Source organism: Edaphobacter paludis (assembly GCF_039993895.1).
In the GTDB taxonomy this organism is placed as follows: Bacteria; Acidobacteriota; Terriglobia; order Terriglobales; family Acidobacteriaceae; genus Edaphobacter; species Edaphobacter paludis.
Map to the genome: position 1 here is coordinate 1,146,266 of NZ_CP121194.1, position 115,343 is coordinate 1,261,608.

The following is a 115,343-nucleotide window of genomic DNA, read 5'->3' on the forward strand; positions in this document are numbered from 1 at the left end:
GATTGAGCAGCGCCTTCGCGTTCTGCACGTCGCTGCGGGTGGCGGCCACGGTTTTGGCTGCGGCCTGCGCCTGGATGGTGTTGGCTATGGCGAGCTTGAGAGAGGCATTGGCCGCAGCCACGCTTTGCTTTGCGGAGTCTACGGCAGCTTGCAAGGCGCGCAGGGAGGTGGCAGCTTCTTCGCTCGCCTGCTGGCTCATGACGCCTTGTTTAGCGAGAGCGATGGTGCGATTGCTGTCGGCCTGTTGATGCTCGTATTGAGCCTGCGCTTGCAGAAGTGCGGCCTGCGCTACCTTTAATTGGGCTTCGGCGTTCGTTACCTGACTGGAGGTGCTGCCGCTGGTCTGGCGCTCGGTGTCCTGAGACTCCTGCAGCTTGAAGTGCTGGCTGGATGCTGCGGCCTCGGCAGCGTTGCGGGCGGCGGTTAGGTCGTCGCTTTGGATCGTGGCGATGAGTTCGCCTGCGGTGACGGTGTCGCCTTCGTCGACAGTGAGCTTTTGGATGCGGCCCGGAATGCGGGAGCTGACTACAACTTCGTTGGCATCGACGGTGCCGATTAACTGGAGGTCGGTCGAGCGATTTGTCGAAAACAGATACGAGCAAAGCGAAATGACCAGCAGGATGCCCAACAGGATCAGGATGCGGTTACGGGCGTTCATAGAGTTCTCTCCAGTCGGGAGGGATTGCCGATTGCAGGCATGGGCATTGCTGCGAGGACGCGGCGCGCCAGCTTCGCACCCTGCGCGCGATCGACGAAGAGGGCGTTGCCGAGAAAATTTATGGTGGCCTTACGGCGGGACTCGATGATAGCAGGATCGAAGGGCTCGAAAGACAGCGTGAGTCGCATCATAGGTGCGCTCATGAAATAAAAGACATTTGGGCCGAACGAGGAGTACATCACCTGCATCCAGTCGACCGAACATAGTTCGCCAGAGCGTATGCCCTCCTGTACGGTCGCCTGTATTTTTTTGAGCAGTGGTGAAAAAACTCTGGTCGCGAGCAGGGGCATCGAGGTGGTTTCGCCATGTTGGAAGCGCACCATCTCCTGCTGGATAAGGCTCTGGAACTCGTGTTGAGTAAGGATACGGTCGAAGTGATTGAGCGCGAGTCGCAGCAGGTGTTCGCCAGGTGTGCACTTAGTTTCGAGTACCGCATGAGTGTTCTTCAGAACGCTATCCAATACTTCTTCGAAGGCTGCGGCGTAAAGCGATTCCTTGTTTTTGAAGTAGTAGTAGAGCAGGGCCTTGTTGACCTTTGCGGATTCCGCAATCGCGTCGGTGCGCGCCCCGGCGAGACCATGAGCGCTGAATTCGTGGAGCGCGGCGCGGAGGATTCTCTCTCTTGTCTTGTCAGAGGAATCGGCGGCGGGCTGTTTGGAGGTCTTCATTATTTGATTAACCAGTTAGTCAAATAATACCCCCAATCGCCTACTGAACGAAATGGCAAAGAAATCAGTCGAGCAATGTGTCGATGAAGGTGCCGCTGTCGAAGGGGAGGATGTCTTCCATCTTTTCGCCTACGCCGGCGTAGAGGACGGGGAGCTTGAGTTCGGTGGCGATGGCCAGAACGATGCCGCCCTTGGCAGTGCCGTCGAGTTTGGTGAGGACGATGCCGGTGACGCGGGCAGCTTCGGTAAAGAGGCGGGCTTGCGTCAGGCCATTTTGACCTGTCGTTGCATCCATGACGAGGAGAGTCTGGTGTGGTGCGCCGGGCACAAGCTTTTCGGCGGTGCGGCGCATCTTGTCGAGTTCCTTCATCAGGTCGGTCTTGGTGTGAAGACGGCCTGCGGTATCTACGATGAGGACTTGCGTACCTCGAGCCTTGGCGGCGGAGCAGGCGTCGTAGAGGGCAGCACTCGGGTCTCCGCCCTGCTTTGTTTTGATGATGGGGACATCGGAGCGCTGCGCCCAGACCTCAAGTTGCTCAATGGCGGCGGCGCGGAAGGTATCAGCGGCACAGAGCAGGACAGTGCGGCCCTGCGAACTGAAGAGGGCGGCCAGTTTGCCGGAGGTGGTCGTTTTGCCAGTGCCATTAACGCCAACCATCATGATGACTTCGGGCGGCGTGGAAGGGTGACGGACGGGCTGCGATACGCCGTCGAGAATCTGCTTCAGCTCGGCTTTGAGCAGTTGCTTGAGCTCATTGCCGCCTTGAATGCCGGTGCGAAGGGCGCGCTGGCGTAGGTTTTCGAGGACGAGGGCTGTCGTGGTGCTGCCAATGTCGGCGGCCAGGAGGACGGGTTCGAGGCCGATGAGGGTGGACTCGTCGACCTCGCGGGTGAGCGCGATGACGGAGCCGATGGACTCGGTAAAGGACTCGCGAGTGCGGGTGACCGCCTGCTTCATGCGGTCGAAGAAGCCGCGTTTCTCCACTGGTTCTGGAGTGGACACAGCCGCTGGTGTGGCGGTGGGCTGGTCGGGTTGCTGCTCAGGTTTGTCGCGTTTGCCGAAGAGAGAGAATGCCATGCTGATGCTAGTTTAGCAATGGCTTTGGGGCAGCGGTTTCACGCTGCAGATAGCAGCCGTCAGGATTTGTCTGCTCGCCCGGCAAATTCTCCCGTTTCTGTGGCCACTTTGACCTTTTCTCCTTCTTTGATGAAGGGGGGAACACGGATTTCGAGACCGGTCTCCAACTTGGCCAGCTTGGTTCCGCTGCCGCTTGAGGAGTCGCCACGCGCCGCCGGTTCTGCGTAGGTGACGTTCAGCTCGACGAACATGGGCAGTTGCAGGCCGATGGGGTTGCCGTTGTACTTATGCAACTGGATCAATGCGCCCTCGGTCAGGAAGTCCAATGCATTGCCGATCATGCCCTCGTCGAGTGTGAGGGTCTCGTAGCTCTCCTGATCGAGGAAGTGAGAGCCCTCGCCGTCGCTGTAGAGATAGGAGGCGGGGACTAGCTGGAGGTCCGGCTCCTTGAACTTGTCGCTTGCCTTGAAGGTCTTTTCAAAGACCGCGCTGGTAAGGAGGTTGCGCATCTTCAGGCGCACCAGGGTCTGGCCGCCGCGAGCGGTTGGGGTGGTGATGTCTGAATCCAGACAGGCATAGGGAGCATTGTCAAGCTCGAACAAGGTCTTGCGCTTGATGTTGATCGCTTCAATCAATACGGCCATGAATTCCTCGGGGCAGGTGGCAATGGAAAGCCAGGGCACGCCTGCTTCAATTTCTGAACTTAAGTATAAGGTGCGGATGCCAGTGCGTTCCTGTATGCCGCGCTGCTAGAGTGGAAGATATGTTCGCTCCTGTTGCTCCTTCTGGACATTTCTTGTTTGCGCCTACGCAGCGGATCCACTTTATCGGGATCGGCGGGATTGGGATGAGTGGGATTGCTGAGATCTTGCTGACGATGGGCTATGCGGTCTCGGGCAGCGATCTCCGGCGCAGCGCGGTGACGGAGCGGCTGGTGGGACTTGGAGCAAGAGTATTTGAGGGCCATGCGGCGCTGAATGCGGCGGCCAGCGATGTGGTGGTTACCAGTTCGGCGGTGAGCAAGGACAATCCCGAGGTGGTTGAGGCGCGGGCTCGCAAGATTCCCGTGATTCAGCGGGCGGAGATGCTGGCGGAGTTGATGCGGTTGAAGTATGGGATCGCTGTGGCCGGCATGCATGGAAAAACGACGACGACATCGATGATTGCTGCGGTATTGGCGGGTGGCGGCCTTGATCCTACGGTGGTGGTTGGCGGGCGCGTGGATTCGCTGGGATCGAATGCCCGGCTGGGGAACTCGCATTATTTAGTGGCGGAGGCGGACGAGAGTGACCGGTCGTTCTTGAAGCTGTCGCCGGTGCTGGGCGTGGTGACGAATCTCGACCGCGAGCATATGGATTGCTATTCGGATATGGCGGACGTTGAAAGCGTGTTCGTCGAGTTCATGGATCGTGTGCCGTTTTATGGGGCGACTACGGCATGTATCGACAATGAACTGCTGCGGGCTGTGCTGCCTCGGGTGCGGCGAAAGGTCTATACCTACGGGGCGAGCGAGGACGCGGACTTTCGGTTGGAGAGGATGGAGAAGGAAGACACCTGTCACGCTCGGTTCGAGGTGAACTATAAGGGGCTGGTGATGGGACCGTTCCGGCTGCATGTTCCGGGAAAGCACAATGTGCTGAATGCGACGGCTGCGGTGGCAATTGGGGTGCAGTTGGGAGTGGCCCCGGAGCAGATTGCGGCGGGGTTGGACAGCTTTCGTGGGGTCGACAGGCGGTTTCAGGTGAAGGGCGTGGAGCGTGGAGTGACCGTGGTGGACGATTATGGTCATCATCCGACGGAGATTGTGGCCACCCTGCAGGCGGCGCAGGAGTGCGGGTATGGGCGAGTGCTGGTGCTGTTTCAGCCGCACCGGTTTACGCGAACGCGGGATCTGATGGAGGATTTTGCCGGGGCGTTTGGGGATGCGGACGTTGTGACTGTGCTGGATATCTATGCGGCGAGTGAGGAGCCGATTGCCGGTGTGGATGCCGGAGCGCTGGTGAAAGCGATTGCGGCTGCGGGTTCGGCCAGGGTGGAGTATGCCGCGTCGATTGCGGCGGCTGTAGAGGCTGTGGTGCGCGAGGCCCGGAAGGGGGATGTGGTGCTGACTCTGGGTGCGGGGAGTGTGTCGCAGGCGGGTACGATGATTCTGGAGGGTTTGAGGAATAGTTGATACCGATTTGCACCGATGAAGCATCGATTCGAAGCAGGCAACGGCACAAACTTAGTGCGAATCTGGATGAGTTCCTGAAAGGGTACATACGAAAGAAGATGGGTAAGGATGGGGTGGGGACGGGTTATATTCGGGGTGGCGATTCTCGCGGCCTTGCTCAGGCTTGCGATATAGCGATGGATCTTCGAAACGCGGTGCAGCGGTGCTAGAAGCGCCCGAGCAAGACTATGCCCGAGAAACGAGGGTGCCAAGACGGAAGTCTCCGGCGCCTGCGAGAAAGCTGCGCCGTGAACTGACCGAGGATTTTGCCGATGACTTTCCTGATGAAAGTGACGCTCCGGCGGGACGGCGGCAGAGGGGCGTGCAGCTACGGTTTCGCTGGGGACTGCCAAAGACGAAGTGGAGCAGGATAGCTGCTGGGGCTGCGCTGGCCCTGCTGGCCGGGCTTTGCTTTGGAGCCTTGCTGCTGGTGAGAGACAGCGTAATGCACGACCCGCGATTTTTTATCCAGTCTGCGTCTTCGATCGAGATTCAAGGCAATGTCCATCTGACGCGCGATGAACTGGTCAATATCTTTGGGGAAGACGTCGAGCGAAATATCTTTTACGTCTCGCTGGCCCAGCGACGCGCCCATTTGCAGCAGTTGCCCTGGGTGGAACATGCGACGGTGATGCGGCTGTTGCCAAACCGGCTGCGGGTGTCGATTGTGGAACGGACACCGGTGGCGTTTGTGCGCCAAGGCAGCCAAATTGGACTGGTCGACGCGAGTGGCGTGTTGCTGGATATGCCGCAGCATGGCGATGCGCACTACTCGTTTCCTGTGGTGACGGGAATTGCGGCGGCCGATCCGCTGTCGACCCGGGCTGCGAGGATGAAGATCTTTGAGCAGTTCACGTCGGATCTGGACAGTTCGGGGGAGAAGATCTCGCAGAAGTTGAGCGAGGTTGACTTATCGAATCCCGAAGATGTGAAGGCGCTGATTCCCGATGACGGGAAGGATGTGCTGGTCCATTTTGGAGACACCGATTTTCTGAACCGCTACCGGAAGTTCGAGGAGCATCTGGCCGAGTGGAGAACGCAGTACCCCACGTTGTCGTCGGTGGACATGCGGTATGAGCGGCAAGTGGTGTTGGAGATGCAACCTGGGACTTCGGGAGCTTCGGCTGCTTCAGTTCCCACGACGCCGGGTGCTGCGAATAGTGCTGACGTGTCGACTCCGACAACTGCTGCGAAGCCGGCGGTGAAGCCGCCCGCAAAAGCCCATATCAAGGCAGCGAAGAAGGCCCCGATTTCGAAGTGGAAGCCAGCGGCGAAGGCTAAGTCTCACAAGGTATCTGCGAAGGCTCACCCGCGAGTGGTACATCACGCAACCCAAGGTTCCCATTATCATTCTTCACAGGTGGTCCATCCGTGAATCAGAAGCAGGAAAACTTAATTACGGTAGTGGATGCGGGCAGCGCCAAGAGCTGCGTACTGGTTGCGGAGCTGCTGGATGGCGTGCTTCGTTACCGCGGACACGGCATTGAGCCGTCGCGTGGGATGCGGAAGGGTTTGATTGCAGAACTGGGTCCGGCAGCGGAGGCGATCAATCGCGCGGCGCTGACGGCGGAGCGCACAGCGAAAGCAGTGATTGAGACCGCAGTTGTAGGCATTGGCGGGACGCATGTTCGCGGGGTGAACTCGCGCGGCGGCATCAGCATGGGCAACCGGATGCGTGAGATTACGCGCGAGGAAGTACGCGCCGCTGTAGATCGCGCTCGAAGTGTGGCGCTGCCTCCTGACCGCGAGGTACTGCATCTGTTGCCGCAGGAGTTCATTCTCGATGATCAGGCGGGAATTCATGATCCGGTCGGAATGGTGGGGAATAAGCTCGAGGTGAATCTGCATCTGTCGACCTGTTCGGGCGGCGTGTCGCAGAGCGTGATTACTTGCGCGAACCGAGCCGGGCTTGAGGTATTGGATACGGTTTATGAGGGCATCGCCGCAGCTGAGTCGGTGCTGAGTGCCGATGAGAGGGAGCTTGGCGTTTGCATCGCTGACATCGGGTCGAGCACGACGGAGCTGGCGGTTTATTTTGAGGGCTCGATCGCGCATACGGCCGTGCTGCCGATTGGCGGCGACCACTTTACGAACGACCTTGCTGTGGGACTGCATGTGACCGTCGAAGAGGCCGAAGAGTTGAAGAAGATTTATGGGCACTGCGTGGTGACGGCGGTGCCGCAGTTGAATGAGATTGAGGTCGGCGGGAATCTGGCCTATTCGGGCGGACAACCGGCGCGGCTGGTGCGGCAGCGGTTTCTGGCGGAGATTCTGGAGCCTCGCGCGCGCGAGTTGTTCACCATGCTGCGCGACAATCTGCGTAACGGCGGCGTGCTCGAAGCGCTTGGCGCGGGCTGTGTGCTGACCGGCGGCGGCGCGAACCTGATCGGCCTGCTGGACAACGCGGAGAGCCTGTTGCGGGTCCCGGCGCGGATCGGGTTTCCGGTACCGCTCTCGCGTATGCCGGATGAACTGGCGAAGCCGGAGTTTGCGGCGGTAATCGGAATGCTGCTCTATACGCATCGGACGCAGGTGCGGAAGGCCAGCGAGGAACAGGGCCTGCGGTCAAAACTGAAGGCCATCTTTGCCGGAAGTTTCTAGCTGCTTCGGTCATGTTGCTTGCTCCTTTTGAGGTACCCCCCCTGTATTAAAAGTCCCAAAGTCTTCGAAACAAAGGATCTAAGTCTGGACTTCGGTATGGACTCCGTGGCAATAGAAAAGCCCCGGAGGTGGCCGGGGCATTCTTCTGCTCTGTCTCAATTATAGCGAATTGGAGAAACTAATTTGCACTGGCTATCTTGCTGAAATACAAAAGGTTATGGTGTTTTGGCGCTTGACAGGGTTTTTGTTGGTGTTTTTTGAGGATAGGTGAGGGTTTGATTGAGTTCACAGGATTTCCTCAGGGGCTAAAGCCCCATTGAGATTAGGCACTTGCGGCACGGCTAAAGCCGTGCCCTTAAGCAAAACAGGACTATTTCAGCGGACTGAAGTCTCGGCCTTTCACAACCAGGACGTAGATGGGATTTGCGGTTGGTGTGGAGGAAGGCAAACGCAGATTCCCTTCGGGAATGACAACCAAAAGGCATGACGGTCTCTGGGCTTCGGGAATGACGACCAAAAGGCATGACGGTCTCTGGGCTTCGGGAATGACGACCAAGAGGCACGACGATCTCTGGGCTTCGGGATGACAAGCAAATGGGCTGCGGGATAATTGCGAGGGTCACCGCAGGTCCTTCGATTGCGTTGCTCAGGATGAGAATTCTTCAGGCGGTGATTGTGTGTTTTTGGGGGGCTGAACCAGCGGTGGTACGTGCGGTGGAAAACGGGGGATGCGGGGTTGCGCTGTTGATGGGAGAATTAACACGTAACTTTGATCCGCCCAGATCCTTCCAGGAGTAACTGCTGCCATGTCCAATCTGCCCGACGACGATATCCGAATTCACTATCACGAAGAGATTCCGCGCGGGGCGAAGATCAAGGTGATTGGCGTGGGCGGCGGCGGCAATAATGCCGTAAACCGCATGATTGCGGCTAATGTCGAGGGTGTCGAATTTATTGCGGCGAATACGGATGTTCAGGCGCTGCAGTCGTCGAATGCAGCGGTGAAGTTGCAGTTGGGCGTGAAGCTGACCAGCGGGTTGGGTGCGGGGTCGAACCCGGATGTGGGGCGGCGGGCGGCGCTGGAGGATTCGGACAAGATCATCGAGTCGCTCGAAGGCGCGGACATGGTTTTCGTCACGGCGGGGCTGGGCGGAGGCACCGGAACAGGCGCTGCTCCGGTGATTGCTTCGCTGGCGAGCGAGATGGGTGCGCTGACGGTTGCCGTGGTGACGCGGCCGTTCGGGTTTGAAGGCAAGCGGCGCATGATGCAGGCTGAGCGCGGGATGCAGGAGCTTCTGGAGTCGGTCGATACGCTGATCGTGATTCCGAATGAGAAGCTGCTGGCAGTCGCGAAAGACGCCGGGTTTTTTGAGAGCTTCAGGATCGCCGACGATGTTTTGCGGCAGGCCGTGCAGGGGATCTCCGACATTATTACGATTCCGGGCGTGATTAATCGCGACTTTGCCGATGTAAAGACTACGATGGCTGGCATGGGTTATGCGGTCATGGGAACGGCGCAGCGAGCGGGCCAGAACCGGGCCATGGAGGCCGCGATGGCCGCGATGGCTTCGCCGCTGTTGGAGGCGGGAGCGATCGATGGAGCGCGAGGAATTTTGATCAACATCACCGGGTCGAGCAGCCTGAAGCTGAGCGAGGTGAATGAGGCATCGGGGATCATCCAGAGCGCGGCGCATGAGGACGCGAACATCATATTTGGCGCGGTGCAGGACGAGACGATGGGCGATGAGGTGAAGATTACGGTGATCGCAACCGGCTTCAAGCAGCAGGAGATGCCGCAGCGGCGGGAGCGGATGCTGGCCGAGGCGACGTTGCCGACGATGCGGTATGACGTGCCGATTCAGCCGCGGGTGTCCACGGTACGGGCGGCCACGTCGCGTTTTGCGAGCGAGGCGGAGTTTGAGGCGGGACCGGACATTGAGCCGGAGGATTCTTCGCGAGCGCAGCGGCCGGTAGCGAGAGTTGAATCGGGAGCGGCGCCGGAACTGGTTCCTGTGCCGGCTTCGGTCTTTGACGATGACTTTTTTCAGGGCGCCGGACATGGAGAGGGTGCCGATGGGGACGAAGTTTCGGAGCGTAGCCGGGAGGCAAGTCACTCTTTCACGCCAGGGCGCGTCCAACAACAGGAGAATGTTCGAGTTGTGATGGCGGAACCGGGAGAGGCAGCGGCGTCGGCGGAGTCGGATGAACTGGATATTCCCGCATTTCTGCGGCGCGGAAACTGACGCTATTTGGTGATATCGATACGAGTGATATTGTCCTAAGGTGTAGTGAGCAGGAATGGCACATTGATTGCAGTTGAAGAAGCAGGGTTGGTTATGTCGAGATTGATAAAGTCGTTTTGCGCTATTCTTTTATGCCTTGGCTTGTGCGCCGGAGCGTATGCGAAGCCGACGACCAGGCTTGCGAAACGTCATAGCGCGGGAACGATCCATACTTCGACCAGAGCAACGCATGCGAGACGCGGTCACGCGACGGCCAGGAATGCGCATGTTCGGACACGGAGCAAAACTCATTCGGTAGCGGCGACGAAAGTTTCGGGGCACACGCGCCGACGCAATGGGCGTACCGTGCTCGCGGTCCGGCGGACGCGGCACAGATCTTACGAACGCTTCACGGCCAGCTCTTATGCGGACAATCTGACTCTGGGGGATGTGACGACGGGCGAGGATCCAGTGGTTCGCGCGGCGGCGATTGAAGCGCTGGGCAATATGAATGGAACTGCGGTGGCGATCAATCCGGACAACGGGCGGATACTTGCCATGGTGAACCAGAAGCTGGCGCTGTCGCGGGGCGCGGAACCGTGCTCTACGATCAAGCTGTCGGTGGCGCTGGCGGCACTGGAGGAAGGCATCATCACCAAGGACACTCCGGTGAACCTTGGGCATGGCTACAAGGTGAATCTGACTTACGCTTTGGCGAAGTCGATCAACCCTTACTTCGAGGTGTTGGGGCGCACGCTCGGTTTCGAGCGGGTCAAGCATTATGCGAACCAGTTTGGGCTGGGCGAACTGGCGGGGTATCACATTCAGGGAGAGCAGTTGGGGGTCTATCCGGACGAGCCGTTGCCGGAGAAGCTGGGAGGCGTAGGCCGGATGTGCTCGTTTGGCGAGAGCATCTCGATGACTCCGTTGCAGCTTGGTGCGATCGTTTCGGCGATTGCGAACGGCGGGACGCTCTACTATTTGCAGCATCCGGAGACGCCGCAAGAGGTGGCGGACTTTACGCCGAAGGTGAAGCGGACGTTGAATATTGCGCCGATTATTCCTGAGATTATTCCGGGGATGGCGGGGGCGGTGGGTAGCTCGTATGGGACCGCAAGGTCGCTACGGACGAGCTTCAGTGAGTTTCCAGTGATGGGAAAGACCGGGACCTGCTCGAACGATGGGACGCGGTTTGGGTGGTTTGCCTCGTACGCGAATACGCCGAACGGACGGATTGTGACGGTCTTCTTTCTGGAGGGCGGTCGTCCTACGTTCGGGCCGAAGGCGGCTGAGCTGACCGGGCAGTTTTACCGGGCGCTTTGGGACAACAGCTACTTTCAGCCGAAGGTTGGAGTGGTGGCCGAAACGAACGGGACGGGCGGGGGGCAGTGACGGAGAGTTCCTCCGCTGCGCAGAATCCTCAGAGCTATCTGGCCGCAGAACGAACCTTTCTGGCCTGGATCAGGACCGGGCTGGCGTTAATGGGCTTCGGGTTTGTGGTGGCGCGGTTTGGGCTGTTTCTGCGGGAGGCGCAGAGATTCATTCATGCAGGGAGCGCCGAGTCATCGGTTTTCTCGTTGTGGAGCGGGACAGGGCTGGTGCTGCTGGGTGTTGTCGTCCTTGTGGTGTCGGTGGTGCGTTATAGGGATAACATTTTGCGACTGCAACGGGGGGATATACCGCAGACCTCTCCATCGCGCGTAGCGATGGGTACAGCGGTTGTGCTGGCAGTTCTGGGATTGGCGATTGCCGGCTATCTGCTGTACTTCCGATAGGTCGAGTTAGCGCTTCGCAGGTACTTCAGATAAAACCGTAGTATGAAGATTTTGACGGCAGCGGCGATGGGGGCGGTCGATCGGCGGACGGTAGAAGAGTTTGGGGTTCCGCTGGAAACCTTGATGGAAGCGGCTGGCAGTGCTGTGGCTGCCTTTTGCCTGCGGCAATATCCGGCGGTGACTCGGATTTCGGTGCTTTGCGGGAGAGGGAATAATGGTGGTGACGGGTTGGTCGCGGCTCGGGTCCTTGCGGCAGCGGGGAAGTCGGTGCGGGTGGTCCTGCTGGGACATCAGGATGAACTGAAAGGTGAGGCTGCGGGTGCTCTTGAGCGGCTGCGGTCGGAAGCGTCTGGGGTTGCGCTCAGAGAAGCAGTGGACGAGGCGGGACTGGCGGAAGCATTCGATGGAGCGGAGTTGTTGATCGATGCTGTTGTAGGGACAGGATTCAAGCCGCCTTTGCGAGGGATCGCGGCTTCGGTGCGGGATTTGGTTGCTGGGTTGAATGTGCCGGTAGTTGCGGTGGATCTGCCTTCGGGGTGGGATGCGGATTCGATGGAGCAGACGGTGGAGGGGGCGTTTCGGGCTGACGCCGTGGTCACATTTACGGCCCCGAAGCTGGCGCATGTGTTCGGCCATATGACGGCTGCGACGTTTGGGCCGGTCGTGGTCGCGGGAATTGGGTCGCCTGATACCGCCGTGCAGTCGGAGACCGGGTTGACCTGGACGGGAAGCTCTAAAACTCTCGCGGAGAAGCCTCGGGGGATGAACTCCAACAAGGGCAAATTTGGACATGTGCTGGTAGTGGGTGGGAGTTGGGGAAAGGCTGGTGCGCCGTCGATGGCTTCACTTGCCGGGCTGCGGGCGGGGGCTGGATTGGTGACGGCAGGAGTGGTGGAGAGCATTGTGGGGATCGTGGCGGGAGTGGCTCCGGAGTTGATGATTTCTCCGTTGATGGAGAAGACTAAATTGCTGGCTAACCTTGAGGGGAAGAAGTTCGAAAGGCTGATGAAGGGGATTACTGTTCTGGCGGTGGGGCCGGGACTGGGAACGGATGGGGATGCTCCGGAGTTTGCGCGGCAGTTGGTGGCGAAGACGACGGTGCCGGTGGTGATCGATGCTGACGGGTTGAATGCGTTTGCGGAAAAGACAGAGTTGCTGAAGGGTGCAGGACGGACGATGGTGTTGACGCCGCACCCGGGGGAGATGGCGCGGCTGGCAGGGATGACGGTGAAGGAGGTCGAAGCGGACCGTGTGGGGCTGGCTCGGCGGTTTGCGACCGAGCACGGAGTGACGCTGGTATTGAAAGGATGGCGGACGCTGGTGGCGCATCCGGATGGAAGCGTAGCGGTGAATACGACCGGGAATCCTTCGATGGCGAAGGGCGGGAGCGGAGATATCCTGACCGGGATTGTGGCAGCGATGCTGGCGCAGTTTCCCGATGACGTGGCGCGGGCGGTGGAGGCGGCGGTTTATCTGCATGGACTGGCAGGCGACTTTGCTGCTCATGCGATGGATGAACATACGGTACTTGCAACTGATACGGTGATTCATCTGTCGGATGCGTTTCGCTATCGGGTGAAGGATGTTGATGGGCTAACGTGGATTTGCGGGTTGAATGAGCAGAAGTATAAAGAGCATGGGATGGCACAATGAACACGACGAAAGAGAAGTTGCGGGAGAAGCGGTTCAGGACGCGGTCGGTGGCGGGTACGCTGGCTCTGGGTGAGACGCTGGCAGAGATGTTGCGGCCTCCGAAGCTGGTGATACTGCGGGGCGAGGTAGGAGCGGGGAAGACGACGCTGGTAAAGGGCATCGCAGCGGCACTGGGCGCGGCGTATGAGGAGGACGTAACCAGTCCGACGTTTACGCTGGTGCACGAGTATGACGGGCCGAAGGTGCACTTATTTCATCTGGACCTGTACCGCCTGGAGACGGAGGAGCAGATCGCAGTGCTGGGGTTGGAAGAGATGATTGCCGAGCCGAATGCGCTGGTATTAGTGGAGTGGGGCGAGCGGTTTGAAAGCGTGGTGAAGCTGGCCGATGGTGAGATCGCCATGGAGCATGGCGAGGGCGATGAACGGGGCTTGATCGTGCGCTGGCGCGAGTAGAGGTAATGTCTGCGATGGTGTGGCACCCCAAACGCAGATTCCTCCGCTTCGCTGCGGAATGACACAAAAAAGGGCTCTACACTGAACTATTGAAAATGCCTTACTGCGATGGCATGTGAAGTCCGAGGGCGGTGACGATTGCGGGATCGGGTGAGGTTGTGCCGTTGGCTTTGGTGACCAGGCCGAAGTTCGTCTGATAGTCCCACATCGCCCAGCCTATGTTGTATTTCTCGAAAGCAACCCGCATGTCGTGGGTCCATTGCGCACGCATGGCGGGAGGCGCGAAGTAGCGGAGGGCGCCAAACTCTCCGCAGTACACGGGCGCATGGTGAAGCTGTGACCAGCGGGCTGCGAAGGCGATCGTGGAGTCGATGCGTGCAGCATCCCATCGGCCCAGGCCATAATCTTCGAGGAATAGCTGGCTGTGGAGATCGGGCTCCTGCTGGAGCAATGGGGCGATGTCTTCGGGGCTGGAAGGATAGGGAATGCCGCGCAGGGGCCGGACTTCGGGAGAGGTCCAGGTTGCTCCCTGATGGGTGAAGGGAAAGGGCTCGTAATCGTGGAAGGTGTAGATGACGTTGGGCTGGGAGATGGGTTGTAACTGCATGAGGTCATCGAGGCCGGAGTAGTGCGCCCCGGCGGCGATGATGGTGTTGTTCGGCGCGACCTGACGGATCGCGGCGGCGACGGTGGACTCGATGCCCTGCCAGCGGAAGGGATCGTCCTGTTCCGGCTCGTTCATGATCTCGAAGAAGACGTGCTCGGGATCGAGATTCGCGTAGTGTGCAGCAAGCGCTCGCCATAAAGAAGTGAACTGTTGCACCGACGCGGTGCCGTGCAGCAAAGGAGCTTTGTAGCTGCTTTCGGGATGGATGTCGATGATGACGGAGAGATGGTGCGCGAGGATGGTGTGAATGGTCTTGTCCAGCTCGGCCATGAAGGGAGTGACGGTGCCGGGTTCACGGAGCCAGGGTAAAAGCGGCTCGGGGTCGATGCTGAGGCGCACATGATCGAGGCCGAGCTTCTCCATGAACGCGATGTCGTTGGCGGTGGTGAAGGTCTCAAGCCGATGGACGGTGTAGTCCTGCGGAGACTGCGCGAACCAGATACTCGCGTTGATGCCACGCTGAAGATTTTTAGCGCGATGGAAGGCGAGGTCTGTGTCTGGCGTCTGTGAAAACGCAGCGGGAAGAATCAGTGTGGCGCAGATGAGGGCCAGCGTGAGGGTAAGGACGAATCGTTGGGGCCAGCGTGGCATGAATCTTTATAACAGCGTCGTGGATGTCAGAGAGCTTCCGCAGCGGTGAAATATTCAACGGCCGGTGTAGCGATAGATGGCGCATTCTTCGTCGCCGGTGGAACCGTACTCTTCCTGCTGGGCGATGGCAGCGAGATCGGCGGCGTGGTCTTCGGGAGACATGGCGACGGGGCCGCTGAAGAGCCGAGTGAAGGCTGGATGCTTGTCGAGAATGGTACGGCACTCGGCGTTGACGTAGAGGATGTCGAGGGTGCCGGGGCGTTTGGCGAACTGGGTTTCGATGCGGCGGAGGAGCTGCTTGAGCACAGGGGCTTCGAAGGGGTGGAAGAGAAAGATCAAACTGGGAGTAGAGGGAAAGTCGAAGGTGAGGGCATCCTGTTCGAGGAGCTGGATCGGGGTGAGGCGGGGAGCAGTGGCGTCGGTTGTGTGGGACTGGTGCCAGTGAGCGAGATTTCGCCGGGCGGCTTCTGCCATGGTCGGGTTGAGTTCGATGCCGATGACCTGACGGAAGGCGAGTTCGCTGGCGACGAGCATCGCTCGACCCTTGCCTGCGCCGATGTCGATGAAGGTGTAGCTGTGGATGGGTTCGGGTGGCGGCGTTTCGCGCCAGAGGTCGATGAGGGTGCGGAGAATACTGGGAGCGACGCCGTAGTAGGCGGTGACGTGCTCGTCGTTGGGGTGTCCGGTGATGAGGTTGGCCGCGGGGACGAGGCCGCTGGTTTCTACTCCGTGGATCTGGTCGAAGGGGTGGATGGGCGTGGAGGTCGCCTTGAGCAGGTCGCGAGGACGGATGGGAGTGGGCTTTTTGCTCATGGCCTAGCGGATCTGGATGAGTTGAGGGTTGCCGTCGAGGCCGAGGGCTTTGCGTCCAGCGGGGGTGATGTTGCCGGGAGTCCACGCAGGGGTGGAGAGGATGGTGATGGTTGTTCGACTGACAGCCTCGAGACCGGCGAGGCGGTTGGCGATTTGCGCGCGGGTCTGGGCTTCGGCGGCTTCGCCTGGATTGGTAAGGATGAGATCGATGTGGACGTGGTGCTTTTGCGGAACGCCGGGAATGCTGGCGCCGGGGGCGTCGTGGTCGGGCGTGATGGTGACGGCGCGGACAAGGCCGAGATCGACGACGTTGCAGGGAAGTTCGGGGTCGTAGCAGTCGCGGAGGGCGGTGATGATTTCGGACTCGGTGAGCATTTAGTGTGTGCGCTCGACCAGGTAGTTGGCGAGTGACTTCAGTGGATTGGCGGCGGGGCCGAAGGGTGCGAGGGCGGCGAAGGCGTCGGCGATGAGCTCGCGGGCGTCGTGGAGGGAGCGCTCGATGCCGTAGATGGCGGGCCATGTGGCCTTGATGCTGGCAGTGTCCTTGCCGGCGGTCTTGCCTAGTTGCGCCGAGTTCTGCGTCATGTCGAGGACGTCGTCGACGATCTGGAAGGCGAGGCCAGCCTTTTCGCCGAAAGTGCGGAGGCGGGTGATGGTGTCGCTGGAGGGTTTGGTTTGGGAGCCGTAGAGGCCACCGGCCACTATGCTGACGGTGATGAGCGCACCGGTTTTGGCGCGGTGAATGGACTCGACCAGCTCGGCGGTGGGAGGCTTGCCCTCGGATTCAATGTCGACGACCTGGCCGCCGATCATGCCTGGGGGGAGCGGGCTGTTCGCTCCTACACCGGTGCCTACGGCGAGAGCGACTTCGCTGAGGATGGCCACGGTGGTGGCAGGCGGCGAGGCGAGCGATGCGATGGTCTGAAAGGCGAGGGTCTGGAGAGCGTCACCGGCGAGAATGGCGATGGCGTCGCCGAAGAGAACGTGGCAGGTGGGCTTGCCGCGGCGAAGGTCGTCGTTGTCGAGGGCGGGGAGGTCGTCGTGGATGAGGGAGTAGGTGTGCAGCATCTCCAGCGCGGCGCCGAGGTCGGCTGCGCCTTCGGGGATGCCGGGTTCGCCGCTGACCATGCGTGCAGCTTCCATGCAGAGGATGGGGCGAAGGCGTTTGCCACCGGCGAAGGTGCTGTGCCGCATGGCGCGATGGATGGAGTGGGGAAGGGTATCGGGCGACGGCAGGAGGCGTTCGAGGGCGGCATCGGTGAGCTCGACGCCGGATTGAAGCAGGGATTGTACCGTGAGGTTCATTGAGGTTTGATGATAAATCAGAGGACAGACTTAGGGATTAGGGCGGCGTTTGCGGCGGAGGATGAGAAGGAGAATGGCAAGCGAGAAGAGGGTGAGGATGTCGCCGACGGTTTGGTCGCGGGTGCGGAGGTAAGTAATGGCGATGTGGTTGAGCCCGGCGGGAATGGGAAGGGCGATGAGGCCGTCGCTGCGATGGAGCCGCGTGGGGAGGATCGTCTGGTTGAGGGTGATGCGCCATGCGGGGTAGTCGCGAAGGTTGAGGACGAGGATCTGGGGGGTGGCGGAGTTCAGCGTAAGGCTGGTGGGGGCTGGGCCGGGAGTGGCGTTGGCTGGGGCGGGGGTGTTGGCGTCGTCCTGGCGGTTTGGAAGCAGCCAGAAGGGTGGATTGGTTTGGTCCAGCGATTGGTTGTCGGCGCCGATAGGAGTGTATTCACCATTTGGCGCGGTCCCGATGTTCGAGCGAAAGAGTGTGAGGGTGGACGGTGCGGTGTCCTCCGGGTAGCAATATTGGTGGAAGAGATGGTAGCCGGTAAAGGCGAGGGCTGCGGCGACGGAAAGGGATAAAGCTGCAGCGGAGATGGTTTTGAGTCTTAGCGGCGGGAGCGCGAGAGCGAGAGCAAGGCCGAGGACTGCCGCGAGGATGGCGAGCAGACGCCAGGGGAACTGTAGAAAGGGAAGTTCGGGAACGTGCTGCCAAATGGGGTTCGAAAGAGGGGTAAGGAGGAAGGCTACAACGATGGTGAGGATGGCGAGTGGAAGGATTGGGATTTGAGGCAAACGGGCTTTTGGGGTTGGGAAAGAAGAGCGGATGGCTGTAATGGTGATAGCAATAGCGGTGATGGCGAGCAGGACCACAGCGATGGTAGAGGCCGTGTTGAGGACGGCGTTGTGGTTGGGGCTGGCGGTGTGGTGGAAGAGAAAGTTGTTCTGGACGTTGGAGCCGGGGGCAAGCGCTGCGGTGATTTGAACGTAGCGGCGTTCGTAGGCGGCGGGGAGGATGTAGAAAGCTGCGAGACCCAGGCCGAGCAGGGTTCCGGCTGTGGTTTTGACGGCGAATTGGAGCGGGGTGTCTGCCTGGGGTTCTGAATTTCTGTGAAAGAGGCGGATAAGGGTGAGCAGCGCAAGAGCGTAGCAGCCCATGACGGCGGCGGGGTCGTTGGTGAGCCAGAGGAGGGCTATGGGAATGGCGATGCCGACGATGGTGATTCTTTTGCGAAGAATGGCGAGAAGCAGAAGCGGAATCCAGGCGGCGGCGAGAAGCTCGGCGTAGGCGGTGCGTTCGTAGGCAGTGAAGAGAGTGTAGGGATTGACGAGATAGAAGGCTGCGGCGAGGAGCGCGGCGTTGCGTGTGGTGAATTCGCGGCCGAGGCAATAGAGGGCAAGACTGGCGGCGGTGAGGCAGAGCCAGGTGTAGACGATGGGGGTCCACGTCCAGGGCATCAGGAGGCCGAGGATGGCTCCGATGGTCCAGGAGAGGGGTGGATAGAAGACGAAGCGCGGCTCTCCGGCGTTGTAGGCGGGGCTGAAGATCCAGTGGGGATGCAGGTTGCCGTGAGTGAACTGGCGAGCGGCCTCCATCCAGTTAAGCAGGTGGAAGTTGAAGTCGTGGCCGCAGGAACAGCCGTTCAGGATGAGGGGAAGGACGGCGATGAAGGCGGCAAGAGGAAGGATGACGAGGTGGATTGAAAATCTGCGATTCCATCTCTTTCCACCCACTGGCGAAGCTGGCGGGGATCCAGGTTTGCGATGAAGCCGCGAACGATGGGGCACCCGGAGATTTCTATTTGGGGGAACGGGCGTCATTGTGGAGTGAGAGTGAGTGTATGCGTTGCGGCGGCGTCTGTGGCGATTTTGCTGAAGGGCAGATTGAAGGTTGTGCCTTTGTACCAGGCAGGCCATTGGTCCATGAACCACGGACTTGTCAGGTTGCCGGATTGGCCGAGAACGATGTTAAGCGTGGAGTCGTCGAAGTTGGAGAGGTCGGCGGTGAAGCGCTCGGACGGCCCGAAGGAGCGGCCTACCTGTTTGATGGTGGTGGTATCTCCGCTTTGCGGTTGCGGTTTGGTTCCGGTTGGGATGCCGACTAGACGCTGTAGCAGCCGGGACTGCGCGAAGATGGGGTGTTCGATATTTACGACGTGAGATTGGCCGTATTGCCATTTGGTCAAGTTGAAGGGAGCGTGGGATTCAATGAGGCCCTGGGCTACGGCTGCGGTGAGAAGCTCATCCCAGTTGGCGTAGGTGGGAGGAAGCCAGCGGGCGGGTGTGTGCATGATGAGCTGCTCTTCGGCGTAGGGCTTTTCGCTCCAGGTGTAGAGCGCTGCGCTGCCGCCGGGGTGGGGGCCGAGGTGGGGATTGAGCAGCAGCGGCCAGAGTGCGGCGCGAGTGGCGTCCACGATGGCAGGCGCGGCGGCGGTGACGTCGACGTTGCCGTTCCATTTACGCAGGATGTCGGCGGCCTGGCGAATGCGTTTGTCTTTGGTTTGCGAATGATCGATGGCGTAGGCCAATCGTTGCGCGATGACATGGTCGAGGTCGGAGTAGACATCGGTTTGCAGGGCGAGCATGTCGGCTGGCGTCAGATGGTCGCGCGAGCTGAGGACCTTCCAGATGCGCTCGTTGCGGTAGGGCGCGGCCCAGTTGAGGGTGATGGGGAAGGGATAGCCGTCGGCGGTGACCCGTGCGTTGGCGGTGGCAAGTACGCCGCCGGGAGGATCGAAGGACTGGGGGAGTTGGTCGAAGGGGATATATCCGGCCCATTCGTGGGTGGGGTCAAGTGCGTCGGTGGGAACGGGACTGAGCGCGGTGGGCTGCGTGAGGCTGCCGCGAATGGGAATCCTGCCAGCAGCGTGGTAGCCGATATTGCCGTGGTCGTCGGCGTAGACGACGTTTTGAGCGGGGCCGCCGAAGGTAGAGAAGGCCGCCGTGAAGGAGGGCCAGTCGATGGCGGAATCGATGCTCAGGAAGGAGGGGGTGATATTGGACGGATCGTAGATGGTCCAACGGAGAGAGAGGGAGCGGGTTTCTCTGGGGAAGAGATTGGAGATGAGGGGAGTGGCTACGCCGCCGTGTTGGGTGGCGGCGACGTCGAGAATGACATCGCTGTGGTGGAGGACGTGGATGACTTCGCGCTGGTGAAGAATGGGATGCCAGTTGCTATCGGACGACTCGTACTCAGCTGCGCTGCCGGTGCCGCGAGTGTGTTCGATGTAGATGTCCTGCACGTCGGCACCGAGGTTGGTGAATCCCCAGGCGATGTGGTCATTGTGGCCGACGATGACGAAGGGGTAGCCGGGGAGGGTGACTCCGGCTACGTGAAAGCTGCCGCTGGCGGATTGGAGATCGGCCTCGTACCAGACGCCGGGAACGCTGTGGTTGAGGTGCATGTCGTTCGAGAGGAGCGGCTTGCCGGAGGCGGTGCGGGTTCCGGAGACGACCCAGTTGTTAGAACCGGCGGTGCAGCCTTCGCAGTGAGAGGCGGCGAGGATTTTTTGCAGGGCCAGGAGATCTCCGGTTGAGGTCGTGCGTTTGGATGAACCCACATCTGGCGATGAGACTGCCAGATATGGGGCACCGGTTTTTGTGGCTGGTTTCGTTGTAGGGATGTTGAGCTTGCTTTGGGATTCGTCGAGCGGGATTTCGTTGAAGTCGGCTGGTGGGTTGGTCAGGTCGAGGACTGGCTGCGTAGGCGGGTGGTCGCGCCAGGAGCCTACGGGGTAGAGATCGCCAAGGAGTTCGGGCGGCAGCTTGGCTGAGAGAGCTTCGCGGTCGAGCTTCTGCGGGAAGGAGTTGGTGAGGTCCTGAAACATTGCCAGACCGACGAGGATGGAGTCGCGCGGCGTCCACTGCGAGGGTTGGTAGCGGAGGATGCGGAATTCGATGGGGAGATGCGGGCGCTGAACCTCGATGGAGTCGTTGACGCCGCGGGCATAGAGCTGAAGCCAGTGGAGTTGATCGGGTGGAAGTGTGGCGATGGCGCGGTCGGCGGCGGCGCGGACCTGGAGGATGCGCTGGGCGCGGTCGTGGGGCACGAGACTGGGGCCGAGGACTTCGGCGAGTTCTCCGGCGGCGTGGCGGCGCAGGATATCCATCTGCCAGAGGCGGTCCTGCGCGGTGACGAAGCCCTGCGCGACGATGAGGTCGTCGAGTGTGGCAGCGTGGATGTGAGGGACGCCATGGGCATCGCGCTGGACGGTGACGGGAGCGGAGAGTCCGGGAATCGAGAGCGTACCGTCGATCTGCGGCAAGGAGGCACGCAGGGCGTGGCGTGTCCAGTAGCGGCCTGCGACGAACGCAGTGGCAGGGAGGATGAGGGCGAGGGCGACGAGGATGGCGATGGTGCGAAGCAGGATGGGGCGGAGGGGGGAGTTGAGGCGGCTCTTTCCGCGGGGGCTCTCGTCTTGATTCTCGATGGGGAAGCGGCGGGCAAGCAGGGTGGGCTCAAATGGATCTGGATCGTAGGAGTTCATGTGCTGATTCAAAGTCTAAATGGAGCGTTAGACGGGGCTGTCGAGCGCAATGAGTCACTGTTATTCTCGGATGTACTTGAGGAGCACGAGGCGGATATTTCACTGAGTTGAGGAAAGGAGATTGGGATGCCGTCAGGGGCGGGACTTCATGCGTTAGAGACGGTGATCCTGCTGCTGCTGATTATGGTGGCGGTGTTTGCGGTGATCGCGCACCGGCTGAAGGTGCCTTATCCGATTGTGCTGGTGCTGGCGGGACTGGCGATCAGTTTTGTTCCGCATATGCCACGGATTCCGCTGGACCCCAGCCTGGTTTTTTTGATCTTTCTGCCGCCGCTGCTCTACTCGGCTGCGTGGACGACCTCGTGGAGGGAGTTTCGCCACAATCTTGTGCTGATTTCGCTGCTGGCGGTGGGACTGGTGGGCTTTACGGTCTGGGGCGTGGCGGTGGTCTCCGAACACTTCATTACGGCGCTGGACTGGAAGGCTGGATTCCTGCTGGGCGCGGTGGTGGCGACGACAGACGCGATTGCGGCGACGTCGATTGCGCGATCGGTTGGGCTGCCGCGAAGGATCGTAGACATTCTGGAGGGCGAGAGCCTGCTGAACGATGCGACGGGCCTGCTGGCGCTGGAACTTGGGCTAAGCATCATCATGCGAGGGCAGACACCGACGATCGGCAGCGGGATACTGCGGCTGCTTTATTTGATCGTGGGTGGTGTTGGGATCGGGCTGCTGATTGGTGTGGTCGTGGGGTGGCTGGAGAATTTTATCGACGACGGCCCGGTGGAGATTGTGGTGAGCCTGGTTGTGCCGTATGCGGCGTATCTGGCTGGAGAGCATGTTCATGCTTCGGGCGTGCTGGCGGTTGTGGCATGTGGGCTTTATCTGAGCCGAAAGAGTGCGACGTTCTTCTCGCCCGGAGTGCGATTGCAGGTCGTGGGAGTATGGGATGCGTTGACCTTTATTCTGAATGGCCTGGTGTTTGTGCTGATCGGGCTGCAACTGCCTTACGTGTTGGCCGGGATTCGCGGAGCCTATGGCCTGACGACGCTGCTGGAGTATGGCGCGGTATTCAGCGTCATACTGATCGCACTGCGAATGATCTGGGTGTTTCCCGCTGTGAAGATGGCATTCCTGCTGCGGCGGTGGACGGGACATGCGGAGAAAAAACCGGGAGCGCGTAACGTTTTTGTGATTGGGTGGACGGGGATGCGGGGCGTCATTGCGCTGGCGGCGGCGATCTCGGTTCCGGAGACGCTGGCGAACGGAACGCAATTCGGGCCGAGAAATCTCATCGTTTTTCTGGCGTTCTGCGTAATTCTGGTGACGTTGGTGCTACAGGGACTGACTCTGCCTTCACTGATCCGTGCGCTTGGATTGGCCGGGGCAACGGGCATGAGCACGGAGGAGCGAGAGGCGCGGAAGGTCGCGCTCGAAGAGGCGATTGCGCATCTGGAAGAGGGACGGAAGAATTGCGGAAGCGCCTACTTTCACGCGTTCGATGATCTCCTTGACCGCTACCAGCACCGGTTGGCGGAGGTTGAGTCGGGTCATCAGGACAACGCCGACGAACATGGCGCCCATACCTACAGGCAGGTCGTTGAAGCAGCCGAAGGCGCGGTGCAGGCAGAGCGGAGGGCGATCATCCGGCTACGGGACGAGGGGCGCATCAGCGACGACGTATTGCGGACGATGGAGCGCGAACTGGACCTGGAGGAGAGCAGGTACCAGGTGGCAAAGCTTTAGCGGGCTAGCAGGTCAACGAATTAGACTTAGAGCTTTACAGGAGATGCTGCTTGAATTGCCGGATTTTTTATCACGATAAATGTTTTGACGGGGCTTGCTCTGCGTCCGTGTTTACACGGTTTCATAAAGAGTGTGTCGGTGGCGTGGATGGGTATGACTATCACGGGCTGATGCATCGGGCGGGGGCGCTGTTCGAGGAGCAGGATTTTATCGATGGCGATAATGCGATTGTCGATTTCAAATATTCGGCTTCGCCCAAGGTGACGTGGTGGTTCGATCACCATCTGAGCGCGTTTTTAACGCCGGAAGACCAGAAGGACTTTGAGCGGGGGCAGGCGGACGGCTCGCAGCGGATGCGAAAGTTTTACGACGCCAACTATGTCTCATGTACCAGCCTGATCGCCGATACCGCGCGGATCAACTTTGGTTTTGATACAGCGCCGCTGATGGAGTTGATCAAGTGGGCGGACATTGTGGATGGAGCGAGGTACGAGAGCGCACAGGCTGCGGTCGAGATGGCTGCTCCGGCGATGAAGCTGACGATGGTGATCGAGAGCTCTGCGGATGACAGCCTGGTGCCGAAGCTGATTCCGCTGCTGACCGAGATGCCACTGCAGGAGGTTCTCGATCAGGCGTTTGTGCAGGAGCTGCTGGGGCCGCTGATGGAGCGGCACAGAGCTGCAATTGAGCTGATTCGCTCGCGGGCGGCGGTGGATCGTGGCGTGATTACGTTTGATATCACCGACCAGCCAACGGAGGGCTACAACAAATTCATTCCCTACTATCTGAATCCCGAGGGGACTTACAACGTGGGGTTGAGTAAGTCATCGTTCAGAACGAAGGTCGCAGTAGGAACGAATCCGTGGACTACACTTCCGGCTGACAAGCTGGTGAATCTCGCGGCGATTTGTGAACGCTATGGCGGCGGCGGCCATGCCCGGGTAGGTGCGATCAGCTTTCCTCCGGACCGGGAGGATGAGGCACGGAAGGCTGCGGGGGAGATTGTGGCGGAGTTGCAGGCTTCGGCATAAAGATGATTCGCGTGAATATTGCGGCTCGCGAGAGCCAGATTGAGGCGATTGATTGGTGGCGAGGAAGAGGACGTGACCAGATCGGCTTATATGGTGCAGTCTTGGGTGCGAAGTGGTGACCCAGGCTCCAAGCGGACGGAGTCCATGTACTCGATGATGAGGGTGGGAACGCCTTCTTTGGCGGATTTGAGAAAAGACCCGTCGTAGTTTCCGGGGCAACCATTAACCCGGAGAGAACCTGCGAACTTTTGCACTCTGGCGGTCACGATTAGGAAATCTTTATCAGTCGTTTGACGGATTGGAGCAAAAAAGCCAATAAAAAATGGGCTTTGCTGCGGTCGTATGGTGCTTCTGGAATTGGTCGTCTGATTGCTTCTCTGTTAGTGGAACATCGGAGCATTGATGTCGGAATCACTTCGGGAAGGATGACATCATGCAACTCCAAGAGGCGGTTATTTTCGGGATAGCCGCGATGGCCCTTCACGAAATGGGTCACGTGGCTGCTGCCCGGGCGCTCAAGGTGAAGGTTCATCAGGTAGGCATTAATTGGAAAGGGCCATACATTCGGCGGGCATGCGGGACAACTACTCAAAATCTTGCCATCACCCTAGCGGGCCCGGGCATGAATCTATGGCTCGCATTTATGTTTTACCGCGTTAGTCCGAATTTTGCCCTTAGCAATCTGCTCATTGGCGTTATCAATTTACTGCCAATTCCTGCGTCGGACGGATCGAGAGTTTTGCAGCTTATGAGGAAATTAATCAGCCTTTCGGACGGGACGGTCGCCACGACTGCGACTCCCATCACCGGCGGTGCTGAGGTGAAATGAACAAAATTGTTGGAGGGCTCAGGCCATGAGGTGGACGGCCTGAGTCTTTGACTATTTGTAGCACTCATCCTAGAGTTCCATGGCGAATTGGTGGGAGGGCTCGTAGGGGGTAGGTTTGGGTTCGGTTGAGAGGTCTAGGATGAGGCGCTCGAGGACCAGCAGTTTGTTGGCGGGGCTACTGCGGAGTTCGAGGTCGGCGCGGGCTACGAGGCGGATGGCGCGGGTGAGGTCGCGGCGGGATTTGTAGCGGCGGGCTTGCTTGATGAGGTCTTCGGCGGCGAAGGGAGGCATGCGGAAGCCCTGCCATAGCGCCTGCCAGATGGCTCGGCTGTCGCGTACGTTCTTCTCCGAGATGATAAGCATCTGGCGGAAGGTGCGGGCCAGCATATAGAGGTGTCCGATGGCTGCGTCTTCGCCGCCGTCGGAGGCGTTGAGCAGGCCGTGGAGCAGGAGGAGGGCGCGGGGGCGGTCCTTGGCGGAGATGGCGTCAGTCAGTTCGTAGAGGCTGCGCTGTTTGGCGGCGAGGACCATCGTTTCTACATCGCCGAGGGTGACTCGGTTTTTGGCTATATCTGAGCCGCGGGCGCTAACGTAGAGGAGAAGCTTTTCGAACTCGCTGGCGATGAGCAGCATGTCGGCGCCGAGGGCGTCGACCAGTTCGCGGGCGGCGTCGGGATCGAACTTTACGCCGCGCGACTCGGCGGTGGTGGTGACCCATTTGATGGCGTCGATATCTTCGACACGGGCCAGTTCGACGAAACCGCACCAGTCGCCGAGGGTCTCGCGGATTTTTTCGTAGCGCTCTTTGTCCTGGTAGTCCATCTTGCGCAGGTCGGTGGGGATGCGGAGATGGTCGGCGACGAAGAGGATGACCGCCGAGGGGTTGGGCGAGCGGAAGTAAGCGTCGATGGCGGCGAACTCTTCTTTTTTGCTGCCGCGTCCGTAGAGAGCCTTGAGGCCGCGGACGAAGAGGACCTGGAAGGGTGCCATGAGCGAGGGGGTCTGGGCGCGGTCGAGGACCTCGAAGATGCTGGTTTCGGCGAGGTCGAGATCGTGGAGGCAGAAGTCGCGGGTCTCTGCGGGCGCGAGGGTCGCGAGAACGGCTTTGCGGCAGCGATCGTAGAGGAAGATCTCGTCCCCGATGAGGACGTAGCCGGGGCGCAGGGTCGCGGGATCGGCGATCTCGGCGATGAAGCGGTCGGTGGAGGCGAAGCTGCGAAGTGAGGTGGGCATCGTTAGGGAAAGACCGACCGCGGATTGCGCGGGTAATACGGATTACTGCAAAGGCCTGACACCGATTTTACCCATCTCAAAAACGATAAGGGCGGGTGAGGCAAAAACAAAGGCAAATGGTGCTGGAAGTACAAGAGGCGATACTAGCAAGTTCGGCTGGCAACGCTGGCTAGAAGGATTCGAGTATGTCGCTGACGAGGGCCTGGGCGAAGTCGCGGGAGACCCGGTTGACGGCGGCGGTGTCCTCCTGGATGAAGCCGTTGAGGTCTTGGGTGGACTGGTACTGCTCGTGGAATGTGACGGCGTCGTTGCGATAGAGGATGCGGCCGTCGTGGGCGGTGAGCAGGACTTTGGCGGTGATGGTGACGAGGTAGCTGGAGGACTCGCCGCTGGTGGCGTCGTATGTGAGAGGGGCGACAGTCTGCGTCAGGATGGTGCCGCGGAGGGTGGCGTCGGCGTCAGGGGAGTCGGTGTTGAGAATGCGGTATCGGGTGCGGGTGTTGAGTTCGCGGATTGTGGCCTGGGTGAAGGCCATTTCGGTGTGGAAGGTCTGCGCGTGGGTAGCGAAGATGGGCACGGCGAGAGTACTGACGTTGCCGGGGATGTGCGTGGCGGAGCCGGCGGTGTGGTAGCCGCATCCGGCGAGAGGGAGGAGGAGGAGCAGCGTGAGGGTGCAGAGGCGCATTCGTCTTTACCTATTGTCGCATTGGCCAAGGTTACTGGACGGCGGGGATACGGCATCGTACAGAGAGTACGCTGCACGCAAATTCAATGAGTATGAGGTTGTACCCTATGTATCACCATATTAAAAAGCTGATGTACACGGTAAATATCGGGGAGCCGGATGTCCGGTTTGGAAACATGTTGCTGGAGCAGTTTGGGGGCGCCAATGGGGAGCTGGCGGCTGCCATGCAGTACACAATTCAGGGATGGAACTGCGTTGACGATCTTGGGCGCCGGGACTTGCTGCTGGATATCGGGACGGAGGAGCTAAGCCATCTGGAGGTGGTGGGCGCGCTGATTCGGATGCATTTGGCACCCCTCAAGACGAACCGTGAGGCGGCCGACGCCGAACCGCTGGTGACGATTGCTGGTGGTGGCGGGGTGAATCTGTGCGACTCGATGGGCAATGCGTGGACTTCGACTTACCTGAAGATTACAGGCGAGCTGGATGTGGACTTACGCAGCAATATTGCAGCGGAGGCGCGGGCCAAGATTGTGTATGAACGGCTGATCGACCATACCGACGATCCGGGATCGATCGATACGCTTCAGTTCCTGATGACGCGGGAGATTACGCACATGAAGGCGTTTCAGGCGGCGCTGGAGAGTCTGGAGAAGAAGCCATTCTCGATTGGAATGCTCAAACCCACGCCGGGAATCGTGGATGAATATTTCAATGGTTCTACCGGCGATGGCGACGAAGGCGATACGGACATGCGTGGACCGTGGACGTCTTCCTACGGGCTGCATCTGGTCGATTCGAAACTGAATGGCGGCAAGGGGCTTTCGGTCGGGGACGTCAATGGAAAGATCGAGGGCGAGGACCGCGGGAAGCAGGACGAGGCTCAGAAGGCGACCACTTCCCCGGGAAATGAGGCAATTGGGAAGAAGTCTTCGGGTAAGACAAAGGATAAGAGCGGAAAAGGAAAGCATATGGCGTAATTGATGTGGGATAGCTCTATGAAGAGGCAGCCCTTGATGGGCTGCCCCTTCATTGGAAGCTGCGGGAGGTTTCAGATGTGCTGGAGGTGTGTGTCTTTGAAGAAGGTGGGATATTTGAGACCGTAGCCGAGAAGACGATCGAAGGTGATGTGGGCGATCCAGATGAGAGCCACGGCAGGGACTGTAGGCGAGTGCAGGAGATAACCGGCGAACAGAAGGGCGATAGGGAGCCAGAGCGTATGGACGAGGTTATACATTGCTGAGCCGAGGTGCAGGTTGATCAGGTAGCCGACCATGAATAGGTCGGGGACGAGGAAGAGGATTGCGAAGAGCAACCAGCTAAAGTGCCGGTAATGGTAGAGGAACACGACGGCGGCGAGAAGGAAGGCTTCTTCGATGCGGAGCAAGATAGATAGACTGGTAAGCATGGGGGTGGCCCTGATTCTAGCGTGGGGGCAAAAGAAAAGGGCAGCCTGATCAGGCTGCCCTTTCTTTGTTTGGTTTGAGGCTATGCCGGTGAGGTATGGCCCTCGCCAAAGCCGGGCTTGCGTCCGGACTCGGGCTTGAGCACCTTCTGGGCCTCGCCGCCGTTGCCGGGGTCTACGCCGGAGAGCGCAGAGCGGACGGCGGGGAGTTCCTTGCCTTCGATGATGAGTTTGATCTCGGCTGCGTCCAGAGTCTCACGCTCGAGCAGGGCGGTGGCCATGCGGTGCATGATGTCCTGATTGGAATCGAGGATGGTGTAGGCGGATTTATAGCCAGCGTCCACGAAGCTGCGGACTTCTGCGTCGATCTGCTTGGCGGTGTCGTCGGAGAAGTCGCGGGACTGGCCGATCTCGCGGCCAAGGAAGACTTCCTGCTCCTTCTTGCCGAAGGTCATCGGGCCCATGCGGGACATGCCAAACTCGCAGACCATCTTGCGCGCGAGTTCCGTTGCGCGCTCGATGTCGTTGCCGGCCCCGGTGGTCATCTGCTTGAGGAAGATCTCTTCGGCGCAGCGTCCGCCCATGAGGGTGGCCATGCGGGTTTCAAGATAGTCCTTGGTGACGGTGTGCTGGTCCTCTTCGGGCAGATAAACCGTGACACCGAGAGCCATGCCACGGGGAATGATGGTGACCTTGTGCAGCGGGTCGGAGTGCTCGCGCAGGGCGGAGACCAAGGTGTGACCGGCCTCGTGGTAGGCGGTGACACGCTTTTCTTCGTCGGTGAGGAGCATGGACTTGCGCTCGGCACCCATCATGACCTTATCCTTGGCCACTTCGAAGTCGTACATGTGAACCGACTTGCGATTGAAGCGGGCGGCGGTGAGAGCGGCCTCGTTGACCATGTTGGCGAGGTCAGCACCGGAGAAGCCTGGGGTTCCGCGAGCCAGGATGTTGAGGTTGACATCCTCAGCCATGGGAACCTTGCGGGAGTGGACCTTGAGGATCTCTTCGCGGCCGCGGATGTCGGGACGATCAACGATGACACGGCGATCGAAGCGGCCGGGGCGGAGAAGTGCGGGGTCGAGAACGTCGGGACGGTTAGTGGCCGCGACCAGGATGACGCCGTCGTTGGCCTCGAAGCCGTCCATCTCGACGAGAAGCTGATTAAGGGTCTGTTCGCGCTCGTCGTGTCCGCCGCCGAGGCCTGCGCCGCGGTGACGGCCTACAGCGTCGATTTCGTCGATGAAGATGATGCACGGGGCGTTCTTCTTGCCTTGCTCGAAGAGGTCGCGGACTCGTGAGGCGCCGACGCCGACAAACATCTCAACGAAGTCCGAACCAGAGATGGAGAAGAAGGGAACGTTGGCTTCGCCGGCTACTGCGCGGGCAAGCAGGGTCTTGCCGGTGCCCGGAGGCCCGACGAGCAGGACGCCCTTGGGAATGCGGCCGCCGAGGCGCTGGAACTTCTGCGACTCGCGGAGGAACTCGATGATCTCCTTGAGTTCTTCCTTGGCTTCATCTACCCCAGCTACGTCCTTGAACGTGATCTTTTTCTGTTGCATGGAGAGCAGGCGCGCTTTGCTCTTCCCAAAGCTCATGGCCTTGTTACCGCCGGACTGCATCTGGCGAATCATGAAGAACCAGAGGCCGAGCAGCAGGGCGAACGGGGCCAGATTGATGAGGAGGCTTAGCCAGGTATTGCCGCTGGTGTCCTTGACCGTGATGTTGACGCCGTGGTCGCGCAGCGTCTTGTACATGTCAGGATAGTTGCCCGGAATGACGGTGTGGAACTGGTTCTTCGCGTCGTCGCGATAGTGGCCGATCACCTCGGAACCGTTGACCGAGACATCGGCGATCTTGCCTGCGTCGGCGTCGTTGAGAAGTTGAGTGAGGCTGATGCTCTTGTCCTGACCCGCGCCTGTGTTTTTGACGACGAACTGCCAGACGAAGATCAGGCAGGTGATCATGAAGACCCAGATCAGAATTTGTTTGACAGTCGAGTTCAAGGCGAATTTCCTCATTTTCCGGTCTTTGCAGCAACCTTGGGACGCGCTGGCGCTTGCTGGACCCGGCTGCCGGGACGGAAAATAGCCCCGAGAGCCCACATCGTTAGACGACAACGGCAGGGGAAAGTGCTGGAGGGAGGAGGTAAGGCCCAGCCCTCGGTTACCGTCCTACCGAGTCAAGTAGTTAGATTCTACTCTTTGGTTGAGGATTCGGGGGTGTTGAATTCGGAATGTTATGTGACCAAAGAGATGTAGAGAAATGTTGGCGGGATCAGCTTATTTCTGGAGGAAGAGGCGAAGTTCGCGGTGGGAACGCTCGGCGCGGAGCTGGTTGGAGAGGTGGAGGGTGGCGCCGGTGCGGGCGGCAACGGTGGGCAGCGTGAGAAATCCACAGAGCGCGAGCAGGCGGGAGGTCTCATCGAAGCTGAGCCGGGCGCCTAACTGGCGGGCAGCGGCGCGGAGGACCCGGCGGCGAAGAGCGGGATCGAGGGCGCGGAGGCGGTCAAGCTCGATGGCCAGGGCGGACTGGCCGGGAGCGGTGCTGACGGAGCGGCCTCCGCCGCGAACGGGCTTGCCGGGGAGGAGGATCTGGGGCAGGAGACGGCTCAGTTCGAGCTGCCAGCGGGCCTCTTCCTCACGGGCGAGTTCGGCGAGGTTGCTGAGGGTCTGGTCGAGGCTGGGGTTGTATTCGCGGAGCTGGGGAAGGAGCTCGTGACGGATGCGGTTGCGGGTGTAGGCGGTGTCGGTGTTGGTGGAGTCTTCACGCCAGGGCTGGTTGATTTGGTTGAGAAAGTCTTCGATCTCGGCGCGGCGGGTGTTCAGGAAGGGGCGAAGAATCTTTCCGGTGCGGGTTGGAGTATTGACGAGCACTACAGGGTGAATGGCGCTGAGGCCCTCGGTCCAGGCCCCGCGGAGGAGCTTCATGAGGACGGTTTCGGCTTGGTCATCGAGGGTGTGGGCGGTGAGGATGGCGTCGGCTTCGTTAGCGGCGATAAGCGAGCGGAAGAAGTCGTAGCGCACGGCGCGGGCGGCCTCTTCGATGGTTTCGCCGGTTTGCGCGACGCGCTCGGGGATGCTGGTGTGATGGAGATGGAGCGGAATGTCAAGGCGGGCGCAGAGGGCTTCGACAAACTGCTGGTCGGCGTCAGACTCTTCGCCTGGGCGGATGCCGTGGTGGACGTGGGCGGCGCTGAGGCCGATGCCGAGAGCGTCGCGCTTTACGGTATTGGCGGCGTGGAGGGTGAGCAGCAGGGCTACAGAGTCTGCTCCGCCGGAGATGGCAACACAGATGCGGTCGCCGGGCTTGATGTTGGTACGGTCGAAGGAAAGTGCTGGAGGCGGCATCAGGTTCATGTTAACTGCTGCTACTTATACTGAATTAATGTTTGAGACCAGATTAGCTACAGCGGCGGATGCGGAGTTGATTGGGCAGCAGCGGAACATGATGTTTATCGACGCGGGGCAGGCTGACGAGGTGCTGACGCAGAAGGTATTTGCGAAGTTTGTTCCGTGGGTGCGCCCGAAGCTGGAGGACGGGAGCTATGTGGGCTGGCTGGTCTCGAAGGATGGTGTTGTGGTGGCGGGCGCGGGAATGCTGCTGATGGATTTTCCGCCGCACTGGATGGATCCCGAGCCTGTGCGTGCGTATCTGCTGAATTTCTATGTCAATCCTGAATTTCGTGGGCATGGACTGGCGTATCGACTGCTAAAGATTGCGGTCGCAGAGGCGCGACGGCGAGGGATCAAGGTAATTTCGCTGCATGCATCGAAGTTCGGCAAGCCACTGTATGAGCGCAACGGATTCAAGGCGACGAATGAGATGTTTCTGGTGGAGTAAAGAAGATGTGGCGGAGGCCGGGTATTCCGCCACATCGGCTTTGCCGCTATTGTTCGGGGGCGCTGCGGCGGCGGCGTCCGCTGATGAGGTAGACGGCGGCGCGCAGCTCGAGCAGGGGGTCGTCTGATGGTTCGATTCCATCCACCCGCGGGATGGGATCGAAGATGATGTGCTGCTGTTCGTGGGCGTTGTCGGCGACCGGTTTGGTGAGGCTAAGAGTACCGAGTTCAAGCTGGGTGCGGTCCTCGGGCCAATGGATCGTGGCGTCGTCGGTGGCGTCTCCCGCGTTGGCGAGTTGGACCAGGATGCGGAATTTGATGGGGCCTTTGGCTACTCTTTCGGCGATCTCGTCGAAGAGGTAGTTGGCACTCCTCGCTGCGGCTGCTGCGTCGTCTAGGAAGTCGTTGCCTGCTTCAGGAATGATGCGATAGCGCCCGTAGCGGCGAACGCCCTCCCGGTTGGTGAATCGCATGGCGCTGACGCCGAAGTAGGATTCGCGGGCGAAGCTGGAGGGGTTGGGCTTGGCTGCCTGCACAAAGGCTAGGGCGGCGGGGTGGGTGCCGAGGAAGGTCTCAATGGGTGTGGGGTGCGCGGCGGAGGGCCCGCTGGCGGCGACGGCGCGAAGAAATTCCAGAAACTCCTCCCCGGTGTGAGTGGGGAAGCCGTCGGTGGAGTGACTGATGATGTCGGTATGGGTGTGCTCGGCGAGGTGGAAGCGGATGGCGAGGCCGTGCGGGCTGGCGTTGGGGTCGTTGTCGGGGATCAGCGGGAGGCCGGTGGAGTTGGAGAATCGCACGGTGATTGGGGTGGAAGAGCGCAGTATATGGGGAGCGCGGCTGAGGGAGGCGGCGCTGGATGAGGGCGTAAATGTGCCCGTCAGCATGGTGCCTTTAGCATGGGCGGGGCGGAAGCCGGGATGTTCGCCGAAGATGGTTTCAAACTGCTTGAGCAGATCGTTGCTGAGGGCTAGAAGTTTTTCGTCGTTGGGAAGCGGCATGATGGATCTCCTTCATGAATGTTGCTGAAGTAAAGGGAGCCCCTGGGTCTGTTCATTATGCACGCGGAACGGAAGCTGAAGTGTGAATATCAGACCTTGAGGCCAATCAATCGCATTAGTTCCACTCCATTGCTTTTAGTGACGACGCCGTCGCGCAGCTTGAAGTCGAACTTCATCTTGCCGTCTTCGATCTCGTCCTGCAGGTGCATGTTTTGCAGGCGACCTTCGCCCAAATGGTGCATGTCGGTGAGGGCGAGGTCGTGCGTGCTGACGATGCCGATTGCGCCGCTGTCGATCAATTCGCGCACGACGGCCTGGGCGCCGATGAGGCGGTCTTTGGAGTTGGTGCCCTGGAGGAGTTCGTCGAGAAGGAAGAGGACGGGTGGGTGCTGCTCGGCGAGGTCGCAGATGTGGCGCAGGCGGCGGATCTCGGCGTAGAAGCGGGAACTGCCTTCCTGGAGCGAGTCGTTGACGAGGATGCTTGCGCCTACGTGGAGAGGCGTCAGTTGCAGGCGCCGAGCGCGGACGGGTGCACCCGCCATGGCGAGGACGGTGTTTATGCCGACGGTGCGCATGAGCGTGCTCTTGCCGGACATATTGGAGCCGCTGATCAGTAGCGCTCGCGTTTTTCCGCTGATGCTGACGGTATTGCGGACGCACTTTGCAGCCGGGATGAGAGGATGTCCAAGCTCTTCGGCGTGGAAGGAGGGCGACCCTTCGAGGAATTCGGGGAAGGGGTCTGTGGGGTGCTCGTAGCTGTAGGTGGCGATGGAGAGGAGTGCTTCGATTTCGCCGACGGCGCTTAGCCATGAGCCGACTGCCTTGCCGTGGGCATTGCGCCATGCTTCTGCGGCAAAGGCGACTTGCACGGAGTACATGAGAGGGACGTCGAGCAGACGGACGAAGAAGTTGTCGCGTGATTCGATGTACTGGACGATTGTTTTGAGGTGCGCGATCGCCTTTGAGCCGAAGATGGTGTGCGAGGAGAGGTCCTGTTTGAGGGCTTGCAGCCGGGGAGAGTGGAATGGTTCGCGTTCGATACGAGCCAATAGGGAGGATAGAAGTTGCAGGTCTGCGAGGGCGCGGTCGGTTCCGCTGAAGACTTTGTTCAGTTGTGCTTTGAGCGAAAAGGCGATGAATGCCTCGATGACGAGAACGAGGAAGAATGGCGTCTTGATTCCTGTCTCGCCCCAGACGATGGCTCCGGCGATTGCGAGTATGGCGAGTAGGAGAGCAGTCCAGCGCAGGCTTTGTTGCTTCAACTGAATTGGCTGTTCAGCCCAATGCAGAAGGGCCTTGGGGTGGACCCCGGTCTTCAGCTTTTCGCCGTCTTCACCGAGAACGGCGATGTCTTCGCGGAGATCGAGGCGGCTGCGAAGTTCGGCAATGGCGGCATGGCGCTCGCGGATTTCGCCAACCGGAGACGGAGAGAGGAGCCAATGCGTGAGCGTGTCTTCGCCCATGCAGGTGCGGGCCTGGGAGAGAAGCTCGAACAGACTGTCTTCTCCAAAGAGATCAAGGTCAGTTGCGTAGAGGCTGGTGGCAGCTTCGGCACGGGGGGCCTGCTGGCCGGTGCCGATCCAGCGGTCTTCGATGCGCGCTATTCCCTTGCGGTAGACGTCGGCGGCGCGCTGGGCCTGCGATTGTCTGCGAAGTATCTTTGCATGATAGGCGGCGACGGCGACGAACGCTGCGGCTGGGAGGAGAAGACACCACGCGGAGACAGCGTGCCGATAGAGGGACCACCAGGCGAGAAACAGTGCGGCCATGACGAGGAGAAGACGGAGATTTCCGAGCGAGCGGTGCACCTTTTCAAAGTGCACGACGGCGGCTTCGCGGGCCTGCTGACGTTGGCTATATTCTTCTGACGGCGAGGAGGCGATGGGAGCGGGCACAGTGGTTATTATCACTTACGGGTGTGCTCTATCTTGTATACTCCGTTGGTTATGCGAGTTTTTGTGATTCTTCCGGCAGCAGGTATAGGGACGCGGATGGCCGCGCATGGAGCGATGGCCGTTGCGCCGAAGCAGTTTCTCGAGATTAGCGGCGTGCCGGTACTGGTGCGTTCGGTGCAGGCGTTTCTTGCGGTACCGAAGGTGGACGCGGTCTATGTCGCGGTGCGGGCGCAGGAGAAGGATCGCCTGGAGGCCCAGATGAAGGAGTACAAGCTGGGCGATCGGGTGCATATGGTCGAGGGTGGCAACAATCGGCAGGAGTCGGTGGGCAATGCACTGGCGGCGCTGGAGTGCGCCGAGGACGATGTGGTGCTGGTGCATGACGCGGTGCGTCCGCTGATTGATCCGGCGACGATTGAGAGGACGATTGAAGCGGTGGTGAAGCACGGCGCGGCGATTGTAGGATTGCCCGCGGTGGACACGATCAAGCAGGTAGAGCGGACGGCCGATGGGGCGATTGTGACGTCGACCATTCCTCGGGAGCGCGTGGTGCTGGCGCAGACTCCGCAGGGAGCTCGTTTTGGCCTGTTGCGCCGGGCTTTTAAGGAAGCCGAGGCGGATGGATTTGCCGGAACCGACGAGGCAAGTGTGTTGGAGCGGGCTAGGATTGAGGTCGCCGTGGTGGCTGGCTCGGCGCGGAATTTTAAAATTACGCAGCCGGGGGACATTGAGCTGGCGGAGTTTTATCTGCGCGGCCACAGTGATTTGCGTGGATAAAAGGCGGCATCCCTTGAATATTTGTTTGGATGCAGTGGGACTTTGAATTTGACCCCCGTTAGAGTTCAAACAGTTCATACTTGAAGATGACAAACGAAATCCGCATTGATTCGTGTGAATCCGTGGTCGATGCGTCGAGGAATCGCGAATGGGTATGAGAATTGGATATGGGTTTGACTCGCACGCGTTCAAGGCGGGCGTACCGCTTGTGATTGGCGGGTTGGCAATCGAGCATAGCGAAGGGCTGGCCGGCCACTCGGACGGTGATGTGCTGCTTCATGCCATTACGGATGCGCTACTGGGTGCGGTTTCGGCGGGCGATATCGGAACGTTCTTTCCTCCGAGCGATCCCCGCTGGAAGGGCGCAGCTTCGAGCGTGTTTTTGAAGACTGCTCTCGAAGAGGTGGCCACGTCGGGATACCGCATCGTCAATATCGACACGGTACTGGTGATGGCGCGGCCCAAGATTGTACCCATTGCAGGCGAGCTGCGGGAGTCCGTGGCGGGGTTGCTGGGGGTGCAGCCGGGCGAGGTGGGCATCAAGGCCAAAACTCCCGAGGGCTTGAATCAGGACCACGTCGCCGTGGCCCATGCGATGGTTCTGCTGGAGAGCCTGTCTGTTCCTGAGCCGGTGAAGAAGTTGTCCGCTACGGCGGATGTCGATGAGGTCAATCAGGTGGTCGAGAGTCTGGTGGAGGGAGTTCGGGATACGTCCGCGCTAGGGCGGAAGAGACCCGCCTTCGATGCAGATGATCTGACTTAGGACTGCGAGAAACTTAATACCGATCGGCACCGATCACACGGATTTCTAGGATGGCGGATTTGTTTTCTTTCATGCGGCTGTCAGCGTTGGTTTTGTGTTTGGGATCGGTCGGTGCTGTGGCGCAGACGGTGGCGGATAGCAGTCTTCAGCCGCGTGCGGCTACTGCCTGCGTGCCGAGTGGGGATGCGACGTGGCTGACTCCGGCGGAGAAGAGTTGCTATGCCACCACACCCGACTATGACGACACGATGGCATATCTGCGGCGGGTGCAGGCGGCGGCTCCGGGGCAGGTGAAGATCGAGGGCTTTGGTAAGACGGGTGAGGGGCGCGAGCTAAATATTGTGATCGCCTCCCGCGACGGGATTTTTGATCCGGCGGCGATTCATGCGGCGAAGCGGCCAATCGTGCTGGTGCAAAATTCGATCCATGCGGGAGAGATGGATGGCAAGGATGCCTGTCTAGCCTTGTTTCGCGATATGGTGATCAACAAGACCAAGGCCGCGCTGTTGGACCGGGCGGTCTTCGTCTTTATCCCGATGTACAACGCCGACGGGCATGAGCGGCGCAGCCCGTACAACCGTATCAATCAGGATGGTCCAGCTGAGATGGGCTGGCGCGGAAATGGGACGAACCTGAATCTGAACCGCGATTACCTGAAGGCGGATACGCCGGAGACGCGGGCGTTTATGGCGATGTTTCATCACTGGCTGCCGGATTTTTTTGTCGATGACCATGTGACCGACGGGGCGGATTATCAATACGATGTGACCTTCACGATCGACGATGGGCCGAACCTGCCACAAGGCACGGTGACGTGGGTGGATGACGTTGCGACGCCTGCGCTGGAGAAATATGTAGACGCTCATGGTCATCTGGCTTTTCCGACCTATATCAACCTGGTGAATGACAACGATCCCGCGCAGGGATTGGGGTTCAATGACGATCCGCCGCGCTTTTCTACCGGATACATGGTGCTGGAGGGGCGGCCAGGGATGCTGGTCGAGCTGCATATGTTGAAGGACTACAAGACGCGAGTGACAGGGAACTACGAGATTCTCGCGGGCCTGATGGAGTTGATGAACCGTGATGCCGACAAGGTGATTGCGCTGAATGCGGCGGCGGATCAACAGGCCGATAGCTTGGGTGCGCACCCGCTGAGCAATACGAAGTTTCCGCTGGCCTTGGCATGGGGTGGGCAGACGACTCCGGTGCTGTTTCGCGGGTACAAGTACACGCGCGAGTTGAGCGCGGTCTCAGGAGCGATGTGGGTGAAGTATTCGCATGAGCCGTGGAACGTCTCTCTGCCGATGCAGACAGGGTATAAGGTGACGGCGGAGGCAGCTCCTCCGGCGGCCTATATCATTCCGGCGCAGTGGACGGACGTGATTGGTGTGCTGGCGGCTCACCAGGTAGAGATGAAGCGCACGACCAAGGCTTGGACGGGCAACGTCGAGACGTACCAGTGCACGGGGATGACGTGGCAGGAGCCTCCGTTTGAGGGACGGCATCCGACGTTCAATGGCGAGGCCGCGCACGATCCGGGCAAATTTGGGAGCTGCGTAATGATCCAGCAGAAGATGAGTTACCCGGCTGGCTCGGCGGTGGTGCGGCTGAATCAGCGGCTGTCGAGGGTGGTGATGGAGTGGCTGGAACCTGTGGCTCCGGATTCAGCATTGCAGTGGGGATTCTTCGACTCGATCTTTGAGCAGAAGGAGTATGGCGAGGCCTATGTGCTGGAGTCGCTGGCGCGGGAGATGATGGCAAAAGATCCGAAGCTGAAAGAAGAGTTTGAGAAGAAGGTGTCGAGCGATCCGGCGTTTGCCGGAGATGCCAAGGCGCGGCTGGAGTTTTTCTATGATCGCTCGCCGTGGTTCGCATCGAACCGTGTGGGACTATATCCGGTGGGCCGATTGAATGATGTAGAACAGCTTGGGGATTTCAAATGAGTGCAGGAGTGAGCGTGGAGTTTGCGGCTGTTGTAGTGGATATTCGCGAGGAATCGCGCGTGGCGGGGCGGCAGCGGTGGCAGATGGCGCTGGACCGAACGGAATTCCGTGCGGGCGATATGGGTGCGCTCGAAGCGGTTGCCCCGAGCGGCACAAAGCTCACGGTCCCGGTGCTTGGGGTCGTGGTGGACGCTGACGGCGAGGTATGGCATGTGGTGGAAAAGCCGCTGGCAGCAGGTACTGCAGTGACAGGTCGCGTGGACACGGTTTGAGCTTTGAGCGGTGGGCTGCTTGCTGATACACTCGGAGATGTCGTTTGACAGTGCGCGCGCCCGCGAAGGCGGATTGCGATGCGCATCTGGTGGGGGGCTGTAGCTCAGCTGGGAGAGCGCCTCGTTCGCAACGAGGAGGTCAGCGGTTCGATCCCGCTCAGCTCCACCAAAATATCGCCTGGATGGATGGGCGGGAGTAGTTCAGTGGCAGAACGTCAGCTTCCCAAGCTGAATGTCGCCGGTTCGATCCCGGTCTCCCGCTCCAAAGCTCGATATCCGACAAGCCTTAAAAATATGAGCACTAAAGCAAAATGCATCGACTGGAGTCGATGCGTTTTGCTTTGGATGGAACTGTTGCTAGCGGTTGGCCAGCGTCGTTTTTTGCGATGCCGCAAGGTGATCTTCGAGCGCCTGTGCCTGGGGCAGGAAAGTGATTGCCTTGGCTATCTGTGGGTCCCAGTCAGCGCGCACCTTCAGGCCTTCGAGCTCCCCGAACTGCGAGGTGAAGAGTTCGCTCTTAATGCTTTCCTTCACCCAGTCCAGTACACCGTTGATGTCGGCATCGGTGTACGGGATCGGCTCAGGTTGGGACTTGAGGAAGTTCTTGAAGTCCTGCAGGACGGCGTCATCAACCACGAAGTCTTTGCTGACGGTATGCGTCGCAAGATAGTGCTTGCTGAAGTTGAAGAAGGCGTAGTGCTGGAGAAGGCTTCCCTGGAAGTCGTTCGCTTTAACATCCGGGATAGCATCGTCCGGCGTGATGCCGCCGCCGCCGTAGACGGTGCGGCCGGAGTCGGTGAGCTTGACCTCGAGATTGCTCTTGTCGGGCTTGGCAGCGTCGTCGCGGACGTAATAGTAGTCATAGAGTGAGACGCCGTTATAGTTGCGCTGAATCAAGCGGCCCGAAGGTGTGTAGTAGTGATAGGTGGTCAGCAGAAGTCCCGTGTTTTCGCTGAGTTGGAAGACCGTTTGGACGAGGCCTTTGCCGAAGGTGGTTTCACCGACGATCAGCGCGCGGTCGTGGTCCTGCAACGCGCCTGAGACAATCTCAGCCGCCGAGGCGGTGTTGCGATTAACGAGAACCACGATGGGATACTTCTTACCCTCTTCGCCGTGGGAGACGCGATAGACCTGGTCGGGGAAGGCGCGACCCTTTTGCGAGACGACGATCTGTCCCTTTTCGAGGAACTTGTCCGCCATGCCGACAGCCTCGTTCAGCAGGCCTCCTGGATTGCCGCGCAGGTCGATGACGAGACCGTTGATGTCGCCGAGCTTATCCAGAGCATCGCCAACCTCACGGCTGGTCGTCTCCATGAAGTTGGTGACGTGAATGTAGCCGATGCCGGGACGGATCATGAAGGCAAGATCAACCGACGGGCGTGAGACCTCTTCGCGGACCAGGTCGAAGACGAGCGGCTTGGGGCTGCCTTCGCGGCTCATGGTGACGGAAACATGGGTGTTGCGAGGCCCTTTGAGGAGGGAAGCGACGGCTGCCGAGTCCATGCCTTCGGTAGATTTTCCATCGACGTTCACAATCACGTCACCTGGACGAATGCCAGCTTTATAAGCTGGCGCGCCTTCGAAGGGGGCGAGAACTACGATCTTCAATCCGTTCTTCGCGGTGGGATCGGGCTGCGGCTGGATCGACATGCCGACGCCGTAATATTTTCCATGCTGGTCTTCGCGCATCTGGGCGAAGGCTTTGGGGTCCTGGAAGCTGGAGTGTGGATCAAGCGTATGCAGCATCCCCGGGATGGCGCCATCGTAAATGGCCTTGTCGATCTTGTCGGAGTCAAGATGCTCGGCGTAGTTCTGTTCGACGAGAGCATAGACATTCGTAAAGTCATGGAGGGAGTCGCGGAGCGTGGATTCGTCCGTCGCCGACTGGGCATCGACCTTCTGGTTGATAAATGTGCCGAGCACGGCGCAACTGGCCAGGAAGAGGGTGGCAATAAAGAGTGCGCGACGGGTGCGGGGAGCCATTTGCTTGATTTACCTCAAAAAAGCGGGAAACAGTGCTCAATTTCTACGCAGGAAATGCGTATCATGGGCGCGCCCTCTTTGGACGGAGTATAGCATCGGGAGGTGAGCGCTTGCTGGGGGTAGAGGGGATTCGCTAGATAAGTGCAGGGCAGTTAGAATGGTGAATCGGATACCGTCTATTGCTGCCGGCAGTCAAATAACCAGCAAGGTGGTTCCGCGCGACGGCGACCAAGTCGCAGAAGTTAATTGAAGATAACGAGTGACGATGACCTTTAGAATTTCGCAGTTTGCGGTGGTATTGGGACTTAGTGTGCTGGCATTGCCGGGAGTGGCGCAGGCGCCACGGTATCAGAGTCCTTTGAACGTACCGACGGCACCTGAGCCGCAACTGTCGCTGCCGACTCCGGCTCCTATTACGCCGAACGCCACGGTGGTGGAGGATGTGGTCGCTCGCGTGAACGACCAGATCATCAACCGCAGCGACGTGGAACGCGCGCAGCAGGAACTCGCCCGCGAAGACCAGCAGTCCAACGCCACTCCGGCTGAGGCCGCCCAGCGGCAAAGAGATCTATTGCGCGACATGATTGACAAGCAGTTGCTGCTGTCCAAAGGCAAGGAACTGGGCCTGAACGCAGATGCTGAGGTCATTCGCAGGCTGGACGAGATTCGCAAGCAGAACCACCTCGATTCCATGGAGGCGCTTGAAAAGGCCGCAGCAGCGCAGGGCGTTTCGTTTGAAGATTTCAAGGCGAATATCCGTGACAGCGTCATCACCCAGCAGGTAGTGCGCGACGAAGTTGGACGGCGCCTGCAAATGACGCAAGGGCAGGAGCAGGCCTATTACGACGCTCATAAGCAAGACTTCGCCGTTCCCGAGCAGGTTCGTCTGAGCGAGATCCTGATTCCTACAGCCGCTGACGCAAATGACGCTGCGCTGGCGCAGGCCAAGGCGAAGGCCGACGATGTCGAAGCGAAGATCAAGGCGGGCGATAAATTCGACGAGTTGGCGAAGACCTACTCCAGTGGGTCGACGGCTGCTCAGGGCGGCGACCTGGGTCTGTACAAACGTGGCGCGTTGCCCAAAGTTCTGGAAGACCAGACCTTCGATCTACAGCCCGGCCAGGTAACTGCTCCTATCCGAACCCGTCAGGGCTTTGTCATCCTGAAGGTGACCGAGCATCAGGCTGCGGGAACTCCACCTCTCAAAGAAGTCGAGCCGCAGGTTCAGGAAGCGATGTACATGGAGCAGTTGCAGCCTGCACTGCGGGCTTATCTTACGAAGTTGCGCGAGGATGCCTTCATCGACCTTGCTCCGGGATTCGTAGACTCCGGTGCGAGCGCCAATGAGACGAAGCCCCAATTTACGGCCTATGCTCCACCCGTCTCCAAGAAAATGAAGAAGGTCCAGAAAAAGGAACGGTTCGACCGAAGCAATGGCAGTGGTCGGTTTGCGGCACAGGGCAAGCGGTCGAGTGCTCCGCCTGCAACGGCTGTCGCGACTTCGGTAGCGTCGGTTGCGCCTGCAGCCAATGGCAAGCAGAAGAAGACGAAGAAGATCAAACGCGAGAAGGTCCGCTTCGGACAGGCTCCTCGCAATCCTTTGCCCGCCGGACCGCAGGAGACAGCGGTGGGCGGCGACGTCGGTGCCGGAGCTGCATCCGCTTCGGCCATCACTGCCGCTCCGGGCGCAGCCATGACGAACAGCGAAGAGAGCGCCTCCCAGGCGGCCGATGTCAATCCGCTTACGCCAGTCGCACCCCAGCCCACCACGAAGACCCGGTTCGCCTCTCGCGAGAAGATCGTAATCGCAGAAAAGAAGGCAGCCCGAAGGCGAAAGGCCAAAGAAAAGGCGGCAGCGACGCCGGAAGGACCAACTGCCCTGGAAAGTGCGGACCGGACGACGCAGTCCGCTCCTCTAGGTCTAAATGGTGATACGGCAAAGAAGAAGAAAAAGGTGAAGGTCAAGGGAGCAAAGAAGGAACGGCTGGAGAATAAGCCGAAGCCTTCGACGGCACCCCCTCCGCCGCCCGCGCCGACGGTGAATCCGTCGCTTGGCGAAGGTCTGGGAACGGCTCCGGCGGCTGCGCAACCAAGCACGCCACCCGCGTCCACAACGCCGAACTAGCTGTAACCCAATCTGCAACAGCGCGAGGGCTCCGGCTCTCGCGCTGTTGTTTGTGGGGCAGGGTTTTATTTGGTCATGGCGCGTTATTCTGAGGTACATGAAAGACTTCTTTATTGCCGACGCGGCGAAGTTCGATAACGTCATGGTGACTTCCTATTTCGCACTGTCCTCACTGTCGGTGCGGGAGAAAAAGCAGGGCGGCCAGTATCTTGCGCTTACCCTGACCGACAAGACCGGAACGATGGAAGCCCGCATGTGGGACGAGGTTGCCGATGCGCTGGCGAGTTGCTCAGAGGGCTGCTATGTCAAGGTGCAGGGGCAGGTCAGCAAGTATCAGGGTAAGTTTCAGATCACTCTGCAGAAGATGCGTAACGCTGCTGAGAGCGAGGTTGACCCGGCTGATTACCTTCCCGCAACGCGCTTCGACGTCGATGAGATGTGGGCGGAACTCCGGGGGTATGTCTCGCAATTTACGAACGCCGACCTCAAGCGGCTGGTCTTTTCCTTCCTCGATGACGAGGCAATCGCGGCAGCGTACCGCAGTGCGCCAGCGGCCAAGCGCCTGCACCACGCCTGGCTGGGAGGCCTGCTTGAGCACGTTGTTACATTGGTGCGTGTCTGCCTGGCCACCGCACCTTTTTATGCCGAAGTAGATCCGGACCTGCTCGTCACCGGGGCGATCCTGCATGACATCGGCAAGACCCGCGAGCTCCACTGGCAAAAGAGCTTCGGTTATACGCTCGAAGGCCAGCTGATCGGCCACATCAGCATTGCCCAGGGAATGCTGGTTGAAAAGGTGAAGGAGCTGGCACCGTTTCCCGAAAAGCTGCGCGTACTGGTAGAACACATGATTCTGAGCCACCACGGCAAGTATGAGTTCGGCTCGCCCAAACTACCCATGACTCCCGAGGCGCTGCTGCTAAACGTGCTCGACGATCTGGAAGCGAAGATGCAGGTGCTACGAAACGAATTTGCAGCCGCCACAGCGAGCGGAAGATCCAGCGAAGAGATGACGGAGTGGGTTCGCAGCATGGACCGCCCGCTGCTCGACTCACGCGGCTACCTGAACGATTGAAGGCAGTCTTGCGACGTCCCTTTTCAGCATCGGGTCCAATCGAAACCGCATCGAAGTGAGTATTATTGGGTTAGTTTGGGATTTGATCATTCGGGAGGACGTTATGCCGACGGCCACCAAAGCTGATGCCCTATCTCATAAACTTTATGCCGGACTGACCCATGAACTTGAGGCTTATCATGGCCCCTCGTTTGAGTTGCGGCTGTGGGACGATACCTGCGCCACCTACGGGTCCGCCCTGCCCGAGTTCACCATAATCGTCAAATCGCTGAACGTCCTCAAGGCCCTCCTGTGGAACCCCACGGAACTCACACTAGGAGATGCCTTTGTGAAAGGCGATCTTGAAGTTGAAGGCGACATCTTCGCGATGTTCGAGTTCGCTGATTTTGTCTTTAGCGGGAAGCATAGTATAGAAAGTCCTTTATCCGCGCGTCGCATCGCTATCCTGGCAACCAAGGCCTTGAAGCGACTCCAATACGCCTTCAACGACCTCTTTGTGCATACGCTGCGCCGCGACAGGCAAGCCATCTCGTTTCACTATGACAAGCCACCCGAGTTCTTCGCGCCCTGGCTTGGACCTACCATGGTGTATTCCTGCGCCTACTTCTGCCGCAACTCCGAGAGCCTCGAAGAGGCGCAGCGCAACAAGCTTGACCTTATCTGCAAAAAGCTGCGCCTCCATCCCGGAGACCAGATGCTGGACATCGGCTGTGGCTGGGGCAGCCTCATCCTCCATGCAGCCAAGTACTACGGTGTCCACGCCACCGGCATTACGCTCAGCGAGCAGCAGTTTGCTTTCGCACGGCGGCGTATCGCCGACGAAGGCCTGGACTCCGAATGCGAGGTCCGCCTCTGCGACTACCGGGAGCTCGACCACGGCGTTCCCACCTTCGACAAGATCGCCAGCGTCGGGATGTTCGAGCACGTCGGCTGGCAAAACCTCGGCACGTACTTCGAAACCGTCAAGAAATTGTTGAAACCTGGTGGCGCCTTCCTGAACCATGGCATCGTCTCTTCGCTGGACGAGTATAAAAAACATGGGCCATCGTTCATTCGCAAATATGTCTTTCCCGATACGGAGTTAGCGACGCTACCTATTGTGACGACCGAGGCGGAGCAGGCGGGCTTCGAACTCCGCGACGTCGAGTGTCTTCGCGAACATTATGAGCGCACCCTGCACGGCTGGGTCGATCGGCTGGAACAGTGCAAGCGCGATCTGCTCAACTACGCCGATCCAGAGACCTATCGCATCTGGCAGCTCTACATGGCCGGCTCCGCCGAGGCGTTCAGAAAAGCGAAGATCAGTATCTATCAGATGCTGTTCTCGAAACCTGGCAGTGAAGAATATTGTGAGCCGAGCACGCGCGCCGACTGGCTCATAGAGCCGCAGGGCCGATTTGCGGACGCAAACTGAGCGCTGTGGCGCGATGCTGAAACGTTCGCGCCCAACATCGTCAGCCGGATTGTTACAATCAGAATTACGGCGTTGGTGCGCCTCTGCGACGCTTAAGTGAGGGAAATGCTTCGATTTTCGACAGCAGGAGAGAGCCACGGCGAAAGTCTCGTGGCCATGGTCAGTGGAATGCCGGCAGGCATTCCGGTTGATCTTGAATTTGTGAATCGCGAGCTGTGGCGCCGCCAGAAGGGCTATGGCCGCGGAGGCCGCATGCGTATCGAGCGCGATACGGCGCATGTGCTCAGCGGTGTTCGCCACGGCAAGACCATCGGTTCGCCCATCGCCATGACGCTGGCGAATAACGACTGGAAGAATTGGACCGAGATTCTTCCTGTGGAAGAGGGTGACCCGGAAAAGCACAAGGCCGTCGCCTCGCCGCGGCCGGGACATGCCGATCTCGCCGGTGCCCTCAAGTACGACTTTAAGGATGCTCGCTATGTGCTGGAGCGAGCCAGCGCCCGCGAGAGCGCAGCCCGCGTAGCCTCGGGAGCCTTTGCCAAGCTGCTGCTCAAAGAGTTCGGCGTCGGTGTTGCCAGCCACGTCATCCGCGTAGGTAAGGCTGAGCTTTCACGCCCGGCGCAATGGGAGGAAATTGTTGCGCTGCAAGCCAAGGATGAAGTTCTGCTGAACTGTGTTGACCCCGAAAGCGAAGCCGCAATGAAGGCGGAGGTAGACTCCGTTCTTCGCACCGGCGACACCATCGGCGGCGTATTCGAAGTCGTCGTTCACGGCCTCCCTCCCGGCGTTGGTACACACGCTAATTGGGACGAGCGCATGGACGGCCTGCTCGCCCAGGCAGTGATGAGCCTGCAAGCGGTAAAGGCAGTTGAAATCGGGCGTGGAGTTACTGCGGCAGAGTCTCTTGGCTCTGCGGTGCATGATGCTATCGGCTACGAAGGCGAGAGCGGTTTTACAAAGTTTTCTCGCGAGCAGAACAACGCCGGCGGCATCGAGGGTGGCATCTCCAACGGCGAGGACATCGTGGTGCGCGGTTATCTCAAGCCCATCTCGACGTTACGCCGCCCGCTTGCTTCGGTCAGCTTCGAGACCCGCGAACCGGTCAAGGCTGCCTACGAGCGCAGCGATGTCTGCGTCGTTCCCGCCGCTGGTGTAGCGGCAGAGGCGATGGTGGCACTGGCCATCGCGCGCCTGGTGATAGAAAAGTTTGGCGGCGATTCGTTGCGCGAGATGCAGCGAAACTTCAACGGCTATTGTGAGCAGATTCGAGCATATTAAGTGAGCCAGACAGCAGAAAAATCGGTGAATCAATCAGTGGGCAAAATACATGAGGTTGTAAAGTGGCCAGCGCCCGTGCTGGCAAAGCGCGGAGAAGAGGTCACGGTATTCGACGCGAAGCTGAAGAAGCTCGTCGAGGAGATGTTCGAGTCGATGTATGCGGCGCAGGGCATCGGTCTGGCCGCGCCGCAGATCAACATTTCGAAGCGCATTACAGTCATCGATTGCAGCTTCAAAAAGAATCCTGACGAGAAGGTCATTCTCATCAATCCGGAGATTATCGAGCGCAAGGGCAAGCAGATCGAAGAAGAAGGCTGCCTCAGCCTGCCCGAAATTCGGGAGAAGGTATCGCGCGCCGCATGGGTGAAGGTGCGCGCGCAGGACGTAAACGGAGATTCCATCGAAGTCGAGGGTGAAGAACTGCTGGCCCGCGCCATGCAGCACGAGATCGATCATCTGGACGGCATCTTATTCATCGACAGGCTAAGTCGCCTGAAGCGCGACCTCATCATCCGCAAGATCAAGAAGCTGCAAAAGAACGGCGAGTGGTAATGGCTGTCTCTGTCGTCGCTTGTATTTGATCGGTGCCCCTCGGTGTAAAGCCGTCACCAGAAGTGAGAACCCACTTTGAAACTAGTCTTCTGCGGCACACCACAATTCGCTGTTCCTACCCTCGAAGCGGTCATCGCAGCGGACCACGACGTAGCTCTTGTGGTGACGCAGCCCGACCGCGCCGCTGGCCGGGGCATGGAGATGCAGCCTCCTCCGGTAAAGCGCGTGGCGCTGGAGCGCGGAATCCTGATAGCCCAGCCGGAGAAGATCAAGAACAACTTCGAGTTCCGCACCCAACTGGAAGATATCCGTCCCGAGGCGATTCTGGTCGTGGCCTATGGGCGCATCATTCCGCAGTGGATGCTGGACCTGCCGCCGCTCGGCTGCATCAATCTGCACGGATCGCTGCTGCCAAAGTATCGTGGAGCCGCGCCGATTCAATGGGCAATCGCCAACGGGGAAAATGTCACCGGTGTGACGACGATGCGACTTGACGCAGGGCTCGACACCGGAGACATGCTGTTGGCCAAGGTTGTTCCCATCGGACAGGAGGAGACGGCGGTCGATGTCTATGAGTGCCTCGCCGCGGTTGGAGCGGAATTGATGGTGGAGACGCTATGCGGGCTGGCCGACAAGTCTATCTTCTGCCAGCCTCAAGATCATTCGCTGGCAACCCTGGCGCCGATTCTGAAGCGCGAGGATGGCCTCATCGACTGCACGCGAATCGCACAGAGTGTTTACGATCGCTGGCGCGGTTTTCAGCCGTGGCCGGGAGCGCACACGACTTTGCGCGGTAAAAAGTTGATCGTTCACAAGATGCATGTGACAGCACACCCGACCGGCGGCGAACCCGGAACGCTTTTTGTGCAGGACAATGCGATGCTGCTGGTCTGCGCTAACGACACCGCGGTCTGTCTGGACGAGGTGCAGATGGAAGGCAAGCGGCGAATGAGCGCAGCCGAATTTCTAAACGGCTACCAGATAAAAAGCGGCGAACGGCTGCAAATATGAAGAACAAACCAGTCTTACAGAAACCATCGCAGATAAATCGAGCCGCTGCCATAAAGCGGCCAGCCTCTGCCGGACCAACTGCTTCTGCCGAAGCTGCGATTGGCAAAATCGCACCAGCCAGGCTGGCGGCGTTCGAGATTCTGACGCTGGTCGGCGAAGGCAAAGGTCACAGCGACGAGCTTTTGCACTCTCCCCGTATGGAGGTACTCTCACCTGAAGATAGAAACCTCACTACGGCGCTGGTGATGGGAGTCCTGCGTTGGCAGATTGCTCTGGACGCGCGAGTGCGTGGTCTACTGCAACGGCCAGAGCAGAGACTTGCAGAGCCGGTTGCGCTGGCCTTGAGGATAGGCGCATTTCAACTGCTGCATCTCGACCGCATTCCTGCTCATGCGGCGCTGGGCGAAAGCGTCGAGCTGTGCCGTGCCGCAGGACAGCCTCATGCAACGGGAATGGTTAACGCCGTGCTGCGTAAACTCGCAGCGGCGCAGAAGCCCGGACAGCGAGTCTTCGAGTCCGTCGCGGCGTTCTCCGAGCGCCTCGGCCACCCGCAATGGCTGGTAGAGCGATGGGTGGCGGCGTATGGCCGCGAGGCGGCGCTGAAGATCTGTGAGGCCGACCAGAAAGAGCCGGCCCAGGGTTCGTTGTTCCGTGAGACCGGCGGAGATCTTCCGCAAATGGACGATGGTTCGCGGCTAGTGGCGGAGCTTGCGGCAGTGGCGATGCCTGCAGCGAAGACCGTCTGGGATTGCTGTGCCGCTCCGGGTGGCAAGACGCTGATTCTGGCCCATCGGCTGGCCTCGGCAGAGATCACGGCAACCGATATAAGCGCAAAGCGGCTGGCCCAGACGGAAGCCCGCTTTCGGCGTTATGCCTATGCTGAGCGGATCCGCTGCGCGATCGCAGACGCCACCACGCCGTCGGGAGACCAGACCTTTGATCTGATCCTCTGCGATGTTCCTTGCAGCGGAACTGGAACGCTGGCCGGAAATCCGGAGATTCGCCACCGCCTGAAACCGGAGGAGTTTACGCGTCAGGCAGCCCGGCAGAGAGCAATCCTGAGCGCGGCGTTGAAGCGCCTCGCTCCCGGAGGGCGGCTGATCTACTCAACCTGCTCGCTGGAGCCGGAGGAGTGTGAGCGGGTGGTCGAGAATGTAATTGCAGGCACGGACACCCACCAAGTTCAGCTTGAAGATTCGCTTCTCAAGCTGGCTGCGTCTGGCACGCTAAAGGAAGGCGCAGATTTGACGGCAGCCGTGCGCGATGGCTGCCTGCGGACGCTGCCTGGGCTTCAGAACTGCGACGGCTTCTTCGCAACTGTTCTCGAAGCAGGAAAATAAACGCCAGAAAATCCGCTTAGTGAGTCAGCGTAATGTGGACCGACTCGCCCTTGACGACGCGGTAGCCCGCTAGTGGACTCTGGTCAACCACTGTTCCCGGCGGCACGGCTGCTGTCGTCGGTGCAGGCGCTACGGGAGCCGCAGCGGCGCCGCCCGGCGCCGTGGGCGCTGGCAGGTTAACGTCCTCGATGCTGGCGATATGCACGCCCGCCGCAGCCGCGCGATAGGCGGCAGTGGCGAGGGTTAAGCCGGTGAGGGACGGCATCACGTACGCAGTGTAATCAGGATCTTCCGGTGCGCTGAGTAGCAGGCTGACACGCGGACGATCAATGCCGGAGGCGTTGGGAGTAGGACTCTGTGCCAGAACGACGCCCGGCTCGCCGTCCGCGGGCAGTTGCGCGACAGTACCCCGCTCGAGCGCGAGGCGGCGCATCAGGATGGAAGCCGGACGCTCCGTTTGGCCGATGAGGTCGGGTACAGAGACCTTTTGCGGCCCGAGACTCTCAGTGACACGCACGGTCCATTCGCGACGGACAGTCGCTCCCGACGCGGGCGATTGAGCCAGAACATGGCCGGGAGCAATATCGTTCGAGTAGAAGCGGTTTTCGACATTGAGGCTAAGACCCTTTGAACTGGCCGCGTGGCTGGCTTCCGAAATCGTGAGACCGGCGAGGTTGGGGACCTCGACCTCGCGGCCATGGATGGCGAGACGCATCGAGAGGAACGCAGAGATCAGCGCGACCGCAAGCATCGCCATGGCACCGAAGAGAATATTGAAGAAGCGCTTCATGCTCAGGTTCAGGATACAGGGTTCGAGGGTTGATCAACCGCGGTTATCGGTGGCAGGTTCCGGATGGATCAGCAGGCGGCTGACCTCGGGAGCGTCGAGTTTGAAGGCTCCTTCGAGTGCGGTGATCACGGCGTGGACCTGGGCCATGGGCAGATCGTCGGGCAGAGTGCAGTGACAGCTGACCTGGAGGCGGTCGACTCCATTGGTGTGGGCGCGGGTGACGAAGACCTCGTGGATGTCGAGTATCTCGGGAAATGCTGCGGCGGCGCGGCGGAGGCGGACCTCGAGCTGGCGGTCGCGTTCGAGCGATACAGGGCGCTCAATGGTGGCAGGTTCGCTCTCGATGTGGGTGAGGATCATAGCGATGGCGGGGATCTCGCGGCGCATGTCGGCTTCGAGCCGCGTGGCCAGGGCATGAGCGTCGCGCAGAGACATGGTTTCGTCGACTTCGAGATGTTGTTCGACGTGGAGACGATGGTTGTACTCCTGCACGCTCACGTCGTGGATGGTGAGGTTGGAGCGGGCGGCTACAGCGCGGATGCGGTCGTGGACGCTCTCGGCGACGGAGGCCGTGGGGACAGAGTGGACGACGACATCGGCACCGGGAAGGTGGCGCTGGACGGCTGTGGTGGCTGCGGCGGTGATCTGTTCGGAGCGCTGGAAGGTGAGCTTGCGGGGCATGCCCAGGGTGACATCGGCAAAGTAATTTGAGCCGGAGCGGCGGGTGCGGACGCGGTCGACGGAGATTACGCCGTCGATGGCACTCAGGTCGCGGATGAGGTCGCGTCGCGTCTGAGCGCGGGTCTCGGCAGGCGTGGCGTCGAGCAGGGCGTCGATGGTGCGGCGTGCGAGCTTCCAACTGACGCGCAGGATGATGCCGGAGACGATGATGGCCGCGAGGGGGTCGGCGAGCTCGAGCAAGGGAAGGTGCCAGTGTTTGCCGGAGTAGGTTGCGGCAAGACCTAGGAGGACGGCGAAGGAGGACCAGATGTCGGTGCGGAAGTGGATGGCGTCGGCTTCGAGGGCTTCGCTGTTGTGCTGAACGGCGACGCGGTGGAGAGTACGGGAGCGGGAGTAATCGACGGTAATGGAGAGCAAAAGGACGGCGAAGGGCCAGATGGAGAAGGTGAGTGCCAGGTCCTGATGGAAAAGAATGCGGCGAATGGCCTCGGTGAGAATCCAGACGCAGGAGGCGAGCATGAGGCCGGTCTCGACAAAGGCCGAGAGGCTTTCGATCTTTCCGTGGCCGTAGTTGTGCTCTTCGTCAGGGGGGCGGTCGGAGACTTGTACGGAGAAGAAGGTGATAGCTGCTGCAACGAGATCGATGCCAGAGTGGGCAGCTTCAGAAAGCATGCCGAGGGAACCGGTGAAGATGCCGGTGATTAACTTGAGCAGCGTGATGATAAGCGCGGCGAAGACAGACAGGAGCGCGGCGGAACGCTTGGCGGCGTGCGTATGCGCTGCTTCTTCGGGCGTTGTAACAGGGGTCATGGGAAAGATGCTACATGGTTTAGGGCTTGGTAGCGCGGTAGAGGCCGGCGGTGCCGAATGTGTAGCTGGTCCAGGTGGCGTTGGTGAACCCGGCCTGGGTGATGAGCTCGATCATGCGAGGTGGGCGGGGGAAGCGGGCCACGGAGTCAGGGAGATAGGTGTAGGCTGCGGGGTCTCCTGAGATAAGTCCGCCGAAGCGGGGCAGGATCTGCTTGAAGTAGAGGTTGTAGAGCGCCCCGGTGAGGCCGGTGGGCTGGTTGAAGTCGAGGATGCCGATCTGGCCGCCCGGGCGAAGGATGCGGTGGAGTTCGGCGAGGCCTGCTTCGTAGTTGCTCAGATTGCGGAAGCCGAAGGCCGAGGTGACGAGGTCGATGGAGTTGTCGGCGAGCGGGAGGTGTAGGGCATCGGCTTCGATGGGGATGATGTTGTGGGGAGCGAATTTTTCGGCTCCGCGGGAGAGCATCTGGTGGGAGAAGTCTACGGCGAGGATGGGGGCTTCATTGCCGGTCTTTGGACGGTGCTTGAGTAAAGCAAGGGTCATGTCGCCGGTGCCGCAGCAGAGGTCGAGGGCTATGGCTTCGGGGCGCTGGAGGATAGAGCGGAAGGTGCGGGCGGCGCGTGACCACCACCAGCGGTCGATGCCGACCGAGAGGACGTGGTTGAGCAGATCGTACTTCGGCGCGATGGTGTCGAACATCTGCTGGACGTTCGCGGCGGCGTCCTGATCGGTGGTGGTACCGGTGGGACGGGCTCCGGTGGTGTGTTGGTGCTTAGGAAGGATTTTGGGGGACATGGTCAGTAGTATTTCTTGAGGTCGCATTTTTCAGCTATTAGTCGCAGGACTAGGGAAAAATATGTTTCTGCAAATGACAAAGGCCAGCAGTTCGAACCACGTCGCTCCAAACCAAACTGGCCTGATCTTTTCTAAGTGCGTAAAGAGGATCATAAGTGCAGCACAATGCGTTGTTAGGAGAAAAAGCATTAAGATCCAAAATGGCCTTCTTTCCCATAACCTACGACTGTCAGCTATGAAATACCAAAAAACGAGCAAAGTTGAAACTGCAAAGTAGAGCCATTTAGAGAATCTATTCCAGTTCACACCTGCTTCGGAAACAACAACTATTACACCTATAACAGTCGCGCTAATTACCACATACCAAATGAAATCTCTTATATGTTTATTGCGATGCATGTGCATGATTGAGTCTCATCGAACTAGATTCTGTACGTAGTTCTAGCAGTTTGGAAACTGGTATCAATACTGTCTGTCATGCCATTCAACATCGAGGATTCACGGCTGTCCGGTTCCGGCACGCATGAGGGCGAGCATAGATTCGGTGGCGGCGAGGAGTTCGGGTTGGGTGACGTCGCGAACGATCTGCACGGTGCCGATCCCGGTGGGCAGGATGAAGGAGAGGGTGCCGCTGCGGTTCTTCTTGTCGCCGGAGGTTAGGGCTACCAGTTTTGCGGCTGTCGCCTTGAAGGGGGAGAGTGGGCCGTAGCGGAGGATGAGCGCGATGATGCGGTCGGACTGTGCCTGTGTGATGAGCTTCCGTGAGAGGCCGAGGTGAGTGGCGGCGATGGAGCCCCAGCCTACGGCTTCGCCGTGGAGGAGTTGCTTGTAGCTGGTGGCGGCTTCGATGGCGTGGCCGATGGTGTGGCCGTAGTTGAGGATCATGCGCAGGCCGGATTCGCGCTCGTCGTTGGCGACGACGTCGGCCTTGACGCGGACGCTGGCGGTGACGACGTGGGTGAGGGCTTTGGCGTCTCCCTTGAGGATGGCGTCGGCGTTCTGCTCCATGTATTTGAAGAGCTTTGGGTCGCGGATGATTCCGGCTTTGATGGACTCCTGTAGTCCGGCGCGGAGCTGCTCCGGCGGCAAAGTGGCGAGGATGTCGGTGTCGGCGAGGACGGCGAGAGGATGGTTGAAGCTGCCGACGAGATTTTTTCCGGCGACGAGGTTGACTCCGGTTTTGCCGCCGATGGAGGAGTCGACCTGCGCGAGCAGTGTGGTTGGGATTTGCACGTAGGGAATGCCGCGCATGTAGATGGCGGCGAGGAAGCCGGTGACATCGCCGATGACGCCGCCGCCGAAGGCGATGAGCAGCGAGTCGCGGTCGGCCCCGGCGGTGGCGAGCTGCTGCGCGAGGGATTCAACGCTGGAGAGGCGCTTGTGGGCTTCGCCTGATGGCAGGAAGAGGACGGTGGGCGCCTGTTTGAACGACGCGAGGACTTGTTTGTGCCAGAGGCCCCAGATCTCGGGCGAGGTGACGATGAAGGGGCGGCCTTTGGCCAGTTTGTTGAGGCGCGGCGCCAGGGTGCGCAGCAGCCCGGAGGCAATGGTGATGTCGTAGGCGGCAGAGGGCGTCTTGAGAGAGATGACGGGCACGGTATCTCCATCGTATCGCAGGCAGAGTTAACTCTTGTGTGTTCTCAATAGTCAGTGGATGCGCTGGGACATCGAGAACAGAAAACTGAGAACTGGCAACTGTATTGCTAGTAGCATCGAGAGATGGAACAAGTTGATTTTCTTGTCATCGGTGCGGGAATTGCAGGCCTGAGCGCGGCGATCTGTCTGGCAGAAGTGGGCAAGGTGATGGTGGTCACCAAGGAAGAGCTGGCGGAGTCGAACACGGCTTATGCGCAGGGCGGCATCGCGGTGGCGATGGGCGGTGAGGAAGACGTTGCGCTGCATTTGGAAGACACGATGAGCGCAGGCGATGGGCTGGTGAATCGCGAGGCGGCGGCGGTGCTGGTGGAACAGGGACCGCGCCGGGTGGAAGAGTTGCTGGCGTGGGGCACGAAGTTCGATCGCGAGAATGGCGAACTGATGCGGACGCGCGAGGGGGCGCATAGCCGGTCGCGGATTCTGCATGCGAATGGAGATGCCACTGGGAAAGAGATCGCCGTGTCGCTGCTGCGGCATGTGCGGCAGATGAATTCGATTGAGTTGATGGAGTGGACAACCGGGGTCGATCTGATGGTTGAAGACGGACGCGTGGTGGGGGCTACGCTGCTGGACGGTGAGGGTGGCGTGCGTGCGGTGCGGGCAAAGGCGGTGTTGCTGGCCAGCGGTGGTGCAGGGCAGGTTTATAGCGATACGACGAATCCGGCGGTGGCGACCGGAGACGGCATTGCGATGGCTTACCGGGCCGGCGCCGAGGTAAGCGACATGGAGTTTTATCAGTTTCACCCTACGGCGTTTAGTATGCCGGGTGCGCCACGATTTCTGATGAGCGAGGCGTTGCGGGGCGAGGGTGCGTATCTCGTCAATGCCAAGGGTGAGCGGTTTATGGAGCGATATCATCCGCTGCTGGAACTGGCTCCGAGGGACGTAGTGGCGCGGGCGATTACGCGCGAGGGGATGGATGGCGAGGTCTATCTGGACATGCGCCATGTAAAGAAGGACCTGCATGCGCGGTTTCCGGGGATCTCGAAGTTTCTGGCAAAGTACCAGATGGATCTGGGGAGGGACTTGATCCCGGTGCGTCCCGCGGCGCACTACCTGATGGGTGGGGTGAGGACGGATGTGCATGGGCGGACTTCGCTGCCGGGACTTTATGCGGCGGGCGAGGCTGCGTGTACAGGGGTGCATGGAGCGAACCGGCTGGCCAGCAATTCTCTGCTGGAGGGGCTGGTGTTCGGAGTGCTGGCCGCAGAAGCGATGGTTGCCGACCACAGGGAACAGGGAATTAAGATCACGGATAAAGCGGCGGATGTGGTGACTTCTGCTGGAGGTGGAACCACTGGAGAGGCGGCCACGGAACGGTGGATTGCGGAGCTGCGGGATTTGATGTGGAAGAATGCGGGACTGCTGCGGGATGCCGCGGGGTTGCGGCAGGCGCAACGGGGGCTGGATGCGCTGGCAGTGACCATGCCGAGAGGCATGTTCCGGCGAGCGCTGGAGGCTCGCAATCTACATTTGGTCGCCGGGTTGATTGTGACAGCCGCGATGGGGCGGGAGGAGAGCCGGGGAGCGCACTATCGGAATGATTTTCCGGAGCGGCAGGCGGTTGCTCGGCACTCGGTAATGGCGGCTGGGCGGTTGGAGTTTGTGCGTTAAAGTTTCCAGCCCAGCGAACGAGTGTGCTCACTGGGCTGGGTATGGGTGGCGAGTGCGTTAGAAGCGGAAGTAGAAGCCGACGCCTGGCTCGAAGGTAGAGGTGTGGTGCAGAATGGTCAGGTAGTTCTGGCCGAAGTCTGGGGCGAGAAAGAAGACCTGGCGGAACTGGGCGCGGAAGCCGAAGTGGGGTGAGATCGCGTCCTCGGCTCCGATGGAGTAGTAATACGCCGCACGAGCCTGTTCGCGGAGGGACTGACCTCCGTAGGTGGTTGGGCGGAAGGCGATGGTGCCAGCGCCGGCGGAGACGAATGGCTGCAACGTCAATAGCTTCGGGGTGTGGGCTACGTAACCCAGAGTGTACTCGGAGGCGTTGGCCTGGACGCCTGCACTTGGAAGGCCACCTGTGGTGGGCGAGCCGAAGGGCGAAAAGGTCTCCGTGTAACGCGCATAGGTGTAGTTGCCTTCAAAGCCAACGAAGGGGGACTTGATGTAACGGACCGTTACCAAGGCTCCGAGAGTGTTGCCGGTCGAGAGATGAACGGTGAGGGGATTTCCATTCTGGTCGACCGGGCCGCTCTTGGGAGTGCCGCTGCCGGTGCCATTGAATTCGCCGATGCCGTTGACGCTGAAGTCGATGCGATCAAGCTGTTTAGAGAGACCAGAAGACTGAGCTTTTGCGGTGGGCGCCGCCAGGGTTGCGAGCAGGCAAAACAAAACACTCCAGACACAGGACAGGCGGGACACATTCAACATCGAGACGAGACTCCCTTGGTTGTTACATCTAGACAATACTTAAGTGCGGATTGACACTGATTTCAGTTTACCCCGGTTGCAGCGGCGGTGCGCCTCAGGAGGGCAGGGAATCTCCGGCGGGTTCGACGATGAGGGTGAGGCCGTCGACGCTGCGGACGAGGACGGAAGACCCCGCCGGTAGAGAGGACTGGCCGCGGAGAGAGGCTTGCCAGAGTTCGCCACGGATCGCGACCTGACCGTTCGGCGTGAGCGGCGTTTGCGTCACCGCGATGGCGCCGAGCATGGCTTGTGGACCGGTGAGTACCTTGCCGCGGCGGGCCCGGAGAGCGATCCAGGCGAGGCCGAAAGAGATGGCTCCGAAGCCAATGCCCGCTCCGATCGCGGTGCCAGTGTGCACCTGCATCTCGGGGACGCTGGAGTTGACCAGGGTGGCGAGGCCGAAGACCAGCGAGATGGTTCCGGCGAGGGCCAGCATACCGTGGCTGGCAAATTTAGTTTCGAGCACCATTAAAACCACGGCTGCGATAAGTAGAAGAATGGCCGTGTGACGGATCGGAAGCAGATTCAGGCCGAAGAGACTGAGTAGGATGAGAAGCGTTCCGAGGGAGCCGGGGATGATGGTGCCGGGAACATTGAATTCGAGATAGATGAGTAGACCTCCGAGGACAAGCAGGAGGACGGCAAGATTGGGGTCGGTCAGGCGAGTGAGAAGACGCTCGCGTACAGAGGGCGGGAATGCGGTGATGGCTGCTCCGTTGAGGTGCAGGGTCACGGTGCGGCCGTCGAAGCGTTTGATCTGGCGGCCATCGAGGGAGGAAAGAAGCGATTGGTCGCTGGTAGCGACGAGGTCGATCAGCTTGAGGTTGAGGGCCTCTTCGTCGCTGTAGGATTTCGAGTTGCGAACGGCGTCTTCGGCGGCCTGTACGTTGCGTCCGCGACGGGAGACGAAGGAGCGGAGGAACGCAGCGGCGTCGTTTTCGATCTTCTGCTTGAGGATGGCGTCGGGCTCGCGGCCTTCAGTGACGGGGTGGGAGGCACCGGCGTTAGTCCCCGGCGCCATGGCTGCAACGTCTGCTGATTCGAGCAGGAAGAAGCCCGCTGAACCGGCGCGGCTGCCGGTGGGGGAGATATAGACGATGACGGGGACGGGAGATTTCTCGATGGATTCGACCATGACCCGGGTTGAGTCCAGTAGCCCGCCCGGAGTGCCGAGGGAGACAATAACTGCACTGGCGTGGAGGCGGTCTGCTTCATCGAGGCCGCGCTGGAGATAGTCGGCGGTGATGGGCTGGACGGTATCGTGGATGGTCAGCTTGACGACGATGGGCTTTGCGGCGTCGGCTCGGGCGGCTTTGGACAGGAGACAGAAGAGTGCGATGAAGAGGGCGAAGACGAATTTCAGCGAGGTCTTCATGGGATGCGTTGTCCGCGCGCCAGCAGGGCCTGCCGCATGGCCAGAGCCGAGGGATCTTTTGGATTGATCTTGAGGGCATTGCTTACATCGGAGGCTGACGCTTCCATTTGCTTCGCCTGCAATTCGATCTTGGCCAGGACCAGATAGGCCGCGACGCTGGGATGGAGCTTGAGCGAGGTCTGCGCTTCGTTGCGAGCATCGTCGATATTGCCGGTGTGTTCGCGCACCTGGGCGAGGCCAGTGTGGGCGTCCGCGCTGGAGGGATCGGCAGTGATGGCCGCCTCGAACTCCTGTTCGGCTTCGGGGATGAGGCCTTGCGCCAGGTAATCGTTGCCGGACTGACTGTACTCGGCGGCCTGTTTCGCGGGGGGCAGGTCGGCGAGACGCATGGCGCGCATCTGGTCGAGTTGGAAGGCCGCTTGCCGGAAGGACGCTTCGGAATAAGTCCTGCGGATACGTTCGAGCGGTTCGAAGTCGGAGTCGTCGGCGGAGGGCGCGGCTGCTTTGGCGCCGTCGGCCTTGGGGGCGGTTGCGGGAGTGGGCTTGAGGCTTCGACCAGAGTGGATGCGGGCCTTCAGCAACACCGCCTCGTTGTCGGTGGGACGGAGTTTCAGGGTTTCATCGATCTCCCGCTCGGCTCCGGCGAAATCGCCCTGACGAAGTAGGGACACGGCGAGGTTATAGTGGTAGTCGGGATCGTTCGGGTCGGCGGTGGAGGCGCGCTGAAAGAGAGGAACGGCGTTGTGGCCCTGACGGCTGGCGGCGACGCCCTGATTGTTGACGACCTCGGGCAGGGGAAGACGGCTGGCGACGAAGGCAAAGGCGGCCTCGGCCTCGGCATATTTGCCAGAGTTGAAACGAGCGAGGCCGAGATAGAAGCCAGCCTCAAGTGCGCGACGGTCGCTGTGGGGGACCTTTGCGAGCGTTGCGGCGGCATGGTCGTAGTCGCGCTGGGTGAACTGCACCTTGCCTAGTGCGAGCAGAGCGGCAGGATAGTTCGGTGTTAGGCCGATGGCCATCTGCAGGCGCTTGATCTGCTCTTTCGGCGAGGCGGCGCTGATGCCGCGGATGTAATTCTCGAAGGAACTGAGGGGAACACCTCCGGCGGCACTGAGGAAGGTCTGCTGGGCAACGTTGAAGTGGGGATCGAGGTGCTTTGCGATGGTCCACGCGATAGAGTTTTCGACATCGAAGAGGCGTGGCAGATCGCTTGAATCGGCGAGCGGTTGCGACAGACTCAGTTTGTCGACGTTGAGCACCTGCGCCTGGACGTTGATGCGGCCCTTGGTGACGGTGTAGCTGCCGACGATGACGAAGTTGGCATCAAGGGTCTGGGCGATGCGGATCGTGGTGGCGCGGGTGGGCTTGAAGTCCACGGGGAGGCCGAGATGGTCGAGCGCAAACTGACGGTCGTCGGTGGAGATGGTAAAGAACCCGGCTGAGGTGAGGCGCTGATTCAGCGTATCGGGGAACGAGTCGCCGATCCAATCGAGATTAGGCTGGCCGGAGCGGTTGTCGAAGGGAAGGACAAGCACGACGCGGCCCATGGCCTGCGGTGGCTCGGCGCTTTGTGCCGCTTGTGCGTAGCTGGGAGTGGCCGGAAGGCAGCACAGAATGAGTGCTATGGGTAGCCATTGTTTTACGAGGATCGAGCGCAGGTTTAACGGTCTCAGCACAGCTATGAGTATAGAGCTTGAGAGTTAGCGCGGCAGGGCAAGTGATGCATCGACGATGCGGGGAAAGCGGAGGACGGCGACCCACTCGCCTTTGCGGTGCGCCTGCCAGACGACCTCTCCATGCAGCAGGGCTGCGGCTGCGGCGGGGTGCATGTCTTGATGGAAGTCGAAGAATTTAGTGTCGGCTGATTCGTTTCGTTTGCCGAGATTCACCGCCCCGGGTGGCGGCTCCCACTTGGTGGAGAAGATGAAGGCGGTGTCGTAGGCTCCGGGATCGGCCGCGGCCTTTTGCATCTGCTCGGCGGAAAAGTTCGAAATTCCTATGGTTTTGATGGGGTGGTGAGTGTAGCCGATCTCGGGGCGCGACAGTTCGGATGTTGCTGGCCATGCGGTAAGGACTGTTGCCTGGGGATAATTTTGTTCGATGAAGTGGATGGCCTGCTGGTGCAGGACGATCATGTCGCGGTAGGTGAGGTTGTCTTCGGGGGCGAAGGCGTAGGGCGGATTGATCCAGATAGCTGAGAGGAAGGCCGCTGCGCTGAGCGCAGCAATGAGCCACCATCGGCGGAGATGGCGACGCCACGTCGAGACGCAGATCAGCAGGACCAGCGGATACATCGGCAGGAGATAGCGGGTGAGCAGCGCTCCACCAAGCACCGAGAAGGCCATCCAGTTGGCGAGAAGGACGACTGCGATGGCTTTGAGGGCTGACTTGCGAATGTTCTGTGGTGCGGTCGCCGACGTTACAGGTATGAGAAACACAGCTACCGTGGCGACGACAGGAACGAACATGTTCATGTGTGTCGTCAGGTGGAGGAAGCGGTGCCAGAGGCAGAGCGCGATGCGGTAGGCGCTGAGGTTTGCGGTGGCGTTGTAGCGGAGGAACTCGGGATTGCCGAAGACGAAGCCAGTGCGGTGGTAGTGATAGGCGTACCAGGCCGCGAGAGGTGCAATGGGGGAGAGGAGCGCGGCCATCCACCTTAGGGTGTCGCGCTTTTTGCGGTTCTGGAGATAGAGGACAGCCTCCCACAGCGCGAGGGCTATGGGGGTGATGATCGCAGTCTCCTTGGAGAGCGCGGAGAGCGAGAACATGATCGCTGCGAGGATCTGGTTCTTAGCGGTGCTTTGATTTGCGGCGTCGCGGTCGAAGTAAAACGCCAATCCCCAGAGGGTGAAGGCGGCGGCGAAGATATCGGCGTGGGCAAGCGTGCTCTGCGCGTACCAGATGGGATAGACGGCGGTGAGAAAGGCGACCACCGCGGCTGCGGCGGCTCCGGCTAGAGTTCTGGTGAGTTTGTAGACGCCGAGCAGTGCCGAGGCGCTTACGATGCAGACGAGCGTGCGCGTGCCGCTGACCACGAATCCGGAGAGATGCCACCACCCTGCGAGAAGGATGGAAGGCAGCGGCGGATGGGCGTTGGTGACGGTGGTCTGCGGGATGAGACTGCCGGTGCGGAAGAAGTCCCACGCGGCAGGGATGTAGTAGCCGCCTTCGTCCCAGAAGTAGGGCAGACGAAGTAGGGTCAGGTGCGATAGATAAACGACGGCGAAGAAGAGTGGGAAGAGCATCCAGAGGGGGATGTCCCCGGATGCGGAGTTGGTAGGTTTCTCGAGGGTGCGCACGCTCTTAGTGGACGGGGCCGTTGGGCTGCGGGGGAACCTGCTCCAGTGTGATCTGGCCGAAGGCCTGCTCGTACTGAGCGAGGTTGTGGCCGAGGATGTTCCAGAGGGCTTTGGCCTGCTGCGGGCTGAGGTAGATGCCCTCGAAGTTCTTTACATGAAGTTCATCGGGGCTGTCCTGGGTCATGGTGCCGAAGACGAGAAAGAAGTCCCAGACGCTCATGCGGACCTGAACACTGTTGGCGTAGTCTTCGCGGTAGTTCTCCGTGTTGGTAAGTCGGAGTACGGGCGGTTCGGTCGGCTGGCTGGGCTGGCTCATTTGGATCGCTTTCAGGCTTACATGGTGGGACGGTGGTAAAAGAATTTGGTGCGAAAGGGGGGACTTGAACCCCCACGGATTGCTCCGCCAGATCCTAAGTCTGGTGCGTCTGCCAATTTCGCCACTTTCGCATGTTGTATAGCTTGTTCATTTTTAAGTGCTGCTTTATGCCTGCGTGATTGCATGTCTCATCGTGATCGGCTCAACTATCAACCAGCCTACTGGTTAAGGTGGGGCGAATGCAATGGGAGCGATCGTTCAAGTTGCCAGAGTTCGGTAGTCAACAGACCGGCGAGCGAATGGTGATGGCCGATGCGAGTGAGTCCGGCTTGGATGAGAGGCGCTGCGTGGTCGGGCAGGTGAGTCGTGCGGAGGCCGGTGAGGAGACGGAAGGCGAGATACAGGGTGCGCACGATGATCCGGCCAGGGAGGCGCATGGAGCCAGATGGGATGCGGAAGTCGGAGATGAGCCAAAGGGCTCCGGGTGAGAGGGTGGGGGCGATGCGGTTGACGAGGGCTTCGAGATCGGGCTGGGCGAGGCAGTCGAGGAAGAAGTGGGTGACGACGAGGTCGTAGGGGCCAGTGGGCGCAAAGGTGAGGGCGCTGGTGTTGTGAATTTGGAGGCGGGTGGTGCTGCCTTTGCAACGTTTGCTCAGGAGTTCAAGCATGGTGGCGCTGGTGTCAACGGCGTCGACCTGGATGTGGTGATTGGCGGCCATGAGGCTGGCGAGGAAGCGGCCGTCTCCGTCTCCTATGACGAGAGCTCGCTTTTGATCGAGAAGAAGCGGGAGGAAGTGCAGGCGGCAGCGCTCGAGGGCGCGGCCCAGCGTGAGGTATTCGAGCCAGCGATAAGGACGGGCTATGGAGTTGAAGTTGGGCTCCAGGTTCATCGGTGAAGGAAGGGGATGAGGAGGAGGGGCGTAAGCAGCACGAGGTCCGCCGCGGCTCGCAGGGTGAGTGGGGCTATATAGTGGCGGCGAGCGTGCAGCAGGAGCAGCATCATGGCGGAAAGGACAGCCGCAAAGGCGATTAGCCAAGGCGCGCTGTGATCCAGAAGAGCGAGGATGGGTCCGGTGAGGATGATGATTGTGGCCAGGCCGGGTAGATGGAGGAGAGCGAAGCGCGTGCTGGCGTGGGTCGGGTGGTCGGCAAGGACAGACGGGCGTTGCGGATCATGCTCCCAGGCATAGATAAAGAGGCAGTTGAGACTGCAAAGCGTAGCCAGGAGAAGTGCGGCCGGGAGCAGCGAGAGGCGTAGTTCGGGCTGGCGGGCGACGGTGGGGATAAAGGTGGCGGCGGCGAAGAAGATGCCGACGGCGATCTCTTTGGGGAAGCGGTGGGCGCTGCGGGTGGCGTGGATCAGGATGAAATAGCCGAAGAGAAGGCCGCCGAGGATGAGATAGAGATGGATGGCTTCGGTGGAGAGGCGCAGCAGGAGCGGGGCCAGGGCTACTGAAGCGAGCAGGATTCCTGCGAGGAATGCAGTGCGATGGCGGTGGTGGAAGTAGTGGCGGGCTTCGAGGGGTTGCTCCTGCTGGGATTGGCTGTCGAGCAGGCGAGTGTCGAGGAGGCGGTCTGCAGCGTAGAGCATCCAGACGGCGATGAACATGGCGAAGATGGACGAGAGGGGGAGTCGGATATGGTTGGCGGCAGCGATAAACCAGATCCAGAGGGAAGCTACCGTCGGTGCATCGAGAGAGAGGAGATGCCAGAGGCCGAGGAGAGAGCGGCGATCTTTGAAAGTGGACTTTGGGAAAGGGGACTTTGGGGCAGCCGTCAGTGTTGATTGGGTCGAGGTTGGCGATGCGAGAGCCACAATCTTTATTTTAGGCGCGAAAAAGGAGCAGATCTGGAGGAGAGCTGCTCCTTTTTCGTCACACGACTGTTTATGCGGTCGCGGCGTCTATTGCTTGGGCTGTGGTTGCTTCGGCAGGGATTCTTTTCGAGTCTGTTCCACGGACCTGGTGGGCTCCGGCTACCCAGAGGCCGGGGTCGATATCAGGGAAGACGCTGTCACGGAGTTCGATCTCCGCCAGGCGCGCTTCCTGAGCCGGGGTAATCGCATTTGTGGATTCGAAGGTCTGCCAGATAGCTTTGATGTCGTTGAACTGATCGTTGTGGGTGAGGAAGCGAATCTCTGCGTAGTCGCGTGCCGCCCCGGTGGTGATGAGGAACTGCCAGTCGGAGGATTCGAGCAGGAGAAGCTCACGGCAGAGTTGCTGCATGATGCGCCTGCCCATTGCGGAGTCGCGCCATTGACCGGCGGTGCACACCTCTCGCGTATAGAGTTCGGCGGGATAGATGTGAGTGTAGGTCCAGGAGGTATCCGGGTTCATCCAGACATGATTGTTGCCCTCCGCTCCCCAGGAGCCCTCGTGCATGGCGATGAACCCCGCGCGCGGATAGCGGTCGAGGTATTCGGCGCAACTGATGAGTTCGATGCCGGTATTGTGGTCGTGAATGGTTCGGGCCACTGCTTCGAGCCAGAGAATGCCCTCAAACCACCAGTGGCCAAAGAGTTCGGCGTCGAACGGTGAGCAGAGGATGGGCGGAATAGCGTCATTGAAGCCGGACTGCAGCGCCTCCCATACGAGGTGGACGTAGTTGGCGGCGTGCGATTTGACGCGCTCTGCGGCTTCGTGCGGATAGTAGGGTTGCTTGGCGCCCATATCGACCTTGGGTCCGGTGACGCGCCAGTAGCGATGCCCCCCTGGCCAGCGTTTTTTGTGGAAGTCTAGGTAGGCGCCGTCGCCGGGATAGCCGCTGTCGCCGGACCAGACCTGAACCCCGGTGCGAGGGTCGCGGGGAAAGATTGTGGCCGCGTGAGTTTTGGCGTAGGGACCGTCGACGTAGTAGGGCTGGTAGAGTCGGCGATAGTCGCGACGCGTCATCTCGTCAGTCTGTTCGTCGGTAGGGACTACCCCGTTGAGCAGTTGGTAAGGAGAAGGAACGCGGTTCGACTCTTCGACGAGATGAGTATCGACGAAGAAGAACTCGATGTCGGACTCGGCGAGCGCCTGCTCGACGCCGATGCGGTCGAACCCGGGAGGCGTTGGCGTGCCATCAGCGTTGGCGACGGGGTAGTTCCAGAATCCTGCAGGACGGTACCCGCACTCTGGGGCCCAGATGCCTTTGGGGCGCTTTCCGATGTGGCGAATATGAGTCGCAACGGCGGTACGAATCTGGGCGCGGACACTCTCATCCGTGCCTAAGAGCGGCATATAGCCGTGGGTGGCTCCGCAGGTAATGATGTCGATCAGGCCGATGTCGTTGAAGTGACGGAACCCTTTGATGATGTTCTGGTCGAGGTGGTTGAAATCCTCCAGTGCCTGCGAAAAGAAGCGGTGCCAGAAGCGCGCAGTTTCTGCGTAGTGGGCCTCGCCGGCCTGGGTGAAATAGGCCTCGTCTTCCTGGGCGGCGACGATCTTCCGCGTCAGATAGTGGGGGAACTCTGCGATAAAAACCGGGTGCGAGAGCTGCTCCAGCAGGATCGGGGAAAGATTGAGATTGCAGTTGAAGCGGATATTGTCGCGCTCAAGATTATTGAGGACGCGGAGCAGGGGCAAATAGGTCTCAGCGGCAGCCTCGTGGAGCCACTCCATGCCATGCGGCCAGGTGCCATGATTGACGACGTAAGGCAGATGGGCGTGCAGAGTGAACGTGAGGAAGCCTTTAGGCTTGCCCTTGGGGGTTGCCGCGAATTTGGGCGATGCCTTCGTCAAGACGAGTACCTCAAAGAAATGACTTTCTTTCGGCAAAAGCAGCATCGTATACGGGTGCAACGCCCCGTTGATACCGAGTTTACACGAGGAAAATAGGAAGATTTGGTCTCCGAATGCGGCGGCAGATCTGCGTGAATCTGCCGCCACCTGGAGACGATGATGGTGATGAACCTGCGGCTAGGTGCGGGCACTATCTCTGCTGATTGTCGGGCCGCTGCTGCAGATTGGGATTGGCGACCGCATCCCTCGTGGTGCGTGTGGAGGTGCGAAGGGAAAGGGAGTTCGTGAGGTGGAAGCGAATGAGGCTTTCCGACGGAATCTGCACCTGCTCGCCGCGGGTGATGGCGTTCGATCCGGCTCCGAGGCCCCCTCCCGTTGCGGCTCCGATGGCAGCGCCTTTGCCGCCGCCGAAGATGCCGCCGAGGATGGCTCCCACGGCTGCCCCACCGCCTGTTTTGATGGCCGTGTTTTTGCCGCGTCCCTTACCGGCAACGCTGTAGGGTTCAGTCGAGAGGGCCACGCTTTCGCCGTGGTGCTTCAAGCCGGTCAATTCGATGGTGAGCAGCGAATTCCCTTTGAAGTGGGCGGCTTCCTGCACAACGTCGACCCGTCCAGAGACAGGGGTGCCTTGGGGAATGACGACGAGACCGTCAATGACGATATCGCTTGCGACTGTACCACTGAAACTTTCGCCTTGCTGTGTCGTGGCGCTGTCGAGAGTCTGGGTAATGCGGATGGGAAGCGTTGTACCCGCAGGGACGGCAATATCTCGAAAGGCGGGAGGTGCCGGTTGCGATGGCGGCGGAGGCGGAGGTGGTGGTGTCGCCTGAGCTTGTTGCACCGGGGGCACCCGCTCGATTGGAGCGGAAGAGTGTTCAGCTTCTTCCCGTGTCTCCCGGCGCTCCCTTCTTTCCAGTTCCTTGCGGGTAGCTGCTGGTGGGGGCGCTACGGCGGTTGCGGCCAGAGGTGCGGGCTGCTGGTTCGACTGCGGAGCGGGCTGTTGAACGGTAAGGTTGTTGACCACGGTTTTGAGACCCGCAACCTGGGCGGCGTCTGCTGCGGCCAGAGACCGAGCGGCTTCGTTGCTGACCGTGCCGTTCAGCGTAGCCACACCATTCTGGACGGAGGCCTGAATTGGTTCGGATTGGAGAGCACTGTCGCCGGTGAGGCGCGCCTGCACAGCGGAGCTTAGAGCGGCGTCATCGGGTGGGGGCGTGGCCTTTTGACAGCCGGCAAAGCTGAGGGACAAAGCGAAAGCAGCTGCTAACGTCAAGGCGCGCGGAAACGGGATCGGGCGTAGAACGTACATTCAACCTCTTTAGTGGAGAGAACTATCCAAACACTGTAACTCACTCCATCATTATGGGATGCTTCGGCGTGGCGCTGGGCTGTATAGAAGAAACCTGTCGCCGAAGCCCAGTGTTGGTTAGACGGATGTGACGACGCGAGAGTGAGTGCCGGAGGAGGAGGGGAAGATGTAACCAGCTGCGATAGATCGCGCAACCTATTCCATGGAGAGGGCATCTTTCCCTACAAGCTACCAGCGTCTGCGACGCTTCATTGACGAGAGAAGGTATGCTTGATGTTCGTACGAACCGGAGTTTATCCCGTCGGTCGAAGTTATGAAGGCGGGGAGCGGATTTAGCAGTTCGAAGGAACCTACTTAGAATTCAGAAAGACAGGAGAAGAATAATGGCAGACAACGACAGCAGCGTAGGTGGATTGGGTTGGTTTTTGGCGGGTCTGGGCGTAGGTGCGCTGGTCGGAGTGCTGTATGCGCCGAAGGCTGGTAAGGAGACTCGCGACGATATCGTGGCAAGCGCTCTGGACGCGAAGGAAAAGGCTGCGTCCCTGGCCCAGCAAGGTAAGGAGCGGGCCGCCGATCTGGCCGCCCAGGGCAAACAGCAGGTCGGCGAATATGTCGATCGCGGCAAAGAGTATTATGACCGGGGTCGTACTCAGTTTGCTGAGTATGTCGAAAAAGGTAAGGGCCTTGTGCACGAGCAGCAGGAGAAGGTGTCGTCTGCCATCGATGCGGGCAAGGATGCATATGCGAGCGCTACAAAGGACTTGGGCAAGGCGTAGTCGGGGCCGGGACCTGATCTCTCGTTGATGGAGGTCAGGCCCGAATTTTCTGGAATTGAAAGAGAGGCTGCATGATAGCGGCACAATTTATTATGTCGGGAATGTGGCTGCAGGATTCCGGTTCGATTTCGTCGGGCAACTCGACATTGCTGATGGTTTTTGTCGGCTTGGTGGCGCTCGCGTTGATCGTGCAGGCAATTGCTCTGGTCACGATAGCTATGGGCGCGGCCAAAGCCCGGAAACGCGTGCTGGTAATTGCGGAGGAGCTTCGTGCGAAGGCGATTCCGGTGCTGGATAGCACTGGCGATTTCATGAAGAGCACTGCTCCGAAGATGATAGTCCTCGCTGAGAACCTCGTAGAAACGAGCAATTTAATTCGTCACACGGCAACGGGGCTTAACGCCACTCTTAATGATGTGAATAGCAAAGCTCGCGTGCAAGCGGCGCGTGCGGATGAAATTGTCACCACGATCCTGATGGGAACCGCAGAGGTTGTCGACTCGGTTCAAGCGGGAATTCGGGTTCCGGTGCGCGAGTTCAACGGACTGGTGAGTGGATTCAAAGCCGGGCTGGATGTTTTGGTGGGACGCAGCAAGAGTTTCGGAAACGGCCGCAACGTGCGGAGTTACCGGGATAGCAATGATATCGATTTGTAAATAGGCTCTCTAAAAAATCCAACCACCCCCGACCACCTCGTCTTGCTGATAGAAGACGGCGGCTTGGCCGGGGGTGATTGCGCGTTGGGGCTCGTCGAAGATCGCGGTAACTGTATTGTTAGCGGCTCGGCTTAGAGTGGCCGCGGCGGGAGTGTGACGGTGGCGGATCTTGATGGTGACGCGGATGTCTTCAGTTAGCTCGGGAATGGAGATCCAGTTAAGCCGATTGGCGCGGAGATCGCGGGACATGAGTTCCGCGTCGGCGCCGACGGTGACTTGATGGCTGTCAGGGTGGATTGACAGCACGTAGAGCGGGTTGACCGAGGTAAGTCCGAGGCCTTTGCGCTGGCCGACGGTGAAGCTCTGAATGCCTTCGTGATGGCCGACGACTTCGCCGGACGTTGTGACGAGTTCGCCGGAGGAGTCGGGAAGTTCTTCGCCCTGCTCGTCGAGGTAAGCCTTGAGGAAGGCGCTGTAATCGCCGCCGGGAATGAAGCAGATCTCCTGCGAGTCGGGTTTGGCGGCCACGTTGAGACCGGCTTCAGAAGCCATCTCGCGAACGGCTGGCTTCTGCATCTCGCCGAGCGGGAAGAGGGTGCGCGAGAGCTGTTCCTGTGTCAGGCCAAAGAGAAAATAGGTCTGATCCTTTGAGTGGTCGGCGGGGCGGGAGAGTATCCAGCGGTTGCGGGCCGGGTCGAAGTGGTTGCGGGCGTAGTGGCCGGTGGCGATGCGGTCGGCGCCGATCTGGCGGGCGGTGACGAGGAGTTGGTCGAACTTCAGGTGGTTGTTGCAGAGGGTGCACGGAATGGGAGTGCGTCCGGCGAGGTATTCGGCTACGAAGGGCTTGACTACGTCGGCCTCGAAGCGGTCCTGCTGATTCACCACGTAGTAGGGAATATCGAGCTGTTCGGCTACGTGACGGGCATCGTAGACATCGTCGATGGAGCAGCAGCGGCCCTGAACTGCCTCGGGCATTCCTTCGTGTCCACTGAGGCGGCGCTGGTTCCAGAGCTGAAGGGTGAGGCCGACGAGCGTATGACCCTGAGCGCGCAGGAGTGCGGCGACGGCGGAGGAGTCAACTCCTCCGGACATTGCTACGGCAATGGTTTCCTGCTCGGGCATACTGCTTCTATTTTCGCAGATTTGGCGAAGATGGGGGTTATGACCGCTCTGCGAGGTCTTTGCGGAAGAAGCCGTCCAGCTCGGCGAAGCTCACTGCGTTGTCCAATCCTGCCATGCTGTTTTCCTGAGCCATCTCACGGGCGGCGCGGATGAATCCTGTCCAGGCGGCGCGGGCGAGGGCTGAGCCTACGCTGATGCGCCTTACGCCGATTTCAGCCAGTTCGGGAGTTTTGAGTCCGGCGCTGGAGGTGAGCAGGACGTTGACGGGTTTGGGGTGGACTGCCTTTACGATGGCCTCGATGTCCGCGCGTTTGGCTGCGCCGGGAGCGTAGAGCACGTCCGCTCCTGCTTCGGCGAAGGCTTCGAGGCGGCGGAGAGCTTCGTTCAGCGGATCGGGGTGGCCGACGAGATAGCACTCGGCTCTGGCGACCAGCAGCACATCTGCTCCGGTGGCTTTGATTGCTGCCTTTGCTGCCTTGATTCTTTCGACGGCGACGGGCAGGTCGTAGAGCGGCTCTTCGTGATCACCGGTGGCGTCTTCGATGGAGAGTCCGGCGACTCCCGTTTCGACGCAGCGGCGGACGTTTTCGGCCACTCCCTCGGGCTTATGGGAGTAGCCGGATTGGAAGTCGGCGTTGACGGGGAGGTCGATTGAGGCGACGATCTGGGCGATGTGCTCGAGGACGGTGTCGAGAGGGACGGCCGAGTCTGAGTCGGGCCGGCCGGTAGAGAAGGCAAAGCCGGCGCTGGTGCTGGCGAGCGCCTTGAAGCCGAGGCTGCGGAGATATCGCGCCGAACCTACATCCCATGGGTTGGGGAGGAGGAAACAGCCGCTCTCGTGGAGCTTCCGGAATGCGGCTCGGCGTGCGGTGAAATCGGTCATCGACTAGCTCTCCCGGAGGTACCCCCCCCTGTACTTTAAGTCCTAAAGTCTTCGAAAGAAAGGACCTAAGTCCGGACTTCGGTTTGGACTTACCCAACGAGAAAGCCCGGCTTTGGGCCGGGCTTCTCATTCTTTCTTCTGAGTTAATTATAGCGGGGGTGTCAAGGACTGGCCGCCCTGCCGCCTTCGTTGGAGACTAGTCTGCCGCTATGGCTACGGGCTCGTCGGTGAGGGCGCGGCCTCCGGCGCCGACCCATGTCCTGGTCCAGCGGCGGGAGACGATGAGCAGCATTATGAGGATTAGCGAGGCTATTGCGGCGTAGGCGATGAAGCCTGCGGCGTAAGAACCGGTGTGCTGCTTGGACTGGCCGAGGAGGTTGGGCAGGACGCCGCCGCCGAGCGCGCCGATCTCGCCGATCATGCCGCCAGCGACCGCGGTGGTGATGGGCCAGCGGAGAGGGACGAGTTGGAAGGTGGCTCCGTTGCCTGCGCCGAGGGCGGCGAAGCAGAGCATGAAGAGCAGCGTGGTGACGAGAAGCGACGGCGATGCGATGAGGCCGAAGAGTCCGGCGATGACGATGAGGAAGACGACGGAGAGAGTGGTGATGCCGCCGATGCGGTCGGCGAACCAGCCGCCGAGGACGCGGGTGGCGCTGCCGGTGAGGGTGGCGAGGACGGTGAGGCTTCCGGCCTGAATTTTGGTTACGTGGAATTGTTTGACAAAGAACGAAGGCAGAAAGGTGGCGAGGCCGATGAAGCCGCCGAAGGTGATGATGTAGACGAGGTTGAAGGCCCAGCCATCTTTTTCCCAGAGGCATTTGAGGTGATCGCGGAGACTCTGGTGCTCGATGTCTGGCGGTTCTTTGGCGAAGACGATCATGACGATGAGGGGGAGCAGCATCATTGCCGCCGCGAAGCCGTAGACGTGCTGCCAGCCGTAGTGGGTGGCGAGGCGTGGCGCGAAGAGCGCGGCAACGGCGGTGCCGCTGTTGCCTGCTCCGGCGATGCCCATGGCGAGGCCTTTGTATTGTTTGGGGAACCAGCCTGAGCCGAGGGAAAGTGCAACGCCGAAGCTGGCTCCGGCGATGCCGAGCAGGACGCCCATGGCGAGGACGTCGTGAAAGGTTTTGACGAAGAAGAAGCCGTAGAGAAGCGCGATGACGATGGCCGACATCTCGATGATGGCGGCCATTTTTCTGCCGATGTACTGCGAGACGACGCCGAGCGGGAAGCGCATGAAGGCTCCGGCGAGCGTGGGGACGGAGACCATGAGGCCGACCTGACCCTGAGAGAGGTGGAACTGCTCGGAGATGAATGGGCCCATGGCTCCGTTGAGAACCCAGACGGCGAAGCTGAAGTCGAAGTAGAGGAAGGCCGCGAGCAGGGTTGGTGGATGTCCGGACTTCATGAATGCTTTGAGATTTGCCATGGATAGCTCCCCTGAAGAGATGAGTTTCAATTTGGTTCATCTGGTGCGAGGTGAACGTCGGGGTTCGACCGTGGTATTCGTCTGGCATTCGGCGGCTTGGCCGAGTTTTTACTTCAATGTCTTGAAATACTTTTCTACGCGGACGGCGCACTGTTTGAAGTTGGGCTCGCGCGAAATGGGATCGAAGGCTCCCAGGGTGACGAGGTTGGAGTTGGTCTCGGCGAAGTGGAAGGGCATGAAGACCTGACCGGGTGCGACGATGCCGGTGATGCGCAGCTCGATATTGCGGACGGTGCTGCGACGGGAGAGAACGTTGACGCGGTCGTGGGGGCGGAGTTCGAGTTTGGCGGCGTCGATGGGGTTCATCTCGAGCCAGGCGTTTGGAACCATGCTGTCGAGCATTTCAACCTCGGCGGTTTTGGTGCGAGTGTGCCAGTGTTCGACGGTGCGGCCGGTGTTGAAGATGAAGTTGTATTCTTCGTTGGGCTGCTCGACGAAGGGCAGGCAGGGGACGCTGTAGAGGACGGCTTTGCCGGTGGCGGTGGGGAAGATGCCGTCGGCGTAGAGGCGGTCGCCGCCCCATTGTGCGCCGCCTTCGTCTTCAAGCTGCTGCCATGTGAAGTTGCTGTAGTCGCACATGCGTCCTGCGGAGACGCGCTGCCATTCTTTGAAGGCGTCGTGGGTGGTTTGCCAGTTGGGGAATAGCTCGTCGCGGACGCCGAGGCGTTGGGCGATATCGAGGAAGATGTCGAAGTCGGAGCGGGCGAGACCGGGAGGCGTGACGACGGGATTTACTTTGCTGACGCGGCGCTCGGAGTTGGTGTAGGTGCCTTCTTTTTCTCCCCAGATGGCGGCGGGGAGGACGAGGTCTGCGAATTCGCTGGTGGGCGTGGGGTGGAAGCCATCCTGCACGATGAGGAAGTCGACGCTTTCGAGGGCTTGCTTGAGCAGAGCGTAGTTGGGGAAAGAGACGGCGGGGTTGGTGGCGATGAACCAGAGAGCTTTGACTTTGCCGGCGACGGCGGCCTCGATGATGTCGGGGTAGGCGAGGCCGCGTGATGTGGGGATGCGGTCGGCGTCGATGTTCCAGATGCGGGCGAGGTCTTCGCGGTCTTGCGCCTTCTCGAATTTGCGGTAGCCGGGGAGAGCGGTGGTGAAGCTGGTTTCGCGGCTGCCCATGGCGTTGCACTGGCCGGTGATGGAGAACGGTGCGGCTCCGGCGCGACCTATGTTGCCAGTGATGAGCGCGAGATTGTTGATAGCGGTGACGGTGGCTGCGCCCTGCGTGGAGTGATTGACGCCCATGGTCCAGCCGATGAACGCGGCTTTCGCTTTGCCGTAGAGGTGGGCGGTGTTGACGATGGTTTCTTCACTGAGGCCGGTGACTTCGGCTACGTGTTGTGGTGTGAAGTCGGCGACGAAGCTTGCGAACTCTTCGAAGCCGGTAGTGTGCTGGTGGATGTAGTCGCGGTCGATGAGGCCGTCGCGGATGAGGATGTGCGCGATGCCGTTGAGCAGGGCGATGTCGCCGCGCGGCTTGATGGGGAGATGGATGTCGGCCATCATGGCAGTCTTGGTGACGCGTGGGTCGACCACGATGACGGTGGAGTTTTGGTTGCACTGGCGATTGCGTTCAATGCGCTGGCAGAGGATGGGGTGGTTGTCGGCGATGTTGGCGCCAATGAGGAGGATGAGGTCGGCGGTCTCCATGTCGGCGTAGGAGCCGGGTGGGCCGTCGCTGCCGAAGGTGAGCTTGTAGCCGGAGACGGCGGAGGCCATGCAGAGGGTGGTGTTGCCGTCGTAGTTGCGGCTGCCGAAGCCGAGCTGGATGAGCTTGCCCAGAGTGTAGAACTCTTCGGTGACGAGTTGGCCAGTGCTGATGACGCCGAGGGAATCGCTGCCGTATTTTTGCTGGACGGCGGAGATTTTTTCGAGCATGACGGTGAGGGCTTCGTCCCAGGAGACGGGGACGAGCTTGCCATCTTTGCGTAGGAGCGGCTGCTTGGCGCGGCCGGGGGCGTTGAGGATGTGATGCTCGCTGAGACCTTTGGGGCAGAGCTTGCCAAGGTTGACGGGGTGGTCGGGATTGCCGCGGACGGTGACGGCTTTGTTGTCTTTGACGCCGACGAGCATGCCGCAGCCGACGGAGCAGTAGCCGCAGGTGGTTTTGACCCAGGTGTCGGCTACGCGGGCGGTGGCGATGTGACCGAAACGCGGGTCGCGCTGGAAGGTGTATTCGGATTGGCGGGTGTCGATGCCGAGAGCGCGGCGGATTCGTTTCAACATTAGTATGTGCCTCCGCGAGTGAAGGTGAGCGCCATGTTGAGCGGAACGACGGAGACGAAGAAGAGATAGCGCGCGATGATAACTGCGGCGAAGGTGGCGAGCGTGGCGAAGGCGAAGGCTCCGCAGAAGGAGAGCAGGCCTGCGGCGGCGGCGAGAGCGAAGGTGACAATGACGGCGGGACGGAAGTTTTGCGTGCCGAGAAGCTCGGCGGTGGCGCGTTCTTCAAAGAGGCTGGAGCGATTGAGACGGATGAGACGGATGGCGTGGTTGGCGATCCATGGAATCGCTGCGAGGCCCGTGAGCCATGCGGGAAAGGCACTGATGGTTTGCAGATGGAGCGGTTGCAGCAGCGTGATGTGGTTGAGCGTTTTGACGATCCAGTTGAGAGTGACTGGAAGCGTGGAGCCGATGAGGAGGCTGCTGAGGAGGAAGTCGATGGGGGTGTGGACCATGTTCCATGCGGGACGCGCGGGAACGAGATAGATGAAGGCGCTGGCGATGGTGCCGGCCACGCCGAGGATAGCGGCTGCGCAGCCGATGGTTGTGAGGAATTGTGCGACGAACGGGAGCGTTTGCATGTGCCGCAACAGTGAGCTGTGCAGGATGGATGCGGTGGATGGCGTGAGCAGCCAGGTGGCGAAGGTGAAGGTGGCGATGGCACCGAAGAAGAGGCCGAAGAGGAGAACCTCGCGGCTGAGCCAGGAGCGGCGCCACATCTTCAAGGCTCGCCATGCGTAGGCGGGACGGCCGAGATGGAAGACGGAGATGTTGAGCGCGATGCTGGTGATGACGAGCAGGATGGTGAGCAGCATGGGCGGGGCTGCGTGGAAGAGCAGCGCGAAGATGAGTGAGCCGGTTACGGACTGGATGAGCGTCGTCATGAAGACGAGGGAGAGATGGGCGTGTTCGGGCTGGATGCGTCCTATGTCTACGCGCTCGAGTTTGGTGGTTGTGTTGGGGGGAAGCGTGATGCGCGTGGTCGAGATGGTGTGCCCCGCCGCGGGCATGCCGGGAGATTCGGCACTGGCGTAGTCGACGCGCCATGCGGTGGTGTTGACGATTTCGATCTCGATGGCGGCTTCTGGGCAGGCGTTGACGCAGGCGGGTTCGAGGCCGTCGGTGAGGCGGCCGTGGCACATGTCGCATTTGCCGACGACTCCCCGCTCGGCGTTGAACTGAGGGACGGAGTAAGGGCAGTTCCAGACGCAATACTGGCAGCCGATGCAGGCGTCGGCGGAGTGGAGGACGATGCCGGTAATGGGATCTTTGGTGTAGGCATCGACTGGGCAGCCTTTGACACATTCGGCGTCGAGGCAGTGGTTGCAGCCCATGGAGAGGTAGTGGCGAAGCGTGTCGGGGTAGGTGCCGCCTTCGATCTCGCCGATGCGCCGCCAGCGAATGTCGGCGGGGTTGCCGTTCTGCTCGTTGCAGGCGATCTCGCAGGAGCGGCAGCCGATGCATTTGGTCATATCGAAGTGAAAGCGGTATTGTTCTCCGGCTTCGAGCGCGCGTGTGGGGATGAGCGACGTGACGACGGTTGCCGCTGGTACGGAGGGCTGGCCGAGGTCGGCGAAGGTCATGCGCACGATGGAGTCTTCGGTGGCGGATTGTGCGAGTTCCTGTAGGGGTAGAGACACTGGTGCCCTCCTTTCGTGAGGTGCTTATGGATCGATTGCCGGCGTGGGCGTTTAGTAAACGTCGCGGTGGTAGCGGTGATCGTCTTTCAAGGTCTGCACGTATTCGGTTGCTGCTTCGGCGTTGAGGTTGCCTTGTTTGGCGACGATGCTGTGGAGTGTGGCGTCGACATCTTTAGCCATACGGGCGGCGTCGCCGCAGACGTAGATGCTGGCTCCGTCCTCGAGCCATGACCAGAAGCGCGGGGCTTGCTCGAGCATCTTGTCCTGCACGTAGACCTTGTGCTCCTGGTCGCGGGAGAAGGCGAGATCGAGATGGGTGAGGTGCTTGTCCTTGAGCATCGATTCGAGCTCGTCGCGGTAGAGGAAGTCGGTTGCGGCACTGCGCTCACCGAAGAAGAGCCAGTTCTTTCCGGTGGCGGATAGAGCGCGGCGCTGGTGCAGGAAGGCGCGGAAGGGCGCGATTCCAGTGCCGGGGCCGATCATGATGATGGGCGCGTCGGACTGCTGGGGCAGGCGGAATTTTTTGTTGGGCTGGATGTAGATGGCCCGGCGTTCGCCTGTGTTGGTGCGGTCGGCGAGCAGGGTGGAGCAGACGCCGCCGCGCTCGCGGTTATGGGCGCGATAGCGGACGACGGCGATGGTGGTGTGAATCTCGCCGGTGTGCGCGTAGGGGCTGGAGGAGATGGAGTAGAGGCGCGGCGCGAGTTTGGGCAGCATGGCGACAAGGTCTGCGGGATCGTGGAGGACGCCGGGGTAGTCGTGGAGGAGATCGATGAGGCCGCGGTCGTAGGTATATTTTTCGAGGTGCGCCTGCTGCTCGGGAATGAGCAGACCGAAGAGCGGCTTGCAGTTGCCGATGGTGGCGTAGGCTTCAATCATCCTGCGGGTGAGGCGGGTGATCTGCAGGTGATTTGTGAGGGCGTCGACGAGCGTTGTGGTGCCGGATTTGGGGAGCTGCACCGGGGCCTGGGCGCTGAAGTTCAGCATGGTGATGATGTCTGCGACAAGCTGGTGGTCGTTTTGCGGGACGACACCGCAAGCATCTCCGGCTTCGTACTTGAGGTTCGAGTCGGCGATAGAGAAGGCCATGTGCATGGTGAGTTTGCTGGAGACTTCGCGGGTGAGTGGGTGCTTGTCAACTACAGGCGCGAGAAAGGGATTTTCGCGCGTGTAGGAAGAGGCACCGGTGCTGCTTGCTGCAGGCTTCGCTGCAGGCGCTGCGGTTTTGATGGAGGCTGACGGCGCGTTCTTGGCCGGGCGTGTGGAGACGATGGATTCGAGGCGAGAGTAGAGGCCCTGCTTCCAGCTTGCGAAGGCATCGTCCAGATCGATATCGCAGTCGACGCGATTGTGGAGACGGACTGCGCCGAGGGAGTCGAGCTTATTGTCGAGGTCGATGCCGAATTTGCAGAAGTGCTCGTAGTGCGAATCGCCGAGGGCGAGCACAGCGTAGGAGAGATCCTGATAGCGGGGGAAGTGTTCGATGCAGAGCTTCTCGTAGAAGGGCTTGACTGCATCGGGGGCGTCGCCGTCGCCGTAGGTGCTGGCGATGAGAATGGCGTAGCGCTCTTCGGCGAGCGCAGCGGGCGTATAGCCTTCGAGCGAGATGAGCGAGGCGATGTGTCCTTTGGATTTGAGGTCCTTCACGACTTTACGAGCGAGGCCCTCAGCGGTGCCGGACTGTGAGGCGTAGAGCACGGCGATCTTGAGCGCAGGCGGAGCTTCGGTGACTGCGGCGGGCTGCGTCGAGGAGAAGATTCCGGCGAGGAAGCCGTTGAGCCACGCGCGCTGATCATCGCTGAAGGGCGCGTTATCTGGGATGAAGGGAACGAGTGTAGGGAGGCCGGTAGTTTGCATGGTCATACGAGCTCCTGAGTTGCGCAGAAGGATTGCAGTTCGGTGATGGAGTGGCGGCGCGTGAAGTCGAGAAAGGACTCTTCCGGGTTACGTTGCGTGGTGTAGGTGCGGAAGAGCTGCTCCATGACTGGCGGCAGATCGCTGAACTTGATGGCGGGGATCAGCTCGCGAGCGATGCTTTGATCCTGGTCGGAGCCTCCGCCGACGACGACCTGGTAGCCTTCTTCGCCGCCGACCTTGACGCCCATGAGGCCGATGTCGCCGATGTAGTGCTGGGCGCAGGAGTGGGGGCAGCCGGTGACGTGCAGATTGACGGGCTGCATGATGTTGAAGCGGCTGTCGAGCATGTTGGCGAGCGCGACGGCGTGGGCTTTCGTATCGGTTGCGGCGAAGCGGCATCCCTTGTTGCCTGTGCAGGCTACGGTGCCGCTGAGGACGGTGCCTGCTTCGAAGGCGAGACCTGCGGCGAGAATTGCTGCCTTTGCGGCTTCGAGCTTTGCCGTGGGGATGTTGGGGATGATGAGGTTCTGCCAGACAGTGAGGCGCAGTTGGCCGGTGCCGCAGGTCTCGGCGATGTTGGCGAGACCGAGCATTTGATCTACTGGCAGGCGTCCGACGGGAACGGAGACGCCGATGTAGTGCAGGCCGGGCTGCGACTGTGCATGCACGCCGATGTGTCCGGCGCGGTCGATGGGCTTGCGCGGTTCGCAGGCGGATGCGGGAACGCGGATGAGCGGGAAGGCGAGAAGCTTCTCGGTTTTGGTGATGAACTTTTCGACGCCCCATTTGTCGATGAGGTATTTGAGGCGGGCCTTCTTGCGGTCGGTGCGGTCACCGCGTTCGGCGAAGACGCGAATCATGGCGGCGGCTACGGCGACGGTCTGGTCGGGGCGAAGGAGAAGGCCGCAGTCTGTCGCGAACTGCTTGTGGCCGGTGATGCCGCAGAGCAGCACGCGGAAGTAGACGCCGGCGGGGATGCCGTGGCCTTCCTTGACCTCGACGGCGATGAAGCCGATGTCGTTGGTGTCGGCGACGACGCTGATGGCGCCGCCGTTGTCGAAGGCGACGTTGAACTTGCGTGGCAGGCCGTACATGTCGCGAGAGTTGAGGATGTAGCGGTTGAGCGCGTCGGCGAGCGGCGCTACGTCATAAAGCTCTTCCGGGTCAATGCCGGTGATGGGCGATGCGGTGATGTTGCGGATGTTGTCGGCGCCTGATCCGCGGGAGGTCATGCCGAGGTCTTGAACTTTGCCAAGGACGCGGACGATGTCTTTAGGTTGGAACTCGCGTATCTGGAGGTTGCTGCGCGTGGTGAGGTCGGCGCGGCCGGAGCCCCAGTCGGCGGCCATCTGCGCGAGGCCGCGAAGCTGGTGCGCGCTGAGGATGCCGCCCGGCACGCGCATACGCAGCATGAAAGAGTCCTGCGCTGGAGCGACGTAGAAGAGTCCGTGAAATTTGAAGCGGAAGAGATCGTCGGGCGCGGGGGCCTTGTCTTCGTTAGCGTGTGCGACGAGTTTGTCCCAGATGTCGAGCGCGTTTTCTTCCTGCTTCCAGCGCTCTTCTTTGCAGAGGTCGGAGAGGGGCGTGCCAAACCACATTGGCTCGGCTTCTTCGGCAGCCTGATTGACGAGGCCAGAGGCGGGATCATTGGTGATGTGGCCGCTGAAGGTTTGGCCAACGAAAGGCATGACTCCGCGCTGGGCCACGCCGGCGAAGAAGCCTTGCAGATATTGCTGCTGCGCGATGGAGAACCCTGGAGCGTCGATGAGGGTGGTGCCGGTTTGCTGTTCCATGCTGAATCTCCTTTACGGTTTCCGGCGGTTGAAGCCGGAAGGTCGCAGGGCGCGATCTGGATTGGGTGCAGCCAGATGCGGGGCCAGATAAACATCGCGTTGAGAGAACTCAATTGCGATGATTCAAGGCTCGTCAGGGAGCATGAAAACTATGGAGGAGAGTGGGAGCCGGGACACAGCAGGGTGCCGGGCTGAACTTCTTCGGCTATCCAGATCGGGCTGGATAGCATTCGATGAACTGATAGTACTGCGGGATTTGCTGCGCGGCAAGAGGGAAGCTTTGAATCGCGAGCTGTAAACAAAGATTGAATGAGGCGTAGAAGTTTTTGTTATACGGCGGCTGTTTTGTTGTTCCGCGTGCACGGCGATGTTACAAAACTGGTAACAGCTTCCATCGCCAGGACACCTTGATGTGTCAACTCATCCTGAATCAGTTCTGATTCTTCTGCTCTACGTCTGAGCAAACCAATACCAAGCCTCGTATCAGACCACGACCATTGGGCCAATGCGCCAGTGTTTTACCGATGCATCACTGTTTTTCTAAATCGGCAAGCAATGGTTGAGGACTTGATATCTGCCACGCATTTGGTGGAAGAGGACAACGATTCACTTTGAACTAACTAACAGACCATGGCATTTACAGGAGGAGCTATGAAGCGCTTAATTTTGGCGGTTCTTTTCGCGACGCAGGCGGTTTCCGGGTCGTTGATGGTTGCGCAGGATAACTTTTTTACGAAATGGGAGGACCGGGTGCAGAAGACCTCTGCCCAGCAACCGGGATGGGTGGTGCCTGTTGTGACTCCGTCATCCGGTATTGTGCAGCTGGCGCGTGTCGATGTGCTGCATCAATGGACTTCGACGCGTACTTCGACGTGGAACTATGGGAATAGCAAGGGGTTCAACTTTATTCCGTACTACAAGACGGAGATAGATGTGAATCTTCCTCCGTATGTTGAGCACAATACTCCGAAGGCGGTGGATGGCGCAGGAGACTTCTCGATGGTGGTGAAGTATCGTCCGTTTGCTGGGGGCGCGGAGAGTGGGAATTACTCGACAGCATTTCAGATTGCGGCTACGGGCGCGACGGGAAGTTACAAGAATGGAACTGCGAGAACTACGATCAATCCGACGTTGATTCTGGGTAAGGGATTTGGACGTTTCGATGTTCAGTCGAGTCTGGGAGGCACTTTGCCGGTGGGCTCGATCCATACGATTGGAAGAACGATCGTATGGAACACAGTCGCGCAGTACCAGGCGGGAAAGATCTTCTGGCCTGAGGTCGAGGTCAATTCGAGCTATTTTCATCTGGGACCGAATAATGGGAAGAACCAGACCTTTGTAACTCCTGGACTGATGGCGGGCAGGATCAAGCTGCGAAATGAGCCGGGGGACAGGCTGGGACTGGTGTTTGGCGGAGGAATGCAGATAGCTACCTCGACTTATCATGCTTATAACCATGGCCTTGTGCTGACGGGGCGGCTTACTTTCTAAGTAAGAAGAAGCGATTTTATCGACGGCTCTGTGATTGTCGATGCAGAGCCGCTAGAATTGGGATTAACAGCCAGCCGGTTTTAATTGCATGGCGGCGTGGCTGAGGGAGATGAATGACTCACGCGAGCTTTGATGGATTGCGGGTTCTGTCGCTTGAATCGCGGCGCGCAAAAGAGGTCGCGAAGTTGATCCGCACTTACGGCGGAGAGCCCTTTGTTGTGCCCGCGATGCGCGAAGCACCGCTTGAATCGAACAAGCAGGCGCTTGAGTTCGCCGATGGGCTGCTGCGTGGGAAGTTCGATCTCGTGATCTTTCTGACCGGCGTGGGTATTCGGGCTTTGCTGGATATTGCGCAGACGAAATATAAGCGCGAAGAGTTGATTGAGGCCCTGCGCGGCGTCAAGATTGGAGCGCGCGGACCGAAACCGGCCGCCGCTTTGAGGGAACTACAGATTCCAGTTACGGCGACGGCGCCTGAACCGAATACGTGGCGCGAGATGATGCATGCGCTGGAGTCGGAGTTTGGCGACAAGTTAGGTGGGATGCGGGTGGCGGTGCAGGAGTATGGTGCGTCGAACCCCGAGTTTCTTTCCGAACTGACGGTGAAGTGCGGTGAGGTGACGAAGGTCCCGGTTTATCAGTGGACGCTGCCTGAAGACCTGGGGCCGCTGCGGGAATGCGTGCTGGGCGTTGCGAATGGAAGTGTCGACGTGGTGCTGTTTATGACAGCGGTGCAGGTGATTCATCTCTTCCAGGTTGCCGAAGAGATGGGGCTTCGCGAAGATCTGCGCGCCGGGTTGATGTCGATGGTGGTGGTTTCGATTGGGCCGACGACTTCGGAAGAACTGGCTCACTATGGAATCACGCCTGACTTTGAACCATCGCATCCGAAGATGGGCTTTCTGGTGAATGAGGCCGCGCAATACTCCGGCAAGATTCTGGAGCGGAAGCGGAAGCGAGGCGCAGATGCTGCTACTGCGATTGCGCCAACGGTGGACGATGGCGACAAGCCGATGCAAAAGCCGAAATCCGTGGTGCGCCGGGTTGCTGCTTCGACGCCGACGATGGCGGGGTTTCGCGACGGGCTTACGTCGATCGATTTTCTACATGAGATCAGCAGCCGGCTGGCATCGGCGGACTCGTTTCATGTGGTGCTGGGCAGCATCGTCGATTTCGTGACGACTGTAATTCCGTGCGACTCGTGCTTCATCTACGTGCTGGAGAACGAGAAGCTGGTGCTGCGGGCATCGAAGAACCCCCATGTCGATCTTGTGGACCATTTGGGCATGTCGCTGGGGCAGGGAATTACGGGCTGGGTGGCAGAGCATCGCGAGCCGGTAGCAATTGCATCTGGCGCGTCGAACGATCCGCGTTTTGTCATGTTTCGCAACCTGCCGGAAGACCATTTTGAGGCAATCCTGTGCACCCCGATTCTTTGCGCGAGCAAGGTGGTTGGGGTTATCAACCTGCAGCACCAGATGAGCTATCAGCACACGGCGAACGAGATCAGGCTGCTCTCGATGCTTGGCTTTCTTGTGGGCGCTGAGATTGAGCGCACCCGGCTGGAGACGGAAAATCTGCAACTGGCGGGGCGGCTGGAGACGCGCAAAGCTGTGGACAGAGCAAAGGGGATTTTGCAGCGCGACCTGGGGATGAGCGAAGACGAGGCCTATAGAACGATGCAACGGGAGAGCCGCCAGCGGCGGATCTCGATGCGCGAGATTGCGGATGCCATCGTGCTGGGGGACGACCTGAAGAAGACGCAGGCGGCTGATAGCTCTCGTGCCTAAAGCTTGTTAAGACTGTATCGGTCTATAGCGATCAAGTAAGACACCGACGAAGGCGAAATACGAGGGTATTTTCCACAGAGGCGGCAGTGCGATGCCTTCGGTCGAGATGACGTGAGTTTTTAGCGGTTTGGGGAACGGCTTCAGACGATGAGTACCTGGATATGCTGACGGCGGAATTGCTCGGCCAGTTCGGGATCGATGCTGTCGTCGGTGATGATGGTGTGGATCTGAGAGGGCTCGCAGACCTTGTTGGTGCTGATCATACCGAGTTTGCTGGCATCGGCTACTGCGATAACCTGACGGGCGTGTTTGGCCATCTCGGCGAGAATCAGTGCTTCGTCTGACTCGATGACAGTCAATCCATATTCCGGGTGGATGCCGGTGGCACCCATGAAGACCTTATCAAAGTAGAGCTTCTGGATGGAGTGGAATGCTGTGGCTCCAACCATGGAGAAGGAGCCTGGCCAGCGGATGGAGCCGCCGGTCAGGGTGACCTTTGCGTTGGGCTGGCTGGAAAGCTCCATGCCGATATTGACCGCGCTGGTGACGAGGTGAATGCCTTCGCGGTGGCGCAGGCTGCGGGCTACCTGGGTGGTAGTGGTGCCGGGAGAGAGAGCGATGGTCTCGCCATCCGCGACCATCGCGGCGGCGGCGATTGCGATGCGGCGCTTTTCATCGGCGAAGCGTTCTTCGCGGAGAGGGAAGGCTGCGTCGAAGCGGAAGGGCTCGTACGTCAGTTTGCCGGCGAGTTCGACGCCCCCATGCGTGCGATGGACCAGGCCCCGGTGCTCTAGTTTGATGAGGTCCCGGCGGACGCTTGCCGAGGAAGCGTCAACCGTGGCGGCGAGGTCCTCGACGCTGCTGGTGCCCTTCTGCAGGAGCAAGTGAAGGATCTGATTAGCTCGATCATGCGTCTTTGCAGCCACTTGGACCAATCCTTTCTAGTGCCCACCTAATGATAACGGGAATGTCGAGATTAGCTGGTGCAGTTATCGAACCAAAAAGCTGACCATTTGAATAGTTTATTTGCATAATAATGAAAAAATTAGTTGACATTCATCTATCTACCTTTCTATGCTCAACGCCACAAGCCTTCGGAAGGCAAAGTTTCAAAAGAGGCGGGCACCGGACTGAAATGGGTGCGACCGGCTCTGGTTTCTTCTTTTCCTGCATAATGCAGCTAATTTAGCCAGTACCACGGAGTGAGAATCGTATGAGAACGAAAATATTTCAATACCTTGCCGGATGTGCACTGACGGCTCTGCTGTGCGTGTCTCCCGCTTTTGCGCAGACGGTGACGGGATCGATTACGGGAGTCGTGAGTGATTCCAGCGGTGCTGTTGTCCCGGGTGCTCATGTGACCGCACTGAATACCGGAACCGGCGTGAAGACAGAGGTACAGACGAACAGTTCGGGTGCGTATACGATTCGGTTTCTGCCGATCGGTCCTTATACGGTGAGCGTGACGGCTCAGGGTTTCTCGACGCAGACGGTTCCACAGTTCAGCCTGGAGATTAATCAGACGGCTAAGGTGAATGCGAGTCTGACCGTGGGTGCGAGCGATACCAAGGTAGAGGTAGAAGGCAGTGTTGCGCCGATCTTGAACACAAATGACGCTTCGCTGGGTATCACGCTGTCAACGAATGAGATTGCGAACATTCCGCTGAACGGCAGGAATTTCTCTTCGGTGACGCTGTTTCAGCCGGGTGCGGTGGCGACTGATCCGCAGGGTATGACGGGATCGAATGCAATTGAGCGCAGCACCTATAACAATGGCATTGCTTCGATCAATGGAAACCGTAACCAGGCGAATAACTATACGTTGGATGGCGCGGATCAGAATGAGCCGCAGAACAACTTGATTGCCTATAACCCTGCGCCGGACTCGCTACAGGAAGTTCGCGTGATTTCGGCGAATGCTCCTGCTTCCTATGGCAATGCAAATGGCGGCGCGGTGGTCTCCATTCTGAAGTCGGGCACGAACCAGTTTCATGGGTCGGCTTATGCCTATCTGGAGAATGCCAACCTCGATGCGAACACATGGGGTAATAAGCACCAGACGCCGATTGTGCCCAGGAATCCGTATACGCAGAGTATCTTTGGCGGCACGATTGGCGGCCCGATCCTCCACAACAAGCTGTTCTTCTTTGCCGACTACGAGGGCGTGAGACAACATACCGGCGGTCTGCAGATTGCCAGCGTTCTTCCTGCGGCAATGCGGACTGGAGATTTCAGCGCGCTGCTGAATCCGCCCAAGAACGCAGACGGCTCATTTGTCTATCAGCCGATTCAGCTCTATAACACGCAGAATAACTTCACTCCTTATGCGAACAACCAGGTTCCGGTGGTGAATCCTGTAGCGCAGTTTCTGTTTGCGCATCCAGAGATCTATCCGTTGCCGAACGCCGCGCCTACGGATGGATTGCTGGCGAACAACTTCCAGGGGCCGCAACGCACCTTCCGCGTCAACAATCAGGGTGATGTGAAGATCGAGTGGGACCCGGGCAATGCGAACAAGTTCACTGCGTTCTATGCACAGTCGAACGCCAATGATTCATCGTCAGTTCTTATTCCGGTATTTTTCCCTTCGGCGAATGTATATCCCACCAAGCTTGGCGGCGGCAGCTGGATTCATACCTTCTCGTCTGCTGTCGTGAATGAAGCGCGCGTAGGATTCACGCGCGTTCGCTGGGACAATAGCATTCCTACTGACCCTTCCGGGCTGTTTGGCCTGACCGGTAATGAGAAAGTTGGCATTCCCTTTGGGAAGCAACTTTATCCTGGGTTTTCCGGCCAGAGCTTTGGTGCGAGCTATGTGGGGACAAGTGCCAATACCCAGATTCTTCGCGACAATACCTTCAACTACTACGACAATCTCACCTGGCAGCGCGGGAAGCATCTGCTCTCGTTTGGCGTGCAGGCGACTCGCTATCAGCAGAACTATCTGAATGCTTCCAACTTTGGCTTTCTTGGAGAATTCGATTATTCGGGTATCTTTACAAGCAATCCGAATGTGACGGCGGGCGGCGGTGGTTATAGCCCTGCGGACTTTATTCTGGATCGCGTTGCGGAGAACAAGCTTGGATCAACCCTTGGCATCGTCGGCAATCGCCAATGGCGCGTAGCCGGATATGTGCAGGACGACTTCAAAGCAACGTCGCGGCTGACGCTCAACTTCGGACTGCGGTATGAGTACGATCAACCGTGGTATGAGGCGCACAATAAGACTGCCAACGTGCTGCTGAGTACAGGAACGGTAGAGTATGCGGGTTCTGTTCCTGCCGACGCCGCTCCGGGCTCGATTGTTTGCAAGACGCGTGCGTGCTACAACGCCAACTATAAGCAATTTATGCCGCGCGTTGGATTTGCATTCCAGGCTGCGCCGCGATTTGTCATTCGCGGTGGCTATGGCGCTACGAGCTTCTTTGAAGGGGATGCATTCAACCAGCGTCTGACGTCGAGTCCGCCATTTGCTCTTGGCAGCGACTTACATGCAACAACTCCGACGAATACGACTCCGGGTACGCCGTTCCGGATCGAGGATGGTTTCACACCGCAGTTCAGCGCTACGAGCCAGTACTCGGTGTGGCCGCAGAATCAACAGCCTGCCTATATTCAGCAGTACAGTCTCACCACGGAATATGAGCTGACGAACAAGATGTCGCTGAGTGTGGGATATCTGGGTGAGACGGGGCAGCACCTTGCGGACTATCGCAATGCCAATCAGCTTACGCTGGCGCAGGCTGCGATCGTCACCAATCTTCCCTCTGGCGCACCGATCCCTCCTTCGGCTGTAGCACCCTATACAGCGCTCGTGGGTCAGAATGGCAACCTGCTGGTGACTGAATCCGGCGCCATGATGAATTACAACGGTGGCCAGGTTACGTTTCGCGATCGCGGTACACACAACCTTGAGTACACGATCAACTACACGTTTGCGAAGTCGATGACGAACTCGTCGGGCAACTATGGCCAGCCGGGCATCAATGGATCGAACGGTGCGTATCAGGATGGCTACAATGGCCATGCTGACTATGGCCCATCGGGACAGGATATTCGCCACAATCTTAATGCCGTTGGCGTTTATACTTTGCCCTTTGGTCGCGGACAGACGTACGGCGGCCACATGAACCGCTTCCTCGATCTTGTTGCCGGCGGCTGGAAGGCGTCAGGTTCGCTGATCGATTACTCGGGGCTTCCCATTACGATCAATGGGCCGGGCAGCAGCAATACGAACAGCTTTGGCCAGTCTCGCGCGAACCATTATCGCAAGCTGGTCATCAAGAACAGAAATATCGATCACTGGTTTGGGACTGATCCTTCCGCGGTTGGATGCTCTGCCGGTGGCGATAACGGCGTCTGCGCGTATGGCGCATCCGCTCCGCTAACGTTCGGCACCGCAGCCATCGATACGGAGCGCGCTCCGGGATATCTGCAGATCGATGGCTCGGCTTTCAAGGACTTTCATATTACTGAGGGGCAGGCAGTAGGATTTCGCGTCGACTTCTTCAACCTCTTCAACATTGCCAGCTATGGCAATCCTGACAATAGCGTAACGGATTCCAACTTCGGTCAAATCAGCAGCGTTCGTTCTGGGCCGCGGCAGATCCAGTTGAGCGCGCATTACACGTTCTAGTGCCTGAATGAACGGCTATCCGTTAGTCTTGTCTCATTCCACAGAGAGAAGCGGTGTGCTGTGTAGTGACTGCTGGCGGCGGCTCAGAGCTTTGAGTCGCTGCCAGCTTCTTCACTGATTTCCATAAGGAAGCGTTATGTTCATGTACGAATTGGTGTATTTCTGATGCGCGAGATTGTCTTTGAATTGTGCGCCGAGAGTATCGATGCGTGCCTCGTCGCGCGTGATGGCGGAGCAGACCGCATCGAGCTTTGCAGCGCACTCAGTGAAGGCGGGTTGACGCCAAGCCATGGCCTGATTCGTGAAGCCGTGACGCGCAGTGGGTTGCCGGTGCATGTGTTGCTGCGCCCTCGCGGCGGCGACTTTGTGTATACGGACGCGGAGTTCGAAGTCATATGCGAGGACCTGAAACATCTGCGCCTGCTTGGGGCAAGCGGGGTAGTGCTGGGGGTGTTGTGTGCTGATGGTTCTGTCGATGTCGAGCGCACTCGCGAGCTGGTGAAACTGGCTGGGCCGCTTGAGGTGACGTTTAATCGCGCCTTCGACCATACAGCTTCGCTTGAGGCGGCGTTAGAGGATGTAATTGCAGCTGGTTGTCGACGTATTTTGACATCGGGCGGCGAGCGCGACGTTGTGAGCGGAGGAAAATCGCTTGCCCGGCTGATTGGACAGGCTGCAGGCAGAATTGATATCGCGGTGGGCGGCGGGTTGCGCGTGAAGAATGCCGCCGCCGTAGCGCGTACGACTGGAGCGCAACACTTTCATGGCTCCATACGCCGCATCGTTGCGGGGCCGCGACACTATGACGGTCACGACGTGCAGATTGAAGGCGGGGCTTCTGCTCAGTCCCGGTTTATCGTCGATAGCAACGATGTGCGCGCAATGATCAAGAATCTGACTGACGCATAAAGTCGCGGTTTCTGCCGCCTGAAGAAGTGGCAAGCACGTTATCCGATCAGTCGAAGTTATTTGCGATCTGGAAGAACGCTCCAGATTGCGGGGTCTTCTTCGCCGAGTACCCAGGCGCAGATTCCCTGAAGGTGTTGCTCTTGGGCTAGGTTGTAGCGGTCGGCGAAGCCGCGCTTCTCGGTGTAGAAGATCCACTCCCGCATCTGGTCGCGATAGAAGTAGAACCAGGCGGTGTGGTCCTGCGGGTCCCATTGCTCTTGTCCGCCGTAGGTGTCACGAAAGAACTGGGCATTGGGGGCGCTGATGTACTCGGCGGTGATGTTGGGCTTCTGCACTTTTTCGTTGACGCCGGGATCGCCGGTGAACCAGTGATATCCATAGAGTGCGATGCCGAGGGAGAGCTTGTCTTTCGGCACTGACTTCAGTGCATCGTCGAGATTTTCATTGGTCCACATCCAGCCGCCGACGGGGCCTGGCGTCGTCCAGCGGGTGTGCTGGTCGTAGGTCATGAGGCAGAGCAGATCGACGGACTCGCCGAGGGCTTTGAGGTCGAAGGCCCCACGCCAGTCGGAGAAGATCCATTTGCTGAATGGCGTGTGTCCGGGATAGCCGGGGGCGTTGGGGACGACTGCGATCTGAAGCTGAAGATGTTGTTGGTGAAAGGCGTTGGCGATTCGTTTGACCGTGGTGGAGAGCATGTCGCGATCATTCCAACTGATGTTCTCAAAGTCGAGCTGGAAGCCGTTGTAGCCGTTTTGCTTGCAGGCAGCGATGAGAGAGTCGATCATCGCTGTCTGAGCCTTATCGCTCGACATCAGGGTGTGAATCTTTACTTTGTCGAAGAGCGCGACGATAGGGAAGAGGGCGATGTGGCGATGCTTGACGACGAGCATGACGTTGGGGTCAGGCTCGCCGTAGACGAGGCCGGTCTCATCTACGCTATACCAGGTGGGGACGATGATGTCGATCTTTGATGAATGCTCCATGAAGTCGCGGACCGACTGCGGCTGATCTGTCATGTAGAAGAGAGTCTTTGTCTGGGCAAAGACAGTGCTCGCTGCAAACAGGAGACAGACGATCAGGGACTTCATGGAGCCTCATCCTTTCTTTTTCGTCTACGCGCTTTCGAGCTGGAACGAGGGTGGAATGTCCTCGGCCTTGGTGCCGAATTCGAGGTTGGGCTGGCTGCCCAGCGTGAACTCGATTTTGGCCCCGTCGACGATCTCGCGGTGGTTGAACCAGGAGCGAGTGTAAGGTTTGCCATTGAAGGTGACGGACTGGATGTACTGGTCCGAGGGTGCGCTACGATGGGCAACGATCTCAAGCTGCTTGCCCTTGCCGAGCTGCAGCGTGACGTGGTCGAACAGCGGCGTGCCGAAGATGTAATTTCCGCTAACCGGATCGACGGGGTAGAAGCCCATGGAACTCATGATGTACCAGGATGACATCTGGCCTACGTCTTCATTACCTTGCAGACCGTCGGGAAGGGCGGCGTACATCGTCTCCATCAACATACGGATACGCTGTTGGGTCTTGTGCGGCTGGCCGGCGTAGACGTAGAGATAGGCGATATGGTGCGACGGCTCGTTGCCCTGAGCGTATTGACCGACGAGGCCGGCGATATCGGGTGGAGCATCGGGAGGCAGCGTGGAGGGTTGATCGAACAACTCATCGAGCTTGGCGAGAAATGCCTTCTGGCCGCCGAGGGTTTCGATGAGGCCCGCGGCGTCATGCTGAATGCCGAAGGTAGTCTGCCAGGAGTTCGACTCGGTGAAGTCCCGCCATTTTTTTGACGTGCCCATCGCGAGTGGATCGAAGCCAGGAGCCCATTCACCATTCGCGAGTTTAGGACGGGCGAAGTTGATCTTGCGATCGTAATAGTTGCGGTAGTTCAGCGAGCGGTCTGCAAGCATCTTTGCATCGTCTGCGTGGCCGAGCTTCTTTGCGACGTGCGCGATGGACCAGTCGTCGTAGCAATATTCGAAGCCCTTGCTGACGGACTCTTCTTCGAGGTCGCAGGGGATGTAATGCTTCGAGCGGTAATAGCCCAGGCCACGATAGTCGTCGACCATGGCGCGCTGCATCATGCATTTGTAGGCGCGCTCGTAGTCGATGCCGGTGAAGCCCTTGTTGCAGGCTTCCGCCATGACGGCGGCGGAATGGTAGCCGGTCATGGTGCCGGTCTCCGTGCCTTGAAGCGGCCAGACGGGCATTCCGGCAGGGCTTTGCTCGGCCATCAGGATGAGAGCGTTGACGAAGTCGGGCACATGCTCGGCATTGATGAGCGTGTAGAGCGGATGGGTGGCGCGGTAGGTGTCCCAGAGGGAGAACGTTGTGTAGTTGCGCTGTCCGGGGTTGAGCTTGTGGATCTGCTTATCCATGCCGCGATAGCTGCCGTCGGCGTCGTCGAAGAGCGAAGGGCCGATGGAGGCATGGTAAAGCGCGGCGTAGAAGATGCGGCGATGCTTCTCGTTATTTGTGGTGACGTTGATGCGAGAGAGTTGCTTGTTCCACTTTTCGCGGGCGCTGCGGCGGACGTGCTCGAAGTCCCAACCGGGCAGCTCTGCCTTCAGATTATTGGCTGCGGACTCCGCGCTGACGCCGGATATGCCCGTTTTTACGAAGATGACAGGATTCCGCGTGAGGTCGAAGAAGGCCACGCACTTGAGAGATTTGCCGGTCAGAGGCTCTGTGCCAGCCGGGACCTCGGCGTCATCTTTGTAGAAGACGATGCGCGTAGGCTTCTGCGAGAACTGCATGGTGAAGTAAGCTTCGCGGCCATCGCCCCAGGACTTGGTGGTGCGGCCTCCGGCGAGCGTGTCGGGTGCGGGGCTGTGGAGTGATGCGGAGATGACGTTCGACGGACCATAACTATGCTTTAGATCGACGATGATGTGCCCGCTCTTTGCTGCCTTGGCGTCGCGAGGAAAGGTGTAGCGGTGCAGGCCAGTGCGCTCGGTGGCAGTCAGCTCGGCGTGAATGCCGTAGTCCTTGAGAAGGACCGAGTAATAGCCGGGCTCGGCGTGCTCGTCCTTGTGGTCGAAGCGCGATCGGTAGCCTTCGTCGGGGTTGCTGCGCGAGCCGGGTACAATCTTCGACTCGCCGGTACCGGGCATGACGAGGAAGTCGAGGAGATCGCCGCAACCGGTTCCGCTGAGATGGGTGTGGCTGAAGCCCATGATAGAGGTGTCGGAGATGTGGTAGCCGGAGCACCAGTCCCAACCATCGGTGAAGGTATCGGGGCTGAGTTGAACAGCACCGAAGGGGACGACTGCACCGGGGAAGCAATGGCCGTGGCCGCCGGTACCGATCGTGATATCGACCAGCGAGGCAGGATCATTTGCTGCACTGGATGATTCAGGGCGAGATATCATTCTAGCGAAAGCTGTGCTTCTGGTAGCGCTAACAGTGCAGGCGGCAGAGACTCCACCGAGAAAAGACCTTCTTGAAATCATGTGAACTCCATCAATATTGAGGTGCTGTAGGGGTAGGACGAATCTGCAATGAAAAGGGTGCTTGGAAATGCTTCTTGCCGTATCGGTTTCGAGTCTACACCGGCGGTGATTTCGCTGTCAGCGGCTTGCGTAAAAATAAGCGCGAGCGTGCGGGCCTTTTCCGCGTTATTGTCTCGAAGTGGATCTTCCGTCGAAGAGTTGAAACTCGCGGATCGCGGCAGTTCCAGAGGTCGATATGAGATTGAGCCGGACCCGCTGCGTCGTACAGGCAGGGAAGATGTCGATCTTTTTGTGGCCGATTGCCTGAGCGCGAGCCAAGGGTTTCCATGCGCCGTTCTGCCAGGCTTCGATGGCGTACTCCTCTACATGTTGTCCGTCGTCGAGCCTCTCCATGGTCACGGCGCGGTCGAAGGTAACGGGTTTATCGAAATGTACCTCGAGCGTGCCGTGCAGCGGTGGCGCGACCCAGAAGGTGTCAGGGTTGTTATCGAGCGCTTCGTGCTCGGCAGTAGCACTTATGCCGACAGCGTGGCCTTGCTCCGCGGCGAGGTTGTGGCCATAGATGCGGTGGAGAGCTGCGCCGAACTCATGTAGCCGCTTGACGTCGGCTGCGGGTAGCTGACCAGTGTTGTCTGGCGCGAGGCCAAGCATGAGCTGGGCTCCGCGGCCGACTGTATTGGTGTAGATATCCAGCAGGTCGTCCACCGAGCGAAGTGTCGACTCATCGTTGGCATGCCAGAACCAATGGCCGCGATGCAGCGGAGTATCTGATTCGACTGGACGCCAACGCAAAAAACCGGAACGGTCGATGACGTTCCAGTTCTCGAAGAGAACCTTTCCGTCTTCGTTGCCGACCCAGCGGAGATCTGCGTTTTTATAGAGCGCAACGTCAGCGAAGACCATCGTGTTTGGCTGGTAGGTGCGCAGCTCGGTGATGATGCTATCGAAGTCGTAGGTGCGTCCCGTGCTGCCTGCGCCATCGAGCCAGAACTCGGTCAGCGGGCCGTAGTGTGTAGCGAGTTCGTCGAGTTGGGCGAGGTAATACTTGTCGTAGGCTTTGGGGTCCGGATAGCGTTTGTCGTGCCGGTCCCACGGAGAAAGATAGACGCCAAAGCCGAGGCCTGCTTTGTGCGCGGAGTCGGACGCCATGCGAACCAGATCCCCTTTGCTGTCGAGCCATGGGCTGTTTTTGACGCTGTAATCTGTCTGCTCCGTGGGCCAGAGAGCAAAGCCATCGTGGTGTTTTGCCACCAGGACGGCATACCTGGCGCCTGCGGATTTGGCGGCATCCATCCACTGGTCGGTATCGACGTGAGTGGGATTGAAGACCGATGGGGAGGCGGTCCCATCGCCCCATTCGCGATTGAGGAAGGTGTTCGTACCGAAGTGAAAGATGACACCAATCTCAAGATCCTGCCATTGCACCTGAGCCGGGCTTGGTTTGAGGTCAACAAAGTTCTGTGCAATGGCAGAGGAGAGTGGAGCGAGGCAGACCAGGGCAGCGATCGTGCGATAGAGGATGGATTGGCTGCCACGCGATTTGCTGCGTTTCAGAACGCCGGGGTTGTCTATCTCAGATCGAATGGCAGCAAACATTGTTCCTCTATTCCTGTACCGCGTTGACCAACAAGTTGAGCGAATCGATGAAGGTGAAGCGAACGATAGCAGAAGGCTTTTTCGCGGCCTCGATCTGCGCCAGCTTGCTTGCCTTCCAGCCGACGGAGGCATGCGTTCCGGAGGAGATGAAGTGGATAGCGTCCATTGCAGTCTTTGCAAGGTCTGGAAGCTGCTGGGCGCGCTGCTGTACTTCGGCGAGTCGCGGGGAGTGCTGCATCTGCTTCTCGACTGTCGGAACCGAGTTGGCTACCGTCTCGAACCAGTGAGTCAGCGCAGCCTGATCTGCCGAGTCGGATTGCGGCGACTTGAGGAAGGTTTCGGTGAGGCGTGCGATCTTGTAGCGCGACGGTGGATCCGGACGGACTGCATCCACAAAACTGTTGAGGACGGTGAGCTGCGAAGTCTTCTGTTCGTGGTATCGCTCGCCAAAGCTGACCGGCTCCAATGCGGAGGCGAAGATGCGGAGCTGATCGATATTTTGCGTTCCCGCGAGTTCGCGAAGGCTGGCGTCTTCCTGGGTCAGATGATGGAGGCCGAGGCCTTCGAGCTGGATCGAGATGACGTTCAGCCGCCGATACATGTCATCTACGTCGGTGATGTTTTCCGGAGACCAGAAGCGCTCGGCGATGGCCGCCGACCGGGGCCACACGCGAGAATCGATGGTGCCTGCATAAAGCTGCTCGGCCCACATGCAGATCTCTCCGCCAAGGACAAGCTTGCGCTGCTGAGGTTGGAGGGAAGAGCTCGATGGCAGCGGGTCGGCTAGATAATGTGTGCCCGCGGGTTTCATTGCGTCCAGGTAGTACGGTGCCGAAAGGATGCCCTGATAGCCCTGCTCCGCACCTTGAGCCAGCGAAGCCTCGCCGCGCCATGACTGAATGACTACATCCTTTGGAAGTGCGGGGTTGAGAATCTCGTCCCAACCGACCATATGTTTATGGAGGCCAGTGAGAATCTTCAGCACCCGAGTGTTGAAGTAAGCCTGCAGAGCTGCGTTGTCCTTGAGATGGTGCGCATGCATGAAGGCAACGATGCGGGGATTCGTCTTCCAGTCGGGCGCGGGCGTCTCGTCGCCACCGATGTGCATGTAGGGGTCAGGAAAGATGGTGGCCATCTCGCCAAGGAAGCGCGCGATGAACTGATAGGTCTCCTCACGCGTTGGATCGAGCTCGTAGTCCGCCACGCCGAAGTCGCGGCGGATCGAGGTGGGAGGATTGCCGCTGGCGAGTTTGGGATAGGCAACCTGCCACGCAGTACTGTGACCCGGCATTTCAAATTCAGGGACGACGCGGATGCCGCGCGCCCGTGCATAGCTGACAAGTTCCCTGGCATCCTGTTGGGTGTAGTAGAGGCCGTCGGAACCAACAGCGGTGAGTCGCGGATAGAGCTTGCTCTCTATACGGAACCCCTGGTCCTCCGTAAGGTGCCAGTGAAAGACGTTAAGCTTGACGGCGGCCATTCCATCGAGGGTACGCTTGAGCACGTCCATCGGTTCGAAGTGACGTCCGCAGTCGATCATTAGTCCGCGCCATGGGAAGCGAGGTGAGTCGTGGATCGAGACTAAGGGAAGGATATAGTCGCTGCCGGAAGGTTGTACAAGCTGGACCAGCGTCTCCAGGCCATGCATGGCCCCGACGACCGTAGCGGCTTCAATGTGTGCGCCGGCAGGAGTGACAGAGAGGGTGTAAGATTCGTTCTCGTCGATGGACTGTATCGCTTCGCCCGCACCCTGCACTTCGATCGTCAAGGGAGCCTCAGCGGACGCAGTGGCCTCAAGGGACAACGGAAGGCCGGTCTTCTGCCTCAATTGCTGCACAGTGCGGTGGATGGCGCCATCGAGCCGGGAGTTATCAAAGTGGGTTGTAACCGCACGAAACTGGGAGGTAAGCACAAAACCACCGGCAGATGCTTGCAGACTGGCCGGCTGTGGCATCAGATTATTAATGAAGATCACGCTGGACGGTACCGTTTGGCTGTACGAAATAGAAGAAGTCAGAAGTATGGTCGCAAAAAAGAGAAAAGACTTAGTCCAGAAACAGATCTTCATGAATGAATCCTTTTGGAGCTCGACGCCAGGTTGTAACTCGTAGCCAAGCCTAACGTATCTTTTTAGAACTTAATCTATCTTTTTTGAAAAATGTTCGCCAACGTCCGTCAGCTAAGCATGCTGGACATGAATGAATGAACGAAGCTCTATCGGAACGCCGCGCATTTTAAGCGCTCTGTACATCATGAGGACCACAAATTCATTTCACGGGACTTTTATATGGAGTGGCGATTAGGGCATTAAATTTCGAGGCATTGCTGTTGCGTGGCTATTCAAAGCGATCTTCGACCGATATTCGATAGATGTTTGCTTCCCCTGTTTCTTCTGGAGTATCGTGGTCTTACATAAGCTTTAAAACGCATTTAACCCGGCAACTTAGGATGTGCGCAGGTGTTTCCATGCGCCAGTAAAAAGCAATGAGAGGACAAGACGCGCGTGGCTCGCAGAGCATCACAAATCGGCTTTCTAGTCAGTAGTTGCTTTTTTATGCTGGTTCCTTCTGCGTTTGGATTATCTTCCGCTGAAGGTCCTCTTCATCGGTTCGCTGCGGCTGGGATGTTTATACATTCTCCGTCCTATTTCGCACAAAGCTCGACCAGCATCTTCTCCCCCGCCGCAACGCCCTCGCACTGGATTTTCACGCTTTCCATGTTTGTCCTGAGCATTACAGGGCTGATTTTTCTGATCGTCGCGGGCTTGTTGACTTATGCGCTCATCCGCTACCGGCACCGCAATCTGCTGACTTACAACGAACCGACGCAGATCTACGGCAGCAATCAGATCGAACTTGCCTGGACGGTTATTCCCGCACTGATCGTCGTGATGCTCTTTCTCACCACATCCCGTGTGATCTTAGCGACCCAGGATGCAAAGAAGCCTGCGGATGCAGTCGATGTGGTGGTAGTGGGCCATCAGTTCTGGTGGGAGTTTCGCTATCCTAAACTGGGCATCGTTACTGCGAATGAACTGCACGTCCCGGTGAGCGATCCTGCACATCCGACGCCGACTTATCTTGAAATGTCGTCCGCCGATCTTGATCACAGTTTCTGGGTGCCTCGTCTTGCAGGCAAAATGGACCTGATTCCGAACCGCGTCAACACCATGTGGATCGACCCTGAGACCGCTGGCCTCTACCTGGGACAATGCGCGCAATATTGTGGCGTGCAGCACGCGAAGATGCTGCTGCGAGTCTATGCGGACAGTCCCAAGGATTTTGCCGCCTGGGTAGCGCAACAGCAGAAGCCCGCGGTAGAAGACCCCACGGTTGCCGAGGGTCGCGAGGTGTTTCTGCATAATGCCTGCGTCAACTGCCACACTGTCTCGGGCACTATGGCCAATGGACGATTTGGTCCTGACCTGACGCACGTGGCCAGCCGCGACACGATTGCTTCGGGAGCGGTCGAAAATAACGCTTATAACCTGAAGAAATGGATCGATAATCCGGACTCGTTAAAGCCCGGTGCCTTGATGCCTCCTATGCATTTGAACGATCACGATCTGAACGCGATCACAGCGTACCTGACGACGCTTCATTAATCGGCAGATCACCCAGGCCAGGATATTGACTGTTCGCCTGATGGACTGAAGAGAGGAAACGATGGCTGATTCCGTGACTAGCCTCACATCGGTGGAAGCAATTGACGTGACACCGGTGCAAAAACCGCGGCAATTATTTCTTGAAGTGTTGTACGACTGGATCACCACGGTCGATCACAAGAAGATCGGTTTGATGTATATCGCCTACTCGCTGGTTTTTCTGATCGTGGGCGGTATCGAAGCCATCATTATGCGGATTCAGCTTGCCGTGCCGCATGGAACATTTGTCTCTCCGCAGGTCTTCAACAGGATGTTTACGCTGCATGGGACCACGATGGTCTTCTTCGTGGGCATGCCGATCCTCTTTGGATTTGGAAACTATCTTGTCCCGCTGATGATCGGCGCGCGCGACATGGCGTTTCCACGCTTGAATGCCTTTAGTTTCTGGATCTCCGCACTGGGCGGGATCTTGTTGTACTACAGTTTTATCGGTGGGGTAGGGCTTTATGGCGCAGGCAGCGCTCCTGACGTTGGATGGTTTGCATACGCACCCCTGACCGCGAAGGTCTTCTCGCCGGGACACAGCACGGACTACTGGACGCTGAGTATTTTATTGAGCGGTATCGGAAGTATTGGCACAGCGCTCAATATTGTCACCACCATTATCTGCATGCGTTGCCCCGGAATGAAGCTCAACCGAATGCCGCTATTGTCGTGGCTTTATCTGGTGACCTCGAGCATGGTTTTCATCGCGATCAGCCCGCTGACCGCTGCGCAGATCATGTTGCTGCTCGACCGCTATATCGGTTCCCATTTCTTCGATACGCAGGCCGGCGGTTCGGCCGTGCTCTGGATGCACTTCTTCTGGATCTTCGGACATCCTGAGGTTTATATCCTCGTGCTGCCTGCGTTTGCCTTTGCCAACGAGATTATCCCTGTCTTCTCGCGTAAGGCGGTCTTCGGTTATCCAGCCATGGTGGCGGCATCCGTAGGCATCGGCTTTATCAGCATGAGCGTGTGGGCGCACCACATGTTCGCCGTGGGTATGGGCGCAGGAGCCAACGTTTTCTTTGTCTTTTCAACCATGATCATCTCGGTGCCGACGGGTATCAAGATCTTCAATTGGCTAGCCACAATCTGGGGCGGCAAGATACGCTTTGCCAGTCCCATGCTGTTCAGCGTTGGGTTCCTGTTTCAGTTCCTCATCGCTGGACTGACCGGCATTATGCTCTCGGTCGCACCGTTCGATTGGCAGCTTACCGGCTCTTATTTTGTGGTGGCTCACTTCCATTACGTGTTGGTCGGCGCCATTCTGTTCATGATCTTCGCCGCCTTCTACTACTGGTACCCGAAGGTGACAGGCCGCATGATGAGCGAGCGCCTGGGCAAATGGCACTTCTGGCTTATGGTCATTGGGTTCCACATGACCTTCGACTTTATGCATATCCCAGGTCTGCTTGGCATGCCGCGCCGTATCTATACCTATGAACCCGGCCGCGGATGGGAGATTTGGAATCTGATCGTCAGCATCGGCGCTATCGTTCAGGCGGTCGCGACTCTCATCTTTGTCTATAACCTGATCCACTCCTACTACAAGGGAGAGGTGGCGGGCAACGATCCCTGGGACGCATGGACGCTGGAATGGTCTACTGCTTCGCCGCCTCCGGTCTACAACTTCGCCACGACGCCGGTTGTCCATAGCCGCCGTCCACTCTGGGATATCAAGCATCCGGAAGACCCCGACTGGAACTACGAATGAGAGATTTGAGAGAGTATCGATGAGCACGATTCCAATCACTCCCGACGCAGCCGACGAACCCTGGGTTCTGCCAGACCGTGGTACGGTGGGCATGGCCTGCCTGATCATGGCGGAGTCCGCGATCTTCGTCATCTTCGTGGTCGCCTATATCTTTTACATGGGCCAGAGCCTCAGCGGGCCAACGCCGCGGCAGGTGCTCGAACTTCCAATCTTCACCACGATCTGCCTGCTTTCCAGCAGCTTCACACTGCACTGGGCTGTTGCGGCCCTGCGAAAGAGCAAGATGGGTGCCTTTACGGCGTGGCTTGCAACGACGGTAGCTCTGGGCGCCATCTTCATTATCGGAACAGGCATGGAGTGGTACCACCTGATCTATGTCGATGGTTTGACGATTCGGACGAACTTATTTGGCACTACCTTCTATTCGCTCGTCGGTCTTCATGCAACCCACGTCATCGTCGGTTTGCTGATGCTTCTGGCTGCGCTGATCTTTGCCCTGACCGGCCATGTGACCGAAAAACATGCGCATCGCATGGATGTGCTTTCGCTCTACTGGCACTTCGTTGATGCGGTATGGGTCGTGGTGTTCACTGTTGTTTACGTCCTCGGACGGTAAAGGTTGTGCACATGTTGAATAACGCTCGAAAGGTACTCGATGTCAGTCTCTGAATCGGAACACGGACAAGACCATAAGGGAGTGGTGCATCTGCCCACGCCTACCTCATGGCCTATCGTTCTCTCGCTCGGCATTACGCTGCTGCTTGCGGGACTCGTGACGAGTTGGGTCATCAGCGTGCTTGGTGTAGTGCTGATCGTGCCATCGACTATTGGCTGGTTTCGTCAGGTATTGCCGCATGAGCAACACGAGGCAGTGCCGGTCATCACGCGGGTCGAAGCTATTACCTCCCGGCGCATTAATGTCATCCGTATCCCTCTTAGCGAAGACCATAGGCAGGTGCTGCCTTATGAGACCTACACCATTCTGGCTGGGGTAAAGGGCGGCATTGCCGGCGGTATCGCCATGATTGTGCCGGCGACACTCTACGGTCTTATCCGCTACCACAGCATCTGGTATTCAATGAATCTACTGGCTGCGGGAGGCTTTGTAAGCTGGGCCAATGCGAGCAATGCCTTTCTGTCGGCCTTTCATCCGGAGGGATTTCTCGCTGCGTTGGCCATTCACGTTGTTACCTCGCTGCTGGTGGGGTTACTTTACGGCGCAATGCTCCCCATGTTTCCCTGGAAGCCGATCTTCACTGCGGGTTTCGCCGCTCCGTTTCTCTGGACAGGAATTCTTTACAGCGCACTTGGCGTCATAAGCCCGATTCTCGATCAACGCATCGACTGGCTATGGTTCGTCCTTTCGCAGATTACCTTCGGCCTGGTGTGCGGCTTCGTCGTGAATCTGCAGGTGCGCGTGCGAACCGACCAGTTTCGCTCCTTGCCATTCAGTGTTAGAGCCGGCCTCGAAGGCGCTCACAAGAGAGATGGGGAGGACGAATAATGAAAGCGAATTCTCTCTTGTCTCTCGTTGCAGTTTCGCTGTTGACCTTCGCTAGCTTCGGTTGCAATAGCGCTCCTGGACGTCCAAAGGCTGAACCCGAGATTCCTCGCCCTGAAGAGGTCCACGATTTCGCCACCCTCTATAAGCAGAATTGCGCGGCATGTCATGGGGAAAACGGCAAACAGGGCGCAGCCATTTCCCTGGCGAACGCCGAATATCTGTCAGTGGCTGGAGAAGACACGCTGCTTCGCATCACAGCAAAGGGTGTGCCCGGTACGCTGATGCCTCCATTTGCGAAGAGCGCAGGCGGCATGCTGACCGATCAGCAGATTCGGGATCTCGTTGACGGCATGATGCATCAGTGGGGTAAGCCTGACGCCATCACCGGCCAGAACGCTCCTTCCTATGCGGCAACCGGTGCGGGAGACGTTCAGCAGGGGCAGCAGGTCTTCACCACTTACTGCGCTAGCTGCCATGGTGCCGATGGCACAGGGCTGACAACTAAAGATGCAGGCGCGAAAGTCAGTCATGGCTCCATCGTTGATCCTTCTTATCTTGCTCTTGTAAGTGATCAGAGTTTACGCACGACCACGATTGTGGGCCTGCCCAGCCAGGGAATGCCGGACTGGCGCGGCGATGTTCCGTCCCATGCCATGACCGACAAAGAAGTAACAGACGTAGTCGCATGGCTGGCTTCGCATCGGACGCAGTTTCCCGGCCAGCCCTATCCGAATCCGACAGTCCCAGCAGCACCGCATCAGCAGTAATGGCAACATGGAGACATTGATGAACGAACACCATAGTGATCGCCTGACTGGCGATTTGAGCCCGGAAGAGAACAAGTTGCAGAGTGAGCCGAAGAGCGGACCCAAAGATCATTCCCGACGGGTCTTCCTCTTCAAATTGTCCTTGCTGCTCAATGGCGCCGTGGGCGTGGTGCTCGCCGTACCCATCGTCCGCTACCTGCTTGGTCCGATGGTCGAAAAGAAGAGTGCCTATCATTCCTGGATTGCGTTGGGGAACGTCGATGATTTCCCCGAAGGTGAAACGCGGTTGGCCGACTATCGCAATCCAACGACCACGCCATGGGACGGTGATACCGGCAAGGTTGCCTGCTGGGTGCGCCGTTTGTCGGGAAATCAGTTTCAGGTTTTTGCCATCAACTGCGCGCATCTCGGATGCCCGGTGCGATGGTTCGCCGAATCGAAGCTCTTCCTTTGCCCCTGCCATGGGGGTGCCTACTATCAGGATGGATCGCGCGCAGCCGGGCCGCCGGAACGTGGTCTCTTTGAATACAAATACAGAGTGGCTGGAGCCAAACTCATGATTAACGCTGGCGAATTGCCAACGCTTTCAACCCCAGCCAGCGCGAAGAATGCCAACTTCGTTCCATTGGATAAAGTCGGGTGCGCATCATGGCAGAGCTAAAGAAGAACGGGCTCCAGAAGACCGGTATTGAAGTATACGAATGGTTTGAGCATCGTCTCGGCCTCGCCAAGCCAGCTTTAGAAGCTGCGGCGCATCCGATTCCGGCGAGCAGTGCAAGCTGGTGGTATGTCTTCGGAAGTGCGGCAACTGTGCTGTTTGTGTTGCAGATCATGACCGGCATCCTGCTGGCGCTGGTCTACACGCCGTCGGCAAACCATGCGTGGAGCAGCCTGCAGTTCCTCAACAACAATGTCGAGCTGGGCTGGTTCCTGCGCGCGTTGCATGGGTGGGGATCGGACTTCATGATCGCCATTGTGCTCATCCACATGGTGCAGGTTTTCATGTTCGGGGCGTACAAGTTTCCCCGCGAGCTTACATGGATCATTGGAGTGTTTCTTCTGCTCCTGACCCTTGGCATGGCCTTCACGGGACAGGTCCTGCGCTTCGATCAGGATGCCTATTGGGGTCTCGGCATCGGCGCTTCCATCATGAGCCGTGTGCCGATTATCGGCGCTCCTCTTGTGCACTTCATGCTGGGCGGTCCCATCATTGGCAGCGCGACGCTCTCGCGCTTCTTTACGCTGCATGTCTTCGTCATTCCGGGTCTCTTGCTGGCTGGCGTCGCGCTCCATCTTCTGATGGTGCTGCGGCTCGGAATCAACGAGTGGCCGATGCCCGGCCGAATCGTTCGCAAGGCCACGTATGAGGCGGAATACCATAAGCTCACCGAGAAAGATGGAATCCCCTTTGTACCGGATGGGGCATGGAAAGACGCCATCTTTGCCGCAGCCATTATCCTGGCGGTTATGGCTTGTGCCTTCTTCTTCGGCCCCTTCGGCCCAACCGGCCAGCCTGACCCCACCATCATCCAGACGACACCGAAGCCGGATGCTCCGTTCCTTTGGCTCTTTGCCATTCTCTCCCTTCTGCCGCCGAGCATGGAGACGCCGGTTATCCTGATTGCGCCAGTGCTGATCATCGGAGCCATGCTTCTGCTTCCACTGGTAGCAGGCGAAGGCGAAAAACACTGGAGCCGCCGCCCGGTCGCCGTGCTGATGGTCTCAGTCATCGCGGTCTCGCTAGGTATCTTCACCCGTCTTGGCACCACGACTCCATGGAGCCCGGTGATGAATGCGTGGAGCAGCGATGCGGTCCCTACGAAGTATCTCCATGAGCGGACACCGCTGGAGCGGCAGGGTGCTCTCGTCTTTCAGGACAAGCAGTGCCGCAATTGCCACGAGGTTGGTGGTGAGGGTGGAAGGAGAGGCCCCGAACTCGATTCCGTTGCAACCCGTTTGACGGAAGACCAGTTGGTGCGTCAGGTACTGCAGGGAGGCGGCAACATGCCTGCTTACGGCAATGCTCTCAGTCCTGCGGAGACCACGGCGCTCGTCGCCTTCCTGAAGACCTTGAACGGCAACGACCTCAGGCCTGCGCAGGATGCCTCGCGCGTTCTGACTGGTGAGAACCCTCCGAATGCGACCGTTCCCGGTGAGAAGAGACCATCGGGTCAATCACACCTGTCGAAGGAAGTTCCCGCGCAGGGGAAACCGTAGAAATGCCGTTGTATGGCCGCTGATATCCAGTCCACCTTCGATTCCTGGGAGCCGTCCTACTGGCTTTCGACAATGGTAGTGGTTACTGCCATTGTGTACTTTCGGGGATGGCTGGCGATCCGCAAGACGAGGCCAACGCAATTTCCTCCGTGGAGGCTCGGCATATTTCTGTCGTCCTTGGCAGTTTTATGGCTGGCCATTGGGTCGCCCATGGACGAATTTGCCGATGCGATGCTCAGTGCGCACATGATCGAGCATCTGCTGCTGATGTCGGTCGTGCCGCCGCTTGCGTTGCTGGGTAATCCGACGGTGCCACTGCTGCGCGGGCTGCCGCGCTGGGTGCTCAAGTATTTGATCGGCCCGCTGCTACGTATTCGGAGTCTACGGAAGTTTACCCACTGGCTAACCCGGCTGCGAGTGGCATGGCTCATTATGAACGTCATCTTTCTGGCGTGGCATGTGCCAGCCGCTTACGACTTTGCCCTTGAGCATGAAGGCTGGCACATCGTCGAGCACATGTGTTTTCTCTCTGCATCCCTCATCTTCTGGTGGCCGATTATCCGGCCATGGCCTACAGGCAGACGCGTCTACACCTGGGGACTGATTCTCTACCTCTTGTCAGCAGACGTAGTTAACACCGGGCTGTCTGCCTTCCTCGCCTTCTGCACCCGTCCCATGTATCCGTATTACCTGGCGGAGCCAAACCCGTTTCACATGAGCCCGCTTGCAGACCAAGTACTCGGAGCCGTCATCATGTGGGTCATGGGCTCTCTCTTCTTTCTTGTTCCCGCCATGTACATCACGCTTAAGCTCATCAAGCCGGAGCGCGCTCGTACGCGCTACAGCGAATACGGGATATAGCGTTCAGTTCAACACAGGCAACACGGCATTGTCTGACGCTTCCGGCGATGTTTCATCGAAGTGCTTGCGAATCCGTTCAGCGGTCGCAGCATTCACCACCGCCGTCAATGCATCCGGTCCTGCCTGCCTGATTCCGCGCACGCTGCCGAAGTGTTCGATCAGGCGCTGTCGCGTCCTCGGCCCCACACCGGGAATCGCCAGGAGTTCGCTATCGCGGTCGCGCATCTCTCTGCGCTTGCGATGATAGGTAACTGCAAACCGGTGGCTCTCATCGCGGATCTTCTGCATCAGGTGCAGCACCGGCGAGCGGCGGTCCAATACCACCGGCTCATTCTCCTGTCCATAGACATAAATAATCTCTTCGCGCTTCGCAATCGACGCCAGTGGCTGAAGCGTGATGCCAATCTCCTCCAGCGCTGCATACGCCGCATGAAGTTGTCCAAGGCCGCCATCAATCAGAATGAGAGAAGGGAAGGGCTTCTTGTCCTCCTGCAATCGCTTATAGCGCCGCTGGATCACCTCGCGCATACTCGCGAAGTCATCGACACCAACGACTGTCTTCACCTGAAACTTGCGGTAGTCGGACTTCTTCATAGCTCCGTCCTCCCACACCACCATGGAGGCCACCGTCTCCGCGCCCTGAATGTGCGAGATGTCGAAGCACTCGATGCGCCGCGGCAACTCTTCCAGCGTCAGCGCGTCCTGCAACGCCTCCTGAATCGCCTTCATACCGGGTTGCAGCACACGAAAACGTTGATCGTACGACTGCTTCGCATTCTGGCATACCAAGTCGACCAACGACCGCTTTTCACCACGCTGCGGTACCAAGATCTCAACACGCTTTCGCGTACGTTCCGACAGCATCTCGGCAAGAACCGTGCGGTCGGGGAACTCGACCGGCGCCAGAACGGATCGCGGCACATAATTCTGATCGAGATAAAGCTGCTTCAAAAACGCAGAGAAGAAGACTGACGCATTGAACGCAGCGCCCAACTCCGATACAGGGGCGTACTGCACGAGCTCCGCCCCCTCACCAATCTCCGGCGCCGTTACCGAAGGATCCGGTTCAATTCGCGGCGATGCTTCAACCTCATCCTTTTCCGCGGTCAACTCATTCAGCGTCTCTGACAGAAACTCCGGCAGGTCTTCCCAGAAGAAATCGCGGCGGTCGACGATCTTTCCATTGCGCATATGGAAGAGGTTCACAGCGAGCATTTCATTCTCGTAGTGATAGCCGAAGACATCGGCGTCTTCGTTGTCGGTGGTTGCGATTCTCTGCTTGTCGTTCATCTGATGAACAGTCACAATCTGGTCGCGCAACCGTCCCGCCAGCTCGAATTGTTCTGCTTCGGCTGCTTCCTCCATGCGTTGCGTCAGCGATCGCTCCAGCTCATCCGTCCTCCCTTCGAGAAAGAGTTGCACATCGCGGATCGTTTCTTTGTAAATCTCCGGGGTTGTTAATCCTTCAACGCAGGGCCCAAGGCACCGCTTGATGTAGTACTGCAGGCACGCTCGCGGGTGATAACGCGACAAGTCAACCTTGCAACTAGGAATAAGAAAGCTGCGATGAATCAGGTCCACCAGGCGGTAAGCCAGGTTTCCCGGAAAGTAAGGTCCAAAGTAAGCGGAGCCATCCTTCTTCAATCGCCGCGTTACGAAGACCTTCGGATAACGATCATGCAGCGTCAGCTTGATATACGGATAGGTCTTGTCGTCGCGCAGCAGAATATTGAATCTCGGCTTCTTCTGCTTGATGAGATTGTTTTCGAGCGCGAGCGCCTCATGCTCGTTGGCGACCGTGATGTACTCCACATCCACGGCCTCGCGCATCAGGGAGCCGGTCTTCGCATTCGCCTGCGAGGCCTCCAGAAAGTAAGACCGCACCCGCGCCCGCAGGTTCTTCGCCTTGCCGACGTAGATGACCTCACCCTCGGCGTTCTTATAGAGGTAGCAACCCGGCTGGGTGGGAATCGTCCGAATTTTCTGGTAGAGGTCCATGCTTAATGCAGCTTCGTATCCCGGTTGCCAGACGTCTTAACTTTACTCGCCAGCACTAGCCAGTGCGACGACCTAGCCTCCATGGGTTAATCCTGCCCGTCGCTTATAAACGCAACAGTTTCTCTTATCGCATCGGACTCCAACCCATCGTAGACCGACTCGGATGCGCAAATGGCGCCGAGTACATTTGACGCGTTTCTCTGTCAAAAGTTCCCGGCTTTTCGGGCTTACGACACCGGCCGCGATCGGAGGCGGGTTCAAATAGTTGAAAACAAATTGGTTATCGTTACCTCGATTTGGCAGATGAATTGCAATGATGTATGTGTTGAGGATTGTCACAAATCAACAGGAGATGAAACCAATGAGCTCCAATATGGGATCACCTAGTACCGAAGCAAAGATCAAATCTGCCTGTACGGTTTTTCTCGCCAGCGCCTTTATTGTTGCCTGCACAGTCGGATGCTCCAGCAAGAACTACGTTCGCTCCCAAGCGGCCCCGATCGTCCAGCAAACCAACGAACTTGACGCCAAAACCGCTGCCGACCATCGCAACATTGTCGACACCGACGAGCGCGCCCAAAAGGGCATTGCCGGGGCTCAGACCGCTGCCGAGACTGCCGATCAGCATGCTGTTGCTGCTGGTCAAGCCGCCAGCACGGCTAATCAGTCCGCGCAGGAAGCCTACAACCGCGTCGATAGCCTCAGCGGCGTCGTCGCAAATCTAGACAACTACAAGCCTCTCTCGGATGTAGATGTCACCTTTCGCTTCGACAAGGCTGTGCTTACTTCGTCGGACAAAAAGAAGCTCGATGATTTTGCGGCGAATCTAACCAGCGCTCGCGGCTACATCCTGGAGGTAACTGGAGGCACCGACTCTACCGGTGATGCCAACTACAACTACCAGCTCAGCCAGCGCCGCGCAGATGCCGTCGTGAACTATTTGGCATCGAAGTACAACATCCCGCCGCATAAGTTCTATCTGATCGGGATTGGTAAGGACCAGGCAGTTGCCAGCAACCGCACCGCCGCAGGACGTGCACAGAACCGCCGCGTCAATATCAAGCTGATGTCGAACATGGCTAACCAGCCGACCAGCGCTGCTGCTCCCGCACAGCCGAATGGTCAGTTGTAAGGAAGTAACAAGTTGGTGGTGTAATCCTGCAAATAAGATCAAGCGCCTGCCCGAACAGCAGGCGCTTGATCTTTTTATTCTTTGAATTTCCAATACACAACGCCCAGCAATGCAGACGCTGCGATGACCCACGCAAACTGGTACCAGTAGAAAAAAGGAAATCCCCACAGCGCAGGTGTAGCGCGCGCGTACATCTGCGGAAAGCACAGTCCCAGATAAGGTAGTACAAGCAACAGCAGCCACCATCTGCGCTGCTTCGGCTGAGCTTTCAATTCACCGCGTTCTTCCATATGCTGCAAAGCATAACGCATAATTTGCGTACAAGAAACTGCGCATAAATCAAGTAAAGTGAAGCCATGGACGAGCACACCGCAGAACTAATCCACGACCAACCGGCTCCATCCAGCGCAGAAGCTATGGCCGAAGCAATCTCTATCATGGCGCGTCTGCGTGGCCCAAATGGCTGCCCCTGGGACCGTGAGCAGACCTTCGATTCCATCAAGCGGCACACGCTGGAGGAGACCTACGAGGTCTTCGACGCGATCGAGCGCCGCGCATGGCCCGACCTGAAGGACGAGCTTGGGGACCTGCTCCTGCAAGTCCTCTTTTACGCTCAGATGGCCTCAGAAGCTGGCCACTTCACCATCGCCGATGTTGCGGCCAATCTCAACGCCAAGCTCATTCGCCGTCACCCGCATATCTTCGGCGACGTGCAGGCTGCCGACTCCGACACTGTCCTTCGCAACTGGGAGCAAATTAAGCGCGCAGAGAAAGCGGCATCGTCCAGCACACAGTCCCCCATCCCATCGTCATTGATGGACAATATTCCGCGCACTATGCCCGCGATGCTGGAGGCCACCAAACTCGGTTCACGCGCTGCCAAAGTTGGCTTCGATTGGCCCAACGTAGACGGACTCTTCGACAAACTGCAGGAGGAGATTGCCGAGCTTCATGCCGAACTGCCAACCACCCCTGAACAGCCCGTATCTCCGGCAGTCGAGGAAGAGTTGGGCGATCTCCTCTTCACCGCTGTCAACCTTGCTCGTCATCTCAAGGTCGATCCGGAATCGGCTCTTCGCTCCTCGAACGCCAAATTTCGCCGACGCTTTGCCGCGATGGAGTGCGCAGCAGGCAGCGCGGATGCACTGGCAGATATGACACCAACGCAACTCGAAGAACGATGGAGCCACGCAAAGAACGCCACAACCACGTCGCCAGAGCCATGAATACGAGCATGCATACCGATATCCGCATTGCACCGCTCACGCGCCTTGAGGACTTTGAGCGCTGCGTCGTGGTACAACTGGAAACCTGGGGTTACGGCGACGGCGATGTCGTCCCTCGCCGTATCTTTATGGTCGCGCAGCGCATCGGTGGACAGGTGATCGGAGCCTTCGATGGAGACACTATCATCGGCTTCGTTATGTCGTTGCCCGGCTATCGTGATGGCCAACCTTATCTGCACTCCCACATGCTGGCCGTCCTTCCTGCCTATCGCGACGGAGGTTTGGGGCGCCGGCTCAAACTCGCCCAGCGCGACGATGCCATCGCCAGGGGCTTCAATCTCATAGAGTGGACCTTCGATCCGTTGGAGATTAAGAATGCATATCTCAACATCGCGCGGCTCGGCGCGATCGTGCGGCGTTACGAACCGGACTTCTACGGCCCATCATCTTCCCCGTTGCAAGGTGGCTTGCCAACGGATAGGCTATACGCGGAGTGGTGGCTTCGATCTCCCCGAGTAACCGGTCTGCTGCGCGGAGAGCCAGAGACGCTACAAATCCTCGAGCGCGTAATCGTCCCGCACACCATCTACCAGTGGAAGCAGGATGAGCAGCAGCGAAGCCTGGCACACGCGCTGCAAAGGCGAAACAGGGAGGCGCTTCAATCCGCATTCCATCGTGGGCTCACAGTCATCGGCTATGAACGGGATAGGGACGGTAATGGCTCGTTTCTTCTTGGAGCATGGAACGAACCTGATGAAGCTTGAAAAATTGTTTGTAAATTAACCTTCCCAAAGCGATCACGCAACATCCACTCACATCAAAATCTGCGAAAGACAGGAATCACATGTTCAAGATCGATGCCATCCATCTGCGTGAGATCAACTTGCCGCTCGCTCATCCGTTCGAGACCAGCTTCGGCCTCACCACCGGCCGCCGCATCTTGTTGGTTGAACTTGAATCTGACGGACTGACAGCATGGGGTGAATGTGTCGCTGGCGAGCATCCTTATTTCAGCGACGAGATGATCGACACAGCGTGGATCATTACTGAGTCGGAACTGGCACCACGCCTTCTGGATGCAGAGTTGGAGGGTGGTGGAAGTTGTCCGGAGATCTTCCGGCAAGTCCGCGGTCATCGCATGGCCAAGGCTGCGCTCGAAAATGCCGTCTGGGATTTAGAAGCCCAAAGCGAACGAGTACCGCTGGCACAGCTTCTTGGCGGTACGCGCACGGTCATCGCCTGCGGAGTTTCGATCGGCATTCAGCCGTCCATCGAACAACTGATGGACAACATCGCCACTGAACTCGCCGCGGGCTATCAGCGCATCAAGCTCAAGTGCAAACCTGGTTGGGACACCCGCGTCTTTGAAGCGGTGCGTGCACGCTGGCCTGAGATCACATTGAGCTGCGACGCCAACTCCGCCTATCGGATGAGAGACTTCGACCACATCGCCAGTTGGGATCAGTTCGACCTGCTCATGATTGAGCAGCCTCTCTGGTACGACGACTTCTACTTCCACTCCATGCTGCAGAAGCGCCTCGAGACTGATCTCTGCCTTGACGAATCCATCCGCAATCGCCGTGATGCTCTCGCCGCGATCGACATGGAGTCCTGCCGCATTATCAACATCAAGGTGGGCCGTGTAGGCGGTTTCAGCGAAGCCATTGCCGTGCATAATGCCGCAGCCGAGCGCGGCATTCCTGTCTGGTGCGGCGGGATGCTGGAGACAGGCATCGGGCGCGCCCACAACATTGCACTCTCTTCGCTCTCCAACTTTTCGCTCCCCGGCGACGTGTCCTCCTCCAGTCGCTACTGGTCGCAGGACATCATCGAGCCGGAAGTTACAGTCAACAAAAAGGGAGAGATTGTCGTTCCAACCTCAACAGGCAGCGGCTACAACATACATCGCGAGCGAATCGAGGCGCTGACGGTTCGTCGGCAAACGTTGCGGGCAAAGGCCCGCGTGCTCGCCTGAGTTAATTTCATTTCGTTGGCAGCGGAGTGTCCAGCAGCATCCGCACGGCGTCCTGATAGCCTAGCGGGCCTGCCAGCGTCTGGAATGAGCCCGCGTCGACATTGGTATGAACGTGGATGGTCTTCACCATCAGGGCACGCACGCTGAGGTCCTCTTTGAACTGCGTAAAAATCCACCGATTGCCACCGGCAATTGCCTGCTCCAGAAGAAGGTGGCCATCAGGATAGATATGCGCCAGCATTCCCCACCCAAAATTGACTGCACGAAAAATAGTCCCTTCCATGCGAACGACCTGACGGCTCTTCGCATCGATCCACACGCGCCCTTCTAGGCCCGTCAGCGCCTGCGCGGGTGTGCTGGGCGGTGAAAACTTTGGATTGGGCTTGCAGTCGAGCACAATCTCCACCCCGACGCCATTCCTGCTCGTCTGCGGTTGCCCCGGCGTATAGGTGTAGATCATAGCGTCAGGCATCAACCGAATTAGCTGATCGGCAAGCTTCCTTCCTTCCTCCTCGTTTTTAACGTGTTTAAAATAACTCGATGGCGATGCGATCATGTCGTTCAGACGCTGCCGTTCTGCCTTGTCATCGTCCTCGGTTAACGGTCGGCCGTCTTTCAAAATCAATCGTGCGACAGACCCATCTTTACTTTCAATGACATCGCGGACCTGGTCTCCCTTCGCGTCGATTACATGCATTCGATACCGCAGGTACGAGTTTGAATGATGAAGGTCCTTCAATTCGTTCGCGGCCGCATCGACCGCCCAGGAACGTGGCGACGCCGCCAACGGGGTCCCCGCCATGCCGAGCATGCTTTCAGACGCGCTTTGGGCGGCGGCCACCGACACAGTCAGGCAGGCGCAGAATCCCAATAACGCCACCCTAGCCCAGTTCCGCTTCGACAAATGCCCTCCAATGGCCCGCGGCATCAACGGATGAAACGAAACATCGTCACTCTCGCCCACTGCATCGCTCGTCAACTCTACTCCCCATTTCGCCGCCACCCATTAATGGTGTCCTAAGTCAGACGTGTGAAGCCGGTGCAAAGTTTACTCAGTTTGCCTCATAACATAGGCTTGGGTATAGTTCGGGCAAGACCTACTTGCAGCAGACAGCATCCCTCAGGAGAGCAAAGTCGAATGAATCCACCAGAAAATTCCACAGTGATCGGTAAGTCGGTCGTAGTTCGCGGAGATATCTCCGGCAAAGAAGATCTTTTTCTGGACGGCGACATTCAGGGTAATATCAACCTGTCTGAAAATAGGTTGACCCTCGGACCAGACGCGCTCATCGTCGCCGACGTTACCGTCCGCGACCTCGTCGTCTTCGGCAAGCTTACCGGAAATATTTATGCCACGGGACGTGTCGATCTGCGCCAATCCGCATCCGTTATAGGAGACATTACTGCTGGCCGACTCTCCATCGAAGAGAGCGCCATGCTCAAAGGACACGTTGAGTTAAAAGCCGTTGAGGCACAGCCAACTGCTGTCTCACAGAGGACTTCTCCTGTCGCTTCATCTAAACCTCTCGTCCTGCAGCCGAAGTCCTAAACAGAAAGGGAAGCGGGCGTATGCGCAACCTCTTCAGCAGCGATAGTACAAGCGGCGCCAAGGGCACTGGCGGCAACCGTGTGCCGCGTCATTCCAGCGGATGGAAGGAGCTGCTCAAGCATCTGAGTACGCAGGAATCGCTGCGTGTTCTCGATATCGGCCCCACTTCGTCAACGAACATCAACTACATCACCAGCCTCGGCCACAGCATCTATATGGCGAATTTAGTCGAAGAGGCCGCCAAGCCAGAGTGGATCATCCCCGCTGAAGGCGACAAGGCTGCCAGCTTCGACGTCGAAGGATTTCTCAAGTCCAACCTCAATTTTTCCGGTCGGATGTTCGACGTTGTCATTCTCTGGGACACGGCGGATTACCTGCCTGAATCTCTGCTGGTCCCTGTATTCTCGCGCATTCACGATGTATTGCAGCCCGGCGGCCTGATGCTCGCGTTCTTCCACGCGTCGCCCGACGCTGAGGCAGCGTTCAATCGTTACCATCTCACCGAGACCGATGTTATCGAGATGCAGCGTGCAGGAAGTTATCCTCTGCTCAACGTCTATAGCAATCGAAAGATCGAGAATCTGTTGAGCGGCTTTAGTAACTTTCGTTTCTTCCTCGCGAAGGACAGTTTGCGCGAAGTTATTATTACCCGCTAATCCATTACGCAAAGAAGAAGCGCAAGCACTCGAATCACTGTGATTGCGCTTCTTCCATCAATTTCAGGTAGTTACCCCTTTGGGTTTTGCTTCCGGCGTTCTGCCCAGCGCTTTTTCATAGCATCCGCGATCCGCTTGCGGCCTTCAGGGCTCAGCTTGCGTTTCCGTGGAGTTACGGTCTTCGTAGCTGCCACTGCAGTCTTGACGGCGGCCTTACGTCCCTTGGGGCGGCCTGGACCCTTCGATGCAGTCTGTGCCGTTCCCGCGAGCAGCGTGCGTGCCTGCTGTAACTTTGATATCTGCGCGTCTATCTCAGCAATAATTCGGCTTACTTCCACTTGTTACCTCCTCTGGGCATCGAATCAATCCAATCACTCGGTCCAGTGGTATCTATAACTCGAATGTCTGCAATGCCACCTTCGACGATACAGAAGTAGCTATTGGCTTGCAAATAATTTGTAAGTGCATTTCATTTTTTACACATGCTGCGAAGGCACTCAATGTAGACAACATCTTCCGCCACGACAGTCCGCGGGCAATCGTGCGATCACGCGCGAGAATGTCTAAACGTATTCCAGCAGCATTCTGTTTTGGTCGTATAAAAAAGCCGGGATGCTAGACTTCATCTGCGATGCGACAAATCCCTCTGCGGCTGTGGCTTATGGCCGCACTTTCCGGCGTTCTTCAGGTCCTGCCATTTCCTATTGCTGGACCGACCCCACTCTGGCGAACTGCTTTCTGCTGGTTCGCGCTTCTTCCACTTCTCTGGGCGCTCCTTGGTAATAGCAAGGCGAGAAGCGCCCTCAACTTAAGACAGGGAGCAGCCCTTGGTTATCTCTGCGGCTTCGTCTGGTATCTCGGTAACTGCTATTGGATTTATCAGACGATGTACCTCTACGGTGGTCTGGCCAAACCCATCGCCGCGGGCATCCTTGTGCTCTTCTGCTTGTATCTCGGTCTCTATCACGCGCTCTTCGCTACACTCATCGCCGCCTGCCGTCAGCGTTTCGGTCGCCAGGCCACACTCGTTCTAGTGCCCTTCGCCTGGGTCGCGGTGGAATTAGCGCGCGCACGAATCACCGGATTTCCCTGGGACCAACTCGGCATGACTCAGGTGGATAACTCCCTGCTCACGCGGCTCGCTCCAATCACCGGAGTCTACGGATTATCTTTCATCATTGCCGCAGTGAATGCGCTCTGGCTTGTACGTATTCGCATTCGAGAGCAACGATTCACCCGCCCGGTCCTCACCGCCACCGGGGTAGTTATCATCCTTCTCTACATCGCAGCGCTGCACTACTTTCACACTCCTACTTACTCCGCAACAAACGCCAAAGCCACGTTGATACAAGAAAATCTTGCCGTAGGCGCGGACAGAACCGGCCCCGAGCCAAGCGTCCCGCAACTTATCGATTCCTTCTCTCAACTTAGCCTGCATCCTCCACGTTCGCGCTGCAACGGAATTCCGGAGCTCTCCACTACCACCTGCATCGTCTTCACAACTCCGCCACAGTCTGTTCAGGAAGCCAGCGACCCTACACCAACGAACGTCGTCATATGGCCCGAATCTCCCGCGCCATTTGCCGAAGACGATCCGCAGTTCCGTTCCGGGATGTCCTCGCTGGCACGCGCTGTACACGCGCCTTTGATCGTCGACGACATCGGGATCAGCAGCAACTCGAACGCTGCCGACTCCAAGCCATTCGATCGTTTCAATTCCGCATCTTTTATTACGCCAGACGGTAATTTCGCCGCCCGCTATGACAAGATGCACCTTGTCCCATTCGGCGAATACGTCCCGTTCAAGTCCCTTTTCTTCTTTGCCGGCAGCCTTCTCGCCGAAGCGGGCGACTTATCGTCCGGGAATCACCGCACCGTATTTGCCTACGATGGCCATCACTACGGCACCTTCATCTGTTATGAATCCACATTCGCAGACGAGGTCCGCCTCTTTGTTCTCAAGGGCGCCGACGTTCTAGTCAACATCTCTGACGACGGATGGTACGGCGACACCAGCGCTCCCTGGCAGCACCTCGACATGGTGCGGATGCGGGCGATTGAAAACCATCGCTGGGTTCTTCGCGCCACTAACACAGGAGTTACCGCCGCCATCGATCCTCATGGCAGAGTCACCGCCGCCGCTCCCCGCCATATCCGCACGGCCCTTCATGTCGGCTTCGCGTACGAGCACGACATCACCTTCTACACCGCTCACGGCGACATCTTCGCCTACATCTGTGCCATCATCACCGCACTGGCCCTCGTCTTCAACCTGAAGCCGCGAATGAACTAAACTGAATACATCATGTTGAGCGACTTAGAATTCACCTACAACCCAGTTCGCGACAAAGTCCGCGACCTGCGGGAGTATCTTTGACTCGGCCCGCCTGCGCCGTGAACTAGCCACCATCGAAGAAAAAACTGCCGACCCCACCATTTGGGCTGACGCCGCGCGTTCGCAGCCGCTGATGCGCGAACGCAAGCGCCTCGAAACTCTCCTCGCCGACGATGCCGAGTTAGCACGCCGCTCCGATGACATTGAGGCCTACTTCGAACTCGCCAAAGAGGGCGAAGACACCGAGCCTGATCTCACCCGCGAGATCCCCGCTCTTATCGACTTCGCCGATAAGCTCGAATCCAAAACCATGCTCTCCGGCGAGACCGATGCACTCAACGCCATCGTCGTCGTTCACCCCGGCGCGGGTGGCACCGAATCGCAGGACTGGGCCGAGATGCTCATGCGCATGTACATCCGCTGGGCCGAGCGCCAGAATTTCAAGGTCGAGATCAACGAAGTTCAGGACGGCGACGAAGCCGGCATCAAATCGGCCACCTTCACCATCTCGGGCGACTTCGCCTTCGGGCTTCTCTCTGGTGAAACGGGAGTTCATCGGCTGGTTCGCATCTCTCCCTTTGACTCCGCAAAGCGCCGCCACACCAGCTTTGCCAGCGTCTTCGTCTCGCCGGAGATCGACGACACCATCGTCATCGACATCAAGCCAGACGACCTTCGCATCGACACTTATCGTTCCGGTGGCAAGGGCGGCCAGCACGTCAACACCACTGACTCCGCAGTCCGTATCACCCATCTTCCCACCGGCCTTGTGGCAGGTTGCCAGAACGAACGCAGCCAACACAAGAACAAGGAAAGGGCGATGAAGCTCCTTCGCTCGCGTCTCTACGAGTACGAACTCG

The 115,343-nt window shown here is 59.0% G+C and carries 94 protein-coding genes and 3 tRNA genes (2 of these 97 running past the window's edge); 49 read left to right on the forward strand and 48 right to left on the reverse strand.

The window, feature by feature from the left end; translation table 11 throughout:
* The 4 genes from P4G45_RS04675 to P4G45_RS04690 all read right to left on the reverse strand — a co-directional run.
* Positions 1–658, reverse strand: partial view of an efflux RND transporter periplasmic adaptor subunit gene (locus P4G45_RS04675; protein ID WP_348268514.1) — the 5' portion only. Its footprint begins 407 nt before the window's first position; the window shows 658 of its 1,065 coding nt (coding positions 1–658); the start codon lies at positions 656–658; its stop codon lies off the left edge, out of view.
* Positions 655–1,386, reverse strand: coding sequence for a TetR/AcrR family transcriptional regulator (locus P4G45_RS04680; RefSeq protein WP_348268515.1), 732 nt, complete (start codon positions 1,384–1,386; stop codon positions 655–657). The genes P4G45_RS04675 and P4G45_RS04680 overlap by 4 nt, the downstream gene beginning before the upstream one ends.
* 64 nt (positions 1,387–1,450) lie before the next feature.
* Entirely contained in the window at positions 1,451–2,464 is a 1,014-nt protein-coding gene (gene ftsY / locus P4G45_RS04685) for a signal recognition particle-docking protein FtsY (RefSeq protein ID WP_348268516.1), read from the reverse strand.
* Positions 2,465–2,523: 59 nt separating this feature from the next.
* Positions 2,524–3,108 (reverse strand): elongation factor P, encoded by a 585-nt coding sequence (locus P4G45_RS04690; RefSeq protein WP_348268517.1) that lies wholly within the window; start codon positions 3,106–3,108, stop codon positions 2,524–2,526.
* A 152-nt stretch (positions 3,109–3,260) separates the two neighbouring features.
* Between P4G45_RS04690 and murC the strand changes: the two genes are divergently transcribed.
* From murC to tsaE, 8 genes are all read left to right on the forward strand, one after another.
* Complete coding sequence (murC, locus tag P4G45_RS04695) at positions 3,261–4,637, forward strand: UDP-N-acetylmuramate--L-alanine ligase (protein WP_348269216.1); 1,377 nt, start codon at positions 3,261–3,263, stop codon at positions 4,635–4,637.
* Positions 4,638–4,881: 244 nt separating this feature from the next.
* Positions 4,882–6,051, forward strand: a complete 1,170-nt coding sequence (locus tag P4G45_RS04700; RefSeq protein WP_348268518.1) for an FtsQ-type POTRA domain-containing protein — start codon at positions 4,882–4,884, stop codon at positions 6,049–6,051.
* On the forward strand, positions 6,048–7,277 hold the full coding sequence (gene ftsA, locus P4G45_RS04705; protein ID WP_348268519.1) for a cell division protein FtsA: 1,230 nt from the start codon (positions 6,048–6,050) through the stop codon (positions 7,275–7,277). Before P4G45_RS04700 ends, ftsA begins: the two co-directional genes overlap by 4 nt.
* An 806-nt stretch (positions 7,278–8,083) precedes the next feature.
* The gene (gene ftsZ, locus P4G45_RS04710; protein WP_348268520.1) at positions 8,084–9,520 is read left to right on the forward strand and encodes a cell division protein FtsZ; all 1,437 of its coding nucleotides are present in this window, start codon (positions 8,084–8,086) and stop codon (positions 9,518–9,520) included.
* 93 nt (positions 9,521–9,613) lie between these two features.
* Entirely contained in the window at positions 9,614–10,891 is a 1,278-nt protein-coding gene (locus tag P4G45_RS04715; RefSeq protein WP_348268521.1) for a penicillin-binding transpeptidase domain-containing protein, read from the forward strand.
* Complete coding sequence (locus P4G45_RS04720) at positions 10,888–11,274, forward strand: DUF202 domain-containing protein (RefSeq protein WP_348268522.1); 387 nt, start codon at positions 10,888–10,890, stop codon at positions 11,272–11,274. Before P4G45_RS04715 ends, P4G45_RS04720 begins: the two co-directional genes overlap by 4 nt.
* A 42-nt stretch (positions 11,275–11,316) precedes the next feature.
* A complete protein-coding gene (locus P4G45_RS04725) occupies positions 11,317–12,927 on the forward strand; it encodes an NAD(P)H-hydrate dehydratase (RefSeq protein ID WP_348268523.1) in 1,611 nt (536 codons plus the stop codon).
* Positions 12,924–13,382: a tRNA (adenosine(37)-N6)-threonylcarbamoyltransferase complex ATPase subunit type 1 TsaE gene (tsaE, locus tag P4G45_RS04730; RefSeq protein ID WP_348268524.1), complete on the forward strand. Its 459-nt coding sequence runs from the start codon at positions 12,924–12,926 to the stop codon at positions 13,380–13,382. The genes P4G45_RS04725 and tsaE overlap by 4 nt, the downstream gene beginning before the upstream one ends.
* 100 nt (positions 13,383–13,482) lie before the next feature.
* On the opposite strand, the gene P4G45_RS04735 is transcribed toward tsaE, so the two are convergent.
* The 6 genes from P4G45_RS04735 to P4G45_RS04760 all read right to left on the reverse strand — a co-directional run bounded on the left by P4G45_RS04735 (position 13,483) and on the right by P4G45_RS04760 (position 21,227).
* The gene (locus P4G45_RS04735; protein WP_348268525.1) at positions 13,483–14,640 is read right to left on the reverse strand and encodes a cellulase family glycosylhydrolase; all 1,158 of its coding nucleotides are present in this window, start codon (positions 14,638–14,640) and stop codon (positions 13,483–13,485) included.
* Positions 14,641–14,694: 54 nt separating this feature from the next.
* Positions 14,695–15,453, reverse strand: a complete 759-nt coding sequence (locus P4G45_RS04740; protein ID WP_348268526.1) for a methyltransferase domain-containing protein — start codon at positions 15,451–15,453, stop codon at positions 14,695–14,697.
* A 3-nt stretch (positions 15,454–15,456) separates the two neighbouring features.
* Entirely contained in the window at positions 15,457–15,828 is a 372-nt protein-coding gene (locus P4G45_RS04745) for a metal-sulfur cluster assembly factor (RefSeq protein ID WP_348268527.1), read from the reverse strand.
* On the reverse strand, positions 15,829–16,758 hold the full coding sequence (locus P4G45_RS04750; protein ID WP_348268528.1) for a polyprenyl synthetase family protein: 930 nt from the start codon (positions 16,756–16,758) through the stop codon (positions 15,829–15,831).
* Positions 16,759–16,788: 30 nt separating this feature from the next.
* A complete protein-coding gene (locus tag P4G45_RS04755; RefSeq protein ID WP_348268529.1) occupies positions 16,789–18,474 on the reverse strand; it encodes a 6-pyruvoyl-tetrahydropterin synthase-related protein in 1,686 nt (561 codons plus the stop codon).
* Positions 18,475–18,557: 83 nt separating this feature from the next.
* Complete coding sequence (locus P4G45_RS04760; RefSeq protein WP_348268530.1) at positions 18,558–21,227, reverse strand: penicillin acylase family protein; 2,670 nt, start codon at positions 21,225–21,227, stop codon at positions 18,558–18,560.
* Between the two features lie 126 nt (positions 21,228–21,353).
* Here P4G45_RS04760 and P4G45_RS04765 point away from each other — a divergent pair, with 126 nt between their 5' ends.
* From P4G45_RS04765 to P4G45_RS04775, 3 genes are all read left to right on the forward strand, one after another.
* The gene (locus tag P4G45_RS04765) at positions 21,354–22,973 is read left to right on the forward strand and encodes a Na+/H+ antiporter (RefSeq protein WP_348268531.1); all 1,620 of its coding nucleotides are present in this window, start codon (positions 21,354–21,356) and stop codon (positions 22,971–22,973) included.
* A gap of 50 nt (positions 22,974–23,023) precedes the next feature.
* Positions 23,024–24,004 (forward strand): DHH family phosphoesterase, encoded by a 981-nt coding sequence (locus tag P4G45_RS04770; RefSeq protein WP_348268532.1) that lies wholly within the window; start codon positions 23,024–23,026, stop codon positions 24,002–24,004.
* 433 nt (positions 24,005–24,437) lie between these two features.
* Complete coding sequence (locus P4G45_RS04775) at positions 24,438–24,833, forward strand: hypothetical protein (RefSeq protein ID WP_348268533.1); 396 nt, start codon at positions 24,438–24,440, stop codon at positions 24,831–24,833.
* Positions 24,834–24,902: 69 nt separating this feature from the next.
* Here P4G45_RS04775 and holA read toward each other — a convergent pair whose 3' ends face one another.
* A complete protein-coding gene (holA, locus tag P4G45_RS04780) occupies positions 24,903–26,066 on the reverse strand; it encodes a DNA polymerase III subunit delta (RefSeq protein ID WP_348268534.1) in 1,164 nt (387 codons plus the stop codon).
* A 169-nt stretch (positions 26,067–26,235) separates the two neighbouring features.
* On the reverse strand, positions 26,236–26,751 hold the full coding sequence (gene lptE, locus P4G45_RS04785) for an LPS assembly lipoprotein LptE (RefSeq protein ID WP_348268535.1): 516 nt from the start codon (positions 26,749–26,751) through the stop codon (positions 26,236–26,238).
* A gap of 107 nt (positions 26,752–26,858) precedes the next feature.
* On the opposite strand from lptE, the gene P4G45_RS04790 reads away from it, so the two are divergent.
* A complete protein-coding gene (locus P4G45_RS04790; protein WP_348268536.1) occupies positions 26,859–27,731 on the forward strand; it encodes a manganese catalase family protein in 873 nt (290 codons plus the stop codon).
* Between the two features lie 71 nt (positions 27,732–27,802).
* On the opposite strand, the gene P4G45_RS04795 is transcribed toward P4G45_RS04790, so the two are convergent.
* From P4G45_RS04795 to tilS, 3 genes are all read right to left on the reverse strand, one after another.
* On the reverse strand, positions 27,803–28,159 hold the full coding sequence (locus P4G45_RS04795) for a DUF4260 domain-containing protein (protein WP_348268537.1): 357 nt from the start codon (positions 28,157–28,159) through the stop codon (positions 27,803–27,805).
* 80 nt (positions 28,160–28,239) lie between these two features.
* Positions 28,240–30,162 (reverse strand): ATP-dependent zinc metalloprotease FtsH, encoded by a 1,923-nt coding sequence (gene ftsH / locus P4G45_RS04800; RefSeq protein WP_348268538.1) that lies wholly within the window; start codon positions 30,160–30,162, stop codon positions 28,240–28,242.
* A gap of 276 nt (positions 30,163–30,438) precedes the next feature.
* Positions 30,439–31,515 (reverse strand): tRNA lysidine(34) synthetase TilS, encoded by a 1,077-nt coding sequence (tilS, locus tag P4G45_RS04805; protein ID WP_348268539.1) that lies wholly within the window; start codon positions 31,513–31,515, stop codon positions 30,439–30,441.
* A gap of 28 nt (positions 31,516–31,543) precedes the next feature.
* Between tilS and P4G45_RS04810 the strand changes: the two genes are divergently transcribed.
* Complete coding sequence (locus tag P4G45_RS04810) at positions 31,544–31,999, forward strand: GNAT family N-acetyltransferase (protein WP_348268540.1); 456 nt, start codon at positions 31,544–31,546, stop codon at positions 31,997–31,999.
* Positions 32,000–32,045: 46 nt separating this feature from the next.
* Here P4G45_RS04810 and P4G45_RS04815 read toward each other — a convergent pair whose 3' ends face one another.
* On the reverse strand, positions 32,046–32,996 hold the full coding sequence (locus P4G45_RS04815; RefSeq protein ID WP_348268541.1) for a catalase family peroxidase: 951 nt from the start codon (positions 32,994–32,996) through the stop codon (positions 32,046–32,048).
* Between the two features lie 89 nt (positions 32,997–33,085).
* A complete protein-coding gene (locus tag P4G45_RS04820) occupies positions 33,086–34,906 on the reverse strand; it encodes a mismatch repair protein (protein WP_348268542.1) in 1,821 nt (606 codons plus the stop codon).
* Positions 34,907–34,942: 36 nt separating this feature from the next.
* Here P4G45_RS04820 and ispD point away from each other — a divergent pair, with 36 nt between their 5' ends.
* The 6 genes from ispD to P4G45_RS04850 all read left to right on the forward strand — a co-directional run bounded on the left by ispD (position 34,943) and on the right by P4G45_RS04850 (position 38,914).
* Positions 34,943–35,668, forward strand: a complete 726-nt coding sequence (gene ispD / locus P4G45_RS04825) for a 2-C-methyl-D-erythritol 4-phosphate cytidylyltransferase (RefSeq protein WP_348268543.1) — start codon at positions 34,943–34,945, stop codon at positions 35,666–35,668.
* 148 nt (positions 35,669–35,816) lie between these two features.
* Positions 35,817–36,431 carry a 2-C-methyl-D-erythritol 2,4-cyclodiphosphate synthase gene (gene ispF / locus P4G45_RS04830; protein ID WP_348268544.1) on the forward strand — a complete coding sequence of 205 codons (615 nt, stop codon included), beginning with the start codon at positions 35,817–35,819 and terminating at the stop codon, positions 36,429–36,431.
* A gap of 50 nt (positions 36,432–36,481) precedes the next feature.
* A complete protein-coding gene (locus P4G45_RS04835) occupies positions 36,482–38,377 on the forward strand; it encodes a M14 family metallopeptidase (protein ID WP_348268545.1) in 1,896 nt (631 codons plus the stop codon).
* A complete protein-coding gene (locus tag P4G45_RS04840) occupies positions 38,374–38,649 on the forward strand; it encodes a hypothetical protein (protein WP_348268546.1) in 276 nt (91 codons plus the stop codon). Before P4G45_RS04835 ends, P4G45_RS04840 begins: the two co-directional genes overlap by 4 nt.
* A gap of 93 nt (positions 38,650–38,742) precedes the next feature.
* Positions 38,743–38,818: transfer RNA gene (locus P4G45_RS04845), tRNA-Ala, on the forward strand.
* Positions 38,819–38,839: 21 nt separating this feature from the next.
* Positions 38,840–38,914 (forward strand) — tRNA-Gly (locus P4G45_RS04850).
* A 92-nt stretch (positions 38,915–39,006) separates the two neighbouring features.
* Here the strand turns inward: P4G45_RS04850 and P4G45_RS04855 are convergent.
* Positions 39,007–40,632, reverse strand: coding sequence for a S41 family peptidase (locus P4G45_RS04855; RefSeq protein WP_348268547.1), 1,626 nt, complete (start codon positions 40,630–40,632; stop codon positions 39,007–39,009).
* 265 nt (positions 40,633–40,897) lie between these two features.
* On the opposite strand from P4G45_RS04855, the gene P4G45_RS04860 reads away from it, so the two are divergent.
* The 7 genes from P4G45_RS04860 (at position 40,898) to P4G45_RS04890 (ending at position 49,427) form a co-directional block, all read left to right on the forward strand.
* Positions 40,898–42,757: a peptidylprolyl isomerase gene (locus tag P4G45_RS04860; protein ID WP_348268548.1), complete on the forward strand. Its 1,860-nt coding sequence runs from the start codon at positions 40,898–40,900 to the stop codon at positions 42,755–42,757.
* A 97-nt stretch (positions 42,758–42,854) separates the two neighbouring features.
* A complete protein-coding gene (locus tag P4G45_RS04865; RefSeq protein ID WP_348268549.1) occupies positions 42,855–43,832 on the forward strand; it encodes an HD domain-containing protein in 978 nt (325 codons plus the stop codon).
* A gap of 103 nt (positions 43,833–43,935) precedes the next feature.
* Positions 43,936–45,246, forward strand: a complete 1,311-nt coding sequence (locus P4G45_RS04870) for a cyclopropane-fatty-acyl-phospholipid synthase family protein (RefSeq protein WP_348268550.1) — start codon at positions 43,936–43,938, stop codon at positions 45,244–45,246.
* Positions 45,247–45,351: 105 nt separating this feature from the next.
* Positions 45,352–46,524, forward strand: a complete 1,173-nt coding sequence (gene aroC, locus P4G45_RS04875) for a chorismate synthase (protein WP_348268551.1) — start codon at positions 45,352–45,354, stop codon at positions 46,522–46,524.
* 24 nt (positions 46,525–46,548) lie between these two features.
* The gene (gene def / locus P4G45_RS04880; RefSeq protein WP_348268552.1) at positions 46,549–47,076 is read left to right on the forward strand and encodes a peptide deformylase; all 528 of its coding nucleotides are present in this window, start codon (positions 46,549–46,551) and stop codon (positions 47,074–47,076) included.
* 75 nt (positions 47,077–47,151) lie between these two features.
* Positions 47,152–48,087 (forward strand): methionyl-tRNA formyltransferase, encoded by a 936-nt coding sequence (fmt, locus tag P4G45_RS04885; protein WP_348268553.1) that lies wholly within the window; start codon positions 47,152–47,154, stop codon positions 48,085–48,087.
* Positions 48,084–49,427, forward strand: a complete 1,344-nt coding sequence (locus P4G45_RS04890) for a transcription antitermination factor NusB (protein WP_348268554.1) — start codon at positions 48,084–48,086, stop codon at positions 49,425–49,427. Before fmt ends, P4G45_RS04890 begins: the two co-directional genes overlap by 4 nt.
* A 16-nt stretch (positions 49,428–49,443) precedes the next feature.
* On the opposite strand, the gene P4G45_RS04895 is transcribed toward P4G45_RS04890, so the two are convergent.
* The 4 genes from P4G45_RS04895 to aroB all read right to left on the reverse strand — a co-directional run bounded on the left by P4G45_RS04895 (position 49,444) and on the right by aroB (position 54,097).
* Positions 49,444–50,217, reverse strand: a complete 774-nt coding sequence (locus P4G45_RS04895) for a PASTA domain-containing protein (protein WP_348268555.1) — start codon at positions 50,215–50,217, stop codon at positions 49,444–49,446.
* Positions 50,218–50,250: 33 nt separating this feature from the next.
* Complete coding sequence (locus P4G45_RS04900) at positions 50,251–51,708, reverse strand: cation diffusion facilitator family transporter (RefSeq protein ID WP_348268556.1); 1,458 nt, start codon at positions 51,706–51,708, stop codon at positions 50,251–50,253.
* 19 nt (positions 51,709–51,727) lie between these two features.
* Entirely contained in the window at positions 51,728–52,501 is a 774-nt protein-coding gene (gene ubiE, locus P4G45_RS04905) for a bifunctional demethylmenaquinone methyltransferase/2-methoxy-6-polyprenyl-1,4-benzoquinol methylase UbiE (RefSeq protein WP_348268557.1), read from the reverse strand.
* Between the two features lie 498 nt (positions 52,502–52,999).
* A complete protein-coding gene (gene aroB / locus P4G45_RS04910; protein WP_348268558.1) occupies positions 53,000–54,097 on the reverse strand; it encodes a 3-dehydroquinate synthase in 1,098 nt (365 codons plus the stop codon).
* Between the two features lie 123 nt (positions 54,098–54,220).
* On the opposite strand from aroB, the gene nadB reads away from it, so the two are divergent.
* On the forward strand, positions 54,221–55,771 hold the full coding sequence (nadB, locus tag P4G45_RS04915; protein ID WP_348268559.1) for an L-aspartate oxidase: 1,551 nt from the start codon (positions 54,221–54,223) through the stop codon (positions 55,769–55,771).
* A 57-nt stretch (positions 55,772–55,828) separates the two neighbouring features.
* Here nadB and P4G45_RS04920 read toward each other — a convergent pair whose 3' ends face one another.
* From P4G45_RS04920 to P4G45_RS04965, 10 genes are all read right to left on the reverse strand, one after another.
* The gene (locus P4G45_RS04920) at positions 55,829–56,524 is read right to left on the reverse strand and encodes an outer membrane beta-barrel protein (RefSeq protein ID WP_348268560.1); all 696 of its coding nucleotides are present in this window, start codon (positions 56,522–56,524) and stop codon (positions 55,829–55,831) included.
* Positions 56,525–56,618: 94 nt separating this feature from the next.
* Positions 56,619–57,938: a nodulation protein NfeD gene (locus tag P4G45_RS04925; protein ID WP_348268561.1), complete on the reverse strand. Its 1,320-nt coding sequence runs from the start codon at positions 57,936–57,938 to the stop codon at positions 56,619–56,621.
* On the reverse strand, positions 57,935–59,614 hold the full coding sequence (locus tag P4G45_RS04930) for a tetratricopeptide repeat protein (protein ID WP_348268562.1): 1,680 nt from the start codon (positions 59,612–59,614) through the stop codon (positions 57,935–57,937). Before P4G45_RS04930 ends, P4G45_RS04925 begins: the two co-directional genes overlap by 4 nt.
* Positions 59,615–59,638: 24 nt before the next feature.
* On the reverse strand, positions 59,639–61,183 hold the full coding sequence (locus P4G45_RS04935; protein WP_348268563.1) for a glycosyltransferase family 39 protein: 1,545 nt from the start codon (positions 61,181–61,183) through the stop codon (positions 59,639–59,641).
* Between the two features lie 58 nt (positions 61,184–61,241).
* On the reverse strand, positions 61,242–61,553 hold the full coding sequence (locus P4G45_RS04940) for a DUF3467 domain-containing protein (RefSeq protein ID WP_348268564.1): 312 nt from the start codon (positions 61,551–61,553) through the stop codon (positions 61,242–61,244).
* A gap of 46 nt (positions 61,554–61,599) precedes the next feature.
* A tRNA-Leu gene (locus tag P4G45_RS04945) sits at positions 61,600–61,684 on the reverse strand.
* Between the two features lie 87 nt (positions 61,685–61,771).
* Positions 61,772–62,443, reverse strand: coding sequence for a class I SAM-dependent methyltransferase (locus tag P4G45_RS04950; RefSeq protein ID WP_348268565.1), 672 nt, complete (start codon positions 62,441–62,443; stop codon positions 61,772–61,774).
* Positions 62,440–63,369 (reverse strand): hypothetical protein, encoded by a 930-nt coding sequence (locus P4G45_RS04955; RefSeq protein ID WP_348268566.1) that lies wholly within the window; start codon positions 63,367–63,369, stop codon positions 62,440–62,442. The genes P4G45_RS04950 and P4G45_RS04955 overlap by 4 nt, the downstream gene beginning before the upstream one ends.
* 70 nt (positions 63,370–63,439) lie before the next feature.
* Positions 63,440–65,275, reverse strand: coding sequence for a 1,4-alpha-glucan branching protein domain-containing protein (locus P4G45_RS04960; protein WP_348268567.1), 1,836 nt, complete (start codon positions 65,273–65,275; stop codon positions 63,440–63,442).
* Between the two features lie 190 nt (positions 65,276–65,465).
* Entirely contained in the window at positions 65,466–66,584 is a 1,119-nt protein-coding gene (locus P4G45_RS04965; protein ID WP_348268568.1) for a BON domain-containing protein, read from the reverse strand.
* A 383-nt stretch (positions 66,585–66,967) separates the two neighbouring features.
* Here P4G45_RS04965 and P4G45_RS04970 point away from each other — a divergent pair, with 383 nt between their 5' ends.
* Together P4G45_RS04970 and P4G45_RS04975 are read left to right on the forward strand one after the other, a co-directional pair.
* Positions 66,968–67,360, forward strand: coding sequence for a YtxH domain-containing protein (locus tag P4G45_RS04970; protein ID WP_348268569.1), 393 nt, complete (start codon positions 66,968–66,970; stop codon positions 67,358–67,360).
* A gap of 71 nt (positions 67,361–67,431) precedes the next feature.
* Positions 67,432–68,016 (forward strand): hypothetical protein, encoded by a 585-nt coding sequence (locus tag P4G45_RS04975; protein WP_348268570.1) that lies wholly within the window; start codon positions 67,432–67,434, stop codon positions 68,014–68,016.
* A gap of 9 nt (positions 68,017–68,025) precedes the next feature.
* On the opposite strand, the gene mnmA is transcribed toward P4G45_RS04975, so the two are convergent.
* The 7 genes from mnmA to P4G45_RS05010 form a co-directional block, all read right to left on the reverse strand.
* Positions 68,026–69,138 (reverse strand): tRNA 2-thiouridine(34) synthase MnmA, encoded by a 1,113-nt coding sequence (gene mnmA / locus P4G45_RS04980; protein WP_348268571.1) that lies wholly within the window; start codon positions 69,136–69,138, stop codon positions 68,026–68,028.
* 37 nt (positions 69,139–69,175) lie between these two features.
* Complete coding sequence (locus tag P4G45_RS04985; RefSeq protein WP_348268572.1) at positions 69,176–70,021, reverse strand: isocitrate lyase/phosphoenolpyruvate mutase family protein; 846 nt, start codon at positions 70,019–70,021, stop codon at positions 69,176–69,178.
* Between the two features lie 196 nt (positions 70,022–70,217).
* On the reverse strand, positions 70,218–71,450 hold the full coding sequence (locus tag P4G45_RS04990; protein ID WP_348268573.1) for an MFS transporter: 1,233 nt from the start codon (positions 71,448–71,450) through the stop codon (positions 70,218–70,220).
* 108 nt (positions 71,451–71,558) lie between these two features.
* Positions 71,559–73,736 (reverse strand): molybdopterin-dependent oxidoreductase, encoded by a 2,178-nt coding sequence (locus P4G45_RS04995; protein WP_348268574.1) that lies wholly within the window; start codon positions 73,734–73,736, stop codon positions 71,559–71,561.
* On the reverse strand, positions 73,736–75,373 hold the full coding sequence (locus P4G45_RS05000; protein ID WP_348268575.1) for a DmsC/YnfH family molybdoenzyme membrane anchor subunit: 1,638 nt from the start codon (positions 75,371–75,373) through the stop codon (positions 73,736–73,738). The genes P4G45_RS04995 and P4G45_RS05000 overlap by 1 nt, the downstream gene beginning before the upstream one ends.
* Before the next feature lie 51 nt (positions 75,374–75,424).
* On the reverse strand, positions 75,425–77,236 hold the full coding sequence (locus P4G45_RS05005; RefSeq protein WP_348268576.1) for a sulfite reductase subunit alpha: 1,812 nt from the start codon (positions 77,234–77,236) through the stop codon (positions 75,425–75,427).
* Positions 77,233–79,023, reverse strand: coding sequence for a NirA family protein (locus tag P4G45_RS05010; protein ID WP_348268577.1), 1,791 nt, complete (start codon positions 79,021–79,023; stop codon positions 77,233–77,235). The genes P4G45_RS05005 and P4G45_RS05010 overlap by 4 nt, the downstream gene beginning before the upstream one ends.
* Positions 79,024–79,674: 651 nt before the next feature.
* Here P4G45_RS05010 and P4G45_RS05015 point away from each other — a divergent pair.
* Positions 79,675–80,514: a hypothetical protein gene (locus P4G45_RS05015; RefSeq protein WP_348268578.1), complete on the forward strand. Its 840-nt coding sequence runs from the start codon at positions 79,675–79,677 to the stop codon at positions 80,512–80,514.
* Between the two features lie 113 nt (positions 80,515–80,627).
* On the forward strand, positions 80,628–82,304 hold the full coding sequence (locus P4G45_RS05020; protein WP_348268579.1) for a uroporphyrinogen-III synthase: 1,677 nt from the start codon (positions 80,628–80,630) through the stop codon (positions 82,302–82,304).
* Between the two features lie 140 nt (positions 82,305–82,444).
* Here P4G45_RS05020 and P4G45_RS05025 read toward each other — a convergent pair whose 3' ends face one another.
* Positions 82,445–83,230 carry a DeoR/GlpR family DNA-binding transcription regulator gene (locus tag P4G45_RS05025; protein WP_348268580.1) on the reverse strand — a complete coding sequence of 262 codons (786 nt, stop codon included), beginning with the start codon at positions 83,228–83,230 and terminating at the stop codon, positions 82,445–82,447.
* 287 nt (positions 83,231–83,517) lie between these two features.
* On the opposite strand from P4G45_RS05025, the gene P4G45_RS05030 reads away from it, so the two are divergent.
* Both P4G45_RS05030 and P4G45_RS05035 read left to right on the forward strand, forming a co-directional pair.
* A complete protein-coding gene (locus P4G45_RS05030; protein WP_348268581.1) occupies positions 83,518–86,940 on the forward strand; it encodes a TonB-dependent receptor in 3,423 nt (1,140 codons plus the stop codon).
* A gap of 165 nt (positions 86,941–87,105) precedes the next feature.
* Entirely contained in the window at positions 87,106–87,849 is a 744-nt protein-coding gene (locus P4G45_RS05035; RefSeq protein ID WP_348268582.1) for a copper homeostasis protein CutC, read from the forward strand.
* A 56-nt stretch (positions 87,850–87,905) separates the two neighbouring features.
* Here the strand turns inward: P4G45_RS05035 and P4G45_RS05040 are convergent, their stop codons facing one another.
* The 4 genes from P4G45_RS05040 to P4G45_RS05055 all read right to left on the reverse strand — a co-directional run bounded on the left by P4G45_RS05040 (position 87,906) and on the right by P4G45_RS05055 (position 94,854).
* Positions 87,906–88,940, reverse strand: coding sequence for a glycosyl hydrolase family 18 protein (locus P4G45_RS05040; protein WP_348268583.1), 1,035 nt, complete (start codon positions 88,938–88,940; stop codon positions 87,906–87,908).
* A 24-nt stretch (positions 88,941–88,964) separates the two neighbouring features.
* Complete coding sequence (locus P4G45_RS05045; protein ID WP_348268584.1) at positions 88,965–91,223, reverse strand: GH92 family glycosyl hydrolase; 2,259 nt, start codon at positions 91,221–91,223, stop codon at positions 88,965–88,967.
* A 246-nt stretch (positions 91,224–91,469) separates the two neighbouring features.
* On the reverse strand, positions 91,470–92,900 hold the full coding sequence (locus tag P4G45_RS05050; protein ID WP_348268585.1) for an alpha-L-fucosidase: 1,431 nt from the start codon (positions 92,898–92,900) through the stop codon (positions 91,470–91,472).
* A 7-nt stretch (positions 92,901–92,907) separates the two neighbouring features.
* The gene (locus P4G45_RS05055; RefSeq protein ID WP_348268586.1) at positions 92,908–94,854 is read right to left on the reverse strand and encodes a beta-N-acetylhexosaminidase; all 1,947 of its coding nucleotides are present in this window, start codon (positions 94,852–94,854) and stop codon (positions 92,908–92,910) included.
* 669 nt (positions 94,855–95,523) lie between these two features.
* Between P4G45_RS05055 and coxB the strand changes: the two genes are divergently transcribed.
* The 8 genes from coxB to P4G45_RS05095 all read left to right on the forward strand — a co-directional run bounded on the left by coxB (position 95,524) and on the right by P4G45_RS05095 (position 103,612).
* Positions 95,524–96,504, forward strand: a complete 981-nt coding sequence (gene coxB, locus P4G45_RS05060; RefSeq protein ID WP_348268587.1) for a cytochrome c oxidase subunit II — start codon at positions 95,524–95,526, stop codon at positions 96,502–96,504.
* Positions 96,505–96,565: 61 nt separating this feature from the next.
* Positions 96,566–98,263 carry a cytochrome c oxidase subunit I gene (ctaD, locus tag P4G45_RS05065; RefSeq protein WP_348268588.1) on the forward strand — a complete coding sequence of 566 codons (1,698 nt, stop codon included), beginning with the start codon at positions 96,566–96,568 and terminating at the stop codon, positions 98,261–98,263.
* A 19-nt stretch (positions 98,264–98,282) separates the two neighbouring features.
* Positions 98,283–98,879 carry a heme-copper oxidase subunit III gene (locus P4G45_RS05070; protein WP_348268589.1) on the forward strand — a complete coding sequence of 199 codons (597 nt, stop codon included), beginning with the start codon at positions 98,283–98,285 and terminating at the stop codon, positions 98,877–98,879.
* Positions 98,880–98,918: 39 nt separating this feature from the next.
* Entirely contained in the window at positions 98,919–99,767 is an 849-nt protein-coding gene (locus tag P4G45_RS05075; protein WP_348268590.1) for a hypothetical protein, read from the forward strand.
* Positions 99,767–100,534 carry a c-type cytochrome gene (locus P4G45_RS05080; RefSeq protein WP_348268591.1) on the forward strand — a complete coding sequence of 256 codons (768 nt, stop codon included), beginning with the start codon at positions 99,767–99,769 and terminating at the stop codon, positions 100,532–100,534. Before P4G45_RS05075 ends, P4G45_RS05080 begins: the two co-directional genes overlap by 1 nt.
* A 19-nt stretch (positions 100,535–100,553) precedes the next feature.
* The gene (locus tag P4G45_RS05085) at positions 100,554–101,195 is read left to right on the forward strand and encodes a Rieske 2Fe-2S domain-containing protein (RefSeq protein WP_348268592.1); all 642 of its coding nucleotides are present in this window, start codon (positions 100,554–100,556) and stop codon (positions 101,193–101,195) included.
* Positions 101,183–102,751 (forward strand): cytochrome b N-terminal domain-containing protein, encoded by a 1,569-nt coding sequence (locus P4G45_RS05090; RefSeq protein WP_348268593.1) that lies wholly within the window; start codon positions 101,183–101,185, stop codon positions 102,749–102,751. Before P4G45_RS05085 ends, P4G45_RS05090 begins: the two co-directional genes overlap by 13 nt.
* Positions 102,752–102,763: 12 nt before the next feature.
* On the forward strand, positions 102,764–103,612 hold the full coding sequence (locus tag P4G45_RS05095; protein ID WP_348268594.1) for a cytochrome c oxidase assembly protein: 849 nt from the start codon (positions 102,764–102,766) through the stop codon (positions 103,610–103,612).
* 3 nt (positions 103,613–103,615) lie between these two features.
* On the opposite strand, the gene uvrC is transcribed toward P4G45_RS05095, so the two are convergent.
* On the reverse strand, positions 103,616–105,610 hold the full coding sequence (gene uvrC / locus P4G45_RS05100; RefSeq protein ID WP_348268595.1) for an excinuclease ABC subunit UvrC: 1,995 nt from the start codon (positions 105,608–105,610) through the stop codon (positions 103,616–103,618).
* A gap of 361 nt (positions 105,611–105,971) precedes the next feature.
* On the opposite strand from uvrC, the gene P4G45_RS05105 reads away from it, so the two are divergent.
* Entirely contained in the window at positions 105,972–106,742 is a 771-nt protein-coding gene (locus P4G45_RS05105) for an OmpA family protein (protein ID WP_348268596.1), read from the forward strand.
* Positions 106,743–106,816: 74 nt separating this feature from the next.
* On the opposite strand, the gene P4G45_RS05110 is transcribed toward P4G45_RS05105, so the two are convergent.
* Positions 106,817–107,110 carry a DUF3311 domain-containing protein gene (locus tag P4G45_RS05110; RefSeq protein ID WP_348268597.1) on the reverse strand — a complete coding sequence of 98 codons (294 nt, stop codon included), beginning with the start codon at positions 107,108–107,110 and terminating at the stop codon, positions 106,817–106,819.
* On the opposite strand from P4G45_RS05110, the gene mazG reads away from it, so the two are divergent.
* From mazG to menC, 3 genes are all read left to right on the forward strand, one after another.
* A complete protein-coding gene (mazG, locus tag P4G45_RS05115) occupies positions 107,099–107,968 on the forward strand; it encodes a nucleoside triphosphate pyrophosphohydrolase (protein ID WP_348268598.1) in 870 nt (289 codons plus the stop codon). The genes P4G45_RS05110 and mazG overlap by 12 nt on opposite strands.
* A complete protein-coding gene (locus P4G45_RS05120; protein WP_348268599.1) occupies positions 107,965–108,732 on the forward strand; it encodes a GNAT family N-acetyltransferase in 768 nt (255 codons plus the stop codon). The genes mazG and P4G45_RS05120 overlap by 4 nt, the downstream gene beginning before the upstream one ends.
* 80 nt (positions 108,733–108,812) lie before the next feature.
* On the forward strand, positions 108,813–109,943 hold the full coding sequence (menC, locus tag P4G45_RS05125; RefSeq protein WP_348268600.1) for an o-succinylbenzoate synthase: 1,131 nt from the start codon (positions 108,813–108,815) through the stop codon (positions 109,941–109,943).
* Positions 109,944–109,950: 7 nt separating this feature from the next.
* On the opposite strand, the gene P4G45_RS05130 is transcribed toward menC, so the two are convergent.
* The gene (locus tag P4G45_RS05130) at positions 109,951–110,946 is read right to left on the reverse strand and encodes a hypothetical protein (protein ID WP_348268601.1); all 996 of its coding nucleotides are present in this window, start codon (positions 110,944–110,946) and stop codon (positions 109,951–109,953) included.
* Between the two features lie 135 nt (positions 110,947–111,081).
* On the opposite strand from P4G45_RS05130, the gene P4G45_RS05135 reads away from it, so the two are divergent.
* Both P4G45_RS05135 and P4G45_RS05140 read left to right on the forward strand, forming a co-directional pair.
* Positions 111,082–111,492, forward strand: coding sequence for a polymer-forming cytoskeletal protein (locus P4G45_RS05135; RefSeq protein WP_348268602.1), 411 nt, complete (start codon positions 111,082–111,084; stop codon positions 111,490–111,492).
* A gap of 20 nt (positions 111,493–111,512) precedes the next feature.
* Positions 111,513–112,148 carry a class I SAM-dependent methyltransferase gene (locus tag P4G45_RS05140; RefSeq protein ID WP_348268603.1) on the forward strand — a complete coding sequence of 212 codons (636 nt, stop codon included), beginning with the start codon at positions 111,513–111,515 and terminating at the stop codon, positions 112,146–112,148.
* A gap of 71 nt (positions 112,149–112,219) precedes the next feature.
* Here P4G45_RS05140 and P4G45_RS05145 read toward each other — a convergent pair whose 3' ends face one another.
* A complete protein-coding gene (locus P4G45_RS05145; RefSeq protein WP_348268604.1) occupies positions 112,220–112,486 on the reverse strand; it encodes a hypothetical protein in 267 nt (88 codons plus the stop codon).
* A 323-nt stretch (positions 112,487–112,809) separates the two neighbouring features.
* On the opposite strand from P4G45_RS05145, the gene lnt reads away from it, so the two are divergent.
* Positions 112,810–114,441: an apolipoprotein N-acyltransferase gene (gene lnt / locus P4G45_RS05150; RefSeq protein ID WP_348268605.1), complete on the forward strand. Its 1,632-nt coding sequence runs from the start codon at positions 112,810–112,812 to the stop codon at positions 114,439–114,441.
* A 12-nt stretch (positions 114,442–114,453) separates the two neighbouring features.
* Positions 114,454–115,343 (forward strand): peptide chain release factor 2 gene (gene prfB, locus P4G45_RS05155; RefSeq protein ID WP_348268606.1). Its coding sequence is split into 2 segments (ribosomal slippage): positions 114,454–114,522 and positions 114,524–115,343, totalling 1,131 coding nucleotides; it runs 242 nt beyond the window's last position; the frame shifts between segments, so codons are not numbered across the junction.

Excerpts from the sequence above, each read along its gene's own strand:
- tsaE (WP_348268524.1), top strand. The coding sequence starts at position 12,924 with ATGAACACGACGAAAGAGAAGTTGCGGGAGAAGCGGTTCAGGACGCGG.
- P4G45_RS04890 (WP_348268554.1), top strand. The coding sequence starts at position 48,084 with ATGAAGAACAAACCAGTCTTACAGAAACCATCGCAGATAAATCGAGCC.
- P4G45_RS05095 (WP_348268594.1), top strand. The coding sequence starts at position 102,764 with ATGGCCGCTGATATCCAGTCCACCTTCGATTCCTGGGAGCCGTCCTAC.
- uvrC (WP_348268595.1), bottom strand. The coding sequence starts at position 105,610 with ATGGACCTCTACCAGAAAATTCGGACGATTCCCACCCAGCCGGGTTGC.
- P4G45_RS04925 (WP_348268561.1), bottom strand. The coding sequence starts at position 57,938 with ATGAAGACCTCGCTGAAATTCGTCTTCGCCCTCTTCATCGCACTCTTC.
- P4G45_RS04935 (WP_348268563.1), bottom strand. The coding sequence starts at position 61,183 with ATGCTCTTCCCACTCTTCTTCGCCGTCGTTTATCTATCGCACCTGACC.
- P4G45_RS04725 (WP_348268523.1), top strand. The coding sequence starts at position 11,317 with ATGAAGATTTTGACGGCAGCGGCGATGGGGGCGGTCGATCGGCGGACG.
- P4G45_RS05085 (WP_348268592.1), top strand. The coding sequence starts at position 100,554 with ATGAACGAACACCATAGTGATCGCCTGACTGGCGATTTGAGCCCGGAA.
- P4G45_RS05040 (WP_348268583.1), bottom strand. The coding sequence starts at position 88,940 with ATGAAGTCCCTGATCGTCTGTCTCCTGTTTGCAGCGAGCACTGTCTTT.
- P4G45_RS05140 (WP_348268603.1), top strand. The coding sequence starts at position 111,513 with ATGCGCAACCTCTTCAGCAGCGATAGTACAAGCGGCGCCAAGGGCACT.
- P4G45_RS04775 (WP_348268533.1), top strand. The coding sequence starts at position 24,438 with ATGCAACTCCAAGAGGCGGTTATTTTCGGGATAGCCGCGATGGCCCTT.
- P4G45_RS05020 (WP_348268579.1), top strand. The coding sequence starts at position 80,628 with ATGACTCACGCGAGCTTTGATGGATTGCGGGTTCTGTCGCTTGAATCG.
- P4G45_RS04740 (WP_348268526.1), bottom strand. The coding sequence starts at position 15,453 with ATGAGCAAAAAGCCCACTCCCATCCGTCCTCGCGACCTGCTCAAGGCG.
- P4G45_RS04760 (WP_348268530.1), bottom strand. The coding sequence starts at position 21,227 with ATGAACTCCTACGATCCAGATCCATTTGAGCCCACCCTGCTTGCCCGC.
- P4G45_RS04940 (WP_348268564.1), bottom strand. The coding sequence starts at position 61,553 with ATGAGCCAGCCCAGCCAGCCGACCGAACCGCCCGTACTCCGACTTACC.
- tilS (WP_348268539.1), bottom strand. The coding sequence starts at position 31,515 with ATGAACCTGATGCCGCCTCCAGCACTTTCCTTCGACCGTACCAACATC.
- coxB (WP_348268587.1), top strand. The coding sequence starts at position 95,524 with ATGTTTATACATTCTCCGTCCTATTTCGCACAAAGCTCGACCAGCATC.
- P4G45_RS04870 (WP_348268550.1), top strand. The coding sequence starts at position 43,936 with ATGCCGACGGCCACCAAAGCTGATGCCCTATCTCATAAACTTTATGCC.
- P4G45_RS04745 (WP_348268527.1), bottom strand. The coding sequence starts at position 15,828 with ATGCTCACCGAGTCCGAAATCATCACCGCCCTCCGCGACTGCTACGAC.
- P4G45_RS05105 (WP_348268596.1), top strand. The coding sequence starts at position 105,972 with ATGAGCTCCAATATGGGATCACCTAGTACCGAAGCAAAGATCAAATCT.
- P4G45_RS04860 (WP_348268548.1), top strand. The coding sequence starts at position 40,898 with ATGACCTTTAGAATTTCGCAGTTTGCGGTGGTATTGGGACTTAGTGTG.
- P4G45_RS04855 (WP_348268547.1), bottom strand. The coding sequence starts at position 40,632 with ATGGCTCCCCGCACCCGTCGCGCACTCTTTATTGCCACCCTCTTCCTG.
- P4G45_RS04865 (WP_348268549.1), top strand. The coding sequence starts at position 42,855 with ATGAAAGACTTCTTTATTGCCGACGCGGCGAAGTTCGATAACGTCATG.
- P4G45_RS04985 (WP_348268572.1), bottom strand. The coding sequence starts at position 70,021 with ATGACCGATTTCACCGCACGCCGAGCCGCATTCCGGAAGCTCCACGAG.
- P4G45_RS05005 (WP_348268576.1), bottom strand. The coding sequence starts at position 77,236 with ATGACCATGCAAACTACCGGCCTCCCTACACTCGTTCCCTTCATCCCA.
- P4G45_RS04810 (WP_348268540.1), top strand. The coding sequence starts at position 31,544 with ATGTTTGAGACCAGATTAGCTACAGCGGCGGATGCGGAGTTGATTGGG.
- P4G45_RS04950 (WP_348268565.1), bottom strand. The coding sequence starts at position 62,443 with ATGAACCTGGAGCCCAACTTCAACTCCATAGCCCGTCCTTATCGCTGG.
- ftsZ (WP_348268520.1), top strand. The coding sequence starts at position 8,084 with ATGTCCAATCTGCCCGACGACGATATCCGAATTCACTATCACGAAGAG.
- P4G45_RS04995 (WP_348268574.1), bottom strand. The coding sequence starts at position 73,736 with ATGTTGAAACGAATCCGCCGCGCTCTCGGCATCGACACCCGCCAATCC.
- P4G45_RS04920 (WP_348268560.1), bottom strand. The coding sequence starts at position 56,524 with ATGTTGAATGTGTCCCGCCTGTCCTGTGTCTGGAGTGTTTTGTTTTGC.
- P4G45_RS05075 (WP_348268590.1), top strand. The coding sequence starts at position 98,919 with ATGTCAGTCTCTGAATCGGAACACGGACAAGACCATAAGGGAGTGGTG.
- P4G45_RS05050 (WP_348268585.1), bottom strand. The coding sequence starts at position 92,900 with ATGTTTGCTGCCATTCGATCTGAGATAGACAACCCCGGCGTTCTGAAA.
- P4G45_RS05015 (WP_348268578.1), top strand. The coding sequence starts at position 79,675 with ATGAAGCGCTTAATTTTGGCGGTTCTTTTCGCGACGCAGGCGGTTTCC.
- P4G45_RS05030 (WP_348268581.1), top strand. The coding sequence starts at position 83,518 with ATGAGAACGAAAATATTTCAATACCTTGCCGGATGTGCACTGACGGCT.
- P4G45_RS04790 (WP_348268536.1), top strand. The coding sequence starts at position 26,859 with ATGTATCACCATATTAAAAAGCTGATGTACACGGTAAATATCGGGGAG.
- ftsY (WP_348268516.1), bottom strand. The coding sequence starts at position 2,464 with ATGGCATTCTCTCTCTTCGGCAAACGCGACAAACCTGAGCAGCAACCC.
- lnt (WP_348268605.1), top strand. The coding sequence starts at position 112,810 with ATGGCCGCACTTTCCGGCGTTCTTCAGGTCCTGCCATTTCCTATTGCT.
- P4G45_RS05120 (WP_348268599.1), top strand. The coding sequence starts at position 107,965 with ATGAATACGAGCATGCATACCGATATCCGCATTGCACCGCTCACGCGC.
- ubiE (WP_348268557.1), bottom strand. The coding sequence starts at position 52,501 with ATGTCCCCCAAAATCCTTCCTAAGCACCAACACACCACCGGAGCCCGT.
- P4G45_RS04990 (WP_348268573.1), bottom strand. The coding sequence starts at position 71,450 with ATGGCAAATCTCAAAGCATTCATGAAGTCCGGACATCCACCAACCCTG.
- P4G45_RS04895 (WP_348268555.1), bottom strand. The coding sequence starts at position 50,217 with ATGAAGCGCTTCTTCAATATTCTCTTCGGTGCCATGGCGATGCTTGCG.
- P4G45_RS05090 (WP_348268593.1), top strand. The coding sequence starts at position 101,183 with ATGGCAGAGCTAAAGAAGAACGGGCTCCAGAAGACCGGTATTGAAGTA.
- P4G45_RS05035 (WP_348268582.1), top strand. The coding sequence starts at position 87,106 with ATGCGCGAGATTGTCTTTGAATTGTGCGCCGAGAGTATCGATGCGTGC.
- P4G45_RS04795 (WP_348268537.1), bottom strand. The coding sequence starts at position 28,159 with ATGCTTACCAGTCTATCTATCTTGCTCCGCATCGAAGAAGCCTTCCTT.
- menC (WP_348268600.1), top strand. The coding sequence starts at position 108,813 with ATGTTCAAGATCGATGCCATCCATCTGCGTGAGATCAACTTGCCGCTC.
- P4G45_RS05055 (WP_348268586.1), bottom strand. The coding sequence starts at position 94,854 with ATGCCACAGCCGGCCAGTCTGCAAGCATCTGCCGGTGGTTTTGTGCTT.
- P4G45_RS05070 (WP_348268589.1), top strand. The coding sequence starts at position 98,283 with ATGAGCACGATTCCAATCACTCCCGACGCAGCCGACGAACCCTGGGTT.
- P4G45_RS04815 (WP_348268541.1), bottom strand. The coding sequence starts at position 32,996 with ATGCCGCTTCCCAACGACGAAAAACTTCTAGCCCTCAGCAACGATCTG.
- P4G45_RS04835 (WP_348268545.1), top strand. The coding sequence starts at position 36,482 with ATGGCGGATTTGTTTTCTTTCATGCGGCTGTCAGCGTTGGTTTTGTGT.
- P4G45_RS05045 (WP_348268584.1), bottom strand. The coding sequence starts at position 91,223 with ATGATATCTCGCCCTGAATCATCCAGTGCAGCAAATGATCCTGCCTCG.
- P4G45_RS04680 (WP_348268515.1), bottom strand. The coding sequence starts at position 1,386 with ATGAAGACCTCCAAACAGCCCGCCGCCGATTCCTCTGACAAGACAAGA.
- mnmA (WP_348268571.1), bottom strand. The coding sequence starts at position 69,138 with ATGCCCGAGCAGGAAACCATTGCCGTAGCAATGTCCGGAGGAGTTGAC.
- P4G45_RS05135 (WP_348268602.1), top strand. The coding sequence starts at position 111,082 with ATGAATCCACCAGAAAATTCCACAGTGATCGGTAAGTCGGTCGTAGTT.
- P4G45_RS04715 (WP_348268521.1), top strand. The coding sequence starts at position 9,614 with ATGTCGAGATTGATAAAGTCGTTTTGCGCTATTCTTTTATGCCTTGGC.
- P4G45_RS04690 (WP_348268517.1), bottom strand. The coding sequence starts at position 3,108 with ATGGCCGTATTGATTGAAGCGATCAACATCAAGCGCAAGACCTTGTTC.
- P4G45_RS04750 (WP_348268528.1), bottom strand. The coding sequence starts at position 16,758 with ATGAACCTCACGGTACAATCCCTGCTTCAATCCGGCGTCGAGCTCACC.
- P4G45_RS04900 (WP_348268556.1), bottom strand. The coding sequence starts at position 51,708 with ATGACCCCTGTTACAACGCCCGAAGAAGCAGCGCATACGCACGCCGCC.
- P4G45_RS05010 (WP_348268577.1), bottom strand. The coding sequence starts at position 79,023 with ATGGAACAGCAAACCGGCACCACCCTCATCGACGCTCCAGGGTTCTCC.
- P4G45_RS04970 (WP_348268569.1), top strand. The coding sequence starts at position 66,968 with ATGGCAGACAACGACAGCAGCGTAGGTGGATTGGGTTGGTTTTTGGCG.
- ispF (WP_348268544.1), top strand. The coding sequence starts at position 35,817 with ATGGGTATGAGAATTGGATATGGGTTTGACTCGCACGCGTTCAAGGCG.
- ctaD (WP_348268588.1), top strand. The coding sequence starts at position 96,566 with ATGGCTGATTCCGTGACTAGCCTCACATCGGTGGAAGCAATTGACGTG.
- P4G45_RS05080 (WP_348268591.1), top strand. The coding sequence starts at position 99,767 with ATGAAAGCGAATTCTCTCTTGTCTCTCGTTGCAGTTTCGCTGTTGACC.
- P4G45_RS04975 (WP_348268570.1), top strand. The coding sequence starts at position 67,432 with ATGATAGCGGCACAATTTATTATGTCGGGAATGTGGCTGCAGGATTCC.
- aroC (WP_348268551.1), top strand. The coding sequence starts at position 45,352 with ATGCTTCGATTTTCGACAGCAGGAGAGAGCCACGGCGAAAGTCTCGTG.
- ispD (WP_348268543.1), top strand. The coding sequence starts at position 34,943 with ATGCGAGTTTTTGTGATTCTTCCGGCAGCAGGTATAGGGACGCGGATG.
- P4G45_RS04840 (WP_348268546.1), top strand. The coding sequence starts at position 38,374 with ATGAGTGCAGGAGTGAGCGTGGAGTTTGCGGCTGTTGTAGTGGATATT.
- P4G45_RS04765 (WP_348268531.1), top strand. The coding sequence starts at position 21,354 with ATGCCGTCAGGGGCGGGACTTCATGCGTTAGAGACGGTGATCCTGCTG.
- nadB (WP_348268559.1), top strand. The coding sequence starts at position 54,221 with ATGGAACAAGTTGATTTTCTTGTCATCGGTGCGGGAATTGCAGGCCTG.
- P4G45_RS04965 (WP_348268568.1), bottom strand. The coding sequence starts at position 66,584 with ATGTACGTTCTACGCCCGATCCCGTTTCCGCGCGCCTTGACGTTAGCA.
- mazG (WP_348268598.1), top strand. The coding sequence starts at position 107,099 with ATGGACGAGCACACCGCAGAACTAATCCACGACCAACCGGCTCCATCC.
- P4G45_RS04735 (WP_348268525.1), bottom strand. The coding sequence starts at position 14,640 with ATGCCACGCTGGCCCCAACGATTCGTCCTTACCCTCACGCTGGCCCTC.
- lptE (WP_348268535.1), bottom strand. The coding sequence starts at position 26,751 with ATGCGCCTCTGCACCCTCACGCTGCTCCTCCTCCTCCCTCTCGCCGGA.
- holA (WP_348268534.1), bottom strand. The coding sequence starts at position 26,066 with ATGCCCACCTCACTTCGCAGCTTCGCCTCCACCGACCGCTTCATCGCC.